The sequence below is a fragment of the Streptomyces atroolivaceus genome (assembly GCF_000717025.1).
GTDB lineage: Bacteria > Actinomycetota > Actinomycetes > Streptomycetales > Streptomycetaceae > Streptomyces > Streptomyces atroolivaceus.
On the sequence record NZ_JNXG01000012.1, the window covers coordinates 1 to 114,636 of the forward strand.

The following is a 114,636-nucleotide window of genomic DNA, read 5'->3' on the forward strand; positions in this document are numbered from 1 at the left end:
GCAGTCCGGCAAATGCCTCGACGCGGCCGGCGTCTCCTCCACCGACGGAACCAAGCTCCACCTGTGGACCTGTCTCTCCGCCGTCAACCAGAAGTGGGTGCTGCCTGGCTGAGCGCCCTGCTCGACTCCGTCGTCACCGCGGGAGGCGGTGACGACGGAACCGGCCGCGCTACCGGGCCGGTGACGGCGGCGGGAGTGCGACGCCGAAGCTCCCGCCGCCGTTCCTGAGCACAGGTGGGGCCGCCAGTTCTTTCATTTCTTCGGTCACGCGGGTCCGAGAGACGAGACCCCACTGCTCCAGCTGGAGGACGGCGACCTCGGCCGAGCGCAGCTGCCGAGCGTCAACCCGCTCTTCGCCGCCTGGTCGGCCTCGTCGTGCTGGACCAGCACCTCGAGGCGGCCGCGTGGACAGCCATCTGGACGATCGTCGACCATGAACACACCGGAGAACGGCGCAGTGCGAGCAGGTCTGCGAGGAACGGCGCCCCCTGCGCGACGCCGAACCCGTCCTCGTCCACCTCATCTGGCGCCGGCGGGACCCCCAAACCGGCCACCCACACCGCCGTCGCTCTCACCATCGACCTCTACCGCGAGAGCCGGCAGGCGCCGGGTACTCGCAAAGATGAACGGCGGTGATCCGCTGCCGCGGCTCGGCCTCCCCAGGGCCTCGACCCAGCAGCCCGCCCACTCGCCGGGCCACACACACGCCTCCGCCGTCCGGCGTCAACCGCGGTACGTCTCCAGCAGCCGCAGCCAGACCTCGCTGATCGTCGGGTAGGCCGGCACCGCGTGCCACAGCCGTTCGACGGGGACCTCACCCGTCACGGCGATGGTCGCCGAGTGCAGCAGTTCACCGATGCCCGGTCCGACGAAGGTGACACCGAGCAGGATTTCGCGGTCCAGGTCGACGACCATCCTGGCCCGTCCTCTGTAGCCCTGTGCGTACAAGCCGGAGCCGGCGACCGAGGCAAGGTCGTAGTCGACTGCGCGGACCCGGTGGCCCGCCGCCTCGGCCTCGGCGAGCGTGAGGCCGACCGAGGCCACCTCCGGGTCCGTGAACACGACCTGGGGGACGGCGGCGTGGTCGGCGGTGGCGGCGTGGGCGCCCCAGCGGTCCGTCTCGAGCAGAGGGGTCTCCTGGGCACGGGCGGCGATCGCGGCTCCCGCGACGCGTGCCTGGTACTTGCCCTGGTGGGTCAGGAGCGCGCGGTGGTTCACGTCGCCGACCCCGTACAGCCAGTCGCTGCCCTCGACGAGGCAGCTGTCGTCGACGGCGAGCCAGGACCCGGGCTCCAGCCCCACCGTGTCCAGCCCGAGATCGTCGGTACGCGGGGCCCGGCCGGTGGCGAAGAGGATCTCGTCGGTCTCCAGCCGTTCCCCGTTGTCCAGCTCGACGGTGACCGGGCCGTCGTGACCTGCCCTGCTCACGGCCTTGGCCGATACTCCGGTAAGGACACGCACTCCGGCTTCTGTCAGGGCCTCGGCGACCAGCTCGCCCGCGAAGGGCTCCATCTTGGGGAGCAGCCCCCTGCCCCGGATCAGCATCGTCACCTGTGCGCCGAGCCCTTGCCAGACGGTCGCCATCTCCACGCCGACCACTCCCCCGCCCACGACGACGAGCCGGCCCGGCACCTCCTTGGCGCTGGTCGCCTCGCGGCTGGTCCAGGGCCGGACGTCCGCGATGCCGGGCAGTGCGGGGACGACCGCCCGGCTCCCGGTGCAGACGGCGACGGCGTGCCGCGCGCCGAGGTGCTGCTCCGTCCCGTCGGCTGCGGTGACGGACACCTGGCGGACTCCGGTCAGCCGGCCCTTGCCCCGGTAGATGTCCGCGCCGATGCTCTCCAGCCAGGCCACCTGGCCGTCGTCCTTCCAGTGGGAGGTCTGCTCGTCGCGGTGGGCGAGGACCGCGTCCACGTCGAGGGGTCCCTGCACCGCGCCGCTCAGTCCCGGTACACGTCGCGCGTCCGCACGCGCGACGACCGGGCGTAGCAGTGCCTTGCTGGGCATGCACGCCCAGTACGAGCACTCACCGCCGATGAGTTCCGACTCGATCACCGCGGTGCTCAGTCCGGCGGCCCTGGCCCGGTCCGCCACGTTCTCTCCCACGGGGCCGGCTCCGATGACGACGACGTCGTATTCCCTGCGCTGCGCACCCTCAACATCAGTCATGGGAACAGTGTCCTCGTGGGTGTGCGCCGCGGCCACACGGGCAGGCGGAATACCGCAAGTGACGTCACCGTTGTGCCGGAACAGGTCGGAACGGTCCCAGGAAGAGGTAAAAGCGTATGAGCACCGTAGAGCTCACCAAGGAAAACTTCGATCAGGTCGTGAGCGACAACGAATTCCTGCTGATCGACTTCTGGGCTTCCTGGTGCGGTCCGTGCCGGCAGTTCGCCCCGGTCTACGACTCGGCCTCCGAGCGCCACCCCGACCTGGTCTTCGCCAAGGTCGACACGGAGGCCCAGCAGGAGCTGGCGGCTGCCTTCGAGATCCGGTCCATTCCCACGCTGATGATCGTCCGCGACAACGTGGCGGTCTTCTCCCAGCCCGGGGCGCTCCCCGAGGCGGCCCTGGAGGATGTCATCGGACAGGCGCGCAACCTGGACATGGACGAGGTGCGCAAGTCCGTCGAGGAACAGCAGCAGGCTCAGCAGCAGGAGCAGCAGTAGTCCCTGAGGACCTTCGGCAGACGTGATGAGGGCCCGGCCGCTCGGCCGGGCCTTCGTCATGGACGGACGGCACGGGCTCAGCTGTTCCCGGGTTCCTCCGGGGCGGGGGCGGAAGGGGCGCCTGGCGCCTGGCCCTCTCCGGTCGGCTCCGGGGCTTCGCCGCCGCCAGCCGGCTCTGCTCGCTCCGTCTCCGGTTCCTCCGTCTCCGGTTCCTCCGTACCGCCGATGTGCTCGGCGACCCTGACCGTGAGGCCGTAGTCCAGCTCCGCGCCGTCCACCAGCAGTGCTTCCACGGTGTGCGAGGCCGGGTCGATGTCCGCCACCATGCCCTCCCCCGCGTAGCGCGGGTACCCGGATGTCCCGGTGTCCCCGGTGGCTGCCACGACCGCGGAGCGGATGGCGGTGCCGGGTGCGGGGGTACCGGCGGCGGACTCCCCCGGTTCCGGGAACAGCAGGATCTCGTAGCTCTGCGGATGGCTCATGCCGAAGACGCTAGACATCCACCGCGTCCCGCGCATGTCGCAACGCCTGGCCGGCCCCCCTTCAGCTGGTTTCGAGGGTCACCACCGCGACATCCAACGGGCTCACGGCGAGGCCGGAGGCGATCTCCGCGTCGGTCTCCCCCGCTGCTACGAGTGTCATGACCTGCCTCTCACGAGCGGGATGGATCCTGAGGGGTTCTGGTATCCCTGGCACTGTTTCCTCTTGGCGGGAGCAAAGGAACCCCTTGATGAGCGCCTTGGCAGCCGCCGGGAGAAGAGGGCGTCGCCGGTTGCGACCGCCAACCGCCCCCAGAATCACACGAGCCCTGAGGCTCACTGCCGGCCCGTTCCGTTGCGCTCGCCCGCGCCGGCCCGGGCCGGCTCCATCCGGTCCCCCGCCGAGGTGCCGGTCAGTTCAAGACCGTCGCAAAGGACCTACCCAACTCGGCCCAGCCTCGCGGTCCGTGTCACTCACATGTTCTTGGCGCCCGTCCTGATGGCGTCCCGGATGCGGAAGTAGGTGCCGCAGCGGCAGATGTTGCGGATGCCGTCAAGGTCGGCTTCGGTGATTTCGCGGCCTTCTTCGACCGTCCGTCGAACGAGTGCGACGGCGGCCATGATCTGGCCGGGCTGGCAGTAGCCGCACTGGGCGACGTCCTGATCGATCCACGCCTGCTGCATCGGGTGCAGGTCCGCCCCCACCGTGGCCGGGAGTCCTTCGATCGTGGTGATCTCGTCGGTGGCTCGGAGGGAGCTGACGGGGACCGCACAGGGGTTGACCGCTTTGCCGTTGAGGTGGCTGGTGCACGCCTTGCAGACGTTGATGCCGCATCCGTACTTCGGACCGGTGACGCCCAGGATGTCGCGCAGCACCCACAGGAGGCGCACGTCGTCCTCGACATCGACGGTGACCAGCTCGCCGTTGAGGCGAAATGTGTGCTCAGGCACGGGTTCTCCTTGCGTCAGCGGACGTGCTCGAGGCCGTCGGTAGGCGACTCGGGGACGGGTGGCACGGTCGGTTTCGGCGCGAAGGACAGCGTGCCGTGGTTGACCGGAAAGCTGGTGGGCATCGTTCCGGTGGCGCGGCCATAGGCACAGGCGACTGCGGCCATCGACGCTGCGACGCCGAGTTCCCCGGCACCCCCGGGTTTTCCTGTCGTCGTCGGCATGATGATGATGTCCAGCTCGGGCGGCGTGTTCCACTGGCGGGTGTAGAAGTAGTTGTCCCAGCTGGCCTCCAGGAAATGCCCGTCGCGCAGGTGCAGGCTGGACGTCAGGGTCAGGGCGATGCCGTCCATGACGCAGCCCATCATCTGCGCTTCCAGACCGCGTGGGTTGACGACGAGGCCGACGTCCACAGCGACGACGGCCCTGGTCACACGCGGTCCGGCCACACCGTTGCGGATGGGGCGGTTGACCGTTTCTGGCCTGCAGTCGATCTCCACCAGCACGGCACTGACAGCGTGGTATTCGGAGTGGAACGCGATTCCCTGAGCCATGCCCGCCGGCATCGTCCGGCCCCAGCGTCCGGCGTCGGCGACCTTCTCCAGCACCGCCCGGGATCGGTCGTCCCGGAGGAAGTCACGCCTGATCTCGAAGGGGTCCTTGCCCATCTTCTCGGCGAGGCGGTCCACGACGAGCTCTCGGGCACAGGTGACGTCCGGGGAATAGACATTGCGCATACTGCCTGTGTTGAAGCTCTTGTCCGTCTCACTCAGAAGCCGGCTGTTCGCACCGAAGTTGTAGGGCATCGACTGGGAGAGCTGGAAGAACGTCTCGGAGAACCCGATGTCGCCCACGGGCAGCTTCGCTGCCAGGGCGGTGAAGATCTCGCCGAGCCCGTGGCTGAGGTCGGTGGCGACACTCGTGTGCCTCTGCTTGTAGCTGAGGACGGTGTTACCGAGATAGGCGATGCGTACGCGTGACGTGGCCATGGGGTGGGCGCGCCCCTGCCGGGAGTCGTCCGCGCGGTGCCACATGAGCTTGACCGGTTTGCCGATCTTCCGGGAGATCTCGACGGCCTCCAGCGCGGCGTCGAAGAACAGCTTCCGGCCGAAGGAACCGCCGCCTTCGGTGACGTGCACGGTGACCGCGCCGAGCGGCAGACCGAGCTTGGCGGCGATCGCCTCCTTCGCGACGATCGGTGCTTTCAGGCTCGACCAGATCTCGGCGCTGCCGGGCCGTACATCGGCTACCGCGCAGTTGGTCTCGAGCGCACTGTTGCTGCGGAAGTAGAAGGTGAACTTGCCCTCCACACTCGGTGTGAGGGGTGGCAGGCCGAGCGGGAGTTCGGCGGCCTGCAACTCCGCGAGCACGGTCTCGTCGGACTTTCCTTCCGCGCTGCCCGGCTTCCACGACACACGCAGTGCGCGTACCGCGTCGATGCACTGGCCGAAGGTCTTCGCACGGACAGCCACCCCGGTCGAGATCGTGACCACGTCGGTGACACCCGGCATACTACGGACCTCGCCGAGGTTGGCCACCGAACCCACCTTGCCGTTGATGGTGGGCGGGCGGCAGACCATGGTCGGTTCGGCGTCCTGGACGGCGAGGTCCATGGCGAACTTCTTACGTCCGGTGACCGCGGCGAGGGCGTCGACGCGGCCCTGCGGCTTGCCGATGACGGTGAACTCCTCGCGCGGTTTGAGAGCGACGGCCACCCGCTGGGTCCGGACACCCGCGGCCTGGGCCGACAGTGCGCCGATACCGACACTCCTGCCCGACGGGCCGGTGACCACCCCGGCCCTCAAGGTCAGCTTGCTGACGGGAGCGCCGAGTTGGCTTGCTGCGGCTTCGAGCAGACGGCTCCGGGCGATGGCCGCGGCGACCCGGACCGGGGTGTAGGTCGAGATCGTCGTGTTGGACGCGCCGGTCAGCTGGTTGAACAGCAGCTCCGGGCGCGCGTCGGCCAGCGTGACACGCACTCGCTCCACGGGCACATCGAGTTCCTCGGCGATCAGCATGGCCGTCGACGTGGTGATGCCCTGTCCCACTTCGGCCCGCGGCAGCGCGAAGGACACGGTGCCGTCGTGGTTGACCTCGACGGTGATCAACCCGGAGGTCGGCAGAGCCGCTACGGTCATCACGTCGTTGAGATCGATCAGTTCTGTGACTTCGGGCGAGGGGATGTCCGCCCGGACCTCCGGTGCGGCGACGAGTTCGGCGGCCGCCATCAGAGTGGGAGCGGCCAGCACGTAGCCGAGGAACCTGCGCCTGCCGACGCTGTGCGGATCCGCTTCCTGCTGAGCCGGGTGGTCGGTGCCGGTCATGTGGTTCCTTCTCCCGGCTCGGCCGCCGCGGTATCGGCGAGGTGCGCGGCGCCGAAGCCGTCATGATGCCGCGAGGTCGGCCGATGCTCGACTCTTCCATGTATGGCTGTCGCGGAACCTGCCCGGGCAGGCGGCAGCGCAGCCTCGGGACCATGCTTGTAGATCGTCTTCATCATTCCATCACCGCACGTCGTCGTCATCGCTTTCGGGATCTCGGCCTGCGGCGGGCAGCACGATCCGCCCGAGGCGACCGAGGCCTGGGGTGCGGCGACGCGGGGTCGCGCCAACGGCCCACCCCGCGCCCCGCCTCGTACGCCTTCGGCTCAGGCCGGGCGGTTGGCGTCAGGGATCTCGAGGTGAATTCCCCTTCCTTCGGAGAGGAAGAGCAGCACGAACTTACGAAGGGCCTCCTCCACGGCCCACGCGCCCGCGGGCACGAGCGGCAGCGGGATCAGCCCCTCACGGAAGGCCACCAGCAACGGCCAGGCGGCGCTGATCAGTGGCTGCCAGAACGGCTCCTTGTCCAGCCCGACCAGGTCACCGGTCCGGTCCCCGAGCGTGTACCTGGCGAAGGCGTTGATCAGGGGGCGGGTCAGGCCGGCGTCGAGTTCGGCGACGATGTCGAGGAGCACGTCGGTCAGCTCCTCGCCCTCGGGTGTGGAGGCCAGAACCGGGTCGAGGGCCTGCTTGGCCTGGGCGTTGGCATCGTCCCAGGTGGCGGGGATGTACTCGTCCCGAATACCCATCAGGTGCGCGGTCACCTGCCACACATGCAGAAAGCCCTCCGACTCCGTGGAGGTGATCGGAACCCTCCAGTCGATTAGCTTGCGCATGACAAACGTAGGCAGGCTGTGCCAGGTGACCATCATGTCGGCCTGGCTGATCGGGATGGTCTGGCCGTCGCCGGACCTGGTCCAGCCCGGGGACTGAGGCAGCAGGTGGCGGACCGCCGCGTGTACCAACCGGGTCTTCACGGCGGTGACGATCATCCCGCCCCGGGGCTGGTAGGCGTCCAGGTCGCCGACGTCGTAGCCCAGCTGGGCCGTTTTGGCGATGCGGTCCTTCATGTCCGCACCGCCCTTGGAGTAATAGACGGCGCGTGCCTCCCTGGGGATGGCCGTGCTCATCATTCCGCTGCCCAGCCCGTACAGAGCGCCGGTGTAGATCCCCTTCTTCGTGGTGAACCGGGCAGCGGCGGCGAGCTTGCTCTTGTTCGCCCAGGCCGGCATCTGCCGGGCCTGCTCCATGAAGTCCCGCAGGTCCGGGGGGAGGCCGGCCGGCAGGGACTGGTCGTTACGGGTCCACTGCCGCAACAACTTGTTGACCTCGGCCACCTCACCACGTTCGATCACCGCGGCGAGTACCGGATCGGCCTCGTCGTCCCACACCCACTCGGGGTCGAGCCCTGCCCCCTTACCTGCGACCGAGCCGCTCGGCGCCCACGTCCACGCGGGGCGCGCCTGGGCGGGTGAGGCCGCTCCCAGGGCACCGAGCGCTCCCAGCGCCCCGCCCGCCATCAACATCCTGCGCCTGCTGAGTCCGTCCATGTCTTTCAACTCCTCCTTGAGGTCTGGCTGATGACACGTCATGCGAGCGAACTGAAGACGTGCCCCTGGGCTCCGGCCTCCGCACCGGGCCCGTGGCCCGGCAGGAGTCCGGTCACTCCGACCATTTCCTTCGCGGCTCGGTGTTCACGGTCAGAACGGCGCGGCGAACATCCTGTCGCGGGCGCCGGAACCGCCCGCGCGCTTCAGCCGGGACGGTTGGTCTCGGGGATGCTGATCTCCGTCCCCTGCCCCTTCGTGAGGTAGAAGAGGATGTACTTCCGGGCCGCCTCGTCGATCGTCCAGGCGAGCGGGGGAACCAGCGGCAGCGGGATCAACTTCTCCCGGAAGGCCACCAGCTTCGGCCAGGCGGTTGCGATCGCCTTCTCCCAGAACGGTTCCTCGGGGATGCCGTCCCAGTCGGCCACCTGGTCTCCGACCAGGTAGCGGCCGAGCGCGTTGACGAGGGGGCGGTCGATGCCGCCGGGGCTGGTCTGCTCCGCGAGCTGTCCCAGCAGGATGTCGGTCAGCTCCACACCTTCGGGCGTCGGGCCGAGGACCGGGTCGAGTACCTGCTTGGACTGCGCGTCGGCCTCGTCCCACGTGGCGGGGATGTACTCGTCGCGGATGCCGAGCATGTGCGCCGTCACCTGCCACACATGCAGATAGCCCTCCGCCTCGGTGGAGGTGATCGGAACCTTCCACTCGAGCATCTTCCGCATGGCGTAGGTGGGCAGGCTGTGCCAGGTGACGAGCATGTCCGCCTGGCTGATCGGGACCGTCTGGCCGCCGCTGGTCCTGGCCCAGGCCGGGGACTGCGGCAGGAGGTGCCGGACCGCCGCGTGCACCAGCCGGGTCTTGACGGCTTGCACGATGACGTCACCGTCGGGCCGGAAGGCGTTCAGGTCTCCGACGGCGAACCCGAGCATGCTCGTCTTGGCGACACGGTCCTCCATGTCGGCGCCGCCCTTGGAGTAGTAGACGCTGCGCGCCTCCCTCGGGATGGCGGTGCTCAGCATGCCGCCGCCCACTCCGTTGAGCAGGTTGAGGTAGAGACCCCGGGACTTGTTGAACTCGGCCGCCACTTCCAGCTTGGCCCGGTCGGCCCAGGCCGGCAGTTGCCGCGCCCTTTCCATGTACTCCCGCAGGTCCGCCGGAAGGGCGGTCGGCAGCGGCTGGTCGTTGCGGGTCCACTGCCGCAACAGCTCGTTGACCCTGGGAACGTCACCCCGGTCGATCACGGCCGCGACCAGCCGGTCCACCTCTTCGTCCCAGACCCAGTCGGGGTCGAGCCCCGCCCCCTTTCCAGCAACCGAACCGCTCGGCGCCCACGTCCACAGGGACCGGGCGTGAGCCGGTGACGCCATGCTCAGCGCCCCGAACGCGCCTAAAGTCCCGCCGGTGAGCAGCACCCTTCGCCTGCTGAGTCCGTCCATCGTTTCGAACTCCTCCTTGAGCCCTGTGTGCAGACCTGTAGCCCTGTGACCCTTTTTGATACGGTGAAACACATCGAGCATCTCTGTATCCCAGGGGAGCACAACAGGAGCCTGGACGCCAGAGGCTCAGCGGAATCAGGGAGGCGATCGTGAAACCTGTCCACACGGTTCTCGGAGAGTTCTCGGACGGCCCGTCGCTGCTCGACATCGCGTTCTCCGACGCCGTCCAGGGGGCCGAACAGGATGACGAGATGGCTGCACGCCTGCTCGACGCCGCTTTCGAGCAGTTCTGTCGCACGGGAATCAAACGCTCCACCATGTCGGACGTGGCGCGACTGGCGGGCGTCTCCCGCATCACCGTCTATCGCCGGTACGCATCCAAGAGTCTGCTGGTCGAGCACGTCGTCCGGCGCGAGTTCCGGCAGTACTTCGACCAGTTCATCGTCGACATCCGAAGTGCTGGAAACATCGCCGACAGGGTCGCCGTGGGTTTCGCGAGCTCCATGCGCGCGATCCGTCACAACCCCCTGATCGGTGGCCTGATGATCGCTGAGCCGGACGCCATCGTGCCGTCCATGACCAGCGACGGGGGGCGCACCTTGGGTGTGGTGCAGCAGTTCGTCGCGGGGCGCCTCCTCCAGGAGCAGTCGGCGGGGAACGTCGCCGACGATGTCGACGTGGGCCTGGTCGCCGAGATGATGGTCCGGATCTCGGCGTCCCTGCTGGTCATCCCCAGCCATGTCGTCAACCTCGACGACGAGGCGCAGATGCGTGCGGTGGCCGTGCAGTTCCTCGTCCCGATGCTCGGACCGGGGCGGGACGCCCACTCCGAGCCGTCCGTCCGCCTCGACTCTGCCGTCGGCACGGCAGGCGACTCGAATCGCTCCTCGCACGGCCGGGCCGCGCGGGCGTGTGCGGCGCGACCGAACGAATACCTGTCGGCTCAGCGTCAATAGCGGACCAAGGCCCAGCAGCCCTGCCCAGCAGGCACTTCGGCAGCTTCACCGCAGAGGGGATCGCCCACTCGACCTCGGCGCGGCATCACTGTTGACACGAAGCCAACAAGGGTCCCACTGTGAGAGCCGCTCAACGAAAGCGCTCGTGGTTCGCAATGGAGGGAGCCCGTCGTGGCTACAGCAGAGCAGCTGCACAAGTCCGTTGAAGGATTGACCATCACTGGGTTGTTGCGCCGAAACGCTCAGTGCTTCGCCGACCGTCCCGCGCTGACCACCGGAATCGACCCGGGAGCGGTCACACTGACCTGGTCGCAGTTACGCGCGGAGGTCGCCGCCCTCACCCGCGGTTTCACCACGCTCGGCCTGGAGCGCGGCCACCGGGTGCTCATCGCGATGTCCAAACGGGCGGAGCACTGGATCGCCGACCTGGCCGCGATTCACGTGGGCGCACTGCCGTGCAGCATCTACGACACTTTGAGCACCGAACAGATCGGCGCCGTGGCCCGGCACAGCGGAGCCACCGTCCTCGTCCTGGAGGGGGAGGAACAGGTGCGGCGCTGGAAGCCGGTTCTGGACGGCTTGCCGGACCTGCGCGCCGTCGTCGTCCTCGACCGGGCAGCCGCTCCCGCCGACGATCCACGCTTCGTCGGCTACGCGGCCCTGCGTGGCGCCGTACCGCCTGACGACGGCGCGTTCGAGGCGCTCACTGATGCCGCCACCGCCGACCAGCCCTTGGCCCTCGTGTACACGTCCGGTACCACCGGCGACCCCAAGGGCGTGGTGCTCTCCCACCGGAACGTGATTCACCAGTCCCTGATGCAAGATCAGCTCGCCCCCGTACCGGAGCATCCCCGATCGGTCGCGTACCTTCCCCTGGCACACGTCGCCGAGCGGGTGCTCGGTATGTACATGCCGATCTGCAACGCCGGCCACGTCACCATCTGCCCGCACCCCGACCAGCTCCTGCCCACTTTGCTCGTGGTGCGCCCCCACAGTTTCTTCGGAGTCCCGCGGGTGTGGGAGAAGCTCGCCGTCAGGCTCAGGGCGAAGCTGGCCGTCTTCACCCAGGAGCAGGCGGAGGCGATCGCCCAGGCGAGGCAGACCGTCCTGGAAGTGTTTCGCCTTCGCTCCGAAGGCAAGCAGCTTCCTGCGGACCTCACCGAGCCGTTGGAACAACTCGACGCGCAGCTGCTGCAGCCCCTCCGCGCCGCCATCGGGTTCGACGACTGCCGCCGGGCTTTCAGCGGTGCGGCGCCCGTCTCCACCACGGTCCTGGAGTTCCTGGCGAGCGTGGGCCTCCCCGTCTACGAGGTGTGGGGCATGAGCGAGACCACCGGAGCGGCGACCGTCAGTACCCCCGAGGTGTTCGCGATCGGCTCGGTCGGGCTGCCAGGACCTGGCATGGAAGTCAAGGAGGCCCAGGACGGTGAGCTCCTCGTTCGAGGTCCCGCTGTCTTCACCGGTTACCTTCGGCCCGACGGACGCGTCGATCCGGCGACCGATGCGGAAGGCTGGCTGTCCACCGGTGACGTCGGGATGGTCGACTGCAGAGGGGTCGTGACGGTCACCGATCGCAAGAGGGAGATCATCATCACCGATGCCGGCAAGTACGTCGCCCCGGCCGGAGTCGAGTCCCGGCTACGGGCCCACCCCTTGGTGGCCCATGCCGTCGCGATCGGAGACAGGCGTAGGTACATCACAGCACTGATGGTGCTCGACGAGGAGACGGCACCGCTCTGGGCGGAGGCGAACGGTATCGCCGCATGCAGCCTGGAGGAGTTGTCCCGCCACCCTGTGGTGCTGGCAGCCGTGGACGAGGCGGTCGCAGAGGCCAACACGGCGCTTTCCCGCTCGGAGCGGGTGAGGCAGCACTGTGTGCTGCCGGGCCCGTGGACAGTGGAGACAGGCGAGCTGACACCGACACTGAGCCTGCGTCGCCGCGCCATCGACGAACTGCACGCCGCCACGATCGAGTCGATGTACACCTGAAGCCCGAACCGCCAGGGCCACGAACGGAAGGACGGCATGAGCGTTCAGCACCAGACCCGGCGGCGCCGAATGGAACCGGAGGCACGCCGTGCCGAGATTCTCGGCGTGGCACGCCGGCTGTTCGGGGCCAGGAGCTATGCCACGGTGTCCGTCTCCGACATCGCCGCGGAGGCCGGAGTGGCCCGTGCTCTGGTCAGTCACTACTTCGGCAGCAAGCGGCAGCTCTACCTGGAGGTGGTGCGGCAGATGATGGTCGTTCCCGCCTCGGTCTCGGAGCTGCTCCCCCCGACGACCCCGGAGGAACGTCTGTCGATCTGCGTGGACAGATGGCTCGAAGTCGTGGAACGCAACCGTGAGATGTGGTTGTCCGCCATCGGTCTGGAAGCACTCGGCAACGACCCGGATATCGACCAGATCATGCTCGAGGCCGACGAGATCGCCACCGACCGCGTGCTGGAGGCGGCGATGATGACCGACGTCGTCGAAGGTCGGCAGAGACTGCGGGCAATGATCCGCGCCCACAGCGGCATGCTCAAGGCCGCCTCACGGGAATGGCTGGTACGCGGCACTCTCAGCCGCAGCGACCTGCACGTCATGCTGACACGCACCATTCTCCATCTGGTGAACACGGTCTTCCCCGCACTGCGGTCAGCCTGACTTCGGGCGACCACGTGCGAGTCGGAACGGTCGGCCGGGCCAGGCGGTGGATCCGACCTGCTGAGCCGTCCCGCGTCACCTTCGCCGCTGGTCGGCGCGCAGCTCGAAGTCGCCGTAGCTGTTGTCGACCGGGTTGACCGCGCCGGGGGCGACGATCTCGTCGATGGCGTCGAGCACGTCCGGCGGCGTGCGAGGTACTGCCGTTACCTGGAAGAGCAGGGACTCCCGCCTGAGGGCCTGGGCGCGGTTCTCTGGAGAAGGCCGGGGTCCCGGCCGTCGACGACCGGGACCGAACCGGAGCCCGACCTGAAGGAGCACCGTGCGCACAGCAGGCCGTGCCATCCCTGAAGCCTGACATCTCGAATGAGTGCCAGTTCCTCGACAGCCAGGCCCGGTCTCCGGGGCCCTGGCGGCTCCCGTCTGCAGGCGTGTCTGTGCGCGTCACCCCCTGATCTCAGCAGCCGCCGGGTCGTCAGCAAATGAGTTCCATGGGCGGTGATCCTGACGCCCGCTCACCTACTCGGCCATCTCTTTGCGCAGCACACCGGGCCCGTTGCGCGTGTATGTCTCGCTTGCGAAGTGACTACGGACCGCGACGGGCGGTGTCTGAGGGGCAGACAGTGGGACCGGCTGGAGGCGCTCCTGGCCGGAGGGGTGAAGCCTGGGCGGACCACGACATGCCTGGCCGCCGCGTGCGGGACGTGACCGAGGTCGGCGGCGGCTTCCCTGACCGTGCGGCGCGTGGGTTCACCGATCCGCACGGTCGTGTTGTCGTTCAGTACGCGGGAGACCGTGGCCAGGGACGCTCCCACGAGCCGCGCCACATCGGCGCTGGTCGGTACGGAGATGCCGGCGGGCTGCTCGGGTCACTGGCTCGTCGCCTCCGGTGCCCGACAGTCAGGACCTGCTGACGGGCCGGGGCATCAACGGGGGACATCCACCCGCGCGTGCGGGCCGGATCCTGATCCGGCCGCGCGACACGCCCGGGTGCCGCGCGCATCGGCGCGTCGGCGGCGCCGTGTGCCGGGCCGCGCGGGTGAGGAGCTCCGCCGGAACACCGGACGTGGCTGCGGCAGTGGGGCTGACACCGCGCCAGAGGCCGGGGCGGCACGTCCGCCGTGAGGAGTCCGGCGACCACGAGGATGCCGGACGGGCGTCGGAGGACGGGGGCCTGAGCTCGAGCCCGCGGCCCCGTTCCGCCGACCCGCTCCACAGGCCGGGCTGTCCAGGTCCTACGGTGTTGCGATGACGTTCCAGCACCACAATCACAGCAGCGACAGCACGACCGACTTCCCCGGCCGCAGCGGCCCGGCCGCGACCACGGAGGCCGAACCACTCGATGTGGGCCCCGTCCGCACCTCGTACGCTCCCGACCGCGACGGCGATCCGGACCCCGGCGAGATCGTCTGGACCTGGGTGCCGTTCGAGGAGAGGGACGGTCGCGGCAAGGACCGGCCGGTCCTCGTCGTCGCCCGGGAGGAGACGGGCACTCTTCTCGCCGTACAGCTGTCCAGCAAGCAGCACGCCGGGGACCACGAGTGGGTCGCGCTCGGCGCGGGCCCGTGGGACAGCTCGGGACGGCCGTCCTGGGTGGACCTGGACCGTGTGCTGCGGGTGCACGAGGACGGAATGCGCCGTGAGGCCTGTGCGCTGGACCGGGTCAGGTACGACCTCGTCGTGGGGCGGCTTCGGGAGCGCTACGGCTGGAGCTGACCGCAGAAGGCCCGGCTGAAGGCCGCGCGGACGGCGGAGTCGGGATCCCGGTCCGGAACGCCGAAGACGATCTGCTCGAAGTGGCCCGCGAACCGCCCGCCGTCGACGAGCAGGCCGCGGAAGGCACCTGCCACCTGAGCCGGATCGTTCATGAAGACGCCGCAGCCCCACGCTCCCAGCACCAGCCGCCGGTAGCCGCGGACGGCGGCGACCTCGAGCACCCGTTCCGCACGGCTCGCCAGCGCGGCGGGTATGCGAGGGACGAGGTCCGGGGCCCGGCTGCGGATGACTCCGGCGTTGGGTGCGGGCGAGGTGAGGAAACCGGCGGCGTACGGGGATTCCAGCAGTCTCCCCCGGTCGTCGCGGAAGACCGGTACTCCGGGTGAGTGGATGACCCGGTCGGTGTAGAAGGCGCTGCGCTCGGCGCGGTGGTGCGCGTAGAACTCGGAGGCCCGCAGCAGCGTGGCGTGGAGCGCTGAGCCGCGGCACAGGGACTCCTCCTGGGCCTGCGCGCCGTTCAGATAGCCGCCGCCCGGATTGCGGGCCGAGGCGTAGTTCAGCACGGCGACCTTGGCCGCCGCCTCGCCCGTCATCCGCCGTGCCGCCCGCAGGCTCGTCTCGTCCGTCACCTCGATGACCGGGCTGCGGTCGGTGTCCAGGGCGGCCACGGGCACGGGCTCGGGGCCGTACAGCCGGGTACCGGACAGCGCGGTGGCCAGGGCGCGCTCGATCGTCACCTCGCACCCCTCGGGCGTGCGGTACCGCCCGGCCCTGACGATGGACTCGGTCTCGCGCGCGATACCGCGCAGTCGTGCGCTCATGGACGCGCCCCCGTGTGGTGCATACGGGGCATGCTGGGCGGCACGGCGGCATGGACGCAACCGGTTTTCCCTCGCCCAGGGGCACCCTTGTGCGAACTCCCGGTAAGGGTTTGGGTGGGAAGGAAGCACCCGAAGAGGAGGCCCAGCATGCCCCCGGACACTCTTGGCCAGCACGGCCTGCCCGTCGACGCCGCACCCCTCGGCGAGGAAGAGGCGGAGGATCTGCTCCGCGGCATATGTTTCAAGACAGGACCGCCCCGGACGGTCGGTGTGGAGCTGGAATGGCTCATTCACGACCGTGAACATCCCCAGGCAGCCGTCTCCCACGACCGCCTGCGTGCCTCGGCGGACGCCGTGCGCGCGACCCCGCTGGACGCGGCACTGACCTTCGAGCCGGGCGGTCAGCTGGAGCTCAGCTCCCAGCCGGCGGGCTCCCTGATGGCGTGCATCGACGCCACGGCCGCCGATCTGGCCTCCGTACGCGACACCCTCGGCCGGGCCGGGCTGGCCCTGGCCGGCATCGGCGTGGATCCGTGGCATCCGCCCCGGCGTCTGCTCCAGGAGCCGCGCTACGACGCCATGGAATCCGCGCTCGACCGGTCGGGTCCCGCCGGCCGCGCGATGATGTGCACCTCCGCGTCCGTCCAGGTCTGCCTGGACGCCGGCGAGGAGGAACCGGGACCGCTCGGCTACGGGCGCCGCTGGCAGCTCGGGCACCTGCTGGGCGCGGTACTGGTGGCCGCCTTCGCCAATTCGCCTTTCCAGCAGGGCCGGCGCACCGGCTGGCGGTCGACCCGTCAGGCGCTGTGGGCCGACCTCGATCCGGCCAGGACACTCGCGCCGCAGGGCCGTCTCGCACCCCGGGACGCGTGGGCCGCGCATGTGCTCTCCACGCCCGTGATGTGCGTCCGGAACGCCGACGGCCCGTGGGACGTGCCCGACGGTCTGACGTTCCGGGAATGGATCCGCGGCGGTGGGCCGCGTCCGCCGCTGCGGGCGGATCTCGACTACCACCTCACCACGCTGTTCCCGCCGGTGCGTCCGCGCGGGCATCTGGAGCTCCGCATGATCGACGCCCAGAGCGGCGCCGACGGCTGGCTGGTGCCGCTGGCCGTCGCCACCGCCCTGTTCGACGACCCGGAGGCGGCTGAGACCGTCTACCGCACCGTGAAACCTCTGGCCGAGACCGCGGGCCTGCCGGCGGCGCCCCGCAACCCGCTCTGGACGGCTGCGGCCCGCGACGGGCTGAGCGATCCGGAGCTGGCGGCGGCAGCGGCGGTCTGCTTCACGGCCGCGCTGGAGGCGCTGCCGAGGATGGGGGCGAGCGACCACGTCCTCAGGACGGTCGCGGCCTTCCATGAGCGCTATGTGGCCCGGGGCCGATGTCCGGCCGACGATCTTCCCGACCCGGCACACGCGCCTTACGGAAAGGGTCCGGTCCGATGACTGACACTCCTGCTCCGCACACCGGCCAGGAGCTCGACGCGGAGACTCTGCGCGAGCGCGCCCTGGCCGCACTCCTCAACGCCCGCGAGCGCACCGCCCTGCTCACCGACAGCGTCGACGACCACGAACTCACCGCGCAGCACTCCCCCTTGATGTCGCCCCTGGTCTGGGACCTGGCACATATCGGGAACCAGGAGGAGCTGTGGCTGCTCCGGGCCGTGGGCGGACGCGAGGCGCTGCGCCCCGAGATCGACGGGCTGTACGACGCCTTCGAGCATTCCCGGGCCAGCCGGCCCTCGCTGCCCCTGCTGGCACCGGCGGAGGCACGGACGTACGCCGCCGACGTACGCGGCCGCGCCCTGGACATCCTCGGTGGCGCGCCGCTGCACGGCGAGGGCCGCCCGCTCGAGCGGGCGGGCTTCGCCTTCGGCATGGTCGCCCAGCACGAACAGCAGCACGACGAAACGATGCTGATTACCCATCAGCTGCGGTCGGGTCCGGCGGTGCTCAGCGCTCCGGAGCCTCCCGGGCCTGCCGGTGCCGTCACGCTGCCTGCCGAAGTCCTGGTACCGGGAGGCCCGTTCACCATGGGAACCTCGACCGAGCCCTGGGCACTGGACAACGAGCGGCCCGCGCACCGGCGTGAAGTGGCGGCGTTCCACATCGACACCGCCCCGGTCACGTGCGGCGCGTACCAGCGCTTCATCGAGGACGGCGGCTACACCGAGGAACGCTGGTGGGCACCCGCGGGCTGGGCGATGGTCCGCGAACACAGCCTGACCGCACCACTGTTCTGGCGCCGGGACGCCGGGCAGTGGCTGCGGCGACGCTTCGGGGTGACCGAGCCCGTCCAGGCGGACGAACCGGTCCTCCACGTCAGCTGGTACGAGGCGGACGCGTACGCACGCTGGGCGGGGCGTCGCCTGCCGACCGAGCCCGAGTGGGAGAAGGCGGCGCGGCACGACCCGGCCTCGGGGCGTTCACTGCGCTACCCCTGGGGCGACGAGGACCCGACACCCGAGCGGGCCAACCTGGGCCAGCGGCATCTGCGGCCCGCCGCCGCCGGTGCCTACGCCGCCGGGCGTTCACCGGCGGGCGCGGGCCAGCTGATCGGCGATGTGTGGGAGTGGACGTCGAGCGATTTCCTGCCCTATCCCGGCTTCGTCGCGTTCCCCTACCGCGAGTACTCGGAGGTCTTCTTCGGCCCCGGCCACAAGGTGCTGCGCGGCGGCTCGTTCGCCGTGGACGCGGTCGCCTGCCGCGGCACGTTCCGCAACTGGGACCTCCCCGTCCGGCGCCAGATCTTCTCCGGATTCCGTACGGCGAGGGATGCCTGATGTGCCGTCATATCGCTTACGTCGGGCTGCCCGCAGCTCTGGGTGAGGTTCTCGTCTCCCCTCCTCACGCGCTCGTGCGCCAGTCCTGGGAGCCCCGGCGTCAGCGGTACGGCACCGTCAACGCCGACGGGTTCGGGGTCGGCTGGTACGCGGACGGTGATCCCCTGCCGGGCCGCTACCGCCGCTCCGGGCCCGTGTGGGGCGACGAGACCTTCGCTGACCTGGCCCGCGTGGTGCGCAGCACGGCGCTGCTCGCCGCGGTCCGTGACGCGACGTTCGCCGGGGCGGACGGGGAGGCGGCCGCTGCTCCCTTCGCCGAGGGACGTCTGCTGTTCAGCCACAACGGTGCGGTGCGGGGCTGGCCCGGCACCCTGGCACCGCTGGCCGGCGCCCTGCCCCCCGAGCGGCTGCTCAGCCTGACGGCGCGGAGCGATTCGGCACTGATCTGGGCGCTGGTGCTGCACCGGGTCACGCAGGGCGACGAGATAGCTCGGGCGGTCACCGACACCGTTCTCGACGTCGGCGCCGCCGCCCCCGGTTCACGGCTCAATCTCCTGCTCACCGACGGCTCCACCATCGTGGCGACCACGTGGGGCGACTCCCTCTGGTTTCTCCACGAACCTGGCCGCCGCACGGTGGTGGCCTCGGAGCCGTACGACGACGACCCGTCCTGGCGCGAGGTCCCGGACCGCACGCTGCTGACCGCGACACGTACCGATGTCCTGCTGACCCCGCTCAAGGAGCCCACCGCGTGAGTCCCTTCCTGCTGACCCGCACCCTGCCTGCGGACGCGACGGACGCGGCGCTGCGCGCCGATGTGCTGAGTGGTCTGACACAGCACCCGAAGACGCTGCCGCCCAAGTGGTTCTACGACGCTCGCGGCAGTGAACTCTTCGAGGAGATCACCCGGCTCGCCGAGTACTACCCGACGCGTGCCGAGCGGGAGATCCTGGTCGCCCGTTCCGGTGAGATCGCCGCCGCGTCCGGAGCCCGGACCCTGATCGAGCTGGGATCGGGCTCCTCGGAGAAGACGCGGCACCTGCTGGACGCCCTTCCGGACCTGCACACCTACGTGCCGGTCGATGTCAGTGAGAGCGCCCTCGCGGGCGCGGCGCGGGCTCTGCTGGCCGAACGCCCGGGGCTCTCGGTGCACGCGCTCGTGGCCGATTTCACGCATGCCCTGGAACTGCCCGAGAGCCCGGGCCCGCGGCTGGTGGTGTTCCTCGGCGGAACGCTGGGAAACCTGCTTCCGGAGGAGCGCGCTGACTTCCTGCGTTCCGTGCGGGCGCGGCTCGCGCCCGGGGACGGCCTGCTGCTCGGGACCGATCTGGTCAAGGACGAGGGAACCCTCGTCGCGGCGTACGACGACGCGGCCGGGGTGACGGCTGCCTTCAACAAGAACGTGCTGGCGGTGGTGAACCGTGAGCTGGGTGCGGACTTCCCGCCCGGCGACTTCGGTCATGTGGCGCTCTGGGACCCGGACCACGAATGGATCGAGATGCGGTTGCGCGCCCGCCGGGCGTTGACGGTCAAGATCCGGGAGCTGGATCTCGTCGTGCAGTTCGAGGAGGGCGAGGATCTGCGTACGGAGATCTCCGCGAAGTTCCGTGAGGAGAGCGTGCGCGGCGAGCTTTCCGCGGCGGGGCTGCGGCTGGATCAGTGGTGGACGGACGCGGCGGGCAGGTTCGCTCTGTCGCTGGCGACGGTGGACTGAACCGTCCTCGCCAGTGCCCGCCGGTCGGGACCGGCGTCCGCCGGGACGGGTGGGAGGACCCGGATCTCGGCGGTGAGCCCGGCGGCGGTCACCACGCGCCACAGGGAGGCGACGAGCGGATCGTCCCCGACGAACGCGGCGGCTCCCGCCGCGTTCGTCCCCGTCGTCCGGTAGCTGATGCGGACCGGGCGGACGGCGGCGCCCGCGTCGATCGCGGCCTGGAAGGCCGCGGGCCGGAACCTGCCGCCGCCGTCCCTGCCGCACCAGGTGCTGGCCTGCGGGAACACCGCGACCCGTGATCCGGAGGCCAGCGCCCCGGCGAGGGCCTTCACCGCGTGCGGCAGGGACCGCAGGCGGTCCCGCTCGATGAAGAGGGTGCCGCCGAGGGCGGCGACCGGTCCCAGCAGCGGCCAGTTCCGTATCTCGCTCTTGGCGACCATCCGGGCGGGGAACACGGCCGCCACGAGCGGGATGTCCAGCCACGAGACGTGGTTGGCGACCACGAGCTCGCCCGACGCCGGACGGGCCCGCCCGGCCGGGCTCCCGGTGATCCGTATGCGTACGCCGAAGGCCCGGACCACCGCGTACGCCCACCTCCGGGTCAGCCGGTCGCGGTGCGAGGGCCGCAGGAGCAGCACCGCGGGCACGCACAGCACCCCGAGCAGCGTGAGGGCACAACCGGCGAACAGCAGAGCCGCGGCGGGCAGCGCCGCACGCGCCGCGCCCTCGTGGTGCGCGCAGTCGCGCGGGGTGCACGGGGCGACGGGCAGCCAGGCGCTCATCGCAGCGGCGCCAGCGAGAGGAAGTGGCGCAGGTAGCGCGGGTCCGTACGGTGCATCGAGAGCAGGACGTAGAGGTCCGCGACGTTGAAGTCCGGGTCGTGCGCGGGGGCTCCGCAGACCCATGCGCCGAGGCGCAGATAGCCACGCAGCAGCGGCGGCAGTCCGGCGCGGCCGCCCGCGCCGCCGCCGGGGTGACCTGTGGTGTCCCACAGGCGGTGGGGCGTGACCCAGTACTCCTCGGGCGCCATGTGGTGGGTCCGTACGGTGTCCCAGCTCCTGGCGGCGAGCGCTCCGCCGTCGGCAAGGGGTACGGAGCAGCAGCCGGCCAGCCAGGTGTGGCCGGTGCGCTCCATGTAGCGGGCGAGTCCGGCCCAGATCAGGGCGATGACGGCACCGTCCCGGTGCGCGGGGTGGACACAGGACCTGCCCACTTCGACGAGGTCGTCGCGGATCGGGCCGAGCCGCCCGAGGTCGAACTCGCTCTCCGCGTAGAGGCCGCCTGCCCGCCTGGCTCCCTCGGGCGGCAGCATCCGGTAGGTGGCGACCACCTCTCCGGTGGCCACCTCGCGCACCAGCAGATGGTCGCAGTACGCGTCGAAGGCGTCGCTGTCCAGACCGGGTTCGGCGCTGTCGAGCCTGGCGCCGAGCTCTCCGGCGAAGACCAGGTGACGCAGGCGCTGGGCGGCGCGTACGTCCTCCTCGCAGGTGGCCAGCGAGACCCGGTACTCCGGGGGGACGGCGGCAGCGGCCGGACGCGGCGCGGGGACGCCGACGGGGGTGGGAGTGGGAGAAGTGAGGGGCAGCACGGTCATGGCAGTCTCCGGGGACGGATCAGCGGGGCGGCTGCCGGGCTGTCGCGGGAGTGCGACAACCCGGCCCCCTACTTCTTCCGTCACCGGCTGGATTCGACATGACCGCTGTGGAGCGCGGGGATGTGCGACGGCTGAATCCCCGGATAGAGGGGCGTGCCCTTCGCGGGGCCGTCAGCCGGTGATCAGCTTGGACGTGATGCGATCGGACGCCTTCTTCGCCTCTTCCGCCGGATCGCCGCCCTCCAGCACCGCCGTCATGTAGGGCTTGATCGGGTTGTCCGCCTCGACAGCCGGCCAGTTGGGCGAGTTGGGGGTGGCGCGGCCCTCGGTGGCGCCTTCCGCCATCGCGGAGGTTCCTTCCTGGCCTTCCACCACGCTCGCGAGCGCCGGCTTGTTGGGCACGTAGCTCATGGCACGTGCCAGCTCCGTCTGCCACTTCGCCCCGGCGAGGGCCTTGACGACCTCGATGCCCTCGCCCCGGTGGTCGGCGCCTTCCGGCACGATCAGGTCGGATCCTCCGGTGAAGACGGCGCCCGGCTTGGCCACGCTCTTGCCCGGTATGGGGAAGTAGCCCAGCTTCCCCTTCAGCGCGGGGTTCTGCTGCTCGATGAGTGCGGCGCTGCCGGGCACGGAGATGATCTGGGCGACCTTGCCCCCGGCGAACACATCGGTCTCCGGGGGCGACTGCTCGTCGGCGTCCTTGGGTCCGCTGCCGAGCGCCTGAAGCGTCTTGTAGAAGTCCATGCCCCGCAGGGCGGCGGGCGAGTCGAGTGCACCCTGCCAGTCGCCTCCGGTGTCGTCGGCCAGCTCACCGCCCTCGTCCCAGATGAACCCGGCGAGTACGTACCAGTTCTGCCCGGCGAGGTAGATGCCCTGCCGGTCGGCGGTGTCCAGTCTCTCGCTGACGTCCACCCACTCCTCCCGGGTCCTGGGGAGTTCGGTTATCCCCGCCTCCGCGAAGAGGTCCTTGTTGTAGATCACGACGCGGTTGGCCGCGTACCACGGAATTCCGTACTGCGCGCCGTTGACCTTGCCCGGTTCCGCGAGTCCCGGCAGCCAGTCCTCGGCGCCGAGGTCGCGGATCGACTCCAGGGTGAGATCGCGCAGTTCACCGCTCTCCGCGTACTGGGCGACCTGGGTGTTGCCGACCTCGATGACGTCCGGCGCGTCGTCGCCCTCGAGCGCCTTGAGGACCTTGGGGCCGATGCCGCCCCACTCCTGGATGACGAACTCCAGTTCGACAGAGGGGTGCTCGGCCTCGTACGACTTCTTGAAGCGGTCCACGAAACCCTGGGAGGCGCTGCCCTTCATGAGCCATACCGTCACCGTGCTGCTCTCGGCATCTGAGCCTGGGATATGACCGCAGCCGCTCAGCGCGACGGAGGAAACGAGCGCGACGGCTCCGGCCAGTCTGCGGATCTTCACGGGGGTCACCTTCTGCGAAACGGCACAACGGCACGACAGGACCCGGATGGGGGGACTGCGGGCGGCGCTCGCACGGGCGTATGGCCCGGAGTTTGGTATGTACCAATCCGCAGGTCAAGCCCCTGCCTGCCACCGGCCGGCGATCGGGACACCTCGCGCGCCGACGCGGAGTGAGGCACCGTGGAACCACGAAAGGAGACATTTGATGTCTAATCACACCTACCGGGTCACCGAGATCGTAGGAACCTCCGAGGAGGGACTGGACGCGGCGATCCGGAACGGCGTCGCAAGAGCCTCCGAAACGTTGCACAATCTCGACTGGTTCGAGATGACTCAGGTCCGCGGCCATATCGAGAACGGGCGCATCGCCCACTACCAGGTGGGGCTCAAGGTCGGTTTCCGGCTCGACGAGACCCCCTGAGCGGCCCTGCGCGCGCAACAGGGCCGCGGCCGTTCCTCTCGTACGCCTCTCCCGCTCCGGGCTTCCTTCAGCGACGGCGGGCGAAGGCCCACCGGGCACCACGTGATGAACGTGAACGCGGCGCGCCCGGGGGCGTCGCGCACCGGCACGTCATGGACGAGGACGCGGGCCTCGCCTACCGGCCGGTCGTTCCAGCGCTCTCCCGCTCGGTACGGCGGGCCGGCCGGCGCACTCCCCCGGAACTCGCCCGCACCGGGCTCACGCCTTCCTTCGGCCCCAAAAGCCGTGGTGGAACGCCGTCCCCACCGTCAGGCCGGAGTCTCCCGGCGGGGCACGCCGACCGCCAGCAGGGCGATGTCGTCGTCCAGTCCTTCTCCGAACGAGTCCAGCAGCCCGGTGACGGCCTGGACGGCGCGGGGAGCCGAGACGGGTGCGAGGGCCCGCACGAAGTCGAGGAGCGCCTCGTCGCCGTAGCGTTCACCCGTGGCCAGGTCACGTGCCTCGGTGAGACCGTCGGTGTAGAGCAGCATCGTGTCACCGGGGCGCAGCTCGACGACCGCCGTGGTGAACTGCGCGTCCTGTACGACGCCGACCAGCTGGCCGCCTGGCGTGGGCAGGTAGTCCGCGGTGCCGTCGGCCCGCAGCAGCACGGCAGGGGGATGTCCGCCGCCGGCCAGGACGACATGGAATCCCCTGTCACCGCCCTCGGGTTCGAGCAGACCGAAGATCACGGTGCAGAAGCGTGGCTCGTCGTCCTGGAACTGCTGGTTGAGCGCCGTGTTGAGGTTGGCCAGGACCGTGGCCGGAACCGGATCGGAGACCGCCGCGGCCCTCAGGGTGTAGCGCGCCAACGACGTCACCACGGCCGCGTCCGCGCCCTTGCCCCGTACGTCCCCCATGAAGAACCCCCATCGGCCGGCGGCCAGAGGGAACAGGTCGTAGAAGTCCCCGCCCACCTCGTCGGAGGAGGCGAAGTGGTAGTGCGCGGTGACGTCCAGCCCCGGCACCGGCTCGAGGGCCGGCGGGATCAGCGTGCGCTGCAGCGTCGTGGCGAGGCGGCGCAGACGTTCGCGTTCGCGTTCGGCCTCCTGCCTGGCCCGCAGCAGTTCCTGCTCGTAGGCGCGCCTGTCCCGGGCGTCCAGGAGGGTGGTCCGGATGAGCAACGGCTCGCCGCTGCTGTCCCGCTTGACGACCGAGGTGACCAGGACGGGCAGCCGGCTGCCGTCCGCGGCCCTGAGCTCCAGGGCGACACCGTTGACCTCGCCCTGCATCCGCAGCAGGGGCGAGAAGTGCGTCTCGTGGTACAGCCTGCCGCCGACGGTCAGCAGGTCGGAGAACTGTTCGCGGCCGACCAGTTCCTCGCGGTCGCGACCCAGCCATCTCAGCAGGGTTCCGTTGACCTTGGCGATCCGCCCGTCCATCAGCGTGGAGAGGTAGCCGCACGGAGCGTTCTCGTAGAGGTCCTCCGCGCTGTCGTCCAGCAGCGCGGAGAACGACAGCTGTTCCTGGTCGCGGTCTCCCGCGGCCCACGACCCGTCGGCCTCCTCGCCGCCCGGGCGTGCCATCAAGGCCCCTGCACGAAGGCGATGATCGCTTCGGTCGTCTCCTCGGGGGCGCTCAACTGGGGGCAGTGGCCGGTCGCGTCCAGAGTGACCAGTTCGCTGCCCGGGATCTGCGCGTGGACGAAGTCGCCCACCTCGCGCGGGGCGATCGAGTCGCGCGCGCTCTGGGCGATGAACGTCGGGACGGTCACCTTGGCGAGATCCGCCCGATTGTCGGACAGGAAGGTCGCTCTCGCGAACACCCGGGCGATCTCGGGATCCGTGCGGCAGAAGCTGTTGGTCAGCTCATCGCCCAGCTCGGGGCGATCGGGGTTCCCCATGATCACCGGTGCCATCACCGCGGACCAGCCGAGGTAGTTGCTGTCCAGCGACTCGAGCAGTTCGTCGATGTCCTGGGCGCTGAACCCGCCCCGGTAGTCACCGTCGTCGATGTAGGACGGCGACGGGGTGAGGAGGATCAGTCTGTCGAAGAGGCCGGGCTCCTGGTTGGCGGCGAGAACACCGATCATGGAACTGACCGAATGCCCGACGAAGGTCACGGGCCCGAGTCCGAGTGCACGGCAGATCTCGATCACGTCCTCCGCGTAGCCGTCCAGGGAGGAGTACCGCTCAGGACTCCACGCGGACGCGTCCGAGCGCCCCGCACCCACGTGATCGAAGAGGACCACCCGGAAGCGTTTCTCCAGCTCGGGAGCCACGAGGCGCCACAGGTTCTGATCGCAACCGAAGCCGTGCGCGAGCATCACCACCGGGCCGTCGTCCCGGCCCGTCACCGTCACGCGGTTTCTCCGCAGAACGTCCATGAGAACATCCTGCCACTCCCCGCACCTGACGGCCTGGCCTGCGGGACGAGGGACTGAGCAGGGCGGATAGCGCTGGGTGACCGGCCGAGATGCACCTGCGCCGGAGCCCTGGTTCGCTGATGCTGTCCGCTACCCCACAGATCCAGGAGTGATCATGAGCGTTGCAGGCGAATCCGGCGGCCGTGCCCAGCAGATGCGCGCCAAGGCCCAGGAGCTGAAGGAGGCCGCCGAGCGCGCCACCGATCCGGAGCAGCGGCAGCGGCTCCAGGACAAGGCCCGCCGTCTGCGGGAGCAGAGCGAGAAGGAGAGCTCCATGACCGACCGGGGCATGGACCCGATGGTGTAGGACCGGGGCCCGCCCTGCCGGTGGTCCTCCCGCTGCGGAAGGATCACCGGCAGAGGCATGCCCACCCCGCCGATCCCTCACGGAGCCGTACCTTGTCCACCCCCCATGATCCGTACGTCCGGGTGCGCGGCGCGCGCGAGCACAATCTCCGCGATGTGGACGTCGACATCCCGCGCGACACCCTCACTGTCTTCACCGGCGTCTCGGGTTCGGGGAAGTCCTCCCTGGCATTCGGGACGATCTACGCGGAGGCCCAGCGCCGCTACTTCGAGTCCGTCGCCCCGTACGCCCGCCGGCTGATCCACCAGGTCGGCGCTCCCGACGTCGGTGAGATCACCGGTCTGCCGCCCGCCGTGTCCCTGGAGCAGCGCCGGTCGGCCCCCGGGTCACGCTCGTCGGTGGGTACGGTCACCACGCTGTCCAACTCCCTGCGCATGCTCTTTTCACGGGCCGGTGACTATCCACCGGGTGCCGAGCGGCTCGACTCCGACTCCTTCTCCCCGAACACGGCGGCCGGCGCGTGCCCCGAGTGCCACGGCCTGGGGCGGATCCACCGCACCACCGAGGAACTGCTCGTACCGGACCCCTCGTTGTCGATCCGGGAAGGGGCGGTCGCGGCCTGGCCGGGAGCCTGGCAGGGGAAGAACCTGCGCGATGTGCTGGATGCCCTCGGGTACGACATCGAGCGCCCCTGGCGGGAGTTGGCGGATACGGACCGCGAATGGATCCTGTTCACCGACGAGCAGCCGGTCGTCACGGTCCATCCGGTGCGTGACGCGGGCCGTATCCAACGCCCCTACCAGGGTACGTACATGAGCGCACGCCGCTATGTGATGCACACCTTCGCGGATTCCAGGAGCCGGACGCTGCGGGCGAAGGCGGAGCGCTTCCTGACGAGCGCGCCGTGTCCGCTGTGCGGCGGCAGCCGGCTGCGGCCGGAGGCCATGGCGGTCACGTTCGCCGGCCGGACGATCGCCGACTTCGTCGCGCTCCCCCTCACGGTCCTCACCGAGGTGCTGCTGGAGGCGGGCGGTGGGAGCGACACGGCACGGGTGCTGACCGCCGACCTGCTTGCCAGGATCGGACCGGTCACCGAGCTGGGTCTCGGCTATCTCAGCCTCGACCGTACGGCGCCGACCCTGTCCTCGGGCGAGCTGCAGCGGCTGCGGCTCGCCACACAGCTGCGGTCGGGGCTGTTCGGCGTCGTCTACGTGCTGGACGAGCCTTCGGCAGGCCTCCACCCCGCCGACACGGAATCGCTGCTCGGGGTGCTCGGCAGGCTCAAGGAGGCGGGGAACTCGGTGTTCGTGGTGGAGCACCAGATGGACGTGGTGCGGCAGGCCGACTGGCTGGTGGATGTCGGCCCGTCGGCGGGCGAGCACGGGGGCCGGGTCCTGCACAGCGGCCCTCCGGCGGGTCTCGCCGGGGTGCCGGGGTCCGCGACCCGGCGCTTCCTCTTCGACGAGGACCCGGCACCGGTGCGTGAGCCGCGCGTCCCGTCCGGGTGGATCACGCTGCGCGGGGTGGACCTGCACAACGTGCGGGGCGTCGATGCCGCTTTCCCCCTCGGTGTGCTGACCGCCGTCACCGGTGTGTCGGGCTCGGGGAAGTCGACCCTCGTCGGGCAGGTCCTGGCAGGGGTGCTCGCCGACCGGCGGCCGAAGGAGACGTCGGGGGACGCGGCGGCGACGGTGGCGTGGGGCTGTGCGTCGGCGGAGGGCCTGGACGCGGTGGACCGGCTCGTGCAGGTCGACCAGAGGCCCATCGGCCGTACGCCCCGGTCCAACCTGGCCACCTATACAGGGCTGTTCGACGTCGTGCGGAAACTGTTCGCGGACACGGAGACGGCGCGGGCCAGGAAGTACCGGGCCGGCCGCTTCTCGTTCAATGTGGCGGGCGGCCGGTGCGAGACCTGTCAGGGCGAGGGGTTCGTCTCGGTCGAGCTGCTCTTCCTGCCCAGTACGTACGCACCCTGTCCGGACTGTCACGGCGCACGCTACGACCCGCAGACCCTCGAGGTCACTCTGCGCGGGCTCACGATCGCCGGAGTACTGGACCTGACGGTGGAGGCGGCGGCCGGCTTCCTCGCCGGGACCCCCGCGGCCGAGCGCAGTCTGCGGGCGCTGCTCGACGTGGGGCTCGGCTATCTGCGCCTCGGCCAGCCGGCGACGGAACTGTCGGGTGGTGAGGCGCAGCGGATCAAGCTAGCCACGGAGCTCCAGCGGGCCCGGCGTGGGCACACCCTCTATCTGCTGGACGAACCGACGACGGGCCTGCACCCGGCCGATGTGGAAGTGCTCATGCGGCAGCTGCACGGCCTGGTGGACGCGGGGAACACGGTGGTGGTCGTGGAGCACGACATGGCGGTGGTGGCCGGTGCGGACCGGGTGATCGACCTGGGGCCCGGCGGCGGGGACCGGGGCGGCCGGATCGTCGCCACCGGCACGCCTCGGGAGGTCGCCCGCGCGGCGGGGAGCCGTACGGCCGCGTACCTGGCGAGGGCGCTGCGGACCGGCTGACTCCCCGCGGGGGGGCTGGATCAGCGGCGCACCTTGCGGTTGGCGCGCAGCCACTCCTTGTTCATGGCCGTGATCGAGGGCAGCGGGATGCCCTTGGGGCAGGCCGTGGCGCATTCGCCGGTGAGGGTGCAGCCGCCGAAGCCCTCGTCGTCCATGGTGGCGACCATGTCGAGCACCCGGGTCTCCCGCTCGGGCGCGCCCTGCGGGAGCACGTTGAGGTGGTTGACCTTGGCGGAGGTGAAGAGCATCGCCGAGCCGTTCGGGCAGGCGGCGACGCAGGCGCCGCAGCCGATGCACTCGGCGTGTTCGAAGGCCGAGTCGGCGTCCGGCTTGGGCACCGGGGTGGCGTGTGCGTCGGGCGCCGTGCCGGTGGGGGCGGAGATGTACCCTCCGGCCTGGATGATCCGGTCGAAGGAGGACCGGTCGACGACGAGGTCCTTGACGACGGGGAAGGCCGAGGCGCGCCACGGTTCGACGTCGATCGTGTCCCCGTCCTCGAAGGACCGCATGTGGAGCTGGCAGGTGGTGGTCCGCTCAGGGCCGTGGGCATCCCCGTTGATGACGAGGCTGCAGGCGCCGCAGATGCCTTCGCGGCAGTCGTGGTCGAAGGCGACGGGCTCGTCCCCGCTGAGGATGAGCTCCTCGTTGAGGGTGTCGAGCATCTCCAGGAACGACATGTCCTGGGAGATGCCGTCGACTTCGTACGTGGCCATGGCGCCGGGCGCCTCGGCGTTCTGCTGGCGCCAGACGCGCAGGGTGAGCTTCATGCGTAGCTCCGCTGAGTGGGGTGGACGTACTCGAAGACGAGGTCTTCCTTGTGCAGGACGGGGGCGTCACCGGTCGCGCTGAACTCCCAGGCCGCGGCGTAGGAGAACTCCTCGTCCCGGCGGGCGGCTTCGCCGTCCGGGGTCTGCGATTCCTCGCGGAAGTGGCCGCCGCAGGATTCCGCGCGGTGCAGGGCGTCGAGGCACATGAGCTCGGCGAGCTCCAGGTAGTCGACGACGCGGTTGGCCTTCTCCAGCGACTGGTTGAACTGCTCGCCGGTGCCGGGCACCTTGATGCGGCGCCAGAACTCCTCGCGGATCCGAGGGATCCGGTCGAGGGCCTCGCGGAGCCCCTGCTCGGTGCGGGCCATCCCGCAGAACTCCCACATGAGTTCGCCGATCTCGCGGTGGAAGGAGTCCGGGGTGCGGTCCCCGTCGACGGCGAGGAGGAGGTTGAGCCTGTCCTCGGTCTCGGCGACGGCTTCGGTGACCGCCGGGTGGCCTGCGTCGATCTCCTCGGTGTGCGGGTTGCGGGCCAGGTAGTCGTTGATCGTCGACGGCAGGACAAAGTAGCCGTCGGCGAGGCCCTGCATCAGCGCGGAGGCGCCGAGGCGGTTGGCACCGTGGTCGGAGAAGTTGGCCTCACCGATGGCGAAGAGACCGGGGATCGTGGTCTGGAGGTCGTAGTCGACCCAGAGGCCGCCCATCGTGTAGTGCACGGCGGGGTAGATGCGCATCGGCGTCTCGTACGGGTTCTCCGCGGTGATCCGCGCGTACATGTCGAAGAGGTTGCCGTACTTCTCCTCGACCTTCTTCCTGCCCATGCGCGCGATGGCCTCGGCGAAGTCGAGGTAGACGCCCTGGCCGCCGGGGCCGACGCCCCTGCCCTCGTCGCAGACGTTCTTCGCGGCGCGCGAGGCGATGTCGCGGGGCACGAGGTTGCCGAAGGCGGGGTAGATGCGCTCCAGGTAGTAGTCCCGCTCGTCCTCCGGGATCCGGTTGGCGGGGCGGTCGTCGCCCTTGGCCTTCGGGACCCAGATGCGTCCGTCGTTGCGCAGCGATTCGCTCATCAGCGTCAGCTTCGACTGGTGGTCGCCGGTGCGCGGGATGCACGTGGGGTGGATCTGGGTGAAGCACGGGTTCGCGAAGTAGGCGCCCCTGCGGTGGGCGCGCCAGATCGCGGTGGCGTTGGAGTTCATGGCGTTCGTCGACAGGTAGAAGACGTTGCCGTAACCGCCCGTGGCCAGGACGACGGCATCGGCGAAGTACGTGTCGGTCTTACCGGTGACGAGATCGCGGGCGACGATGCCACGGGCCTTGCCGTCGACGACGATCAGGTCGAGCATCTCGGTGCGGGCGTGCAGTTCCACGTTGCCGGCGGCGATCTGGCGGGACAGCGCCTGGTAGGCGCCGAGGAGCAGTTGCTGCCCCGTCTGGCCCCGGGCGTAGAAGGTGCGGGAGACCTGCACGCCGCCGAAGGAGCGGTTGTCGAGGAGGCCGCCGTACTCGCGGGCGAAGGGGACACCCTGGGCGACGCACTGGTCGATGATCTCCACGGAGATCTCGGCCAGCCGGTGGACGTTGGACTCGCGGGCGCGGAAGTCGCCGCCCTTGACCGTGTCGTAGAAGAGGCGGTGCACCGAGTCGCCGTCGTTGCGGTAGTTCTTGGCCGCGTTGATGCCGCCCTGTGCCGCGACGGAGTGGGCGCGCCTGGGTGAGTCCTGGAAGCAGAACTGGACGACGTGGTAGCCCTGTTCCGCGAGCGTCGCACCTGCCGAGCCTCCGGCCAGGCCGGTCCCGACGACGATCACGGTGTGCTTGCGGCGGTTGGCCGGGTTGACGAGCTTCGCCTGGAAGCGGCGGGTGTCCCACCGCTCGGCGACCGGTCCCGTGGGCGCCTTGGCGTCGACGAGGGGTTCGCCGGTGCGGTAGTTCGTGTAGTCGCTCATGTCAGCTCACCACTCCGGTCATCACGGCGACGGGCACGGAGACGAAGCCGGCCGTCAGCACCACTGCGAGGACATTGGCGAGCGTCTTCAGGACGCGGTCCCGGGTCGCGCTGCCCACGCCCAGAGTCTGCGCCGCACTCCAGAAACCGTGCTGGACGTGCAGTCCCAGGGCGAGCACGGCAACGATGTAGATGACGTTGCCGTACCAGGTCGAGAAGGTGTCGAGCACGTTCTGGTAGGGGTGTCCGGACTGGAATCCGCCGGTGTGCACGGTGCCGGTCGTGAGGTCCAGGATGTGCCAGACGATGAACAGCGCGAGGATGATGCCGCCGTAGCGCATGGTGCGTGTGGCGTAGCTCGAACGCGCCTTCTTGTGGACGTACGCCGTGGGGCGCGCCCTGAGGTCACGGCGGCTCAGCTGGTACGCGGATACGGCGTGCAGGACCACGGCCGCGACGAGCACCACACGGACGATCCACAGCGCCCACTCGTAGTGCAGGAAGGGCTCGCCGAGGGTCCGGAGCCAGTGCGCGTAGTGGTTGAACTCGTCGGATCCGAAGAAGATCTTCAGGTTGCCCAGCATGTGGACCGCCAGGTAGCCCAGCATGATCAGGCCACTCACAGCCATGATCGTCTTCTTGCCGACGGACGAGTCCCAGAGCGTACGCGTCATGGACGGCCGTCGGTCCGCCCGCGTTGCCAATGCCATGGACACGACGCTAGAGGCGAGGGGCATCATCAGTCCAAGACATGAAACCAGTCATCTCCATAGGCAAGGGCTATGCAGGTGGTTATCCTCGAACGTATGCACTTCCAGCAGCTCGCCTACTTCGTGGCCGTGGCCGAGGCCAGGCACTTCACCCGGGCCGCCGAGGAGGTGCACGTGTCGCAGCCCTCGCTCTCCCAGCAGATCAAGGCCCTGGAGAACGAGCTGGGCGCCGAGCTGTTCAGCCGGGCACGGGGCAACATCGCGCTGACCGACGCGGGCGAGGCACTCCTGCCGCTCGCCCGCAGGATCCTGGCGGACGCGGACACCGCGCGCCACGAGGTGCAGGAGCTGGTGCAGCTGCGGCGGGGGCGGATCAGGCTCGGAGCCACGCCGAGTGTCTGCACCGGCCTGCTGCCCGAGGTGCTGCGCGCCTTCCACAACGCGCATCCGGGGATCCAGCTCCTGATCGAGGAGGGCGGCTCCCACGATCTCGTACGGCAGCTGGCCCGGGGCGCTCTGGATCTCGCGCTGCTCGTGCTGCCTCTGCCGGCCGCCTCCCCCGCGCTCACCACGGTGGAGCTCTTGCACGAGGACCTGGTGGTGGTGTCGTCGGCATCCCGGCCCGCGCCCGGGCGGCAGGGCTCCCTGTGCGTCGCCGATCTGGAGAACGAGCCACTGGTGATGTTCCGGCACGGTTACGACCTGCGGGAGCTGACCGTCGCCGCATGCCGGGCCGAGGGCTTCGAACCGTCCTTCACGGTGGAAGGCGGCGAGATGGACGCCGTGCTCGGCTTCGTCCGGGCGGGGCTCGGCATCGCTGTGGTCCCCCACATGGTCGCCGTTCGGGTAGGCCAGGGTCTCCGGACGACACCGCTGGCCCCGCCGGGCCTGCGGCGCACGATCGCACTGGCGCACCGCAGCGACGTCGAGCCGCCACGGGCGGCGCGCGAACTGCAGCGCATGCTGCTGGGGGCGGGGCCGCCCGCCGTGCCCCCGGCCGCCGGCGGGCAGGGCCCGGCCGGCGGCTGAGGGCGCTCCTCAGACCGCGTCCGCCAGCAGCAGCGAGTGGATCCGGTCCGGGGCTCCCGGACGCGCGTAGTACCAGCCCTGAGCTGTGTCGCAGCCGAGCTGCCGCAACTGCTCGGCCTGGGCACCGGTCTCGACCCCCTCCACCGTGACCGCGAGGTCCAGGCTGTGCGCGAGCGAGACGATGCCCTCGACGATCTTGAGATCTACGGGATCGGCCGGGTGGTGCTGCATGCCCTGGGTGAAGGAACGGTCCAGCTTGAGCACGCTCACCGGGAGACGGCGCAGGTTCGCCAGGTTCGAGTAGCCGGTGCCGAAGTCGTCGAGCGCGATGTCGACACCCATCTCCGCCAGCTGACGCAGTGGCTTGAGCAGATCGTCGTCCGCTCCGATCAGCGCGGACTCGGTGACCTCCAGGCAGAGGGCTCCGGGCTCCAGACCCGAGCGCTCCAGCACGTCGACGGTCTCGGCTACCAGCCTCGGGTGGTGCAACTGGGTCGGAGAGAGGTTGACGTTGATGCGCAGAGGGCCGCCGTCGGTGTGGCGTTCCTGCCAGAAGTTCGCCTGTCTGACGGACTCCTCCAGGACCCAGCGGCCGAGCGGCACGATCAGACCGGTGTGTTCGGCGAGCGGGATGAAGCGGTCCGGGCCGAGCACTCCGTGCTGCGGATGGCACCAGCGCACCAGCGCCTCGGCGCCGTGCACACTGCCGTCCCCGAGGTGCACCAGCGGCTGGTACTCGATGAAGAACTCACCGCGGTCCAGCGCCGTGGGCAACGCCGTGGTCAGCCCGTGGCGGGTGATGGCGCGGGCGTCGGCCTCGGCGTCGGCGAGAGCGAAACGGTTCCCGCCCGCCGCCTTGGCCCGGTACATCGTGATGTCGGCGCTGCGGAGCACCTCGGCCGCGGTCCGTTCGCCCGACGGGCCTTCGACGAGGCCGATGGATCCGCGTACGGTCAGCTCCCGGCCGTCGAGACGGATGGGCGTCGCCAGAGCCGAGAGGATGCGTCCCGCGAGCTCGTGGACCTCGTCCTGGGTACGCGGTCCGGTCGTGAGGGCCACGAACTCGTCACCACCGAGCCTCGCGACCATTTCGCCGGGGGCGGTCGCACAGCTCTGCAGCCGGTCGGCGACCTCGACCAGGAGCCGGTCCCCCGCCGCGTGGCCCAGGCTGTCGTTGATCGCCTTGAAGCCGTCCAGGTCGAGATAACAGAGCCCGAAGCGCATGCCCTCCCTGGGTGCGAGAGCCTTCTCCAGACGCTCGAAGAACAGCGTCCTGTTGGGCAGGCCGGTGAGCGCGTCGTGGGTGGCCTCGTAGCGCAGCCGCAGATTGAGCAGCCGCCGCTCGGTGGTGTCCTCCAGGAGGGCCAGCTGGTACTCGGGCCGCCCCTCCGAGTCCCGCAGCAGTGACACGGTGAGGTTGGTCCACAGCACGGTGCCGTCGTTGCGGTAGTACGGCTTCTCGACGCTGTAGTGCTCCCGCTCACCACGCACCAGCTCTTCGTAGTACTTCCATACGTACGGCGAGTCCTCGGGGTGCACCCACTCGTTCACCTTGTGGCTGCGGACGTGGTTCTCCAGACCGCCGAACATCCGGGTGAGGGTGTCGTTGATCTCCAGGATGTTCCCGTCGAGGTCGGCGATGCCGATCCCGACGGCGGCGTCCTTGAACACGGCGCGGAAGCGTGCCTCGGTCGCGTGGAGCGCCTGCTCGGCATGTGAGCGGGCGGTGAGGGCGGAGCGGGCGATCGCCTCCTGCTCGGCGAGTGTCCGTTCACGCAGCGCCTGGCTGAACCCGCCGGCGAGCGCGTGCTGGATCCGCGCACACCGGGCCCGGCTGTCCTCCGTCGACAGCTCCACCGGCCCGTTGCCACCGCAGTAGAGGACCAGGTAGGAGTCGACGACGCCGAGCGTCGAGCTCAGGGCGTCAGGATCCGTGCAGTGCGCGGCGACCAGTGCGGCCCCCACGCCGTGCGCGGGCGACGCGTCGAAGACCCGTTGGTGCAGTATCTCGTTGAGCTCCCGCGCGAGCGGCAGCAGGTGTTCCTCGAACTCCGGCCGGGTCATGGAGGTGGCTGTGGACGGAAAGATCGCCCTGCTCCAGATGGTGGCGAATCTTCGGAGCCGGCCCTCGGGACCGTCGGGTTCCGCGTCCGGCGCGCCGGACGACTGGGCGGGAATGCTCACGCCTTGCGCCCAACCCCGGCGAAGCCCGAGTAGGTGAACGGGTCTTCCTGTGCGAGCGCTTCGGGGGACTCGGGCCGCCATTCGGGCATGGCGACGAGCCCGGGCTCGACCATCTCGAATCCCTCGAAGAAGCGGCTGATCTCCGTGCGCGAACGCATGATCAGCGGATTGCGGATGGTGCGGTAGACGCCGACCGTACCGCCGGCCTCCTCCTGACTGAGCGGAATTCCCTCGTACGAGGCATGGGTCACGACCAGCAGGCTGCCCGGAGCCAGGGCGTCGCGGAGCTCGGCGACCGCCGCGTACGGATCGTCCGCGTCCTCGAGGAAGTGGAGCACCGCCACCAGGAGGAGCGCCACCGGCTTGTCCAGGTCGAGGAGGCCGGTGATCTCCGGGTGCGCCAGGATCTCCTGGGGCTTGCGAAGGTCAGCGGCGGCGATGACGGCCCGCTCGTTGCCCTCGAGCACCGCCTGACTGTGTGCGACCGCGACGGAGTCGTGGTCGACGTAGGCGACGCGGGCCTCGGGGTCGGCCGCCTGGGCGACTTCATGAACATTGCCGAAGGTCGGTATACCGGAACCTATGTCCAGGAACTGAGTGACGCCCGATGTGGTGGCGTAGTGCACGGCCCGCCGCATAAAGGCGCGATTCGCCTGCATGACCTTGGGCAGGCCCGGCATGAACTCCATGGCCTTGCGGGCCGCTTCCCTGTCCACCTCGAAATTGTGCGAACCGCCCAGATAGAAGTCGTACATGCGAGACACGCTCGGCACCGAGATGTCAATGCCTTGCGGTGCCCAGGCGGGACGCTCCATCGATGTCTCCAACAAGTCGCCACGGCGATCCGGCCATGTTCATGGTCAGTGTTGACCAGAGGCTACTGATCGACCGCCAAGAGGGCGAGTGGAAACGGAAATTAGAGATCCGTTATTGGTCACACACCGGAGGCATGTGCGGCCGGCCCGTCGCTGCGTGTACGCATTCGACGACGGACCGGTACCGCCGGGCGTCTCCTGAGGGCTACTTGGGGGCTCCGACGAGTTTCGCGTCGGGCGACACTGCGTACCATGTGCCGCCGACACCCTGCCCGTTGGTGTCACCCGGCTCCGCGTCACCCGAGAAGGTGTAGAGGGGCCAGCAGTCGAGCGACTGCTGCTGGATGCCGTCCGGACGGTCGAAGGTGGCATACCCCTTCGTGGTGACACCTTCGACGTCGTTCTTCGGCACGGGACCGACGACCGGCCATTTCTCGAGGCAGTCGCCCGTGCACGCGGACTTCATCGGCCAGGCCGAGTCCTTCTTGAAGCGGTAGACCGTCATGCCACGCCGGTCGACGACGATGTCTCCGAGTTCCGGATCCTTACGGACAGAGAGTCCGGCGAGTCCGGCCTCCGGCCCACCGACGGGCCCGTCCGCGTTCACCGCCGCCTTCTTTCCGTCCGGAGCGGCGGCGAACCACGTCCCTCCGACCCCCTGCCCGTTGGCGTCACCGGGCCCGGTGTCCTCGGCATAGCGGTACATCGGCCAGCCCGCCACGGTCAGCTGCTTGGTTCCGTCGGTCCTCGTGACCTCACCGATCAGTGACGCGTCGGCCCCGGCGGCGGCCTTGGCGTTCTGCGCGGGCACCGCAGGCCATGCCTTCGCACAGTCGCCCTCGCAATTCGACGCGGGCGGTTCCGCGGTGTCCTTGTCGAACCGGTAGAGCGTGAAGCCCTCGCTGTCGGTCAGCACCTTGCCCAGCTTCTTGCTGTCCCACACGGCGAGCTGTCCGGCCCCCTTCGGCGCCTCACCTGCGGCCGCGTCGGAGCCGTAGCCACTGCCCGAGCCGTAACCGCCCTCGGCCGGCTGCTGTGCGGGAGCCGCGTTTCCCACGGCCTGGCCGTTGGGGGACACGGTGCCCTTCTCCTGACCGCACGCCGTCGTCAGCGCCAACAGGGCCACCGCCGTCACCGTGAGCGAGGCGTTCCGCCAGGTATTCATGTCGACTCCCGTTGTCCTTCTGCCGTCCGGGACGCGAGTGCGCGTCTTTCGTGGCCCTAGGTACGGCCGGCCCGGGGCCCGGTGTTCAACAGCGCCCGAAAAAGTTTCGACGGGCGCAAACGCGAATCGCCGAATGTCCGCTCCATCGGGCGAATCAAGTCCAAGCTCCGCGTGTCCGACGGCTGCGGGGACCATGCTCCCCGCCGTGTACGGATCACGCATATGGCGGCTGACCGCCGCCACCCTGCTTCTGCTGCTCGCCGTGCCGCTGCCTGCGGCCGGTGACGACTGCGCGGTCGCCTCCATCGGGCAGGGGGGCGGCGGCTCGTCCGTCGCCGTGGCAGGCGAAGGGAGGTGCGGGGCGGTCATCACCGAACCCGAACCCGAACCCGAACCCGAGCCCGAACCTGCGCCACCGCCACCGCCGCCTCCACCTCCACCGCCTCCACCGCCCCCGCCGCCACCACCGCCGCCTCCGCCACCCCCTCCTCCCCCACCTCCACCGCCTGCCCCCGCACCACCGGAACCGGAACCGGAACCCGCGCCACTACCGCCCACCGTGGGCCCCACGCCACCCGCCCCGTCGACCGTCGCCCTTCCCACTTACAGGAAACCGCCCCGCAAGACAGCCCGGACCGGGCCGTCACTGGTCTCGCTCACCCTCGTGATCACCGCACCCGCGGTTTTCGCCGTGGCTGTGCTGCGGCCCCGCTCGTCCCGCTGACCGAAGAAGGGGTACCCATGTCGGAATGGCTTGTTCTGACCATTGCGATGGCGTCGGCATGTGCTGTCGTCCTGACCATCGCCGTTCTCAGCAACCGCCGCCTCGCCGATGACGACGATCCGTCCGAGACGCCCGACGTCATCGAGTACATGACGATGATGATCGGCGTGGTCTACGCGATCGTGCTCGGCCTGGCCATCGCGGGCGTCTGGGAGGGCCGTAGCGCCGCCCAGGAATCGGTACGCCTGGAGGCACAGGCACTGCACGAGGTGAGCGCGCGGTCGGCCGTCTACCCGGCCGAGGTCCGCGACCGCATCCGCACCGACGTCGAGGCCTACGTGGCTCATGTCATCGGCGACGAATGGAGGTCGATGACGGACCACGGGAGCCTCACCGAGGAGGGCACCAGACTCCTCGACCGCGTCCGGGCCGACGTGACGGAGTACAAGCCACGGACGGACCACGAAGGGCAGGCGTACCAGCCGCTGGTGGACCAGGTGGCCGCCGTCGACGACGCGCGGGGGGCCCGGGGGCAGAACGCGGGCGCGACCATGCCGGGAGTGGTCTGGTTCGGCCTGATCACCGGGGCCGTGGTCACCGTCGGGCTGATCTTCACGCTGCAGATCCGGAGAACGTTCCGTGAACTGCTGCTGGCCGGTCTTTTCAGCGTGCTGATCGCGTTCCTGCTGTTCCTCATCTGGGATTTCGACGCACCCTTCGGCCGGGGTATCTCGGCGACCACGGCTCCCTTCGTCGACCTGTTCCCTCACGCCGCGGAGCGGTAGGAGCGCGCCCGCCCGACGCTTGCTCCCCCGGCTGCGCCCCCTGCCGGTCGGGGGACAAGACTGCCCCATTCGCCTGACACCGATCGCGGGTGATATGCGGTACTTCTAGCGTTTCGGGCATCGAGGGGCAGGTCTCCTGTCTCGCGGAAACCCGTTCCGCGGCTGCTCCTCGGGACCCGGAGGATTCACCATGCGCGCGATACGTGTCGCACCCGTCGCCCTGCTGGGCGCCGCCGCCTGCCTATGGACGGCACCGGCCGCATCGGCCGATGTCTTCAACGGCGGCACGTCCACATCGTTCACCCCGACCATCACTCCGTCGACGGTCGCGCCGGGGGGCCGGGTCACTCTCGGCGCCATGGGGTGCACCAGTGACGCGACCGCGTTCTCGGGCGTGTTCGACACCACCACCATCCCGAGCGGAAGGTCGGCCACGGCCACGGTCGACCGCGACGCGAGGCGGGGCGCGGTCTACGAGGTGACCTTCCGCTGCGGCACCACCACGCGGTCGGCCGACCTGACCATCACGAGCGCTGCCACCAGCTCCCCCACGACCACTCCCACCACGGCCCCCACAACCAGCTCCACCGCCACTCCCAGTGGCGTCCTGGGCGGCCTCGGCGGCAGCGTCGACACGATGGACCCCGCGGAGATCGCGGCCGGTTCCGCACTCGTGGCGGCCGCTTCGGCCGGCGCCTTCTATGTTCTGCGCAAGCGTCGCACCAGCCGTCAGCACTGACGGCCGGGCACCGCGTACAAGCGCACGACAGTCGCCCCGGGTCCTGATCGCAGGACTCGGGGCGACGGGCGTATCGGGCCGGGCGGGAGGTTCGACGCGTCAGACCGCCGCATTGCTCATCCGGCGACGGACGACGAAGACGGCGCCGCCGACGGCAGCCGCCGCGGCAAGACCGCCGCCGACCTGCATCTCGACCGAGCTGGGGCCCATCGAGCCGCCGAGGCCGCCCTGCGCGCCCCGCGACGGCAGCACGGTGAAGCGCGCGGTCGCCACCCGGTCGCCGTTGCCGCCCTGGCCGCCGTTGCCGCCCTGGCCGCCGTTGCCGCCCTGGCCGCCGTTGCCACCCTGGCCGCCGTTGCCACCCTGGCCGCCGTTGCCGCCCTGGCCGCCGTTGCCACCATCAGCACCCTGACCGCGGTCACCTCCGTTGCCGCCCTGGCCGCCGTTGCCGCCGTGGCCGTTGTCACCTCCGTTGCCGCCGCCGAAGTTGTTGTTGCTGTCGTTGCACCTCACGGACAGGCTGTACTGGCCTGGCGTCGCGTTGTCCCGGATGCGCGCCGTGGCGTAGCCGACCCGGCCCGGCGAGAGGTTCACCGTCGGGAACGCGTTCGACCACACCCTGCCGCCGGACCGGCCGCAGCCCTCCGCGCTGACCTGCATCGTGGCGCCCTGGTGGACCGAGGACGGATTGACGGTGACATTGGTCGGAAAGTTGCTCGGGGTGCTGCCCGGGCCGCCACCGGCGGCGGCCAGCGGGGCGGCGAGCCCGACCGCGGCGAATGCGGTCGCGGTCACCGCGAGAGCGCGTGAAGCACGCATCTTCGAACCTCCAGCGGGAAGCGCCCCGGAGTCACGTCCTCCGGGATCTGTCGACACATACGCATCCCATGACGAACCCTCACCAAATACCTCACATGTCGCACTTCGGCACTGCTCCACCCCGGTGAGCCGACACGCCGCGGCCGGCCTCAGAAACCTGACGGAGCCGCAGGTCACGAACCGTCAGAATTTTTATCCGCTGATTACTCCGAAGAGCAGGGGCGTGACGCCGGCGCCCGGTCGGCCGCCACCCGTTCGCCCTTCCCTGATCGCCGACTTGCGGACCCGCGCCTAGCGTGGCGGTGTCGCGACGAAGGGAGAACCATGGGCCGGGACCAGTGGGGCACCGAGCGGAGCAGACGCACACCGTGGGGCGCGATCGCCCTGGTGATGCTGACCGGACTCGCTCTGATGCGCAACGGCGCGGAGACGTCCCCCGGTCCGCCGCAGCCCGCCGCCGCGGCATCGGTCACAGGCCCCCGGGACGCCGCGCTTTCCGTACCGGCCGACGGCGAGCCCGTACAGCCACTCGCGTACGCCCCCGCCGCACGCATCCGAATTCCTTCGATCCAGGTCGACGCGCCTGTCGTCGATGTGAATCTGGACCCGGCCGGCTGGATCGAGGCCCCGCCCGCCCAGGACCCGAACCTCGCCGGCTGGTACCAGAACGGCATCGCGCCGGGTCAGCGCGGCACCGCCGTGATGGTCGGCCACGTGGACAACCTCGCGGGCCCGGCGGTCTTCTACGGACTGGGCTCCCTCAGCAAGGGCCAGCAGGTCGAGGTGGACCGCTACGACAACCGGGTCGCGGTGTTCGAGATCTACGGCGTCGAAGTCTTCTCCAAGAACGACTTCCCCGGAGCCCGGGTGTACGGCGACACCGGGTATGCCGAACTCCGGGTCATCACCTGCGGCGGAGGCTATTCGAAGGCCGACGGGTACGACGGGAACGTGGTGGTCTTCGCGCGGCTGATCGAGACGCGATAGCCAGGAACCGACAGCCTGCGCGCGCGTCCTCAGCTGCGGTACGGGACGGTCGGCCGGTATCCCCTCCCGATGAGCCCGGGCAGGTACCGACGAAGGGCCGCAACGCTCTGGGACCTGTTCCCGCCGGCGTCGTGCGACAGCACCACGGCGCCGGGTGCCGCACCGTTCTCGACCCGGCGGACGATGGTGTCGGTGCCCGGCGAGGTCCAGTCCAGCGTGTCGACGGTCCAGGCCATGGGTTCCATGCCCAGCGAGGCGCCGATCTCGAAGGAATTGCGGTTCCAGGCTCCGTACGGGGCCCGGTACCAGAGCGGCGGGGCCCCGAGCGTCTTCTCGATCACCTCGCTGGTGCGGCCCAGTTCGTCGCGGATCGCGCCTCGGGAGAGCCCCGGGATCAGGGGGTGCGACCAGGAGTGGTTGCCGACCGGATGCCCGTCGTCGGCCATCTCGCGCAGCAGGTCAGGGTGCTCGGCCGCCATCTCGCCGCAGACGAAGAACATCGCGCGGGCGCCGTATCTGCGCAGCGTGGCCAGGATGTCCGGGGTGTACCGCGGGTCGGGCCCGTCGTCGAAGGTGAGCACCAGGGCGTCGTCGCCCAGTTCGGGCAGTTCCTCGAACGGCCGGGTACGGACGGGCGGCGCGGCGGGCCGGAAGCGGGGCGGTGTGGTGGAGGTCATCGGGCGCAGCCGGTAGGCCCCGGGTCTCGCCCGGGCCTCCGCCGGGGGCCCCGCGGCCGGAGCCGGTGGCTCGCCGCCCGGCCGGGCAGGGGTCCCGGCCGGATCGGCCGAAACCAGGTGCACCACCGTGGCGGCCCCCAGCGCGAGGGCGAGGCGCAGCACGGTGCGCCGTTCCGCTGCAATCTGATCATGCTTCATGACCAACTGCTCGCACGGACTTACGCCCGTGCCCGCCGCCGACACCGGACACGGGGTGTTTTGCACCCGATGGATGGAGCCTCGGGGTACCGCGCGGGGATGTCCCGGTCCCGGGGAGGTCCCCGGGGCGCCGCCGGCGGGAGCAGCTACCCTCAGGGCCGTGACAGAGCAGCGACACGACCGGTTCGAGCGCGGCACGGACGGCCCCAAGGTGATCGTCGCGGGCATCGACGGATCCGAGTCCTCGATGCGGGCCGCGGCGTATGCGGCGGGCCTCGCCCGCCGGCAGAACGCGATGCTCGCCCTCGTCTACGTCCAGCCGCTGATGACCGCGGGCGCCGCCCTCGGTGCGCCGGTCGCGGACACGACCGAGGAGGTCGCCGAGGGGCTGGTGCACGAGATCAGGACGGCGGCGGAACGGCTCAAGGACATATGGAACGTCCGGTGGGAGTTCCACACCTTCCGCGGCGACCCGTACAACGGACTCGTGACGGCGGCCGACGACCTGAAGGCGGACGCCGTGGTCGTCGGGGCGTCGGAGTCCGCCGGGCACCGCTTCATCGGCTCGGTGGCGGTCCGGCTCGTGAAGGCCGGGCGCTGGCCGGTCACCGTCGTACCGTGACGCGACGGCCGTCGCCGGGCGTCACTTCCCGGCGACGAGACCGTCCTGGGCCGCGCCACGGCTGAGGACGACGCCCTGGATGCGGTCGCGGATCTCCCGCAGACGGCCCCGGGCCGGAGCGGACGCCCCGTGGTCCAGGCCGACGACGCGCCCCGCCTCCGGGTCGAACCACTGCGGGATGAACTCGGCCTTCCTGACGGCCCATCGCTGACCGGGCTTCGCCGGCGGCCCGAAGGTGAAGCGGCCCATCGAGCTCTCGTTGGCGCGCGGGTCCTGGACCCCCTCGTGGTTGACCATGGCCCCGGCTACCTGGTCCCCCATGCCGTACACGATCCAGGTTCCGTTGACCTTCTCGTACGCCTGCGGGACATGGGCGTGGGTGCCGAGGATGAGGTCGATGTCGGGGCGCCCACCGCTGGCGGAGGCCGTGAGTTCGCGGCCCAGCCCGAGCTGGACGTCGTCGGGGGTTTCCTGCCACTCGGTGCCCCAGTGCAGGGAGACGACGACCACGTCGGCGCCCGTCCTGCGGGCCGCCCGGGCGTCCGCGACGATCCGGTCCTTCTCGATCAGGTTGACGGCCCAGGGCTGCCCGGCGGGCAGGGGGATGTCGTTGGTGCCGTAGGTGTAGGCGAGGTGGGCGACCTTTGCCGCGTTCTTGCCCTTGCCGGCCGTGAGCAGGGCCGGGCGGGACGCCTCGTCGGCCGAGCGTGCGGACCCGGCGTGGGCGACTCCCGCACGGTCCAGGGCGTCGAGTGTGCGTCCCACTCCCTGGGCTCCGTCGTCCAGGGTGTGGTTGGAGGCGGTGGAGCAGGAGTCGAAACCGGTGGCGCGCAACGCGGTCGCCACCTCGGGCGGCGACTTGAAGGACGGATAGCCGGTGTAGGGGCCGCCGTTCTGGCCGTACACCGTCTCCATGTGGCAGATGGCCAGATCCGCACCGGTCACCGTGGCAGCGGCGCCCTTGAGCATCGGGCGGAAGTCGTAGCCTCTGCCTCCCGCGTCGGCGGCAGCCCTGTCGATGATCGAGGAGTGAGGCAGGATGTCGCCCGAGGCCAGCAGCGTGAAGGTCCGCGAGCCCTCCGCGCCTTCGGCGCCGGCTCCGCTCACACCCCGCTCGGCGGAGAGGTGCCGCCCGGCGAATCCGGGGGGCGGCGACTGCTGGCCGGTACAGGCTGTTGCGGTGGCGAGCAGACCGGCGACGGCGACGGCCGCGCCCTGTCGGATGCGCTTCGTCATCTGCGCGACTCCCAGTTCGGATGATTTCGGCCATCTGAATACACATATATTCATACCGGTGAGTCAAGGGCAAAGACCCCCAAGTACCTGAATCGGCCGTATCGCCGCCTGCCGACCGTTCACCGCACCACTCGCCGCTCCGTGCGACCGCTCGGCGCACGCCTCGGTGCACCGCCTGTTCCCGCGTGCCCCGATGCGTTCGTATACGCCAGGCGGGAGCGAGGCATCTGGGGCCTCTTCAGGGAAAGGACGTTCACGATGACCACGGCGACAACCGATGAGCGGGCCCTCACGGAGCTGCAGCGGGAACACGGGCCCGCACTGTTCCACTTCCTGCTGGGGCTGACGTTCGGCGACCGGCAGCGGGCGGAGGACCTGTTGCAGGAGACACTGGTACGCGCCTGGCAGCACCCGGAGGCGTTCGACGCTCCCTACGACTCGATGCGCCCGTGGCTGTTCACGGTCGCCCGGCGGCTGGCCATAGACGCCCGCAGGTCCCGCCAGGCCCGGCCGACGGAGGTCAGCGACGCGGTGCTGGAGAGCACCCCCGCCCAGGACGACACCGCCGACTCGGCGGTGCACGCCCTCGATGTGCGCGAGGCCGTGAGCACCCTGAGCCCCGAGCACCGCGCGGTGCTCGTGCAGATCTACTTCCGGGGACTCAGCGTGGGCGAGACCGCGCAGGCCCTCGGCATACCGGCGGGAACCGTCAAATCCCGCTCGTACTACGCCCTTCGGCTGCTGAGCCGCAATCTCCCGGGCTACTCGAGCAGGTCGTCCACGTTGAGCAGCGCGAGCAGGGACACCGCGTCCGCGACCTCGACGTAGGCCGCGGCGCACGCCTCGCACTGCTGGAGATGCCCGGCGACCGGACCGCACTCCTCCGCTTCAAGGGCATCAAGCACGTAGGCGCCCAGCAGGTGCCGTACATGCGGGTCGTCACCGCGGTCCGCGGTCATCACACCTCGAATCTCCCGACGGATCCTGCCCTTCTGCCCACGCGGGGCGCGCGCCCCCGGTTCAATGCTGCGTGTAGCCCGGTGCCGAGTCGACGAAAGAGGCGAGACGGGATGCGTCCCGAACATCACGAGGGAACCGGCGGAGGCGGGCTGCTGGTCCCGATGGCCTGGATGTACTCCGAGTACCTCGCCGACGAGGTACTGGTGACCGGCGACCTGATGGAGCCCACCACCCTGGAGTACCGGGCGGGACGCGACGCGCTCGCCCTGACCATCTTCCTCTCCGACGGGGCGGTCGCCGAGGAGCTCCCCGTGGCGCGGGTGGACGAGCTGCGGCTGCTCACGGCGTACGGCGCAGCCTGGAGACGGTGGGTCTGCGCCCGGCTGGAGGCACTGGAGCGACCGACCGCCCCGGCCGGGGTCCAGGATCCCGATCTCGCGCTGGCACGGTCCGCCTGGCGGTGGCTGGAGGAGACCGAGCTGCTGGCCGCGGACCTCGACGCCATCGGCCCGCCGCCGTGGGAGCCGGTCGGCGAGGACGAGGAGGAGGGCGAGACGCGGGTGTGGACGCCGGCGTGGCAACTGGGGCTGCCGCTGAGCCATCTGGCCGTCCATCTGTACTGAGCGGCCGGCCGCCGCCCGATCACGAGCCGTGGACGCCCGCACGGTACTTGGGAAGCCTCAGGGTGATCTTCATGCCCGCTCCGACCCCCGTCTCGATGACGAGTCCGTAGTCGTCCCCGTACACCTGACGCAGCCGTTCGTCCACGTTGACCAGGCCGATGCCGGTGGAGGTGCCGCCCTCGCCGCGCAGGATCTGCCGGAGACGCTCCGGCTCCATCCCGGTGCCGTCGTCCTCGATCACGACCTCCGCCTCGGCGCCCGCGTCCAGTGCACTGATCGTGATGCGGATCGGTTCGTTCCCCGCGCGGACGGAGTCGTACGGCCGGGGGCCCGCTGCGCCTTCCAGGCCGTGCTTGACGGCGTTCTCGACCAACGGCTGGAGACAGAGGAACGGAAGCGAGACGGGAAGGACCTCCGGGGCGACCTGGAGGGTCACGGACAGCCGTTCACCGAAACGCGCCCGCACGAGCGCCAGGTACTGGTCGATGGAGTGGAGTTCGTCGGCCAGAGTGGTGAACTCACCGTGCCTGCGGAACGAGTACCGGGTGAAGTCGGCGAACTCGAGCAGCAGCTCGCGCGCCCGTTCGGGGTCCGTCCTGACGAACGAGGCGATGGCGGCCAGTGAGTTGAAGATGAAGTGCGGCGAGATCTGGGCCCGCAGCGCCTTGATCTCGGCCTCGATGAGCTGCGTACGGGACCGGTCGAGCTCCGCGAGCTCCAGCTGTACGCAGACCCAGCGGGCCACCTCCCCCGCCGCCCTGGCCAGCACCGCCGATTCGCGGGGAGCGTAGGCGACGAGAGTGCCGAGCACCCGGTGGTCGACCGTCAGCGGGACGGCGACGGCCCAGCGGAGCGGGCAGTCGAGGTCGCCGCAGTCACTGTGGAAGGCGGTGTCCCTGCCGCTGGCGAGCAGTCCCTGCACATCTCGCATCACGTCCGCGCCGTGGTGGTCGCCTTCACCGTCCCACACCAGCACCCGGTCGCGGTCGGTGAGGCACAGGGCGTCGGTCCCGAGCAGTGAGCGCAATCGGCGCGCCGACCTGCGCGCGCTCTCCTCGGTGAGGCCGGCGCGCAGCGGAGGCGCTGCGAGGGAGGCCGTGTGCAGGGTCTCGAAGGTGGCGTGTTCCACGGGTGTGCCCACGTCGCTGGTGCGTACGGGACGGGCGGTGCGGCCCAGGAGGAAACCCGTGCCGAACAGCAGCAGGACGAGCACGGCGATGACGGCGACCCCGGCCCCGGTCACCGCACGCGTCCTGAGGTCAGAGCTTCCGGCAGATGGAAGCGGGTCATGGCCGCGTTGGTGCCTGGCGGTATCCGGCCCGGAGTGGCCAGGGAGACCAGAACCATGGCGAGGAAGCCTACCGGCACGGACCAGACCGCGGGCCAGGCCAGCAGGGCGTGCGGCCAGCCCGGCGGACGCACGGCTCCGCTGACGGTGATGGCCACGGACAGCAGCGCCGAGCCGCCGCCCAGCAGCAGCCCGGCGATCGCGCCCGGCGGGGTGAGCCTCCGCCACCAGATGCCGAGGACGAGCAGCGGGCAGAAGGACGACGCGGAGACGGCGAAGGCCATCCCGACGGCGTCGGCCACGGGCACCCGGCTGACCACGAGCGAACCGGCCAGCGGCACGGCGATGGCGAGCACGGTGGCCAGCCGGAAGTGACGTACGCCCCTCGACGGCAGGACGTCCTGGGTGATCACTCCGGCGACGGCCATGGTGAGCCCGGACGCCGTGGACAGGAACGCGGCGAAGGCGCCGCCCGCGAGGAGCGCGCCGAGCAGATCCCCGCCGAGGCCGCCGATCACCCGGGCGGGCAGCAGCAGGACGGCGGCGTCGGCGGCGTCACCGTGCATGAGTTCGGGCGCGTACAGACGGCCCAGGGCGCCGTACACCGGGGGCAGCAGGTAGAACAGGCCGACGAGGGCGAGGACGGCGACAGTGGTGCGGCGGGCGTCGCGGCCGTTGGGGCTGGTGTAGAAGCGGACCACCACATGGGGCAGGCCCATGGTGCCGAGGAAGGTCGCCACGATCAGTCCGTACGTCGCGTAGAGCGGATGGTCGGCGCGGAAGACGGAGATCTGTTCGTCGAAGCTGACCCGGGGGCGCCCGTCCCCCTGCCAGGCCAGCACCAGGAAGATCGCGGGCACCAGCAGTGCGGTCAGCTTCAGCCAGTACTGGAACACCTGCACGAAGGTGATCGAGCGCATGCCGCCCGCGGCGACGGCGACCACCACGACGGAGGCGACGAGGACGTCACCGAGCCAGCCGGGCGCGCCGGTGAGGATCCTCAGGGTGAGACCGGCCCCCTGCAGCTGCGGCACGAGGTACACCCAGCCCGCACCTACGACGAACACGCTGACCAGCCGGCGCACCTGCCGTGACTCGAGCCGCCCCTCGGCGAAGTCGGGAAGGGTGTACGCCCCCGAGCGGCGCAGCGGGGCGGCGACGAACACGAGCAGCACGAGATATCCGGCGGTGTAGCCGACGGGGTACCAGAGCATGTCGGGGCCGTGCACGAGCACCAGGCCCGCGATGCCGAGGAAGGAGGCCGCGGACAGGTACTCCCCGCTGATCGCGGCGGCGTTGAGCCTCGGGCGTACCGTGCGCGAGGCGACGTAGAAGTCGGAGGTCGTCCGTGAGATGCGCAGCCCGAAGCCGCCGACGAGGACGGTGGCCAGGACGACCAGGGCGACCGCCGCCACCGCCGCCGGGTGACCGGGTGTGCTCACGGTGCGGGAAGGCCTTCCACGAGTCGGGCGAAGTCGCGCTCGTTGCGCTCGGCCCTGCGTACGTACCACCAGGCGGCCAGGGTGAGCGGCGGATAGGTGGAGAAGCCGAGCACCGCCCAGACGACGGCGTTGCTGTGCAGTGCCTCGAAGACCAGGGGCAGGGTCCCGGCGACGAGGGCGAGCACGGCGAAGACGGTGAGCCCTGCGCGGAGCTGGCTGCGCATCAGTGAGCGGACGTAGGCACCGCCGAGGGCGGTCTGCTCGTCGATCTCCGACTGGGCACGGTAGCGGGGCAGGGGACGCACCCGCCGGGGCTCGCCCATGACCACTTCGCGCCGGGGCGTGCTCTCTGCGGACATGGGCCCGGAGTGTAGGCGGCGCGGTGCCCGGCTGGGAAGAGGCCGCCGCCGGTAGCGCCAGGTCAGCGGCCGGTCTGGCGCATCAGAAGATCGCGGAGGGCACGCGTGTGGCGCCGGCTGACCGCGAGTTCCGCGTCCCCGATGCGGACACTCATGCTGCCGGCGTCGAGCCGGAGTTCGTCGATCCGGTTCAACGCCACGAGATGGCGTCGGTGGATGCGTACGAACCCCCGGGAGCGCCAGCGCTCCTCCAGGGTGGTCAGCGGTATCCGCACGAGATGGCTTCCGGCCTCGGTGTGCAGTCTGGCGTAATCCCCCTGCGCCTCGGCGTACGCGATGTCGTCGACCGGGACGAAACGGATGACCCCGGCCAGTTCCACCGCGACCTGGTCGGCGGACGCGTCGTGGACGGACGCGGAGCGTTCACCGACCTGCTCGGCGACACGTCGGACGGCCTCGGCCAGGCGCTCACGGCGTACGGGCTTGAGTACGTAGTCCACGGCCTTGAGGTCGAAGGCGTGTACGGCGAAGCCTTCGTGTGCCGTGACGAAGACGATGAGCGGCGGCGCGGCGAAGCCGGCCAGGAGCTGGGCGACGTCGAGTCCGGTCAGCCCGGCCATGTGGATGTCCAGGAACACGACGTCGATCGCCGAGGGGTCCTCGGGTCCGGCGTCGACAGCACCGCCGATGCGGCGCAGCGCCTCCGTGGCGCCCGTGGCGCCTTCGGCACTCAGGATGCGGGGATCGGCGCGCAGGAGGTAGAGAAGCTCCTCCAGGGCGGGTTCTTCGTCGTCGACGGCGAGTACGCGCAGCATGAGGCCGGAGTTTAGGTGCTTCGCAGCGTGATGGCGTGAGTGGTTCATCTGACGAAGGGTGCCGCCTGCGTGGTCCAGGTACGCCGGTTCGGCGTGGTGGTGCACCATCTCGCCGCCTGCGCACACCGCCCGCCGCCGTCGTCTCCGCCGCGCGCCCCGTGACCGTGGCCGCTACTTGAGCAGGCGGGACAGCCGCCGGTCGGCCAAGGGCTTCCCGCCGGTCTGGCAGGTGGGGCAGTACTGCAGCGACGAGTCGCTGAACGACACCTCCAGCACGGTGTCGCCGCAGACGGGGCAGGGCTGTCCGGTGCGGCCGTGGACGCGCATGCTGCTCTTCTTCTCGGCCTTGAGCCGGCCCGCCGCGACGCCCCGGGAACGCTCGACGGCATCCTGGAGTGTGGTGCGCATCGCGTCGTAGAGGTGGGTGATGTCGTCGTCGCCGAGGGCGGTGGTGAGCTTGAACGGTGACATCTTCGCGACATGCAGGATCTCGTCGCTGTAGGCGTTGCCGATGCCCGCGATCAGCGACTGGTCGCGCAGCGCTCCCTTGACCTGCCGGCGTACGCCGCCGAGCACCGTCGCGAACGCGTCCCGGTCGAAGGATTCGGCGAGCGGATCGGGCCCGAGGCGGGCGACCGCGGGCACGTCCGCCGGATCGTGCACCAGGTGGACGGCGAGGCGCTTGGTGGTGCCCATCTCGGTCAGGTCGAAGCCGTCACCGCCGGTGAGCACCGTCCGCAGGGCGAGCGGCCCCTTGCCCGGCCGCGGCGGGGTCGCGGGGAAGCTGTCCTTCCACTGCAGCCAGCCGGCCCGCGCGAGGTGGATGAGCAGGTGGAGCCGCCCGGCCGTGATGTCGAGGAACTTGCCGCGCCGGGCCACGGAGGTGACCGTCGTGCCTTCCAGCTCGGTGGGCGGCGGATCGTACGTCTTCAGGACGCTGATCGCGAGCGGCAGGACGCGGGCGATCTCCCTGCCGACCAGGTGGTCGTCGAGGAAGTCCCGCAGGGCTTCGACTTCCGGCAGTTCGGGCATGCACCCAGCCTGCCGCAACGGTCCGGCGAATGCCTCCCGGATGCACGGCGCGGGCTCAGGGGGCGGGGTCCCTCAGTCCGTAGACCCGCTGCGCGGTGCCCGCGAGGACGGAACGCTGTTCGTCCTCCCCCAGCCCGCCGGTCAGCTCGCGTGCCGCATCCAGGACATCGGCGTACCCGGCCGCGAGCCGGCACACCGGCCAGTCGGATCCGAACATCAGGCGGCCGGGCCCGAAGGCCTCGATCGCGGTGTCCGCGTAAGGGCGCAGGTCCTCGACGGTCCAGGCCAGCGGATCTGCCTCGGTGACAAGGCCGGAGAGTTTGCAGACGGTGTTGGGCAGCGCGGAGAGCGCCCGCAGGTGGTCGGCCCAGGGGTGTGTCTCCCGTCGCGCCACCGGCGGCTTGCCCGCGTGGTCGAGTACGAAGGTGAGTCCCGGCAGCAGGGCGGCGGCACGGACCGCGGCGGGTATCTGGTGGGGCCGGATGATCAGGTCGTAGACGAGTCCGGCGGCGGCGACGGCCCTCAGCCCGCGCTGGACGTCGGGGCGGAGCAGCCACTCCGGGTCGGTCTCGCCCTGGACCTGGTGGCGGATGCCGACGAGCCGGCTGCCGCCGGGCAGGGCCCGGAGCGCGGCGAGGGTGTCCGCGATGTCCGGCGCGGTCAGGTCGGTCCAGCCGACGACGCCCGCGATGAGCGTGCTCCCGTCGGCGAGCGCGAGGAATTCGGGGGTCTCGTCGGCGAGGGTGACCGTCTGGACGAGGACGGTGGCGGTCACCCCGGCGGCGCGGGCCTCGGGCTCGAGGTCGGTGAGGGTGAAGGTGCGGCGCAGGGGGGCGAGTTCCTCACCGGTGATCCATTCCTGGTCGCGCACCGTGAGGTCCCACACATGGTGGTGGGCGTCGATGACCGGCAGGCGCGTCATGTCAGAGCAGCCCTTCCGTGCGCAGGTCGTCCCAGAGCGCGTCCGGGACCGGTGTCCGGAGCTGGGCCGCGGCGTCCCTCACCTCGTCCGCCGAGCGGGTGCCGACAAGGACTCCGGCGACGGCCGGGTGGCCGAGCGGGTAACGCAGGGCCGCCGCGCGCAGGGGGACGCCGTGCCCTTCGGCGACGGTGCGCATGCGCAGGGCCCGGTCCAGCAGGGTCGCGGGTGCCGCCGCGTAGTCGTACGTCGCACCGGGGCGGGGATCGGCGAGGAGCCCGGAGTTGAAGACACCTCCGACGACTACGCTGCGGCCCCGGGCGGCAGCCTCCGGCAGCAGCGCGTCGAGGGCGCTCTGGTCGAGGAGGGTGAGACGTCCCGCGCACAGGACGGCGTCGACGTCGGTCTCACGCACGAAGCGGGTGAGCATCGCGGTCTGGTTCATGCCGGCGCCGATGGCGCCGACCATGCCCTCCGCGCGCAGCCTCTCCAGCGCCGGGTAGCCCTCACGGAAGGCCGCTTCCCCGTGGTCGTCGGGGTCGTGCAGATAGACGATGTCGACCCGGTCGAGGCCGAGACGTCCCAGGCTGTCCTCGACGCTGCGCCGGATGCCGTCGGCGCTGAAGTCCCAACGGCGCCGGTGGGTGTGCGGTACGGCGAAGCCGTCGGACAGACCGTGGCGGGCCGCCGCCTCCGCGGGGGTGAGCGGGTCGAGCAGGCGCCCGGCCTTGGTCGACACCGTGTACGCGTCCCTCGGCCGATGGCGCAGGGCCTCGCCCAGGCGGCGTTCGGAGAGCCCGAGGCCGTAGTGCGGTGCGGTGTCGAAGTAGCGGATGCCCTCGTCCCACGCCGCGTCGACGGCCGCGGCGGCCTGCTCCGGATCGACCTCGGTGAAGAGGTTGCCGATGGCCGCCGCCCCGAAGGCGAGTTCCGTTATCTCGACCGCGCTCCGTCCGAGCCTGATCTGCCGCATGTCCCTGCCGCCCCCCGCAAGTGATCCTTGGTGGTCCGTCCAGGACTATTCATCGGATCAATCGGTCACGTCAACAGGGCCCGGCATTCGGCTGTCACGCCGGCGCGGGCACCGTGGGCACGAGTGCGTGCAGGTCGTGCAGCTCGTCGTGGACCGCCGAGGCCAGCCGGCCGAGATCGGGCAGCGCCTTCCCGTCGGCGACCAGTCCGACCTGCACCCGGCCTCCGTAGGTGGACAGTGCGACGGCCAGCGACTGCCCGCGGGCCAGCGGCGCCATGGGGTAGACGGCGCGCAGCGGGCAGCCTCCAAGCGAGAGTGCCGAACGGGGCAGGGGAACGCTGGTGACCAGGATGTCGAAGAGCATCCGGGCCGCGTTGCCGGCCAGCGGTGCTCCGAACCGGTGGGCCAGCGCGGGCAGCTGGTCGGCCAGCACGGCCACGGCGCCCGCGCCGCGCATCGGCCCGGCCGCCTTGTTGCGGTCCATGGCCGTACGCACGAGGCGTAGCCGTTCCCGGGCGTCGGGTTCGCCGACGGGCAGTCCGAGCAGGTAGGCGGAGAGCCTGTTGCCGTCGGTCGCTCCCCCGGGCCGGCGCCGGGAGACGGGGACCAGGGCACGCGGGTCGGCACCGGGGAGCGGCTCGCCGCGTTCGAGCATCCAGCGGCGCAGCGCACCGGCCACCACGGCGAGCAGGACGTCGTTGGCCGTGCCGCCTTCGGCGCGCCGGACCCGCTGCACCGCTTCGGCGTCGAGCTCGGCGGTGGCCAGCCGGCGCGTACCGCTGGAGCGCGCGGTCAGAGCCGTGGTGGAGCGCAGGTCCAGGCGGCTCGCGCGCACGACGGAGGCGCCGACCCCCAGCGCCCGGCCGACGTCCCCGAGCCGGTCCATCGCCATGCCCGCAGCCTCGTACGGGCCGGGCAGCCAGGAGCGGGGCGGTACGGGCGTCCGGCGGCGCACCGCGCCACGGCCGGCGCCGGCGGAGGCGATCTGATCGAAGATGCCGGCGCCGATGGCGACGGCCCGCAGACCGTCGGCGAGTGCGTGGTGCAGCTTCACGAGTACGGCGAACGGTCCGCCACCCGGGCTGTCGAGGAGGTACATCCGCCAGGGCGGCAGTCCCCGCCCGAGCGGCCTCTCCATGAGTTCACCGGCGAGCCGGGTCACCTCCGCCATGAAGTCGTTCACGGGAAGCACGACCCGTTCGACGTGCCGGTGCACGTCGAAGTCCTTGTCGGTGAACCAGGCGGCGCCGCCCACCGGAAGCAGGACGTCACGCACCCGCATCCGCAGCCGGGGAATGGCGGCAGCGCGGGCGCCGAGCAGCTCGAGCAGGTCCCGTGCGGCCACGCCGGGCACCGGGTCGAAGACGGCTAGTGCGCCGAGGTGCATCGGGTGGGCGTCGGATTCGAGGTGCCAGAAAGCCAGATCAAGAGGTGCCAGGAGCTCGGTACTCAACGGGGCCTCGCGTCTTCGACAGCGGAACGGCGGTATCGCAGTCAATCCCGCAGGGTCGGTTACGGTCAATAATGGACATGTTACGTACTGTTACAGTCTCGTGGTGTCACGGCGCCGGCGCTACCGGCGCTCCGGGATACGGAACTCGCACCACACGCATTTGCCGTTGCCCCGGGACTCCACTCCCCAGATGTCGGCCAGCCGGTCGACGAGCATGAGCCCGCGGCCCGAGACTCCGGACTCCCCCGCGTCCCTGCGGCGCGGGAGCGCGCTGGAGCGGTCCTCGACGTCGACCCGGAGACGGCGTTCGGGGCCGGTGAGCACTCGGATGGTGAGGATGGCTCCGCCGTCGGTGTGCATCAGCGCGTTGGTGATGAGCTCGTCGGCCGCGAGCTCGACCTCGTCCGCCCGGCTCTTCGCCCCCCACGCGCGCACCGCCGCCCGGATCATGTGGCGGGCGGAGGTCAGCGCCTCCGGGTCGTTCTGCGCCACGTGCTGCTGGAGCCGGCCCCCCGGGTGAGGGGCGTGCGCCGCGTCGCGACCCAGCAGCAGTACCGCCATGTCGTCCTCACCTCCGCGCTCGTCGACCACCTCGCAGAGCCGGTCGGCCAGCTGCTCGAGATCCTGCGGACCGTCGCTCACCGTCGAGGCCAGCAGGCGCATGCCTTCGTCGAGGTCGGTGCCGGGGAGCTCCACCATCCCGTCGGTGTAGAGGATCAGCGTCTGACCAGGGTCCAGATCGACGGTGCTGACCGGATATTCGAGCTGCCCGAACTCCGCGGAGAGCCCCAGCGGAAGGCCCCCGTCCACCGGCAGCTTGCGGCAGCTCCCGTCGACGTCCCGCAGAGCCGGGTCCACGTGCCCGGCCCTGACCAGTTGCACGACTCCGGTGGTCAGGTCGACCTCGGCGTAGGTGCACGTGGCGAAGCGGTCGGTGTCGAGCTCGTGCAGGAAGACGGACGCCCGCGCCATGACCGTGGCCGGGCTGTGCCCCTCCGCCGCGTAGGCGCGCAGCACGATCCTGAGCTGCCCCATGACGGCTGCCGCGTGCGTGTCATGCCCCTGAACGTCACCGATGACGGCGCCGACCCGTCCGCCGGGCAGCGAGATGATGTCGTACCAGTCCCCGCCGATGTCCCGGCCGAGCCGTGCCGAGCGGTAGCGGACGGCGACCTGGGCCCCGCGCACGTCGGGGATCCGGCGCGGCAGCATCGCCTGCTGGAGCCCTTCGGCGAGATCGTGCTCCTGCTCGTAGAGCATGGCCCGCTGGAGACTCTGGGCGATGGAGCTGCCGAGGGCCACCAGCAGGTTCCGCTCGTCACTGGTGAAGCCCGCCTTGTTGCCGTAGAGGAGCCCCAGCGCGCCGATCGGACGGGCCTGGGCGATGAGCGGCATGTAGGCGGCGGCGGTGATGCCGAGGTCGCTGATGTACGGCCACAGGATGGGGTACGAGGCCGCGAAGTCCTCGGGCGTCTCGATGAATCGCGGCGTGAGCGTGCGGATCACTTCACTCATCGGATAGGGCTCGTCGGTCCGGGTGTAGCGGGTGCCCTGCACGTAGGCCCCTTCAGGGCCGTCCGCCACCAGATGGATGCGCCCGGACTCGAGCAGCCCCATGACGAGGCTGGTGGCGCCGAGGTTGGCCAGTCCCTGGGAACTCTTCAGCACGTCGGTGACGTCCTTGACCGTCCTGGCGTGGGCAAGGGCCGCCGTCGTCCCCTCGACGAGGCTCGTACGGCGCCGCCGTTCCTCGTCGACGGTCCGGCGGGCGGTGGATTCGGCCAGTTCCTGGGTGGCGTCACGGATGATCCCGATGATCCGGCGGGGCCGCCCCGTGCCGTCGCGGCGAATGAACCCCTGGGTATGGGTCCAGCAGAGTGAACCGTCGCGCTGTGTCCTGCGGAAGTAGGCACCGTAGTTGCTGCGGCCGCTCTTGAGAGCCTGCGAAACCATGCCGTCGAGCCGGATCGCCTCGTCGGCGGGGACGCGCTGCGCGAGCGCCGCCGGGTGACCGTCGTATTCCTCGGGGTGCAGGTCGAACACATCGAGCGCGGGCTCGTCCATGTGCATGAGTCCGCTGTCCAGGTCCCAGTCGAAGCTGCCCATTCGGTTCAGGGCGAGGCTGAGGTCCGGGTGGGCGGGCCAGTCATCCGGGAGTGACAGGGCACCCGCTACCCGATCATCCATGTGCGCCACTCTGCCATCATTTGTCCGATTTTTCGACCGACCAGCCTCCTTGAACACGTTCAAGTCAGCATCTATGCTCGGCACCCATAGAGTTGAACATGTTCAATTCGAGCTCTGCTGAGCGTCTCGACGTGGGGGTGGCGCAATGTCCGTGCTGGTCGGGCTGATCGTGATGCTGGGAATGCTGGTGATCGTCCCGTTGGGCCTGGGGCTCGTCGGCGATCCCGCGCTCGACCGGATACGGCGCCTGTGGCCGCTCTTCGCCGTTCCCGGCGCCGTATCCCTGTGGCTGCCACGAGGCTTCGCCGCCACCGCGCTCGCCCTCGGCTACGCGCTCGGAACACTGATCCTCGCCACACACGCACCCCGGCGCCTCGCGCGTACGCGCAGCGCGCGCCCCGTGGAGGCCGCCCTGCTCACCGCGCTGGTCGCCCCGTCGGTCGCCGCGCTCGCCCTCGTCGCCGAACGGTCCGGCCACGAACTGTTCGGTTTCGGTCTCGGCATCCTGGCGCTGACCGTGCCGCACTTCCACTTCGCGGGTTTCGCCGCCGCCCTCGTCGCCGGTCTCGCCTGCCGGGCGCAGGACGGCACGGCAGGGCGGTTCGCCGCCCTGAGCGTGCCGCTCGGCACCCTGCTCGTCCTCGTCGGCTACTTCACCGGCGACTGGACGGAGCTGGCCGGGGCGGTCGTGCTCACCGCCGGGATGTGGACGGTCGCCCTCCTGACGTGGCGCACGGTCCGCGTCGCCGGACGGGACCGCGTCACCCGCGTCCTGCTCGGCGTATCGGCCGGCGTACTCGCGGTGACCATGGTGCTCGCGCTGAGCTGGGCGCTCGGCGAGGCCACCGGACTGCCCCACCCCACCCTGACCTGGATGGCGGCCACGCACGGGCTCGGCAACGCGCTGGGCTTCGCGCTCTGCGCCCTGCTCGCCCGGCGCCGGCTCCAGAACCTCACCCACCCGGAAGGCAGCACAGCATGAGCACTCTGACGTACCCCGAGGTCGGAGCCACCCGGCTCGGGCCACTCCCGGACGGCTACAACCATCTGCACCACCGTGCCGAGGTCGGCAGGGGCCGGGCGGCCTTCGAGGCCGCGGGCGCCGCCGTCACCGAGTGGCGGATGCACCGGGCCGCCGGAGCCGGGGTGAACGCCTCCGCCCCACGGGCGGCCGACGGAGTCACCGTCGACGTGTCGGCGGGGCTCGGGCCGCTGCGCATCACCGCTCCCTGCGAGATCGTCTGGACCGCCTACGAGAGGGACCGCACCGGCTTCGCGTACGGCACCCGGCCGGGGCACCCGGAACGCGGGGAGGAGTGCTTCGTGGTGGAGCTGGCGGACGACGGGACGGTGTGGTTCACCGTGATGGCGTTCTCGCGGCCCGCGTCCTGGTACGCCCGGCTGGCTGGCCCGCTCGTCCCGGTGGCCCAGCGGTGGTACGCACGCCGGCTCGGAAACGTCCTGCGCCGGACCGTGTCGGCCGCCTGACGGGCAGGGCGCGCCGGATACTGGAGGCGATGGAGTGGTTCACCGCTGACGGCTACTGGCTGAGCAGGCTGATCTTCCAACGGTCGCTCGCCGCCGTCTACCTGGTCGCGTTCGTCGCCGCGGCGCTGCAGTTCCGGGCGCTGATCGGCTCCCGGGGCATGCTCCCCGTGCCCGACCTCCTGAGCCGCACCTCGTGGCGGGCAGCGCCCGGCCTGTTCCGGCTGCACTACTCCGACCGCTTCTTCGCGCTGGTCGCGTGGACGGGCGCGGCGGTGTCCCTCGCCCTCCTGGCCGGCGCCGACGCGCACGTCCCGCTGGGCGCGGCGATGGCCCTGTGGGCGGTGCCGTGGGTGCTGTATCTGTCGATCGTCCAGGTCGGCCAGGTCTGGTACGGCTTCGGGTGGGAGTCGCTGCTGCTGGAGACGGGCTTCCTCGCCGTGTTCCTCGGCAACGGCGACACGGCGGCCCCCGTGCTGGTCCTGTGGCTGCTGCGCTGGCTGCTCTTCCGTGTGGAGTTCGGCGCCGGCCTCATCAAGATCCGGGGGGACGAGTGCTGGCGGCGGCTGACCTGTCTGGACTTCCACCACGAGACCCAGCCGATGCCGGGACCGCTGAGCTGGTTCTTCCACCGGCTCCCTAAGCCGGCGCACCGGATGGAGGTCGCCGCCAACCACCTGACCCAGCTCGTGGTGCCGTTCCTGCTGTTCACCCCGCAGCCGGTGGCGAGCTTCGCGGCCGGGCTGATGGTGGTCACCCAGCTGTGGCTGGTGCTGTCGGGGAACTTCGCCTGGCTGAACTGGCTGACCGTCGTCCTCGCCCTCGCCGCCATCGACTGGTCCCTGATCGCCGGTCCGGCGCCGGCACAGCCGGGGTCACCGCTCTGGTACGAGGTGGTCGTCATCGCCGTCACGGTTCTCGTCCTCGCGCTCAGCTACCGTCCGGCAAGAAATCTCGTCTCCCGCCGGCAGGTGATGAACCGGTCCTTCGACCCACTGCACCTGGTCAACACCTACGGAGCCTTCGGGAGCATCAGCAGGATGCGGCTGGAAGTGGTGGTCGAGGGCACCGGAGAAGCCGTGATCCACGAGGGGACCCGCTGGATCGAGTACGGCTTCCGGGGCAAGCCGGGTGACCCGCGCAGGCTGCCGCGCCAGTTCGCTCCGTACCATCTGCGGCTGGACTGGCTGATGTGGTTCGCGGCCCTCTCCCCCGCGTACGCCCGGCCCTGGTTCGGACCGTTCGTCGAGCGGCTGCTGCGCAACGACCGGGACACCCTGCGCCTCCTGAGGCACAACCCGTTCCCCGACGGTCCGCCCGCCCACATCCGGGCCAGGGTCTTCCACTACCGCTACACCGACTGGCGGGAACTGCGGGCCACCGGATGCTGGTGGGACCGGACCTATGTGCGGGACTTCATGAGGCCCGTGGCCCGGCCCGTACCGCTCCGCCCCGGACCCACCCCGGAGAAGGGGGACGGGCGACGGTGAGGGCGGGTGCCCGGGTTGTCCTGGCGGGGATCGCGGAGCGCCGTCCCGCCCGGGGCCTGCCAGGGGCCTGCCAGGGGCGGGACGGCGTTCCCACGGATCGGTTCAGTCCGCCCGGCCGCCGGGCACCACACAGGAGCGGTTGTTCTCCCAGCCCCAGCCGTCACCGTCCGGGTCGGTCGAGCCGCCGTGGGCGCAGTAGGGATAGCCGTTCGGCGCGGTGCCGGAACCGGAACCCCCGCCGCCGCCGTACACGGTTGCCTCCCGGGCGGTCGAGGCAATGCCGTCGGCCCCGTTGAACAGACGGTTGCCCCAGCTGGTCAGCGAGCCCGGGTCGAAGCCGGTGACCATGTCGAGGTACTCGACACCGCTGCCGTTACCGCTCCAGGACCAGCCCAGGTATCCCAGCCTCAGCGATTGCGCGGTGGCCATGATCGCGCCCTCGTCCGGGTTTCCGTCGCTGTGGTTGTCACCGAACTCGCCCACGACGACGGGCAGACCCGCGTTGACGAAGGCGCCCAAATACCCCTGCACCTCGGCGGCCGTGTCGTAGACCCCGTACATGTGGATCGAGAACACCGTGTTGCGGTCGGGGTCCGCGGCGAACACCGAGGCGGCGTTGTTCTTCATCGTTCCGGACCAGTCCTGGCCCCAGTTGGGCGCGTCCACCATGAGGGCGTGGTCGAATCCGGCGTCGCGCATCCGGCCGATGGCCGCCTTGGTGTCGGGCGTCCACCGCTCGTAGCCGGTGTTGCCGTACGGCTCGTTGCCGAGGTTGATGACGACGTAGTTCTCCTGACCGGCGAGCGCGCTCCTGATGCCGATCCAGTAGTCGACGGCCTTCGACAGGGTGGTGGCGGCACCGTCCTCCCCGAACCCCGTGGTGTCGTGCACCTCGAGCACGCAGATCAGCTTGTTCTGCTTGCAGCGGTCGACGATGCCCGTGACCTCGGACGCGCTGGTCCTCGTCCAGCGGTCACCGCTGCTGAGCACGACCCGGACGGTGTTGGCCCCCTTCGCCTTGATGTCTCCGATCGAGCTGGTCCGGCCTGGGTACCAGGCATGGGCGTGATTCACGCCTCGCATCACGAAGTCGTTGCCGTTGCCCTCCACCAGCCGGCCGTTGCTCACATGCAGACCGGTGGCCGCGACGGCAGACCCGCCCATACCTGCCAGGGACAGCAGCAGTCCCGCCGTGGCGGCCAGAGCCATGGCGACGACTCCGCTCTTCTTCCGGCTTGAACGCTTTCTCATCGTTCTCCTTCGTTACGCCACTGACAACGCCACTTCAGGATTGACAACGTTGTCAGAATGCGGTCGGTGTCCGACGCCCGCCATGCGCCGGGCCACATTCCTGTGCCTGACCCTCCGGCGCGGACGACGCGTCGCTGCCCCACATGACGCCCGATTGTTTCCGCCATGTCAATAGTTCGCGCATCACCCACAGGCCCTCGCCTCTTCGGGCGGAGGAGTGGCGTGAAAAGACTCCTGCCCCCGTCCGATGACGGGGGCAGGAGTCGAGGCGCTGCTCGATCCGGTACGGGCGATCAGTCGATTCCGGGAAGGATGTGCGGCTCGGCCAGATCATCCTCGTAGCCGGCCAGCCTGATCGGTGCCGACCTGGCCCAGACCTCGATGTTCCGGAGCTTCTCGGGCCGGCGAGCCCGCTGAGCGGCCGTCTCGGCCGGGCGCGTCTCGGTCTTCGTCATTTCAGGTGTCACCGCGGACTCCTTCGTGTCGCGACACCCCGGGCGGTGGCGACGCTGCGGCTGTGGGAACCGTGTCGACCACCCTCTGCGGGGCAGGGGCAGAAACAGTTCGGTCGCGGTGGCGCCGGTACGGGGTGGGACGGCGGACTGCTTACAGACCTGTCCCAGGACGGCCGAGGAAGTTTCGTGGATCCCTTGGTGGCGTCCGTTCACCCCAGACTAACCAAATGAGCGCCATCCCGCTCGACAGAACGTGTGGCCTAGGTCACTTTGAGCCAACAGAACGAACGGCGGCCCGTTGTCCACGGACCGCCGCGTTCGCCTGTCACCGCAGGTGGCGGGAGAGGCGGGAGGGGTGAAAGGAGAGCGAGAGCGAAGCCGGAGGGGGCGGGCCCGGCCGGGCGGTCACCAGCCCGAGGGGGCGTAGTCCTTCAGGAAGCAGCCGTACAGTTCCTCACCCTGTTCGCCGCGCACGACGGGGTCGTAGACGCGGGCCGCTCCGTCGACGAGGTCGAGCGGGGCGTGGAAACCCTCCTCGGCGAGGCGGATCTTGTCGGGGTGCGGCCGCTCGTCCGTGATCCAGCCGGTGTCGACGGCCGTCATGAGGATGCGGTCCTTCTCGAACATCTCCTGGGCGCTGGTCCGGGTCAGCATGTTCAGCGCGGCCTTCGCCATGTTGGTGTGCGGGTGCCCCGCTCCCTTGTAGCCGCGGCCGAACACACCCTCCATCGCGGAGACGTTCACCACGTAGGCACGCTTCGCCGCGGTCGCGGCCATCGCCGGGCGGAGCCGGCTGATCAGGATGAAGGGTGCCGTGGAGTTGCAGAGCTGCACCTCGAGGAGTTCGATCGGCTCGACCTCCTCGACGGTCTGGATCCAGCTGTTCGTGTCGTGCAGGTCGGGCACCAGGCCGCCGGCGTCGATCGCGGTGCCCGCGGCGATGCGGGCCGGCGAGGCGGAACCCGTGACCAGGGCGAGATCCGTGACGTCCTGCGCGCTCAGCCCCTGGCCCTCCCTGCGGGCGGCGGGCAGAGCGGCGACGCGGTCGACGGTGCCGCTGCCGAACGTGCCGATCACGTGGGCGGCCGGCAGCTCGCCCGAGGGCAGCGGGGCGGACTCGGCGGCGAGCAGCTCGCTGTAGGCCTGCGGTGAGCGGCGGACGGTCTGTGCGGCGTTGTTGATCAGGATGTCCAGCGGCCCCTCGGCGGCGACCGAGTCCGCGAGCGCGACGACCTGGGCGGGATCGCGCAGGTCGATGCCGACGATCTTGAGGCGGTGGATCCACTCGTCACTGTCCGGCATCGCCTTGAAGCGGCGGATGGCGTCGTTGGGGAAGCGGGTGGTGATGGTGGTGTGGGCGCCGTCACGCAGCAGGCGCAGCGCGATGTACATGCCGATCTTGGCGCGGCCACCGGTGAGCAGGGCGCGGCGTCCGGTCAGGTCGGTGCGCGCGTCCCGCCGGCTGCGGTTCTCCTTGGCGCACTCCTGGCACAGCTGGTGGTAGAAGGCGTCCACCTCGACGTACCTGGTCTTGCAGATGTAGCAGGACCTGGGGCGCTGGAGTATGCCCGCGATCTCTGCGGTGGCCGAGGAGGACGGGAGGACGCCCTGCGTCTCGTCGTCGATGCGCTCGGCGGAGCCGGTCGCCGTGGCCTCGGTGACGGCCTTGTCGTGCGCGGTCTTGGCGGCACGGCGCTCCTGGCGGCGGCGCTGCTTCACGGTGCGGTAGATACCGGCGGTGGCCCTGCGCACGGCGATGGCGTCCGGGTGGTCCACCTCGATGGTGTCCAGCTCGTCGAGCACGCTCAGGCAGACGGCCAACCGCTCCGGGTCGATACCGGGACCGAACTCGTCGATACCGGGAGCGAACTCCTGGCTGTCCTCTGTCACCGTCATTGCCGTTCCTCTGTCACTCGTCACTCATGCCACTGCCGGGCTTCGGTGGGGAGTGATCCGGCCGGGAGCCGGCGAGGGCAGGCGCGCGCGGGCCGAATGCCCCGGTCAAGTCTGCCACGAGTCGGACGTTGCTCAGTTCGGCTGTGCGCCCCCGCTCCCGGTGACCGAGAGGGGGGTCGCGATGTCCTCGAGGGACTTCTGCTCGGCCGCCACCGCGAAGAAGGACGCGACCAGACCGGCGGCCACCATGAGGGCGGCTCCGATGCAGAAGGCCAGCACGGTGTCGCCCACCACCCCGCTCGCGGTCAGGTCAGCGAAGACCAGTGGCCCCGTGATGCCACCTGCCGCGGTACCCACGGCGTAGAAGAAGGCGATCGCCATCGCCCGGGTCTCCATGGGGAAGATCTCGCTCACCGTCAGATAGGCGGAGCTGGCCCCGGCGGAGGCGACGAAGAGGACCAGGCACCAGCAGCCGGTCATGGTGACGGCGGTCAGCGCCCCGGCGTCGAAGAGCCACGCGGTGCCGAAGAGGAGAAGGCCGGAGAGGATGTATGTCCCCGCGATCATCGGCTTGCGCCCCACGGTGTCGAAGAGGCGGCCCAGGAGGAGCGGTCCCAGGAAGTTGCAGAAGGCGATGACGGCGAAGTAGTAGCCGGTGGCGCCGCTGGAGACGTCGAAGAACTTCACGAGGATCGAGCCGAAGCCGAAGGTGATGGCGTTGTAGAGGAACGCCTGCCCGATGAACAGAGCCAGCCCGAGAACGGCCCGTTTGGGATACGAGCGGAAGACGGTCCGGGCGATCAGTCCGAAGCCGATGCTCTTGCGCTGCTGGACGGTGATCGCCGGCTCCGCGGGCGGCAGCCTCCTTCCGGCCTCCGCCTCCACCTCGCGCTCCACCCCGTCGACCAGCCGTTCCGCCTCCGCGTCGCGCCCGTGGATGAACATCCAGCGCGGACTCTCCGGCACGTGGCGGCGTACCAGAAGGATGACGAGCCCGAGGACCACGCCCAGCGCGAAGGTGAGCCGCCAGCCGATGTCCTTGGGGAAGATGTCGGTGTTCAGCGCGAGGACGGAGAGCAGGGAGCCCGCCACGGCTCCGAGCCAGAAGCTGCCGTTGATGATGAGGTCGACACGGCCCCGGTACTTGCTGGGGATCAGCTCGTCGATGGCCGAGTTGATCGCCGCGTACTCCCCTCCGATTCCGAAGCCCGTGAGGAAGCGGAAGACGAAGAACCACCACGCCGAGAACGAGATCGCGGTGAGCGCGGTGGCCGCCAGATAGACGGCGAGGGTGATCAGGAAGAGCTTCTTGCGCCCGTAGCGGTCGGTGAGCCACCCGAAGACCAGGGCACCCGAACAGGCGCCCGCGACGTAGATCGCGGCGGCGATGCCCGTGACCTGGGCGTCGGTGATGGCCAGTCCGCTGCCGTCCTCGGACAGCCGGCTGGCGATGTTGCCGACGACCGTGACTTCGAGGCCGTCCAGGATCCAGACCGTGCCCAGTCCGATCACGATCATCCAGTGCCAACGTGACCAGGGCAGCCGGTCGAGCCGTGCCGGGATCCTGGTGGTGACGGCCGGTCCGCCTGTGGTTCCGGTGTCGCTCATGAGCCCCTCCTCCGCTTCCGGAACCACAGGTGCCCTGAACGAGGCAGGACTCACACCCCGGCCGGTACGAGTAACGAAAACCACCCGACCGGTCACCGATCGTTACGTTCGAGGGCTTCGTCCGGCCCTCCTGCGGATCTCTTCGAAAAACTTCGGTATTCGGTGGCATTACTTCCGGATGACGGGGCAGACGCCCGTCACTGCAAGGAGAACTCCAGGGAGGGCGACACCATGACGGCCATGTCAGTGCGAACCACCGAAGCTGTTGGTACGGCGGCGACGCGGGCCGACGAGGCGGGTGCGGTTTCGGACGCGGCCGCGCTTCCGTGGATCGAGGACGCCGGCAAGGTGGCACCCCAGGATGCCCGGGCCATGTCGAAGCTCTTCTTCGACCGGCTCCAGGTCCTCGAAGAGGGGACGCACGAGTACCAGTACGCGCGTAACACCCTGATCGAGATGAATCTCTCCCTGGTGCGCTTCGCCGCCTCGCGGTTCCGCAACCGGGGCGGTGACGACACCGAGGACATCATCCAGGTCGGGACCATCGGCCTGATCAAGGCGATCGACCGCTTCGACCTGTCGCGCGAGGTCGAGTTCGCGACCTTCGCCGTGCCGTACATCGTCGGTGAGATCAAGCGGTTCTTCCGCGACACCACCTGGTCCGTGCACGTGCCGCGACGGCTCCAGGAGCTGCGGGTCGAGCTGGCCAAGGCCAAGGAGCAGCTGTCGGCGGAGCTCGACCGCGACCCGACGGTCGCAGAGCTCGCCGTCCACCTCGATCTCCCCGAGGAGGAGATCATCGAAGGTCTCGTCGCCGCCAACGGCTACTCGGCGGGTTCGCTGGACACCCCGAACGCCGACAGCGAATCGGGCAGTGAACAGCGCGCCTACGCCGACCTCCTGGGCGAGGACGACCCGGGAATGGAAAGCGTCGAGAACCTCCACACCCTCGCCCCGCTGCTGCGTCAGCTGGACGACCGGGAGCGGAAGATCGTCCGCATGCGCTTCGGTCAGGAGATGACACAGGCGCAGATCGGCGCTGAGCTGGGCGTCTCCCAGATGCATGTGTCGCGCCTGCTGAGCAGGATCGTCCAGCGCCTGCGCGAGGGCATGAGCGTCGAGGCCTGATCCAACCGCATACGCACGGAATGACCGAGGCCCGGCCGAGTGCCGGGCCTCAGTCACATATGCTTCCTGCCGATACGGCCGTGGGTCTCCCGTGCCGTCCGTCGGAGGGGGTGGAGGAGTGTGACCGAGTCGCCGTTGGACACCTCTGCGCGTGTGAAGCAGCCCAGCGTGATCCCGGAGCAGCAGAGGGTGCTGACCTCCGCCGACGCGTCCGTCTGGGACGTCGACGCCGCACTGCTCCTGGTCGAGGACGACTCCGGGGACGCGCTCCTCGTCGAGGAGATGCTCACCGACAGCGAGCTGGACGCCCCGCTCACGTGGTGCAAGACGATGGCGGAGGCGCGGCGGTTCCTGCTCGGCTGCCGCACGCCGGTCTGTGTGCTGCTGGATCTGCACCTGCCCGATGTGAACGGCCTCGACGCCGTACGCCAGCTCGTCGAGTCCGCCCCTGACGCGGCCGTCATCGTGCTGACGGGTCTGGACGAGTCGGAGACCGGGCTGTCCGCGGTGGCCCAGGGCGCCCAGGACTACCTCGTCAAGGGCAGGATCGATCCCGAGGTGCTGGGCCGCGCCGTCCGCTACGCCCTCCAGCGCAAGCACGCCGAACGCTCGGCCGCCGCGATGCGGACCAGTCGCCTGATCGCCCAGGAGAACGCCCGTCTGGAGCGCGCGCTGCTGCCGATTCCGCTGCTCCTGGACGACAGCTTCGAGGTGGCCGCGCGCTACGAGGCCGGCCGCGCGCACGGACTTCTGAGCGGCGACTTCTACGACGTGGTGCAGACCGCCGACGGCGCGGTGCACGCGGTGATCGGCGATGTGTCGGGGCATGGGGCCGCGGAGGCGGCTCTGGGGGTCTGTCTGCGGGTCGCCTGGCGGACAGCCGTACTGACCGGTGTCAGTCAGCTGGAGACGATCGGTCTCCTGGAGGAGATACTCGTCGCCGAACGGTCGGATCCCCATGTGTTCGCCACCGTGACCACACTCGTCTTCCCACCGGGCAGGGACAGGGTTCTCGTCGTGCGGGCCGGGCACCCCGGGCTGCTGCTGCGGCGAGGGACGGAGGTCGACTGGTCGGAGCCCGAAGCGGGCATGGCCCTCGGGTTGTTGCCCGGTGCCGGCCGCTGGACGATCACGGAGCTGGAGCTCCTCCCCGGGAGCGAGCTCGTCCTGTTCACCGACGGCCTCTTCGAGGGACGTACGGGCCCCAGCTCCCGGCTGGGCGAGGAGGGTCTGCTGGCCATGGCCGGCAAGTACGGCGCGCTGGGGCCCCGCGCTTTCGTCGACGCACTGGTGGCGGAGGCCACCGAGAGCGCCTCTCCCTACGGCGGCCTGGCCGATGACGTGGCCGTCCTGCACCTCGGCTGGAAGGCGGCCTCATGAACACCACGGCACAAGCGGCAGGCGGCCCCGGCCGGATAGCCCGGCTGTCGGTCCAGAACTGGGTCCATCTGATTCTCGCCGGCTTCGTGCTGGTGGTCTGCGGTTGCCTCGTCGTGGGCGGGATCGTCCTCTCCCGCATCTCGGACCGGACCATGGACCTGGTGGACCGCATCCAGCCCGCCCGCTCCGCCTCGTTCCAGCTGCAGAACGCGCTCCTCGACCAGGAGACCGGGGTACGTGGTTTCGCCCTCACCGGCGACACCACCTTCCTGGAGCCCTACGAGAGCGGCATGCGCGCCGAGCGGCAGCATCTGGCCCGGGTGCGCTCGCTGACCGGGAACGAGCAGCCGTACGTCGAGGATCTGGGCCGGATCCAGAAGGCCGCCCAGCAGTGGCGGACCCAGCGGGCCGAGCCACTGATCGCCGCCGTCCGGGCGAGCGGGCCCACCGGTGCGTCCTCTGCCCCGATCATGCGGAGCAAGGCGGAGTTCGACGCCCTGCGTCTGCTCTACACCGTCCAGCAGAGCCATCTCGACGACGCACGTGACCACGCCCGCGCCGAGCTCGATGACGCCCGCGTCACGCGCGACCGCGTACTCATCGCCCTGGTGATCGGTTTCGTGCTCGCGGTCGTGTCGCTCAGCATGCTGCTGCAGCGCATGGTGGGCCGGCCGCTGGGCGCGCTGACCGCGGCCTCGAACAAGGTCAGGTCGGGCGCCTTCACCGGCAGGATCGACGTCCGGGGCCCCTCCGACGTGAGGGCGGTGGCCGCGGCGGCCGAGGACATGCGCCGGCGCCTGGTCGCCGAGCTGGCCGAGTCCCAGGAGCGGGAGACCCTGCTGGCCGAGCAGACCACGGAGCTGCGCCGGTCCAACTCCGAGCTGGAACAGTTCGCCTACGTCGCCTCGCACGACCTCCAGGAACCGCTCCGGAAGGTGGCCTCCTTCTGCCAGCTGCTGGACAAGCGCTACAGCTCGGAGCTGGACGAACGCGGCCGGCAGTACATCGACTTCGCGGTCGACGGCGCCAAGCGGATGCAGGTGCTCATCAACGACCTGCTGACCTTCTCCCGGGTGGGACGGGTGCAGCAGAGCTGGAAACCGGTCGACCTCGACGCGGCCCTGGACCGGGCCCTGTCCAACCTCACCCTGGCCGTCGAGGAGTCCGGAGCCGTCGTCGTACGCGAGGATCCCCTGCCGGAGCTGCTCGGTGACTCGACCTCGCTCACCATGGTGTGGCAGAACCTCCTCGGGAACGCGGTCAAGTTCCGCCGGACCGATGTGCCGTGCCGGATCACCGTAGGGTGTGTCCGGGAGGGCGGCGACTGGCATCTGACGGTCGCCGACAACGGCATCGGGATCGCGCCGGAATTCGCCGACAAGGTCTTCGTCATCTTCCAGCGCCTGCACGCCCGCGACGAGTACGAGGGAACCGGGATCGGGCTCTCCCTCTGCCGCAAGATCATCGAATTCCACGGTGGCCGGATCTGGCTGGACCCGAAGCCGGCCGAGGGCACACTGATTCACTTCACCCTGCCCGTCCTTCCTGAAGCACCCACGCACACCACGGCGGAGCTGCTCGCCCCCGCCCCGCTCACCCCCAGGTCGGGAGACACCCCGTGAACGACGCCGTCAAGCCCATCGAGGTCCTGCTGGTCGAGGACGACCCCGGCGACGAGCTGATGACCCGCGAGGCCTTCGAGGACAACAAGATCCAGAACACCCTCCACGTGGTGCGCGACGGGCAGGAGGCGCTCGACTTCCTCTACCGCCAGGGCGAGTACGCGGATGCGCCGCGCCCGGACCTGGTTCTTCTCGACCTGAACCTGCCGAGGTACGACGGCCGGCAGGTGCTCGAGCGGATCAAGACCGACCCGGAACTGGCGCTCATCCCGGTGGTGGTCCTCACCACGTCCTCGGCCGAGGAGGACATCCTGCGCAGTTACAAGCTGCACGCCAACGCCTACGTCACCAAGCCGGTCGACCTGGAGCAGTTCATCGGGGCCGTGCGCCAGATCGACGACTTCTTCGTCAGCGTGGTCCGGCTGCCTCCGCGTGCGTAAGATCTGGAGGGATCCCCCCGAGTGGGATCTCTCGGCGCGGGTAGACGAACGGCGAGAAGAGGTCGACGACCTCCCCTGCGGCGCCCTGGCTGGAGCACATGAACGAACAGGCAACCTCACGGCCGGACGACCCCTTCTCAGGGTCCCCGTCCTCTGAGGTTCTGCTCACCGCCGAGGTGTTCGACGGCGAGCCCGGGTGCATCGCGCAGGCCCGCGCGCTCGCCGACCGCTTTCTGGCGCGGCTCGTGGCTGAGTGGCTCGCGGTGCTCGGTGAGCACACCCGCAGCGATCTGATGCTGGCGGTGAGCGAGCTCATCACCAATGCGGACCGCTACAGTCACGGTCCGTATCTCCTGGAGCTCGAGGGCGACGCGCGCCGCATCAGCGTCACGGTGTACGACAGCAGCACGGCACTTCCGGTGCTCTACTCCCCCGACCCGGCCCGTCTCGGCGGTCACGGCATGGAGATCGTCGTCGCCCTCTGCGACCGGGTCACGGCCGAGCGCGTGCCCGTGGGCAAACGCATCCGGGCCGAGTTCATGCTCAGCACCTGAACGACCGCGGTGTCCGCCCACGGCCTGTGGGACACGCTTCCGGGCACGCCTGTGCGAAGGAAGCCGGAGCGGGGTCGCCTCCCGACGAACTTCTGAGCCCTCGGGCGAGGAGGACTACCGTCGAGAGTAGGACCCAGGAGTGATGGACGTACTACCGGAGCAGTACGCCGAATCGCCGCCTCAGGGACGACGACGTGGCGGCTCCGACGGGACATCGTGGTGTACATGAGTTCCCTCGCGCTTTCCGTGCTGTTGTCGCTGGTCTCCGCAATCGCCTATGCGGCCGGCGCGATCGTTCAGGAGCGCGTGGCCGCGGCCGGTGACAGCCGCCCGTACGCACCGCTGCGCAACGGCGCCTGGTGGGTGGCGGTGGCGCTCAACGGGGTGGGAGCGGTGTTGCACGTAGTGGCGCTGGCCTACGGGCCGCTCAGCCTCGTACAGCCCCTCGGGGCCCTGACGATCGTCTTCGCCCTGCCGATGGCAGCGGTCTTCGTCCGCCGCCGGGCGGGGCGGACGGCGTGGCGCGGCGCCGTGATGGCCACGGTCGGCCTTGCCGGGCTGCTGGCGCTCACAGGGAGCGCGGGATCCCACACGCTGGCCGGACCGGAGCAGATGATGCTTGCGACCGGGACCTTCGGTGCCGTGGTCGTCCTGCTGGTCCTCGCCAGGGGACTGCACCGGCCGATGCTGCGCAGCGTGGTGCTGGCCACCGGCGCCGGCGTCGCCTTCGGCATGGCGTCGGTGTTCACGAAGATCGTTGCGGTGGAGTGGACCTCCGGCTCGGTGACTTCCGGGCTGCCGACCCTCCTGGTGATCGCGGGGCTCGCATCCGCGGGGCTTCTGCTCTCCCAGGCCGCCTACCGGGGCGCGGGGCTGACGGCGCCCCTCGCGACGGTCACCGTGGTCAACCCGGTTCTGGCGGCCGCCGTGGGCATCACCATGTTCGGGGAGCAGTTCCGCTACGGCATGACCGGCACCGTGCTCGCTCTCTGCTGCGGTGCGCTGGCCGCGGCCGGCCTGGTGCTGCTGACCACGGAGCGGGTGGGCGCCCAGCCACGTACACCGGAGCGGACGGCACCCCGGGAGCGCACGGCGGAGAGCGAGGCCTCCACCGCGGCCGAGGCCTCTGGCGCACCTCACAGCGTGGTACTGCCCGAGCCGTCGAAGCCCGCTCTTCCCCAGGGGGCGGCGGTACTGCCGGACCCTTTTCCGGGGCCCACCGCACTCTCCCTTCCGCTCACCCTGCCGCTGGACCACAGCGGCGGGCGCGTCGAGTTCGGTGGCAGGCGGCCTGCTGCCGGCCAGGCTCGCCGGAGTGACTTAGAGGGCGGGGCGGGGACCGTTCACACGCTGACGCCGCCGGCCCTGAGGTAGGCGAGGGGATCGATGTCGGATCCGTAGCCGGGGCCGGTACGGATCTCGAAGTGCAGGTGCGGGCCGCTGCTGTTACCGGTGGATCCCGAGCGTGCGATCCGCTGACCGCTGCCGACCTGCTGGCCCTCGCGCACGTGGAGCGAGGAGAGGTGGGCGTACTGGCTGTACCTTCCGTCGTCGTGCCGGATGACGACCTCGTAGCCGTACGCGCCTGCCCATCCGGCCGAGACGACCTTGCCGGACGCCACGGCCTTGACGGAGGTGCCGGTGGGTACCGGGAAGTCGACGCCCGTGTGGTAGCCGCTGGACCAGGATCCGGCCTGGTGGTAGGGAGTTCCGGTGCGGGCCGCCACGGGGGCGGTGAGGCCGGACCGCGGCTTGGCCGTCTTCTTCTCGGCGGCGGGCTTCGCCGTCTTCTTCTCGGCCGCGGGCTTCGCCGTCCTCTTCTCGGCGGCAGGCTTGGCCGCCTGCTCGCGAGCGGCCGGCTTCGTCTTCTCCGTGGCCTTCGGGGTGGCGGTCCTGGGGGCAGCCTTCTCCGTGTCCTTCGGGGTGGCGGTCCTGGGAGCAGCCTTCTCCGTGGCCTTGGGTGCGGCGGTCCTGGGGGCCGCCGACTTCTGCTTCGGGGCCGTCGGCGGCGTCCCGGCCACGTCGAGGGTCAGCTTCTGTCCGGGAAGAATGAGGTCGGGGTCGGAGCCCACCACGGCACGGTTGGCCGTGTACAGCTGCTGCCAGCCGCCCTGCACGCGCTCGGACGAGGCGATGCCGGAGAGGGAGTCGCCGCGCGCGACGGTGTACGACTCGCGCTGACCGGGAACGGCCGTCGGTGAGGCCTTCGCCGCCCCGGCGTCGTCCGTCTTCCTCTGTGAAGGTCCGGGCGTCTTCCTCTGTGAAGGGCCGGACTGCGACGCCTTGTCCTGCTCGGTCTGCGCCGCCACCTGCCGCTCAGGCTTCGGGGCGAGGTCGGGCGCGTCCCCGCCCTGCTTCAGGCCGGCCCGAACGGAACACGTCGGCCAGGCGCCCGGGCCCTGCCCGTCCAGCACCTTCTCGGCCACGGCTATCTGCTGGTCCTTGGTAGCCAGATCGGCCCGTGCGGCGTAGGCCGTGCCACCGTAGGCCGCCCAGGTAGACCGGGTGAACTGCAGGCCCCCGTAGTGGCCGTTGCCCGTGTTGATGTTCCAGTCGCCGGTCGACTCGCAGGCGGCGACCTTCTCCCACACATCGGTCGAGGCAGCCCCTGCCGAGCCGGCAGTGAGAAGCGGGAGCGCGATGCCCGCGCCTCCCGCCGTCACCGCGAGCGATGCGCGGTTGATCCGGCTGGGCTGGTATCTACGGTGCCGTCCGGTCGCGGCCATGATCGGGCTCCCCCACTGTAGGACACGTCGCAAGCGGCCAACTTATGGGCATACTACGGGTGGTGACAAGTGAACATTTGGCGCCAGCCGCCCACGCGCCCCGGCGCACGACCCCCCTGGGGACGAGGCCTGCGCCCCGGCCCGAGCGCTTCGCCGGCATCGGGAGAGCGCTCTATCCCCCGTCCCGTCGGTGCTGTGAATGCGGTTGCGAAGGATGCTCTGCGGCCGGTCGGCGCGGCCCCCGCACTGGAGGACGTGGCACGAGCCGCCGGTGTCTCGCGCGCGAAGGTCTCGTGAGTGATCAACGGGGTGCGCAACGTCGACCCGGCGATCCAGGAGCCGGACTGCCCGCCGTGCTGTACGCGCGCCCCGCCCTGCCCGTACGGATCAGCTACGTCGATCTGGACCCACCGCGAGGGTGCCCGGCTGGCCGCCGGGCCCCTGCTGGCGCGCAGCCGGCGGCAGATCGTCACCATCAGTGGACCGCTGGACATACCCGCGGGCCAGGAGAGGCTGGCGGGTTTCCAGGACGCGCCGGCGCAGCACGGTCTGACCGGTCCCCCGGTCGCCGAGGGGCAGTTCACCCAGGAGAGCGGCGAGGCCGCCATGAAGCGCCTCCTGTCCGAACACCCGGACCTGGACGGGGTGTTCGCGGCGGATGACCTGATGGCGACAGGGGCCTGCCATGTGCTGCGGGAACACGGCAGGCGCGTCCCCGAGGACGTGGCCGTGACCGGCTTCGACGACAGTGGCGCCGCCTCGGCCTTGTCGGCCGCCGCTCACCCCGGTGCGGCAGCCGGTGGAGGACATGGCCGCGGAGATGGCCGCACTGCTGCTGGGCCGCTTGCCGTGCCGGACCGGCCAGTTAGGTCGGTGATCCTCGAACCGGAGCTGGTGGTACGCGATTCCACCTGAGGGGTCGGCTCCGTAGACCCGTCGGGCGTCGACCGAGGGTACTGGCATCCGCTGAGGCACCGGGGCGGCGAGGACGGAGAGGACAGGCGCAGTTGAGGGTGAGCGCCGCCGGTCGGCAGAGGACGCGGATCAGCCCCTGGCGGGACGCGGTGAGGGTGTTCGGCCGCAACGGGCCCACCACCGGCAACAGCGCCTTCATGAACCTGGCCGCCCAGGTCGCGAGCAACGGAGTGCTCGGTGGTCATGTCCTCGTGAGCCCGGGAACCCTTGAGTACCGGGCCGACGACCGCCGGGTCGGCCGTGGCACGCACGACGAAGGATTCGTAGGTGAGGGGGCCCGCGTCAGGCGGGGCGCCCGCACCGTCTGCGCCGGCACTCGGTCACCGCCCGGAAGGCCGACGCACGAACGGAGCGTCCCTCCTGGGCGGCAGCGGCATGGGCACGGGACGAGGGGCGCCGCGCACCAGGGAGGGCGGCGGAAGGTCCGTCCCGGGAGCCAGGCCACGCGAGGGGCCCTTCTCCGGATGACGGCGCGGGCCCCCGGCCGGGTGGCCCCACCTGCGGGCGTCCAGGACATCGGGTCCGTTCGGCACACCGCCGGAGGGCGCTCAGACGTGGGAGGCCGGGCGCTTATGCTCACCGTATGGAGCAGAGTGAAGTCCTCAAGCGAGTGATCGGCATTCTCACGGAGGCGGGCGAGATGCAGCGCCATGCCGAGGAGGACACGGACGGCGGCGACCCGGATGCGGGCGGGAACATGGTGACGACCCTTCTCAACGAGACGATGCCGCACATCGCCATCCCCTCCGACGCCACCGTCGAGGAAATGGCCGCCCTGGTGGGGCGCGAGGTCGGCGGCGCCGTCGAGCAGTTGGTCGGAGCCTTCACTCTGGCCTTCATCGCGCTGGCGCAGATCCACGACTCCGGGCAGGAGGACGTGACCTCTGCCGATGTGCTGCAGGATCTGGCGCTGCGGGCAGAGGAGCTGAGCTCCGGGGACGAGGGCCCGGAGGGGCCTCTCTAGCCAAGCCTGTCCGGCGAATCACGAGATCCGGAACGCCCGCCGGTAGGCGCCCGGCGTCGTGCCCACCTGGTCGCGGAAGCGGCGGCGCAGGTTGACCGCCGAGGTGAGACCGACGCGAGCCGCGATCGCCTCGACCGGCAGGTCCGTCTCTTCCAGCAGGGCGCGCGCCGCGGCCACACGGCGGGAGAGCAACCACGTACCCGGGCTCGTACCGAGGCGGTCGGCGAAGCGCCGGGCCAGGGTGCGGGGCGAAACACCGAGGTGAGCGGCCAGGTCGTCCACCGACAACGGCTTCTCCAACCGTTCGACGGCCCACTCGAGCAGGCCGTCGAGCACGTCCCCCGGTGGGGTGGGCGTCGCGTACTGGCGCCGGCCGCTCTCGCGGTGCGGCGGCAGCACCATGTGGCGCGCGACCAGGGCGGCGTGGGTGGCCCCGTGGTCCTGTCCGACGAGGTGCAGACACAGGTCGATCCCCGCGCCCGCGCCCGCGCTGGTGGCGACGTCGCCGTGATCCACGTAGAGCCGGTCCGGCTCCACGCGCACCCGGGGGAACTCCCGCCGCAGCTGCTCGGCACGTGCCCAGTGCGTGGTGGCGGAGCGGCCGTCCAGCAGCCCTGTTCGGGCCAGCGCGAACACCCCGGAGCAGATCGTGACCAGCCGCGCCCCACGCGTGTGCGCCGCCAGTAACGCGCGGCACACACCATCGGAGAGCGGCTCCTCCACCGGCAGCCATCCGGGGATGATCACGGTGTCCGCGGAATCGAGCGCGGCCAGGCCCTGGGACACGTGGATCGCGTACCCGGCCGTGGTCTGCACTCGACCGGGCGTCTCCGTGCACACCTCGAACTCGTAGTGCTGCGGCACCCGGGCCCGCTCTGTGCCGAACACCTCGACGGCGCAGCCGAGTTCGAAGGTCGACTGCACCGGCCGTACCAGGGCCACCACGCGATGCACGGCAGAAAAGTACCTCATGGTGTCGTCCCGGACTCTGTCCGGCTGTACCCCGGGCAAGGCACGGTAAGAAACATGCATTCCGAGATCCTTGCCCAGGAGGGCTACGTCTCCGTCTCCGCCGACGCGTCCCCGGTCCGCGAACTCTTTCCCGGAATCCGGCTACGCCCCTTGTGGAAGGGGCCGACCGGCGCGCACGCCAACGTGCTGGAGATGGACCCGGGCACCTCCTGGCCGCACCGCGACGTCCACGAACCCGGTCCCGAAGAGGTGTACGTCGCCACCGGCACCTTCAACGACGGAGCACGCGACTACCCGGCCGGAACCTTCTTGCACGCCCCGGCCGGGTCATGGCACGTGCCCTCGACCACTAGCGGCTGCACGCTGTTCCTCTTCTATCCGGAGGGCTGGCCAGGTGGTGTCCGACTGCGGTGCGCGCACCCGGAGCGGCCCGCCACGGGCCGAGGTCTGCCGCGGCAGGGGGCCACCCTGCTGCCGCGGCAGACCGGTCGCGTTTCCGCCGGGGCCGACAGGCCCCGGCGGGTCATCCGTCAGGCCGTGTGGAGGGTCAGCCCGTAGCGGTTGAGGATCTCGTTGACGGGCTGGTGCCAGGTTTGACCGCCGCCGCTGCAGTTGCCCCAGCCGCCCGACGTGACGCCCTGGGCCTGGTCGCCGCTGATGAACGAGCCACCGGAGTCGCCCGGTTCGGCGCAGACACTGGTCTTGGTCATCTGGTGGACGGCGCCCTGGCTGTAGTTCACGGTCTCGTTCTTGGCGAGGACGTTGCCGCAGTGCCAGTGGGTGGTGGAACCGGAGCGGCAGACCGAGGCACCGATCGGGGCCTCGTTGGAGCCGCGGACCAGCTGGTCGGAGACCGTGCCCCAGCCAAGGACCACCGGGACGGTCCACCAGCCACTGCCCACGTTCACCCAGGCGTAGTCGTTGCCGGGGAAGGACGAGCCCTGGAAGTTGCCGATGGCCGAACCGTCCCAGCCCCGCACCGCTCCGCCGGCCTGGCCGCAGTGGCCTGCCGTGACGAAGCCGCCGTGCACCGAGAAGCCTATGGAGCAGCGGACGTTGCCGGTGTAGTACGGGTCGCCGCCGACCGTGCCCGCGGCGAAGGTCTTCGGCGCCTCGGCGGTCTGCTTCACCGTGACGGGGCCGGCCTTGCGCGCCTTCGCGACGAACGCGCGGACATCGTTGTCACCCTGTTCGGAGGCGACGACGTTCACCACGACGCTGTTCGCCCGGGGGTCGACGTGCCAGCTGCTGACCCCGTCAGGGGCGGAGAGGGCGTCCAGCTTGCTCTTGACGGCGTCGAGCTCGCGCGCCGTGTGGGCGACCACGCGGGTCTGCGCACCGGTTGCGCGGACGGCCCCGGCCTTGGCGCTGTCCGTGACGGCCACCGTCAGCTTGCCGCTGCCCTCGTCGAACCAGGAGCCGCCGAACGAGGCCCCGGCCGCGCTGTGCGCCTTTCCCTGCAGTGCTGTTGCCCTCTTCTCCGCGGTGAGCCGCGCCTCTGCCTGGCTCTTCGTCAGTCCGAGGTCGCGCTGCATGGCCGTGATGATCCCGGCGGACGCCTGAGGTTCGGCGGAGGAGGGGGAGTCGGCGGCTGAGGCCTGGGTGAGCCCGGCGGTCGCCCAGGTACCGATGATGAGCAGTGCGGAGAGACCGGTCCGCACCATCGTCGTATGTCTCAAGGGATTGCCCCTTCTGTTGTTCCAGCATCGTGGGGGTGGAACAGGAAGCGTCCGAGAGCCGTCTGAGAGCGCTCTCAGAGGTGTCGCCTACGGACTGTAGTCCAGTTCTTCGGACAGGTCCATGCCAATCACGTCGCCCGATTCCCGGCGCGGTCCCGGAGGATCAGGGAGTGATCAGGGGCAGCCCCGAGGCGCGCCACGGCGCACGGAACGCGTCCCACCGGCCGACGGGTACGTCCGGGGAAGTGGTGTCCCAGATCCGCACGGGGCCGTCCGCGGTGGCGAGCGGTGGCCACCCGGGGTCCCCGGTGGCCGCGAAGTCCGCCCACGCGCGCGTCATGCGCGACGAGAGTTCGCGGTCCGCGGCGCCGGGAGGCCCGCCGATGAGGAAGTGGACGTTCTCGTCGTCCAAGGTGCCGAAGGCGAACGGGATGTCCGCGCAGTGCCAGGCCCTGACGGGCCTCCCCCGGCCGTCGCGCCTGCGGACGAAGCGTGAGAGGCGGGTCCGGCCGCCTCCCCGCGCGTGGGCCTCGGCGAGTCTGCAGCTGTACTCGCCGAACTGGAGGTCCCCGTACACGGCCAGATAGGTGTCGTGCACGGAGGCATCCGGTGCGAGCCCCCGGTAGGCGTCCAGTACCCCTTCCTGGATCCGGAAGTCCGCGGCGAAGGCGGCGAACCGCCCCTCCTCGGTGACCCTCGCGCAGCTGCCCACCGCGTCCAGCAGCCAGAGTTCGTCCGCCGTGTGACACACCAGCAGGTCGGCCTCCCGGCCGGCGCCACGGGCGAACGCCGTGAGCGGGTCGAGGGGCAGGGCGGCGCCCCCCGCCACCGGTCCGTAGATCGCCGGATCGTAGTGGCGGGCTCCGGATGCGGGGTCGCGCCGGTACCCGTCGGTCACCCGGTCGGAGGCATCGACCAGTACCTTCGGCGAGGCGGACACCAGCCCGTCGAACGTGGCCGGCACACCGGCCTCCGCGGCCACCTCCGCCGTGGTGCGGGCGGCGGACCCGGGCGAGGCACAGGCGTTCACGGGGCTGTGGGCGATGGCGCGCCGGAACAGGCCGCGCGCCCCGTCCATCGCCATCAGGCAGGCGACCGAGGTCGCCCCGGAGGACTGTCCGGCCACGGTGACGCGGCCGGGGTCGCCGCCGAAGGCGGTGATGTTGTCCCGCACCCATTCGAGGGCGGCGATCTGGTCGAGCAGACCCCGGTTGTCCGGGCAGGCGCCGGCGCCGGGGGCGGGCGGGACATGCCCGAATCCCTCGAAGCCCAGCCGGTAGTTGAGCGTGACGACCACGAGCCCGTGGCCGGCCAGGGCGGCACCGTCGAAGTCCGGCTGCGCGGAGGAGCCGAACACGTAGGCACCCCCGTGTATCCAGACGAGCACCGGCAGCGCGTCGCCGTCGTAGCCAGGCGTCCAGATGTTGAGGCTGAGGACGTCCTCGTCGCCCGGGGACCAGGCGGGCGACCCCGGCAGTTGCGCGGACTGCGGTGCCACGGGGCCGAAGACGGCACAGTCCCTGGTCCCGTCCCAGGCCGCTGCCCGGCGCGGGGCCCGGAACCTGTCGGCGCCGAACGGTGGCGCGGCGTAAGGGATCCCGCGCAGCACGACCACTCCTGGCGTGGACACGAACGCTGTACCCGCGACCGTCCCGCTCTCCGTCGTGAACACCCTCATGCGCGCTTCCTTCCACCGTTGCCCCGCCGACGGCCGGGCGGGAACGGTGATCAGCCTCGCACCGGACGGGCGGACTGGGCCAACACCACAATCGCGTCGATCCACGCGGTCGCGATGTGGATCGCGGCCGGAGCGACGCCTCTGGGCCCGAGGCCGAGGGCTCTGTCCGGATCTGTGGGATGTACGGCGCTTCGGCCATGGCGGCACATCGCCGCGGCGCGGATCCTGGAGTGGCGGGGCCGGAGCGCCCGGCCCGCCTACGAGACCTCGGGTGGCACCATGACGACCGACTACTCACCGACGGCCGGTGTGCGGGTACCGGATACGGAACTCGCTGCCGAGGCGACCGCGCTGGTGCGGGACGTGACCGACGACCTCGTCTACCACCACTCGCGCCGGGTGTACTTCTTCGGCGCGTTGCAGGGACGGGTACGCGATCTCTCCTGGGACCCGGAACTGCTCTACGTCGGGGCCATGTTCCACGACCTCGGGCTCGGCGAGCGCTTCCGCACCAGCGGCAGGCGCTTCGAGGTGGACGGTGCGGACGAGGCGCGCCGGTTCCTTCGGTCGCACGGCGTGCCCGAGGACAGCGTGCGGCGGGTGTGGACGGCCATCGCCCTGCACACCACGCCGGGCATCCCCGCCTTCATGGAGCCCGAGGTGGCGCTGGTGACGGCGGGTGTGGAGTACGACGTGCTCGGCCTCGGCTACGAGGACGTCCCCGAGACGGACCGTGCCGCGATCGTCGCGCTCCATCCGCGGCCGGACTTCAAACGGCGGATCCTGGCCGCTTTCACCGACGGAATCCGCCCGAAACCGGAGACGGCCTTCGGCAACGTCAAGGCCGATGTGCTCCAGCACTACGTTCCGGGCTTCGAGCGCGGGGACTTCGTCCGCACGATTCTGGACTCGCCGTGGCCGGAGTGACGCCCTCACCGGGGCGCCGCGCTCACGTGGTCGCGGTGCTCGCGTTCGACGGCGTACAGCTGCTGGACGTCACCGGGCCCGCCGAGGTGTTCACCACGGCCAATGCGTACGGGGCCCGTTACGTGGTCCGGACCGTCTCCCTGACGGGTGAGGACGTCCGGACGTCCGCGGGAGTCAGGATCGGGGTGGACGGTCCGCCGGAGAGCCTTCCTCCTCGTCCCGGGACACTGCTCGTTCCCGGCCGCCGTGAGTGGCGCCGGGTGGTGGCCGACCGGCAGCTGGTGGCCCGGGTGCAGGAGCTGGCCGGTCGTGCCGGCCGGACGGCCTCGGTCTGCGCAGGCGCGTTCCTCCTGGCGGAGGCCGGGCTGCTCGACGGGCGCCGGGCAGCGACGCACTGGCGGCTGGCCGGCGAACTGGCCGCCGCCTACCCCGCGGTGTCGGTCGAGGGCGACCCCGTCTTCGTACGCGACGGGGACGTCATCACCTCGGCAGGGGTCACGGCCGGCATGGATCTCGCGCTGGCCCTGGTGGAGGAGGACCACGGCGCGGACGTCGCCCGCTCCGTGGCCCGGGAGCTGGTCGTGTTCATGGCACGGCCGGGCGGTCAGTCCCAGTTCAGCGCGCGGCTCGCCCCGCGTGAACCCGGCCATCCCGTCGTCCGCCGGGTGATGGACGCCGTGGGAGCCGATCCCGGAGCGCGGCACGATGTGGAGACCCTTGCCCGTGACGCGGGGGTCAGCGCCCGTCACCTCGGTCGGCTCTTCCGGGCGGAGACGGGGATGACTCCCGGCCGGTACGTCGAGTCCGTGCGCCTGGAGGCCGCACAGGCACTGCTCGCCGGAGGCAGCGACCCGGTGGACTCGGTGGCCGAGGGAGCGGGGTTCGGCTCGGCGGAGACGATGCGGCGGACGTTCCAGCACGTACTGGGTGTGTCGCCCACCGTCTACCGCGCACGGTTCCGTACGACGATGGCCTCCGGCAGGGGCGCCCACACGTGACGGGTGCCCCGGACACGGAACGGGGCACGGGTCCGCTCCCCTGCCTCAGCTCCCGGCGAGTTCCCGCACGGTGGCCATGTCGCTGAAGGGCAGGAGCGCGTCACCGACGATCTGGAACGGCTCGCTGCCCTTGCCCGCGATGAGGACGATGTCCTCGGGGCCTGCCGCCGAGAGGGCGAACGCGATGGCCCGGCGGCGGTCGGTGAAGCGTTCGTACGGGGTGCCGGTCTCCGCGATGCCCGGGGCAACCTGGTCCAGGATCGCCTCCGGGTCCTCGTGGCGCGGGTTGTCCGACGTCAGCACACACAGGTCCGAGTGCGTTCCGGCGATCGTCCCCATCTCGGCACGCTTGGTGGTGTCCCGGTCCCCGCCGCAGCCGAACACGGTGATGACCTTGGAACGGGCGAAGCCGCGGATGGTGCTCAGCACCTTGTCCAGCGAGTCCGGGGAGTGTGCGTAGTCCACGATGACCGAGGTGCCTCCGGCGGTCGTCATGCGCTCGAACCGGCCCGGGACCTGCGGCATCCGCTCGAGCGCGGCGACGAGGCCCGGCAGGGCGTGCCCCAGGGTGTGGCAGGCCGCCACCGTGGCGAGCGCGTTGGACACGGAGAACCTGCCGGGCGCGGGAATGGCCGCCGGGTACTTACGGCCGTCGTGGTGCAGCGTGAAGCGGGTGCCCGAGGCGTCGACGACCAGATCGGTGGCCCGGTAGTCGGCCTCGGTGTCGAGGGCGTACGTGGTCACCGCGCCGGGCATCATCGCCCCGATACGGGCGCTCACCGGGTCGTCCGCGTTGACCACGGCGTGCCCGCACAGCCCCTGGAAGAGCCGGAGTTTGGCGTCCCGGTAGTTGTCCATGGTCCCGTGGTCGTCCAGGTGGTCCTGGCTCAGGTTGGTGAAGACCCCGACGTCGACGAAGGTCCGGTCGACCCGGTGCGTCAGCAGGCCCATGGACGTGGCCTCCAGTACCACGGTGCCTGCCCCCCGGTCCCTCATGCACCCCAGCAGGTACTGCAGGTCGGGGGATTCCGGCGTGGTCAGCACCGACCGGGGCATCGGGATCAGTTCGTCGCCGATACGGCTTCCGGAGGTCCCGATGACCCCGGCCTTCGCACCCTCGGCGATCCGCAGCACGGACTCGACCATGTAGGAGACCGAGGTCTTCCCGTTGGTACCGGTGATCGCCACCATGTTCATCCGCCGGCCCGGCTCGCCGTGGTAGCGCGAGGCGACGACGGCCGCCGCCGTCCGGGCGTCCGGCACCCGCACGACGCAGACGTCCCCCACTGTCGCGGGCAGCACGCAGCCGTCCTCCACGAGGACCGCCGCGGCGCCCCGGGCGACGGCGGGGGCGACCGCGTCCGGACCGCCCTCCAGATGGCCGGGCACGGCGATGAACAGCGAACCCGGCGCCACGCGGTCCGCGTCGAAAGCCGTCCCGGCGGTGATGTGCGTCTTCTCCGGGTCACCCTGGAGGATGTGGTGGTTCTGTCCGGCCAGCAGCTCGCTCAGCTTCAAGGTGGTCCCTTCGAGGGTGGCTCGAGCCGGGGGGCGGCCGTCGCCGGAACGCCGCTACGGCGGTGCGCCGAAGCAGCGGTGGTGAGGTCGGGCGCGTGCGATGTGGAACCGGTGCTCGCGTGGTCGCGGAGCACGCGGGAGCGGGGCGCGGCGTCGCCCCTGGAGCGGTGGCCGCTGAAGGTCGCTAGCCGTGTCCGTGGAGGGCGGTACGGCAGCGTGCGGGCACACCGAGGGCGGCCTGGTGCAGGCACTTCCCTGTGACACCGGTGCGGACCATGGGCCGAGTGTACGTCCGGACGGGTGGTCCGGATTCCGCTTCAGGGGCGCGCTGCGGCCCCCCGCCCCCTCGACGCACCGAGCAGCGCGGCCGTGAACGGGTGCTGGGGAGCCGTCAGGATCCGTTCCCGGGGCCCTTCCTCGACCACCTGTCCGCCGTCCAGCACGGCCACCCGGGTGGCCGGCGCCGCGGTGTCGAGGTCGTGCGTGATCAGGACCACGCTCGGTCCGTTCGGCCGGCGCATCAGGACGGCCAGCAGGTCCAGCAGGGAGCGTCTGGTCACGGGGTCCAGTCCTGAGGTGATCTCGTCGCAGACCAGCACCCGGGGCCGTGCGAGGAGCGCTCTGGCGAGGGCCGCACGCTGGAGTTCGCCGCCGGACAGGCGGCCGGGCAGCCGGCGGGCCAGGATTTCGTCCAGTCCGAGGTCCGTCAGCACCTGACGGGCCTCCGCCGTCGCCTCCCGGTGGCCGGTGCCGTGCAGGCGTACCGCTGTGCGGGCGACCTGGTCCAGGACCGGCCGGTGTTCGTCGAAGGCGGCCCGCGCGTCCTGGAAGACGTACTGCACGGCGGCGAGCTGCTCCCGGCTGCGGTCGCGCAGGCTGCGCGGCAGCGCCTTCCCTTCGAGCAGGACCGTCCCCGTGTGGTCGCGGTGGAGGCCGGCGAGACAGCGGGCGAGGGTGGTCTTGCCGCTGCCGGAGCGCCCGACGACGGCGAGGCATTCGCCGCTGCGGAGGGTGAGCCGGTCCACGCTGAGCACCGTGACTCGGGAACCACCGGTCCGGTGGCGGGCGGTGAGTCCGCCGACCGTCAGCAGCTCCGCACCGGTGAGTTCGGGGTCGGCGTACGGCAGCGTCCTCGGCTCGGCGAGCAGTTCCTTGGTCCACGGGTGCGTGGGGGCGTCCAGGACCCGGTGGACCGGGCCCTGCTCCACCACGCGGCCACCGCGCATCACCAGCACCTCGTCGGCGAGTTCGCGTACGACGTCGAGGTCGTGGCTGAGCAGCAGTACGGCGATGCCCCGCGCCGCCACCGCCGCGAGCTGGCCGACGACCCGACGCTTGGTCAGGGCGTCCTGCCCGGTGGTGGGTTCGTCCGCGACGATGACGCGGGCGCCGAGAAGAAGGGCCTGGGCCAGGACGACGCGCTGCTGCTGGCCGCCGGACAACTGGTGCGGGTAGCGGTCCAGCACCTCCTCGGAGCCGGTGAGCTGGGCATCGGCGAGAGCTTCGGTGACGCGCTGTCGCGCCGCGTCTCGACGCCGCGACCGGGGCAGGTCCCGGACCTGTCGGCGCGCCATGTCGCGCAGGAGGGATCCGGTGCGGCGGGCCGGGTTGAGGACGGCGGCGGGGTGCTGGGGGACGTAGCCGATCCGGGCGCCTCGGACGTCCACCTCACCCGTCACCCGCGCGCCCGCGGGGTACTCGCCGAGCAGGGCCAGGCCGGTGGTCGTCTTGCCGCTGCCGGACGCGCCGACCAGTGCGGTGACGGTGCCGGGCCGGATCCGCAGCGAGACCCGGTCGACGAGCGCCCGGCCGTCGACCTCGACGGTCAGACCGGAGACGGTGGCGATCACAGGGTTCTCGTTCATGGGCGGCTTCCCGGGCGACGGCCCTTCGGGGGCGGGGTGTGTTTCTCCATGGCGGCGTCGACGAGCAGGTTGCTGCCCATGGTCAGCGCGACGATGAGCAGGGCTGGCACGACGACCGCCCAGGGCTGGATGAGCAGGCCGGTGCGGTTGCGGTCCACCATCACGGCCCAGTCGGCGGCGTCCGGGGCGACTCCGATGCCCAGGAAGGCCGCGGTGGCGACCAGGTAGAGGACCCCGGTCAGCCGGATCCCGGCGTCGGCGGCGAGTGTGCGCAGGATGGACCGCCCGACGTATCCGACCGCGAGTCGCCACCAGCTCTCCCCCTGCATGCGCAGCGCCTCCACGGCCGGCCGGGACGCCGCCTCCGCCGCGGCGGCGCGCACGATCCGGGCGGCGTCCGGGATCGAGACGAAGGCCACCAGCAGAGCGAGCCCGGCGGCTCCGGGTGGAAACGCGGCGGCGACCAGCAGGATCATGAGCAACGAGGGGACGGCCAGCAGCACGTCCAGGGGACGCATCAGCACTTCTTCCAGCCACCTTCGGTGGGTGAGCGCGCTGATCAGCCCGAGCGGCAGGGCGACGAGGTACGCGAGCGCCGTCGCCGCGAGGGCGACGAGGACGACAGGCCGTCCTCCGAGCAGCACCTGTTGCACGACGTCCCGGCCGACAAAGTCCGTGCCCAGCCAGTGACCTCCCCCGACGGTGAAGGAGGCGCCACGGGCCGAGGGCTCCCCGACGAGCAGCGGTCCCGCCAGTGCGAGGCCGAGCGGGACCGCGGCGACGGCCGCCCCGGGGCCGTATCTGCGGAGCCGCTTCACGCCGCCACCCCCGACCGTGGTGCGAGCCGGTGGGTGACGAGGTCGGCGCCGAGGTTCAGCACGACGGTGGCGATGCCGAAGACCACGGCGAGTCCCTGGACGACGGGGATGTCGCGGTCGGCCACCGCGTTCATGAGGACGGTGCCGAGTCCGGGGATCACGTAGAGGGCCTCCACGACGATGACGCCGCACAGCAGCCAGTCGATGGTGCGCGCGAGCTGCTGGGTGGCGGGAGCGAGGGCGTTGGGCAGGGCGTGCCCGTAGCGGATGCGGGCCCCGGAGATTCCGTACCGCGTGGCGTGCGCGGTGTACGGGGCTGCGAGCGCCTCGATCATGCCGGCCCTGACCAGCCGGGCCAGCGAGCAGACGGGCCGGGAGAGCAGGACCAGGACGGGCAGGACGAGCACGGCGGGATGCGCGAGCAGACCGGTGCCGTAACCGACGGCTGTCGGCGGGAGCCAGCCGAGCCGCAGGGCGAAGACGCTCACCAGGAGCACTCCGAGGGCGAACTCGGGTACGGCGTAGACGCCGAGGGTGGTGGAACTGATCAGCCGGTCGGTGAACCGCCCCTCGTGGCGGGCGGCGAGAACGCCGAGGCCCACCCCTGCCGGGACCAGGAGCACGACCGTGACCGAGGCGAGGAGCAGGGTGGGGCCGAAGCCGTCCGCGAGGTATCCGGCCACGGGCCGTCCGGAGGTGAGCGAGGTGCCGAAGTCGCCGTGCAGCAGCCCCATGACCCAGTCGGCCAGCCGTTCGTGGGCGGGCCGGTCGAGGCCCATCGCCTCGCGGACGGCCGCGATGCGCTGGGGGTCCGGCTGGTCCCCGGCGAAGGCCACCGCGGCGTCGCCCGGCAGCGCCTCGGTCAGCGCGAAGACCAGCAGCACGACGGCCGCGGTCTGCAGGACACCGAGGAGCAGCCGCCGGGCGATCCAGGAACGGAGTCCGTTCACGCCAGCCAGACCTTGTCGAAGCGCGCCCAGTCCAGCGTGTTGGCGGGTGCTTCACGGGCGACGCCCCGCAGGGACCGCGCGGTGCCGAGGATCCAGTCACCGAAACCCCAGACGAGGAAGCCTCCTTCGGCGTGCAGTTGTCGCTGCATCCGTCCGTAGAGGGCGGCCCGTGCCGTGTTGTCCTTGGTGGACTGGGCCTGCTGGTACAGCGCGTCGAAGTTCTTGTCCTGCCACTTGGTGGCGTTGGTGGTGGAGTCGGTGAGCAGCCGCTGGGAGATGTGGGACTCGATGGGCATGGCTCCGGACCGGTAGCAGCACAGCGTCCCGGAGTCGAGGATGTCCTTCCAGTAGGAGTCCTTGCTGCCCATCCGTACGTCGACGGTGACCCCGGCGCGTGCTGCCTGGTCCCGGAAGATTCCGGCGGCCTCGGTGAAACCGGCGGCGACGGCGGAGGTGTCGAGGGTGACCTTCAGGCCTTCCGCGCCCGCCTGCGCGAGGAGGCGGCGGGCCCGGCCGATGTCCTGTTCGCGCTGCGGGAGTTCGTCCGCGTAGTACTCGTACCCCTTTCCGAAGAGGTCGTTGCCGGTCTCGCCCGCGCCGGACAGGGCGCCGTCCACGAGTTCCTGACGGTCGGCGATGAGGAAGAAGGCCTCGCGGACCCGGGGGTCGTCGAAGGGCGGGCGGTCGGTCTTCATGGCGAAGGCCTGCATCGCGCTGTTCCGCAGCCGGACGATCTCGATGCCGCCCGCCTTCTCGTGGGCGCGTCCGGTGGCGGGGTTGAGCTCGTGCGCGTACTCGACCTGGCCGCCCAGGAGCGCGTTGATCCGTGCGGACTCCTCGTTGGCGACGATGAACTCGAGCTCGTCCAGGTGCGGGGCCCCCTCCCAGTGGGCGTCGTTGCGCCGAAGGACGGTGGAGCGCCCGGGGGTGAAGGAGACGAACCGGAAGGGGCCGGAACCGACCGGCGCGCTGTCGAAGGCGGTGGCGCCGTCTGGGACGACGTAGGTGCCGAAGGCGGCCAGTACGTTGGGGAATTCGGCCGTCGGCCGCTTGAGCACGAACTCGACGGTCCGCTCCCCCGTCGCGCGGCTCGCCTTCAGATCGATGGGTTCGAGGGATGCACGGGCGCGGTACGCCTTCTCCGGGTCGGCGATGCGGCGGTAGCTGTACAGGACGTCGGCGGCGGTCACGGGCTTCCCGTCGTGGAACTCCGCCTGCCTCAAGGTGATGGTCCAGCGGTCCAGGCCGGCGTTGGGCTCCCACTTCTCGGCCAGGCGCGGCACCGCGGACAGGTCGGCGCCGTAGTCGGCCAGTTTGTCGAAGAGCGCCTTGCTCCGGGCGGCATCGGCGAAGAGGTTTCCCAGATGCGGGTCGAGGGTCTCGCTCGCGCCTCCTCCTGCGAAGGCGGCGCGCAGCCGGCCGCCGCGCCGAGGGGTCCCGTCCCCCTTGCCGGCGGCGGTCCCGGTGCCGTCGGATCCGGAGCATCCTGCGAGGGCGAGTGCGCCGAGACCGGCCGCGCCCCCGGCCGCGGCGAGGAAACCGCGCCTGCGCAGGCCGGGGAAGCGTTCGTGTCTGTCGGCTGATGCGGTCATGACTGTTCTCCTGTTGCTGGGTGTGCTGAATGGCCGGCGGACGGCACAGCCGGCGCGGTGACGGCTTGTTGCCGGATCACCCGGCGGACCGCGTGACGGATCTCCTCGCCGACTTCCTGGCGACGAGGTGGATCCGGTCGCCGTCGGCGGCGGTACCCGGTACGGCGCCCGGCTGCCAGGCCGGTTCGGTGCGTGGCCCGGGGCCGTCGTACAGGGCGAGGACGTCGAAGCCGTGGACGGTGAGGAAGTGGCGCAGTTCCTGGGGCAGGAGCAGCCGCCACGCGGAGTGCTCCTCGACGGGCGGGCCGCCGTCGTCGGCGGTCCAGCCGCGGGTACGCCGCAGGAGCTGGGCGGCGCGGTCGATGTGCAGTGCGGTGGTCGAGCGGTACGTCGTGCCCTGCCAGGTGAAGCACGAGACCGCGGGCGCGGCGGGGGGTTCGTCCCGGCCGAGGAAGTACGCGCCGTTGCGCATCTCCGCGACCAGCAGACCGCCGGGCACCAGCGTCCGGCGGCACGACGCCAGGAATCCGTCGAGCTGCTCGTTCGTGTGGCAGTACAGCAGTGAACTGTCCAGGCACACCACGGCGTCGAAGACACGCTGACCGAAATCGAACCGGCTGAGATCGGCCTGTTCGTACACCGGTCCCGGGTGGTGGGTGCGCGCGTGGGCGAGCATGGTGCCCGAGAGGTCGGCGGCCGTGACCCGCCGGCCGGCTCCGTGCAGGAACGCGGCGTCACGGCCGGTCCCGCAGCCGAGGTCGAGAACGGCCGGGCCGGCGCCGTACCGTCCCAGGAGGTCCTCGGCCCAGCGCCCGGCAAGGCGGTCGGGGTCGGGGAACCTGGCCTCGTACAGGTCCGGGCGGTCGGTGAGCAGGTTTCCCGTCCGGCGCTTCATGCCGTCACCGCCACGGGGGCGGGCTGTGTCCGGGGCAGGGTGCCGTTGCGGTGCAGCCAGGTCACGCCTGCCGCCGAGGCGAGCCCGGCCACGAGGCAGCAGGCCCAGGGGAGCAGCGTTGCCAGGCTGTCGGCGCCCCCTCGCCGGGCGGCGTCCATCGTCCAGCCGACAGCCGCGTTGCCGACGGCGGCGGCGATACCGGAGACCGCGTAGAAGATCCCGAAGTACGTACCCGTGAGCGCCTGCCTCCCGAAGCCGGGGATCAGCTCCATGACGAAGGGCTGGGCGGTCATCACCCCGAGGTGCAGGAGGAGGGCTCCGACGATCACGGGCAGGGCGCGAACGGCCGCGTCCAGGGCGCCGGCCGGTTGCGCGCCCGTGCCCGCGACGAGCATCGGCGGTACGAAGGCGAGCCCCATCAGCACCAGACCCGTGGCGATCCAGCGCCCCCTGCTGCCTCGCCCCTTCAGCGCGCGGGTGATCCGCAGCTGGAAGGCGATGCCGGCGATCGTGCCCACGAGGAAGACGAGTCCGGCGGCGCCGTCCCATCCGGTGGCCTGCCGGGCACCGGCGGGCAGCAGCAGATAGAGCTGGTTCTCCAGGGTGAACATGCCGACCATGGCCAGCGCGAAGGCGAGGAAGGCGCGGTTGCCGACGACTTCACGCCAGTCGGCGGCGACGCTGCCCGTGGCCGGTGGCACGTCCCGGGCGGGGAGCACCAGAGCCTGGGCCACGGTGAGGAGGGCGAAGATTCCGGCGGCGGTGAGCGCGGAGGCCCGGAAGTCGACGAGCAGCAAGGCACTGCCGAGGAGGGGGCCGACGAGGGCGCCGGTCGTCGCGAAGACGTTGAACAGGGCGAACGCCTCGGCCTTGCGCTCCCCCGCCTCCTGGGCGAGGTAGGTGCGGACGGCCGGGTTGAACAGGGCGCCGGCCACCCCGCTGAGCACGGAGGCGGCGAGCAGTACGGGCAGTCCGTCGCCGAGCGCGAAGAGGGCGAAGCCCACGGTGCGTATCGCGCAGCCGGCGATGATGACGCCGCGGGCGCCCAGCCGGTCGGCGGCGGAACCGCCTATGAGGAAGAGGCCCTGCTGGCTGAGGTTGCGTACGCCGAGGACGATGCCGACGACGGCCGTTGACATGCCGAGGTTGTCGCCGAGGTGGGTGGCGAGGAAGGGGACGAGCAGATAGAAGCCGGTGTTGACACCGAGTTGGTTGACGAGCAACAGGCGTATGGCGAGCGGAAACTCGCGGATCTCGCGCAAGGTCCTCATGAGGCGGCGCTCCGTGTCCCGGCTTCGGCGCGGGGCCGTACGCCGAGTCCCGGGCTCCCGTCGGCTGCGACGAATCCGTCCTCGCCGCCGATGCCCGTCCAGGGGTCGTGGGCGAGCAGGAGATGTCCGTCGAGGTCGGTCCAGCGGGCGTGGTCGGCGATGTGCACCGCGGGGGCGATACCGAGCGTGCTGGCGGTCAGGCAGCCGAGCATCAGATCTGTGCCACTGTCCTTGATCAGGGCGGCGATGCGGAGCGCGGCGTGGACACCTCCGCATTTGGCGAGTTTGACGTTGATCCCGTGGACGCGTCCGGCGAGCCGTCGCGCGTCCTCGTAGGTGACCGCGTCCTCGTCCGCGATGACGGGAACGGGCGAGCGGGCGGCGAGCCGCGCGAGCGCTTCCGGGTCGCCGGGGGGCAGGGGCTGTTCCACGGCCTCGATGCCGAGATCGGCGAACCGGGACAGGAGCGTGCGCGCCTGTCCCTCCGGCCAGGCCCCGTTGGGATCGAGGAGGAGCCGTGCTGCCGGGGCCGCGGCGCGGATCGCGCGTACCCGCTCCAGGTCGGCTTCCTCGTCCCGGTCACCCGCCTTGATCTTGATCACGGAGAACCCTGCCCCGGCGAGCCTGCGGGCCTGGGCGGCCGCCTCTCCGGGGGAGGTGAGGGAGATCGTCCGGGCGGTGGCCGCCCTCGGCGCCACTGAGGACCCGAGGAGGTGGTGGACGGCCGTTCCGGTGCGCTTGCCCACCAGGTCGAGGAGGGCCGCCTCGGTGGCGGCGGTCACCGCGGCCGGGGTGTCCGCGGCCGTGAGATCACCGGTGCGCAGGGCGTGCAGCGCGGTCTCCGGTCCGGCGGAGCGGGCGAGCCTCTCGCCGGTCCGGGCGGCGAGACGCTGCAAGGTGGCCCTGTCCAAGCCGTAGAAGACGCTGGTGACGGCCTCTCCGTGGCCGCTGAGCCCTTCGTGCTCGACGGTGAACCGCACCGCGTCGCGGGCGGTCATGGTCGACCGGGAGATGCGCAGCGGCTCGGCGAGGACGAGCCGCACGGTGTGCTGGGTGAGTTTCACGGCTGCCTCTCCCGTCGTTCCGCCAGCGGATCGGTGACGGTGGTGCATCTGGCCCATCCCCCGGTCTGCGGGACGCGGGGGTGCGTGACATCGACCGGAGACCCGGCCGCGAGGCCGGTGTCCAGGTGGTGGGCGGCCAGGAAGTCGTCGGCGTAGACGCTGCCGAGATAGCGGTGGGGCCCGTCGGGAAAGACGGTGGCGACCGCCGCCCCGGGGTGGGTGCGGGCGGCCCAGGCGGCGACGCGTGCGACGGCTCCGGTGCTCCAGCCACCGCTCACGAAGTTGCCCCGGGCCAGACGCCGGCAGGCGTCGGCGGCCTCGGCCGGGCCGATCCAGTGGACCTCGTCGAATGCGTCGTAGGCGACGTTGCGCGGGTGGATGCTGCTGCCGAGACCGCGCATCAACCGGGGGGCGGCGGCCTGCCCGAAGATGGTGGAACCCGCGGAGTCGACGGCGATGAGACGCAGGTCCGGCCAGTGCCTGCGGAGCGGTCCCGCGATCCCGGCGCTGTGACCTCCCGTGCCGACGCTGCAGACGAGGATGTCGAGGTGGTCGAGCTGGGTGGCCAGTTCGGCCGCGAGCGAGGCGTAACCCGCGGTGTTGTCGGGGTTGTTGTACTGGTCGGGCCAGTAGGCGCCAGGCAGCCGGGTGAGCAGGTCGCGCAGCCTCTCCAGACGGGCGCCCTGCCAGCCGCCGCGTGCGGCAGGACGGTCCACGAGCTCCAGGCGCACGCCGTACGAGTGGAGCAACTGCCGCATGGAAGGCTCCAGTTCGCTGTCACCGACGAGGACCACGGGATGTCCGAGGGCCTGTCCGGCGAAGGCGAGTCCTATGCCGAGCGTTCCGGAGGTCGACTCCACGACCGGTGCGCCGGGAAGCAGTTCGCCGCGTTCTTCGGCGCCCAGGAGCATGGAGACGGCGGCCCGGGCCTTCATTCCGCCGACGGCGTGCCCTTCGAGCTTGGCCCAGAAGCCGGGGTGCGGCAGCGGCAGCCCGGTGGTGATCCGGGCCAGCGGGGTGCGGCCGAGGAGGGCGAGGAGCTCGCGGTTGGGCGAGAGGGCGGGCAGGGATGCCGTGGTCACGTGGTGCCTCCGTCGTCCGCGCGGTAGCGGTGGATGGTGCCGGGTCCGCCGTCGAGCCAGAAGAAGGGGTATGGCTCCGCGCACACCGCTGCCACTCCGTCGCCGAGGAAGCGGGGCAGGACCGCGCTTCCCGTCTGGGCGAACATGACCAGTGGCCTGGCGTGCTCCCGGGCGCTCCGGCGCAGCGCGTCGAAGGTTCCGTTGCCGAGCGTCATGCCGGAGGCCAGTACCGCGTCACAGCGGCCGACCTCCCTGAGGGCATCCGTCCCGATGGGCTCTCCCCACTCGGTGGTGCCGCCTTTCAGGTCACATGGGATTGCGCTGATTCCGCGTGAACGCAGCTCTACCAGAAGGGAGTTGACCACCCCGACGACCAGGACCGTGCCGCCGTGTGACACGTCCAGCAGGTCGACCACGGCGGCGGCCCGTGCCTGCGAGCGCTCCAGCGAGCTTCCGGCGGGGATGGTCACGGGCTGCGCGCCGTGGAGCGGGGTGTGCGGCAGGACGTCCATCAGGTAGGCGTCCAGTGCGGCGACACGGACCGGCAGCAGCGGGTGGGCGAGGAGCGCGGCCACGTCGGCGCCGGCGCAGTCCTCGACGGTCCCGGGGGGAAGCTCTCCCGGTTCGACCGCGCACGATCCGACGGCCCGGTCGAGGCGGAGGCTGAGGACCTCGTTGCGGTATCCGCCGTGCCGCCCGTCGTGCCGTACGGCCTGGGACGTCGTGAAGGCCACGGCGATCCTGCGGGACCGGGGGGCCGGCCCCAGCTGACCGCGAAGGGCCTGGTCGAGGAGGGTGTCGAGACACCGGGCGGGGGTGCGCGAGGCCGTCGTCATGAGCGCACCAGCAGAGGGCGCACTCCCGCGAGCAGCGCCTCGACGCGGTTGCGGGCGCCCAGCCCTGTGGGGTCGCCCGCCATGACGTGCCCGAGATACGCGTTGTTGCTGTCCGCCACCTCGACCGTGCGGCCCGCCTCGGCGACCTGGACCTCCAGCACTCCCTCGGCACCCCGCACAGCGTCGGCGCCTTCCACGGAGGCGAGCGTTCCCGCGACGTCGGGTACGAGGAATCCGATGGCGGCACTGCGCAGTCCGGTGTCGCGGCGGACGAGGTCGGGCTCCCGCCCGAGCGCGACGTCGATGCAGGCGGCCGCGAGGTCGATCCCCGTGACGTGGCGGACCAGCTCGGTGATGCGGTTGCCCGCGGGGCGGGGGTTGACCTCCACGACCCGGGGGCCGTCGGCCGTCAGCTTGATCTCGGTGTGCGCCACGACGTCGTCGAGGCCCAGCGCCGCCCCGGCGCGGAGTGCGGTGCCGGTGACGTCGGCCAGGTCGTCCGGGGCGAGGGCGGCAGGGAACATGTGGCCGGTCTCGACGAAGGCGGGCGCCCCGCCGACGCTCTTGTCCGTCACACCGACGACGTGCGCGACGCCGCGGCACGTCACGGTCTCGACGCTCACCTCGGGGCCGCGGAGGAACTCCTCGAGCAGGATGTGGGGCGTGCGCCGCTGGCCCCTGGCGTTGTGCGGGAAGGCCGCCAGTGCCCGGCAGGCCTCGGCCAGCTGTTCCGGGCCGTCGACCCGGCGGACGAGCATGCCCGCACAGAGGTCCACCGGCTTGACAACCAGCGGATAACCGATGTCGCGGGCGGCCGCGGTGGCCTCCGCCCCGTCGGCGCACACCGCGAAACGAGGGCCGGGCACCCCTGCGGCGGCCAGGACGCGGCGGGTGGTGTCCTTGCGGCAGGCGCTCTCCACGGCTGCGGCCGAGGGACCGGGCAGGCCCAGCAGCGTGGCGATCCGAGCGGCGGCCGGCAGGTAGTAGTCACAGGACGTGACCACCCCGTCGAAGCGCAGGGCATGGTGCAGTCGCTCGACCTGGGGAAGCAGCGTGCCGATGTCGTTGGTGGGCGCCGTGACCACATTACGGGCGGTGAGCAGCGGGTGCCCCGCTCCCTCCGGCGCCGAACGGAGGTAGTGGTGCAGGTCGCGGGTGAGAAATGTGAAGTGGTGTGCTCCCTCCTCCAGCGCTCGCGGCAGCAGCCTGCTCATCGATCCCACCCAGCTCTCGACCACCAACAGATGAGCCACGAACTCGCCTCTTCTCACAGTGCCGTTGGGATTGCGGGCAGGCAGAGTTCATCCCCGAACAGGGACTTCCCGCCCAACCGCACACACGCTATCGATAATCGTTTTCATTGTCATCTGAAACAGCCTCAGTGCCGGGGAGACACCGGCTTCCGTTGCGCCCCTCGCCGGACCGGAGTGGAATTGCGTACAGGGGACCCGGAGGAAGGGGTACGCCATGACCGACAGCGACCGGGGGGACGACGTCTACCAGCCGCAGGAGCCCGAGGCCTCGGACCCCGCTGACCTGCTGGATGTGGAGGACACCCTGGACATGTCCGGGGCCGCCGACGTCCTGGACGAGGGCTACTCCCCGCCGGACCGGCCCTGGGCGGTCGACGACGAGGGCACCACCGCCTCCGAACAGCACACGGGCGAATCCCTCGACAGCCGTCTGACCAGGGAGGTTCCCGAGGACGCCGACCCTGTCCAGGGGTGGCCCGGCGATCCGGCGGACAACGACGGGGAGGTCGACGACACGGGACTGGGGGCGAACCGCGCGGGCAGGCTCACGCAGGAGGGAGACGGGCACGTGCCCTCCACACTTACGGCCCAGGACGTCGGCATCGACGGTGCGGCGGCGTCCGCCGAGGAAGCGGCGATGCACCTGATCCCCGAGGAACAGGATCTCTTCGAAACCGAGCAGACGCTCTGAGGAAGACCCCCCTCGGTGGCAGGTCCCCCTCCGGCCCTCCTCCTCCGGCCTTCCTCCTCCGCGGACTCGATTCCCCCTGGAGGCGCACAGCATCAGCGCTGCACCGGCCTCCTCGTTCACGCGTGCGAGCCCGGCACGACGCGGAACAGCAGGTCGAGGGACTCGTGAGGGTGGCAGCCGCTGCGGGAGCGTTCGCCGATGAGGTCGCGGGTGACGGGGCCCTCTCGTGCGCCGGTGCGAGAGCGCGTTCGCGTTCAGCCTCCCCGGCAGGCTGAACCCGCCGGCGCGTTTGGTGGCCGGCAGCCCATGCCTCAGTGGACAGATGTGAGCCCGTGGCGACAGGTGCACGGACGCGCAGGCCGAAACGCGCCCGTGTGCTGCCCGCGCCCCTGAAAACGCTTGGACGCCGACCGCCCGGCCACGGAAGACTCTTCTCCCCCGGACCACTTGCCACGAAGGCGCGTCGGGCGTCTCCGGCCGGTGCGGTGCCGTGCCCTTCCGGGGCGGGGATCTCCCACCGGGAGCGAAGTCCGGAGCAACTGCCCGCGAAACGACATGAGGTCGGCATGGGATCGCAGCAGTCTCAGAGCGCCGGACCGGGAAGAGGCCCGGTCCGGCTCGCACTCCGCCACTACCTGCGGGAGCTGTCCCGCCAGCGCAGGCTTTCCGTACCCGCACTCACGCTCCCGGCCCTCGGCAACATAGGAATCACGTACGTCGCGCCGCTGGTCGTCGCCAAGCTCGTCGGCCGGATCTCCGAGGACGGGGGGACAGGCGTCCGCGAGGCGCTCCCCTACGTCGGCGTGTTCGCCGGAGTCCTGCTTTTCGCCGAAGCGATGTGGCGGGTCGGGTTCCACTGCCTCAACCGCGTCGACGCCCGTGGCATCGAGCACCTGTACGTCGTCGGCATGGACGAACTCTTCGCGAAGGACGCCGCGTTCTTCCAGGACAACTTCGCCGGATCGCTGACCAAGCGGGTGCTGAGTTTCGCCTCCCGCTTCGAGGAGTTCGTCGACACCCTCACGTTCAGCGTCGTCGGCAGCCTGGCCCCGCTGTTGTTCGGCACGGTGATCCTGTGGACCTACGACCCCCTGTTGGTGGCCGGCCTGCTGGTGATGATCACATTGACCGCCGCGTGCGTCGCACCACTCATCCGCCGCCGCCAGAAACTCGTCGACCTGCGCGAGGAGGCGATCGCCCGGGTGTCCGGCCACGTCTCGGACGCGCTGATCAACATGGACACCGTGCGCGCGTTCGCGGCCGAGGAACGCGAGGCCGCCGAACACCGGGCACGGGTCGCTGAGTCCCGGCGGCTGACACTGCGCTCGTGGGACTACGGCAATCTCCGCATCGACACCCTGGTCGCGCCGCTGTCGGTGCTCACCAACGGGCTGGGACTGCTCCTCGCCGTCGGGATCGGTGCCGGTGGCGGCGGCGTGGAGGCCGTCGTGGTCGCCTTCGCCTACTACACGGGGTCGACCCGCGTCATGTTCGAGTTCAATCAGATCTACCGCCGTCTGGAGAGCTCGATGACCGAGGCCGCCCAGTTCACCGAACTGCTCCTCGTGCCCCCTACGGTGCTCGACCCCGCGACACCCGAGCCACTGGGTCCACGGGGCTCCGACGTCCGGTTCGAGAACGTCACCTTCGCCCACGGCGGGGGCGATCCGATCTTCGAAGGACTCGAACTGAACGTGCCGAGCGGGGCGAGGATCGGTCTGGTCGGGCGGTCCGGCGGCGGCAAGACCACGCTCACCCGGCTGCTGCTGCGGATGGCCGATGTCCGGTCAGGCCGCATCCTGATCGGAGGTCAGGACATCAGTCGGTTACGCCAGTCCGATCTGCGGAGCCTGATCGCGTACGTCCCGCAGGAACCGGCCATGTTCCACCGCACCCTGCGCGAGAACATCCTCTTCGCCCGCCCCGACGCGACCGACGCCGAGATCCGCGCCGCCGCCGACGCGGCCCACGTCACCGAGTTCGCCGGGCAACTCCCCGCGGGCTTCGACACCATGGTCGGGGAGCGCGGCGTCAAGCTCTCCGGCGGCCAGCGTCAACGGGTCGCCCTCGCCCGGGCGATCCTGCGCGACGCGCCTGTCCTGCTGTTGGACGAGGCGACGAGCGCACTGGACTCCGAGAGCGAGACCCTGGTACAGCAGGCGCTGTGGCGGCTCATGGAGGGCCGGACCGCGCTTGTCGTGGCGCACCGCCTGAGTACGGTCGCGGCCATGGACCAGCTCATCGTGCTCGACCACGGCCGCATCGTCGAGCAGGGCACGCACCAGGAGCTCCTGCACACCGACGGCGCCTACGCCAAGCTCTGGCACCACCAGTCCGGCGGCTTCCTCGTCGACACAGCCACCGGTGGGTCCTCCGCCCCGGCCGATCAGGTGCGGTGACGGGTGCGGTCCCCTGATCGCGATGACGACGCGCGTCAGGGGATCGCGTGCCCCCGCCGCTCCGCACGGGCCATGTCCCGCCCCCGGTGCCACGCCGCTCCGCACGCGTACTCGGCAGTTGTCGCACGGACCTGCCGTGACGGCCTCGACGCCTGACTCGAAGACCACCTGCATCCCGGCCTCTCCGCGGCGGCATCACGCGAGGGAGGGGCGTCAGCGACCGTCACGCAACCCGAGAACGTAGGCCGCGGTGAGAGCGACAGCACGGTCCTCGTCATCTGACAGCTCCACGAGCGCACGCGAAGCCGTGGCTCCGGGGATATCCGCGAGCGCTTCCGTCAGCCGTCGGCGTACGGATGACACCGCGGTGCGGTGGGCCAGGCGATCGACGAGCCTGCCGGCGATCTCCTCCGCCAGCGCGGGACGGCTCGCCAGTGCGCTCAGCGCATCGGCCGCATCGACGTCGTTGGTCTGCTCGACGACCATGTCGATGAGCGTCGGGACCGCGTCGGCCACTCCGCGTGCCCCCAGTGCCAGAGCCGCATACCTGCGCACCACGAGGTCCGGATTCCCCAGGGCGTCCCTCAGCAGGGCGGTCGCCTCACCGTCCGGAATCTCGGCGATCGACCGGACGGCACGTTTCCGCACCTCCGCCGCCGGCGAACCGAGGCCCTCCGCCAGCAGAGCCGGTCCTGCGTCGCCCGATTGCGCCAGAGCCCACCGAAGGGCTCCGGCGACATTCGGGTCCGTCTCGCTCAGCACCGCCTCGACCAGCGCCTCCACCGGCACCGGTACCTCGTCGACCGAGGCCATGGCCGCGCGCTGGCGCCTTCCGGCGCTCTTCGACCCCAGCGCCTGGAGGAGGGCCACGGTCTGGAGGACGTCCTCCCAGCCGGCGGGTTCGGCGGCACCGATCCGGCGGAGCCGCGTGAGCAGCTCCGTCTCCCCCGCGATGCGTTCCCGCGTCTGGCGGATGAGATCGCCGACGAGCTCCGAAGGCGTGAAGCCGGGCTCCTCGAGCGCCCGCCGGACATCACGCAACGACAGCCCGAGGGACCGCAGGCTCTCGATGTGGAAGATCCGCCGGATGTCCTCGCCGGAGTACTCACGATAACCGGCGTCGGTCCGACCCGTCGGGCTCACCAGACCGAGCGAGTCGTAATGCCTGAGCATGCGTGCACTGACCCCGGACCGTCGCGCGACGTCACCGATCAACACTTATCGTCGCTCCTCACGGCCGGTCGTGCCGAGGGCTACGACACGCTTCGCCTCCTCGAGCGCGAACTCGAATCCGGCATCCGGGTCGTGCAACAGCCGTTCCGTGGCGATCGCGTGGGCGCGCACTCGGGGGTCGAGATCCGCCGTCGCAGCGCGCAGAATCGGCAGAATCACCTCACCCAGCGCGATCAACGCCCTGCTGAGGCTTAGCTGCGTCTCCCGTTCACCGCGCCCGAACTGTGCCGACATTACTGCGGCCAGCGCGCGCTCTTCGCCTTCGGGCACGAGCACCACCGCTGCCCGCCAGGCACTCCGCGCCACCTCGTCGTCGGCGTCGGACAGAAGCGCTCGTGTGATCGCCGGCCACGCCTGCCGGTCCCCGATCTTGGACAGCGTGTGCAGAGCCTGGCTTCGTGCCTGCGCACGCTCCGAGCGGACGGCCTCGAGCAGTCCCGGGACCGTCGTCGACGCGGAGTGGCGGGTGAGCGCCCACGTGAGCATCTCGCGCACATGGAAATCGGGTTCGATCGCGCACCGCTCGATGAGCGTGTCGACGAACCGTGGGTCAGGGCTCGTACCGACCGCCAGCGCCGCCCGCAGCCGTACCGACGAACGGTTGTCCTCCAGGCCCTGGAGCGTTCGCAGCGTATTCGTGTCGTGTCCCGGCATGGTCATAGGGCCACCTCCTCGGCCACAGTGAAGACCTTGTCACGGTGTCAAGGTCAAGCGGGACGCGGCCGGTGACACCCGCATCCGGCGCGGCGACGACCGATGCGGATACGGGCGTGCAGCGCGCGGGGAGACCGGGCCCGTGACCTCCCGCTGACGAGCCGGCCGGAGACCACTCCAGGCCCCGCCCCCAGGTGTTCGGTCATGCGGCCCCGCGGCATCGAGGGGCTCATTGACTTTACGGACGATCACGCTGAGACTCGATCACATGCACGAGGTCCAGCCCCTTCCCAGCGAGCGCTGTCCCCACCTCGTCCGCGCGTCAAGCGCCGGGTGTTGATCTTCACCCTTCCCTCCCGCCGCTGCTCCTGATCACCCGCACCTGATCCGACTTCGTCGTCATGTGCTGTCCGGGCGCGGCGGACTGCCGACCGGCGTATACCGGCTTCGCCCGCCCGGTCCCGTGCGGGTGTCCTGACCGGCCCGGTGCACACGGACCGACTCGCCCTGCTCCGGCCCTGACCCCGGCAGGGACGATCCCCCTGACCTCGGCAGGGACGATCCGGCGCCGCACGGCACCCCCTCCTCACCACCGGCCCGGCCCGCCGCGCTCCGGCGCGCGGCCGATCAGCGATCGGAAGACATGATGAGCCCGAAGTTCCTCTGGTACATCCCCAACACCGTCGAGCCCGGCCACCGCGGCGATGACACCACGAACGGCTGGGGATCCATCGAGTACTCGACCGACCTCGCCCGCACGGCGGAGGAACACGGCTGGAGCGGCGCGCTGCTCGGGACCGGTTGGGGGCGCCCCGACACCTTCACCGTGGCCACGGCACTGGCCGCGCGCACCACGACGTTCCAGCCCCTGGTCGCGGTCCGTCCCGGATACTGGCAGCCGGCGCACCTGGCAGGTGCGGCGGCCACCCTCGACCAACTCAGTCGCGGACGGGCCCTGTTCAACATCGTCAGCGGAGCGGACAACCTCGGCGCGTACGGTGACACCCACGTCGATCCGGCTCGACGCTATGCCCGCACCCAGGAGTTCCTGCATCTCCTCCGGCGCCTGTGGACCGAGGAGGACGTCACGTTCAGTGGCGAGTACTACCAGGTGACAGGATCCACGGTCGCACCACGCCCGTACCTGACCGGTGCGAGGTCGCATCCCACGCTCTACTTCGGCGGCGCCTCCCCGGCCGCCGAACGGGTCTCGGCGTCCGAAGCGGACGTCCAGCTCTTCTGGGGCGAGCCACTGGCCGGTGTCGCCGAACGCATCGACCGGCTCAAGACGTTGAGCGACCGGGTGGGCCGCCGGCACAAGCCCCTGGAGTTCGGGCTGCGGATCACCACCGTGGTGCGCGACACCACCGAGGAGGCGTGGCAGGCGGCGGAGGAGAAGGTCGCCGCGATGGCAGCCGCCGACCGAGCCGTCTGGGCAGGCAACGGCCGGACGGCGGTGGGACAGCAGCGGCTCTTCGACCTCGCCGCCCGGGGCGAGGTACTCGACACCTGCCTGTACACCTCTCCGGCCAGGTACGGGGCCGGCGGGGCGGCGAGCACCTGGCTGGTCGGCTCGCCCGACGACGTCGCCACCGCGCTGGAGAACTACCGCGAGCTCGGCATCACTCACTTCGTCCTGTCCGACACCCCCTACAAGCAGGAGATCATCCGCATCGGCGACCGACTGCTTCCCCTGCTGCGCGGGACCTCCGACTGACGGGTACCCGCGCCACCGGCGCCCGCCCCACGGCCCCTAGGGCCGACGGCCTGTCACGAATGACGGTCGCCGGGCCTGGCATGCGAGCACGGCCGTGCCGCCTGCGGACACCGTGCCGGGGCGCCGGGCGTACGCCCCGGCACGGGCCCACCCGGTGCAAGAGCTCGCAGGAGTACCTGGAGATCCCGGACGTCGGGACTCTTCGATACATCCAGCGTTCCGCCATGTCGAGGTAGATCGCGGTATCCGCGACTCCGACATAGCGACGCTCCACGTCACGCCTCCTTCAGTACGCCCGGTCCGAGGAACGGTCTACACGTCACCTACGGCCGCATTAACCCAAAGCCTCGCTGAGAGCCGGACGGGGCGTCCGGGGAACTTCCCGACACCAAGGCGGTCCCAAAGGCCGAGATCGGCTGAGCGTCGTAGGCTCGAATCCGGTATCAGCACGAAAGTCCGTCAATGTGCCGGACACGACACAACCGAAGGCAGGGTCATCATGAGTAGCACAGCTCAGATCGGTGTCACCGGACTCGCGGTGATGGGCCGCAACCTGGCCCGCAACTTCGCCCGCAACGGGTACACCGTGGCCCTCCACAACCGCACCACTGCGAAGACACGCGCCCTCGTCGAGGAATTCGGCGACGAGGGGGACTTCGTCGCCACCGAGTCCGCGGAGGACTTCGTCGCGGCACTGGAGCGCCCTCGGCGCTTGGTGGTCATGGTGAAGGCCGGCGACCCGACGGACGCGGTGATCGCGGAGTTCGCCCCGTTGCTCGAACCCGGCGACATGATCATCGACGGCGGCAACGCCCACTTCGCCGACACCCGCCGCCGCGAGAGGGATCTGCGCGACCAGGGCATTCACTTCGTCGGCACCGGCGTCTCCGGCGGCGAGGAGGGCGCCCTCAACGGGCCCAGCATCATGCCAGGCGGCAGCAAGGAGTCCTACGCCTCCCTGGGCCCAATGCTGGAAAAGATCTCCGCGAAGGCCAAGGACGGCGCCCCCTGCGTCACCCACATCGGCCCCGACGGAGCTGGCCACTTCGTAAAAATGGTACATAACGGGATCGAATATGCGGATATGCAACTGATCGCCGAGGCCTACCAGTTGCTGCGTGACGTGGCGGGCTACTCCCCCGCCGAGATCGCTGACATCTTCCGCACCTGGAACACCGGTCGCCTGGACTCCTACCTCATCGAGATCACCGCCGAGGTCCTCTCCCACACCGATGCGGCCACGGACAAGCCCTTCGTGGATGTCGTCCTGGACCAGGCGGAACAGAAGGGCACCGGCCGCTGGACCGTGCAGATCGCCCTCGACCTGGGCGTCCCCGTCTCCGGCATCGCCGAGGCCGTCTTCGCTCGGTCCGTCTCAGGACACGCCGCCCTCCGCGAGGCCTCCCGCCACCTGGCCGGCCCCACGGCCAGCACCTTGGGCAAGGACGAGGCTGCAGCCTTCGCCGACCAGGTCGAACAGGCCCTTTACGCCTCGAAGATCGTCGCCTACACCCAGGGCTTCCACCAGATCGCCGCCGGCAGCGAGCAGTACGACTGGAACATCAACCTCGGCGAGGTCGCCGCCATCTGGCGTGGCGGATGCATCATCCGCGCCGCGTTCCTCGACCGCATCAGCAGCGCCTACGAGGCGCAGCCCCAACTCCCCAGCCTCCTCGCCGACAAGAGCTTCGCCAAAGAGATCGCCGCCGCCCAGGACGACTGGCGCACCGTGATCGCCACCGCCGTCACCCAGGGCGTCCCCACCCCCGCCTTCGCCGCCACCCTCGCCTATTACGACTCCCTGCGCGCCGAACGCCTCCCCGCCGCCCTCACCCAGGGCCAACGCGACTACTTCGGCGCACACACCTACCACCGCTCCGACCGCGAGGGCACCTTCCACACCCTCTGGGGTGGCGACAAGACCGAGACCGAAAGCTGACCGACCATCGCGACGCAAAAGGACGCAAGGGCGCGAGGGAGAAGAACGCCCCGATCCACAGCCGGCACTCATGTCCTCTTGTACGCGGAGTACAAGGAACCGCTGCACGCCGCTCCCCCGCCGATGGCCAGGAAATCGAGCTCCTCCAGTATCAGGGCGATCACGTCGTCGGTCTTTCCCGCCCCCGTCACTTCATCCGCCCCCCGATCGAGAGAGCGCTCTCCAAGCTTTCGTCCGCGAGGGGCCCACGTCATGTCTCCTGCTGATCAACCGTCACCTGCGCACACGGAAGGCCCGGTCGCCCCGAGTACGGGAGAGGGCGACCGGGCCGGTGCGCATCGCCGACCGGCTCAGGGCAGTCGGTGGTCCGCGTTCAGCACGGTCCCGCGTTCGGGGCGGTAGAGGTCGAAGCCCCGTGTGTCGCACTGCAGGCCGCCGACGATGCAGTGGTCGACCAGGGCCTTGAGGGTGCGCTCCTCCCACGCGTTGAAGAAGTCGTAGTGGAAGGAGTAGCCGCGGCCGCTGGCCAGGCGGACCTGGGACATGTCGCCGTTGACCGGCCACGCCATCTTGAACTCGATCATCGGCAGGGCGACGGGGTGGGAGGCCGGGCACATGTTGTCGTTGGTGCCGGGCCTGACCACCGGGTAGGCCATGTGGCTCTTGTGGTCGGGGGTATCGAGGTACAGGCCGTTCCAGCAGCTGGGTGCCTGCATGCGCAGGTTGAGCTGCACGTCGGGCCGGTTCGGACAGCTTGCCGGGATGTCGGTGTTGAAGAAGCTGTCACCGCATTCCCAGCCCTCGACGAAGCCCTTGTGGCTGCGGAACTCCTGGGCGCTCTGCATCGGGTTGCCGACGACGAACCGCAGCCCCTTGGGGAAGGGACGGACGCTCCGGTAGTCGGTGACGCCGGCCTTGTAGTAGATGACCTGCGGGCCGGCGGGCAGGATCTTCTGGTCGCCCTTGTACAGCGAGGGCATCCAGTACGCGGAGGCGTCCGCGGGCGCCTTGCAGGTGGTGTTCCCTCCGTAGAGCGAGCCGGTGGTGCTGGCGGCGTTGGTGGAGGTGTTGCCCATGAACGTGTGGTCGTGCGACTTGCCGAACTGGCCCGGGTAGACGATCGGGTCGTCCGGGGCGGTGTGGGTGACGGCGCAGCCGGCCTGGAACTCGTGGTGGTAGGCCGGCGGCGGGGTGGCTGTGGACGGAATGACTCCGGTGACCTGGGGTACGGCCGGTATGTAGCCGTCTCCGTCGGCGTCGTCGCCCGAGGCCTGGGTGGACGCGGCCATGACGTGTCCGCTGTGGGCGTCGGCCGCGACGGCGGAGGGCGGGGCGCTGTTGTCCGTGTCCGCGGCGGAGGCCATGGTGCCGATGCCGAGGACGCTGGCGACAAGGGCCGTACCGAGGAGGAGTGCGGGGAGCCTTTTCGGACTCGATCTCATGGGGATCTCCTGCCCATGGGGGGGCGCGTGGACGCGAACACGCCACGCGACTGATGTGATGGGTTCCCGTGCGGTGGTGCCGGGGTGGCGGGGCCGAGCGGCGGGCCCCGCCACCCGTCGTGGGGTCCGGCTCGTCAGCTGTAGACGCCGAACTCGTGGAGCGAGTAGCCCCAGCCGGTGCCGCGGGCCGTCAGCTGGAGCTTGACGTACCGGGCGGTGGTGGCGGCCTCGATGGTGTCGATGTCACCGTTGCCGGAGGTGGTGGTGTGGACGGTCCGCCAGGTCGTGCCGTTGTCGGAGACCTGGACCTCGTAGGACTTGGCGTAGGCGGGGTCCCAGACGAGCTGGAGCGTGCGGATGGGTTTGGCCGAGCCGAGGTCGACCTGGATCCACTGCGGGTCGCTCCAGTCGCTGGCCCAGCGCGTCCCGGTGTTGCCGTCGAAGGCGTTGGAGGCGGGGCAGGGGCAGTCGCCGTAGGAGGCCTGGGCGGAGGAGGCGGTGGCGGGCCTGTTCAGGGCGATGTTCGTGCCGGTGACGGGCGGGGCGACGACCTTGACGGACTTCGTCTCGATGCCGGCGTTGCCGCGGCCGTCCTCGGCCTGGATGTAGACCTTCCACACGCCGAGCTTCTCGGGCGCGGTGACGGCGAAGGTGTTGTTGCCCAGGGAGCGGTACTGCGCGTCGACGAGACGCTTGTCGCCGTTGGCGTAGTTTCCGCTCAGGTAGATCTTGGGTGTGATCGGGTCGCCGTCGGGGTCGCGGATGTCGGCGCGCACCGTGAACTCGCGTCCCGCCGGGGCCGCGGTGGCCGGGGTGACGGTCATGTTGGTGATGACGGGAGGGGTGTTGTCGCCCGTGGTGGAGCCGGCGTACGCCTTCTTCACCGCGTAGTACGACAAGCGCTTGAGGCCATCCGGGAGGAGGTTGAACCAGACGCCGCCGAAGTCGTGCTCGAGGCCGTAGTGGAACATCGTCGCGCCCAGCGCGACGCCCCGGTGCCCGGTGATGCAGTCCCAGGCCTTGGTGTAGCCCTCGGCCTTCTGGACGTCGGTGGGCTCGTCGGGGACGCCGTTGACGTCGTCGGGCACCTCCCACTCACCGGCGTTCCCCGTCTCGGTGATGATGTAGGGCTTGTTGTACCCACCGTCGATCCAGTCCTGGCGCACACCGCAGATGTCGCCGTAGGCGTTCATCGAGTACAGGTCGAGGTCCGGGGCGTTGCGCTTGTAGTACGGCCAGGCTCCGGTCCACGCGTCCGTCGAGGTCACGGGGTGGTCGGGGTCGATGGAGTGGATCTTCTTGGCGACGTCGTTGACGAACGTCGTGTAGGCGTTGCGCTGGGCCTCGAGCTCGGTGCCGCTGTAACAGTTCTGCAGGCCGAGGACGGACTCGTTGCCGACGTTCCACATCAGCGTCGCCGGGTGGGACTTGTAGGTGTCGACCCACTTGGCGAACTCGGTGAGCATGGTGCTCTTGTACGTCGTGTCGGTGACGTAGTTGACGCAGCCACCGGAGCCGGGGCCGCCGCCGGGCTGGAGCCAGAAGCCGTTGACGACCTTCAGCCCTTGGGCGGCCGCGGAGTCGAGCAGCGGTTTGGTGCCACCGTCCGTGCCCCAGGTGCGGATGGTGTTGACGCCCATGGACTTCAGGTCCGGCATGTACTTCGGGGCGTCTGCGATGGCCGGGCCCCAGGTGAGACCCTTGACGGTGTACGGCTGTCCGCCGACGGTCAGCTGCCAGTTGCCCTGCGAGCCGGTCACCTTGACCGCGCCGCCCGGCGGAGGGTTGGTTCCGCCGTCGGCGCCGTAGACCTGGAACTCCCACAGGGAGTAGCCGTAGCCGCCGGAGCGGGCGAGGCCGTTCATGCGCACGTACCGGCCGGAGCCGGAGATCGCGAGGTCGTCGGTGCCGCCGTCGCTGCCGGTGACGGTCTTCGCCGTACGCCAGTCGGTGCCGTTGTCCGAGACCTGGATCTCGTAGTCCTTGCCGTACGCGCCCTCCCAGGTCAGGACGACGCGACTCAGGCTCTTGCTCGCGCCGAGGTCGACCCGGAACCACTGGGCGTCGCTCCACTGGCTCGCCCACCGGGTACCGGTCAGGTTGCCGTCGACCGCGGCGGCGGCGGAGAAGGCCTCGCCTTCCTGCGAGGAGGCCGTGGCCGGCTTGCCCTGGGACAGCAGGGACTCGGCAGCGCTCGCGCCGGGGGCGGTGGCGAGGGTGGTGAGGGAGGAGGCGAGAAGCGCTCCGAGGGTGAGGGCAGCCGCCGCGCCGCGCTTGCGGCGGGCTGGTGCGGTCATGGAGGGGGGATGGAACATTGCGGCTCCTGAGGTGAAGGGCGGTGACGTGCGACCAGCTTCCGGAAGGGCTCACCCGCCGATGCAGCGCTCTCTCGGGCCCGACGGGAATGTCATGCCCCTGTCACCTTGGGTGACGTGCCTGGGTCAGGACGCCCTGGCTGGTGGGGTGGTGCGGGAAGTGCCCCGGGCCGGGGCGCGGGGACTGTTCACCCGGCCCGGGGAGTTGCGGTCGGCTCCGTCGCGTTACCGAAGTCCGGCGGAGAGGCGATGGTCCGTCAGGGGAAGGAGACGACGGTGGACGGCACGGTCGAGGTGCCGGCGGGGATGGTGGACGCCCCGGTGTTGTTGATGACGTGGTTGTAGTGGCCCATCCCGCCGAGGGACACCACCAGGAGGCTGTGGAACTTCACGCCCGGTTTGACGGGCGCCTTGAAGCCGTGGTCCTGGACGATGGTCGGGTCCACGTTGTAGTTGCAGTAGCTGCCAAGCCCCCACGCCTCGTGGGTGTTCACCGAGTCGTCCACGCGGTAGGCGGCGTACCCCTTCGTGGTGCCGTTCTGGATGGCGGCCTGGTTGGGGGCGTCGTAGGCCTTCTCGTTCTGGTAGAAGATGGTGCGGCCGCGCTCGCCGTACCACTCGACGTCGTACTTGTTGAAGTGCTCGACGAACAGGCCGGTGGCGAGCACGTCGTCACCGTTGACCCGGACGCCGTAGTCGGCGCGGTTGGTCTCCCAGCCCCAGCCATCGCCGTGGTCGGCGCGCCAGACCCAGGTGTGGTCGATGATCGCGTCGTCACTGTTCACGACCATGCTGGTGGTGGCCTTGCCGACGTGGGCCCCGCCGATGCGGATGTACACGTCCTGCACGGTGGTGGGGTTGGCGGCGTGGTCTGCGGCTGCGCCCTGCGGCCCGATCTCCAGCAGGGTCGGGGAGTTGACCGGCCCCGCGTCGATCAGGAAGCCGGCCAGCCGGACGCCGTCGACGTCGGCGACCCGCATCGCGGTTACGCCGTTGTCCGGGATGATGGTGGCGAGTCCGAGGCCGAGCACGATGGTGTTCGCGCGGTTCACGTTGATGGTCCGGTCGACGTGGTAGACGCCGGGCGTGAACAGCAGGTGCAGGCCCTGGTCGAGCGCCTGGTTGATGGTGGCGGCGGTGGCGCCGGGTTTGACCACGTAGAACTGGCTCAGGGGGATGGACTCGCCCTGTGGGGTGCCATTCGCCCAGCTGGTGCCACGCGCGTTGACGCGCTTGGCGGGCGCGAACACCTTGTACTCGTTGCCGTCCAGGTAGAGGTACGGCTTCTCGCGGGAGATCGGGGTCGTGTCGAGCGTCGTGTAGCGGGGCTCGGGGAAGGAGGTGGCCGGAGCACCCTCGACGCCGGAGAAGGTCTGGTTCCAGACGCTGTTGGACCAGCTGCCGATGGAGCTGTCCCGGGTGTACCACTGCTGCTGCGAGTAGTTGCCGATCTGCCCGTCGACCTTGGAGTCGGCGATGTAGCCGCCGCTGGCCCAGCCGTAGCCGTTCGGCGCCAGGTTGAGGCCGCCCTTGACATGCATCCGACGGAACGAGGACGCCTGCGAGACCGCCCACCGGTTCGTGCCGTTGACCGGGTTGAGGGTCAGACCCTCCGCACCGCGCCAGAAGTTCTGGGTGGCGTTGCCGTTGAACCAGCCGGCGTCCACGGTCACGTCACCGTTGATGGTGGTGTCACCGGGACGCAGACCGAGGCCGGCGATCTGGGTGTAGAAGCCGATCTGCGCGTTGAGGTTGTTGTACGTGCCCGGCTTGAAGAGGAAGGCGTGCCGGCCGGAGCCGAACTGGGCCGACTCCTGCTGCTGGAAGACCTGGTCCAGCTTGGTCTGGATGCCGGGTGTGGACGGGTCGAAGACGTGCACGTTGGGACCGAGGTCACCGCCGCCGGGCAGCGTCGGGCCGCTGCCGTCGGTGCTGCCGTAGACCTGGAACTCCCAGAGCGAGAAGCCGTATGCGGTGGCCCGGGTGAGGCCGTTCATACGGATGTAGCGGCCGGTCCCGGACAAGGTGACGTCGTCCGTGCCCCCGTCGCCGGCACTGACGGCGGTGACGGTCCGCCAGTCGGTGCCGTTCTCCGAGGACTGGATCTGGTAGCTCTTGCCGTAGGCGCCTTCCCAGGTCAGGACGGCGCGGCTGAGCGTGGCGCTCTTGCCGAGGTCGACCTGGAGCCACTGGGCGTCCTGCCAGGAGCTGGCCCAGCGGGTGCCGGTGACGTTGCCGTCCACCGCGGCGCTCGCGGCGAACGCGGGGCCCTCGGTGGAGGAGGCGGTGGCCGTCCTCCCCTGCGAGAGCAGGGTGGGAGCGGCGGGAGCGGCATGTGCCGTCGTGGCGGGGGCCAGTGCGAGCAGGCTGCCCACAACGGCGGCGGCGAGTGCCCCGGCGATGCCCTTACGGGCCGGAAGAGGAGGGCGTCTGCGGGATGGTGCTGCGACCGGTATGCCAACAGGCATGAAAGGGCTCCTTAACAAACCTGGAACGGGAGAGCGCTCTCCAGACCTTGGCCTGTTCCTGCGGGTGCGGTCAAGGACTCGGACCGACTTTTCTTTAGTCTTCCATTAAGTGCAAGACTGCATGCGGTCGGATGACTCCGCGATGAGCAACAGATGCCCTGTTGCGACCCAGTTGGCGCCGACGGGCCGGTACGGACTGTGCCGGGCCACGGCATACCGCAGCGGCCTGCCGGGTGGGAGGGCCCGAATCCCCCCCCGCATATGCGTCAGCTCGGCTGCTTCGCGAGCGGAACGGCACGCTAGGGTTCCGCGTATGAGCAGAAAGGGCCCGACGCTGGAGGATGTCGCACGGCAGGCGGGAGTGTCGCGGGCAACGGTGTCCCGGGTCGTGAACGGGATCCGCAATGTGGACCCCGACATCCAGGAACTCGTCCGCCACACGATCGAGCAGACGGGATACAGGCCCAACCGCGCTGCCAGGTCGCTCGTCACCCAGCGGACCGAGACGGTCGCGCTGATCATCTCCGGGGCGGGCGACGCCTACACCTCACGCGTCTTCGCCGACCCGTTCTTCGGCCGGGTGGTCAGCGGCGTGGTCGGGTATCTGCGGTCGCACGCGATGCATCCGGTACTCCTGGTCGCCGAGTCCGATGCCGCCAGGGAACAGGTCGTCGAGTATCTGAGCCAGGGCACCGCGGATGGTGCGCTGGTCGTGTCCATCCAGGCCGCCGACCCCTTGCCGGAGATGCTGACCGCCGCCCGGATTCCCGTGGTGCTCTTCGCCCGCCCCGAACATCCGCACACCGTCAGCCATGTCGACCTCGCGCACGCCGAAGGAGCCCGGCTGGCAGCCGAGCATCTTCTGGCCAGGGGGTGCCGGCAGATCGCGACGATCTCGGCCCCCCAGTCGATCCCCGCCGCCCGTGACCGTCTCGACGGCTTCCGCGCGGCGCTGGCCTCCGCCGGGGTGGTCGACGTTCCTGTGGTGGAAGGCAACTTCACGCTCGACAGCGGTGCGGCGGCCATGGCGGAACTGTTGAGTGACCACCCGGACGTCGACGGCGTGTTCGCCGCGAACGATCTGATGGCTCAGGGGGCGTGCCAGTTCCTGCGTGAGCGGGGCAAGCGGATCCCCCAGGATGTGGCTGTCATCGGCTTCGACGACTCGAGCGTGGCGGTGACGTGCCGCCCTCCTCTGACCACGGTGCGCCAACCGGTGGAGAAGATGGCCGTCGCGATGGCTCGACTTCTCTCGGAGCACATCCAAGGGATGCACACCGAGCCCGTATCGGTGCTTTTCGACGCCGAGCTCGTGGTGCGCGAGTCGGCCTGAGCCGCCGCGGACGGCGTACGCCGGACACGACGGGCCGCGCCGTGCGCCCAGGTACGGCTGCGGCCCCTCGGCCTGGGGGCGGACGGGCTCGGAGCCGGAGCGCCCGGAAGGACGTCTGCTTCCTCCTACTGCGCACGAGCGACCCTGGTCACCGGGGTCACTCGGCTACGAGGCCCCGTTACGCGCGGATCTGACGGGTGGCTGCGGATGATCTCCGGGTAGCGCCGGCCGCTCGTCTTCACGGTCCGCTTCTGGGTGGCGTGGTCGACGTGGACGAGCCCCAAGCGCTTGGTCGCCGCCCACGCCTGGGACTGCGCGGAGCGCAGAGCGTCGGCCTGCGCACCGCCTGCGTCACCCGCCCTGTGGGCGATCCACCCACCTCCTCGGACGAGTTCGAACTGCGCGCCTGGTCGCAATGCAGGGCCACCGGCTTGCCCGCCTCGGCGCGGACGACCGTGACGGCCGCCCGGCACAGCGCGAGACCCCCGGTCGCCCGTGCCCTCTCACTCCTGGCGTCCCGTTGGCTGCGCCGGGTGGGTTCCGTGGCATCGCGGGCCTCGGCGGGACGGTGGGCCCTGCCGGGCGGCCCCTTCTGCTGTGCGGGCCCCTACGACTGAGCGGAGGGGGCCCGAACCTCATTGTCACTGGGTCCGCCTAGAGTCTCTCCCACTCGTCACGGTGCGTTGCCGTTGACGGGTTTCATCAGCGTGCCGCCGTCCGGCGGCCGTCCGGAACGACGGGGAGAACAGCGCATGGGGTGGGTTCCGGCGGGCGACTACGAAGTCGCCCTCGAGGCGGGCGAGGTGGTCTGCCGCAACGGGAAGGGCCGGCGGCTGAAGTCCGTTCCGGCCAGATTGAAGGACGACCCGGCGGTCGTCGGTCTACGGCAGTTGACCGAGTGGCTGGAGCGGCACGAACGCCAGTGCCTGACCGACGTCGAGCAGTGGATGGTGCGTTCGTTGCCCGTCCCCACAGCCGTGCTCGCCCGGGTCTGGCCCGACCCGGCGTGGCAGGAGGCCCTGCGGGACGTGGTGGTCACCGGCGCGGACGGTGGGGTTGCCGGGTTCCTGCGCGATGTCGACCCCGACCGCGGTCTCGGCCTCGTCGACCTGGACGGCGACTCCGTCCGCATCACCCCGGACGTCGTCAGCGTGCCCCACCCCGTCCTCCTCGACGACCTCGACGAGCTGCGGGAGTTCGCGGTCGAACTGGGGGTGCGCCAGAACGTGGAGCAGCTGTTCCGCGAAGTCTGGCGCCGCACGCCGGACCTCGCCCCGGACACCACCTCCGTGGACACCTACGCCGGCGGCGAGTTCAAGGAACTGCGCTTCCTGCACGGCCGTGTCACCCAACTCGGGTACCGGTCGCGCGGCGGATACGCGGTCTGCCCGGTCGTCGAGGACGGAGCCACCGCCGAGGCACGCATCTGGATCGGCGAACACGACGGATACGACGAGTACGGCACCGAGACGGGCCCTCTGGGCTGGACCGACCCTGCGGGGCGCGCGCTGACGGCCGCCGAGGTCGGCCCCGTCGCGTGGTCCGAGGGCATGCGCATGGCGGCGGCGCTGTACGCCGGCCGCGACGTGCAGGACGAGGAGCGAGCGGCATGAGCACCACGACGACGAACACGAACGCGAAGACGACGGCAGCGGGCGCGGCGTTCCTCCCCGCCCGGACCCAGGGCGAGAGCACCTCCGTCCCTGCCGCCGAGACACGCGCGGCGGCCATGCTGAACGCGGGCGCGATCCTCCCGGCCGGCACCACCGACCGGGACGACGCCGACGCGCTGACCGCCCGTACCTACACGCACACCGCCCTCGGCGACCGCCCCGTGGTCCGGCTCGTGCCCGGCACCCTCGGCGAAGCCGAGGACCTGGCCCTGGACTTCCTCGGGCTGGCCCGGACCGCCGAAGCCCCCGTCGTGGGCCAGGTGCGCCGCGAGACGCTGGGCTTCCCGGCCTGGGCACTGGTCAACGACCCGGCCAACGGGCACCACGCCCTGGCCCTGGTCAAGGACATCGAGCGGCTGGGCAGGCAGGCCAGGACCCGCGCCGGAGCGGCCAAGGAGGGCTTCGACGCACTCGGCACCCGGCTCGGCCGGGCCGTGCCCCACTTTCTCCCCACCTACTACGAGCAGGTGGCACGCCTCTTCCTCCAGGCCGAGAACACCACCTACGCCGCCTCCTTCTTCGGCAAGGCACGCGAGGCCGAGCGGGTGCACGGGCTGGTCGTGGACGAGGACCGGCAGCGGGCCGTCTTCCTGGAGTTCGCCTTCGCCGGCGCGCTGACGGTCAAGGCGCTGCGACAGTACGTGCGGGACCTGGTGGCCCGGCTCGCACCGGCGGACGCCTGGGCGCAGTTCCGCCGTCTGCTGGTCGAGCGCTGCGCTGCCGGCATGCCCCCGTACGCGGCGCTGCCGCAGGACGTGCGCGCGCTGGTCAAGGCCGCCGGGCTGGACCGCGAGGCCGCCGAACGCGACCTGGTGGCCGATCTGATCGGCTCCCCGGGGATCGTCCGCGCCCCCGCCTCGTTCTGGGCGGCCTACCGTGCCGCGCTCATCGCCCTCGCCCGGCGGGACGCTGCCGTGCGGGCGAGGCTCCTCGGATTCTTCCCGGAGACCTTCAGCGAGAGCGGCCAGGGCACGGACGGTGAATCCGGCTGGCTCACGCTGCTGGCCGAGGCCGAGGCCGAGGACCTGCTGACCGGTCTCCCGGGCGCCTCCCAGACCGACAGCTCCTCCGATGCCTCCGTCTCCCCGGCGGACTGGCTCGCCCGCTGGGAGGCACACCGCCGGCGCAACCGGGCCACCGCGGCCCGCAGCCCGCAGACGCTCGACCTGGCCGCTCGGATGGCGGACCGGCTGCGCGCCGACGGACGCCCCGTCGAGCTCTTCCAGGGGCGCTGGCAGCGCACCGCCGACCTGGACCTTCTCGACCTCTGCCTGGCGTCCGGCGTCCCCGTCGCCGAACCGGACGACCATGAGGACACCGTCGCACGCTCCCTCCAGCTCTCTTGCGGCCCGTGGCTCACCGACACCGCGCCCGGTGCGCGGGATCTCACCGCCGTCGCCGAACGGCCGGCCTTCCGTGCCCTTCTGAAACGGAACATCGGCGGTCTCGGCGGCCGGCACGGCCAGGGGTTGGGTGACATCGGCATGGCGAGGCTGGCGGAACACCCGGTGCTCTCCGGAATCCTGCGGGAGTGGCTGACCGCCTGCGCGGAGGAGTACACAGGCGCGCGCGGGCTCCCCGGGCTGCACACCGCCCTCCAGAAGCTCTCGGCGTTCCGCTCCGTGGTCGCGGACGTCGCTCCGGAGGCCGTGCGACTCCTCGAGGGCCACGACGTCGTGCCGCTGCTCGCCTCCACGCTGCGCACCGGCGTCCTCGACGAACTGGGCTGGTCCGCACTGGACGAGGCTTACGCCGAGCTGGCCGCCGAGGCCGCAGAGGCCGCCGCCGCGGGTCCGCGGCACCGGCGCTCGGAGGGCGTCGGCGTCACCGGCGCCTGGCCCGCGCTGATCCTGAACACGCTCGAACGGGCCGTCGTCGTCGGCCCGGACGGCGTTCTGCTGCGGCACACCCTGCGGCTGCCCGCCACCGCCGACCAATGGCGGACGCTCTCCTTCCGGTACGCCGACGGCGAGTTGCTGGTCATCTGGTGGGAGGACGGCAAGCAGCGCGGCTACTGGTCGCACCGCCCTTCCGAGGTGTTCACCGTCGGCGGCGAGCAGACTCCCCGCTGGAGCGGTTCCGGCCCCTGGGACGAGGTCTGCCTGCCGCTGCCCGGTGGCGGCCGCGCCACCGGCGGCAAGGCCCTGCACGCGGGCGACACCTCCCTTCCGCCCCAGCGCGCCGTCATCTCCGACGGCACCGGTCACTGGCGGGAAGGCCACCAGGGCACGCAGCGGGTGTGGCTGGAGTACGACCCGGCCGTCGGCACGCACGGCCGTGCCTCCCTCCCCGCCTTCCTCCGCTCCGGGGTGCGGGAAGGCACCCGGCTGCTCGCCGAGCACTGCCAGGTGCTGCCCCTCCAGCCCGGTCTGGAGACCACCCCGTTCGGCACGGACGGCACGGTCCTCGGCCGTTGGGTCCGCCGCACCGTGACCGAGGCCGGCACGGCCGCCCCCGCGGAGGGGCACCGGACCGCCGCCGGCACCCCCGACGGCCACACGGTCACCCTGCCGCACCCGATGCCCGACGGTGGCTCACCGGTGCCGCTCGGCGCCCTCACCCTGCCCGGTGGATCGCGGCCGGTCGTGGCCCTGCGCCACCGCTCGGTCGAGGCGCACCCAGCGGACACGGACGGTATCGGGGGCAGTCTGTGGTCCGTCATCCCCGGTTCCTCCGGCGGGAACAACGCTGCGGGAACCCCCTACCTGCCTCCCGTTGCCTACTGGCACGCCCTGCGCCCGAGGGACGAGCGGGGCTCCGCCGCCCTGCGCGCCATGACGGACTCCCGCGCGGACGAGCTGTTCAAGGAGGTCGTCGACGCGGTCGCCCAGCACGCGGAGGCGTTCCGGGCCGTCGAGGAGTACACCGGGCCCTCGGCGCGGGAACTGAGCGAGGAGGCTGTCGCCCGGGCGCTGCCCGAGGTGTCCGACACACGGTTCCTCGCGGGCGTCACCGCGATCGTCCGGAACGCCGTGGACCGGGCTGTCGCAGTCTTCCGTTACCTGGAACCACCCCAGCCCGCGCAGCCGGCCACCCCCCGGAACACCGCACGCGTCCAGGGCATGTTCTTCGACCACTCGCCCGAGCACGGCGACGACGCGACCTTGCGGAACGCCTCTGCCTGGGGCTCCGAGCGGATGCACGGCCACTGGGGCGGAGTCGGGAACCGGTGGACCGTGATCCGGCAGATCCTCGCCGTCAATCACGTCCTGGGCGGCGAGCCGGCGTTCGGCCCGGCCATACC

At 70.7% G+C, this 114,636-nt stretch carries 96 protein-coding genes and 3 pseudogenes (1 of these 99 only partly in view); 42 read left to right on the top strand and 57 right to left on the bottom strand.

All coding sequences use genetic code 11. The annotated features are described in order from the left end of the window. The coding region (locus OO67_RS36955) for an RICIN domain-containing protein (protein WP_157841712.1) at positions 1-112 on the top strand (112 nt) is incomplete at its 5' end. A gap of 611 nt (positions 113-723) precedes the next feature. Here the strand turns inward: OO67_RS36955 and OO67_RS22150 are convergent. Further along, the gene (locus tag OO67_RS22150) at positions 724-2,169 is read right to left on the bottom strand and encodes a dihydrolipoyl dehydrogenase family protein (protein ID WP_033302854.1); all 1,446 of its coding nucleotides are present in this window, start codon (positions 2,167-2,169) and stop codon (positions 724-726) included. A gap of 116 nt (positions 2,170-2,285) precedes the next feature. Between OO67_RS22150 and trxA the strand changes: the two genes are divergently transcribed. Beyond that, positions 2,286-2,669: a thioredoxin gene (trxA, locus tag OO67_RS22155; RefSeq protein ID WP_033302855.1), complete on the top strand. Its 384-nt coding sequence runs from the start codon at positions 2,286-2,288 to the stop codon at positions 2,667-2,669. A 77-nt stretch (positions 2,670-2,746) separates the two neighbouring features. Here the strand turns inward: trxA and OO67_RS40875 are convergent, their stop codons facing one another. From OO67_RS40875 to OO67_RS22180, 5 genes are all read right to left on the bottom strand, one after another. Next, positions 2,747-3,151, bottom strand: a complete 405-nt coding sequence (locus OO67_RS40875) for a hypothetical protein (protein WP_244300287.1) — start codon at positions 3,149-3,151, stop codon at positions 2,747-2,749. Positions 3,152-3,622: 471 nt separating this feature from the next. Beyond that, positions 3,623-4,099 carry a (2Fe-2S)-binding protein gene (locus tag OO67_RS22165; RefSeq protein ID WP_033302856.1) on the bottom strand — a complete coding sequence of 159 codons (477 nt, stop codon included), beginning with the start codon at positions 4,097-4,099 and terminating at the stop codon, positions 3,623-3,625. A 14-nt stretch (positions 4,100-4,113) separates the two neighbouring features. After that, positions 4,114-6,420: a molybdopterin cofactor-binding domain-containing protein gene (locus OO67_RS22170; RefSeq protein WP_033302857.1), complete on the bottom strand. Its 2,307-nt coding sequence runs from the start codon at positions 6,418-6,420 to the stop codon at positions 4,114-4,116. A gap of 323 nt (positions 6,421-6,743) precedes the next feature. After that, positions 6,744-7,967 (bottom strand): oxygenase MpaB family protein, encoded by a 1,224-nt coding sequence (locus OO67_RS22175; protein ID WP_033302858.1) that lies wholly within the window; start codon positions 7,965-7,967, stop codon positions 6,744-6,746. 203 nt (positions 7,968-8,170) lie between these two features. Next, entirely contained in the window at positions 8,171-9,400 is a 1,230-nt protein-coding gene (locus OO67_RS22180) for an oxygenase MpaB family protein (protein ID WP_033302860.1), read from the bottom strand. Between the two features lie 149 nt (positions 9,401-9,549). On the opposite strand from OO67_RS22180, the gene OO67_RS22185 reads away from it, so the two are divergent. From OO67_RS22185 to OO67_RS22195, 3 genes are all read left to right on the top strand, one after another. Then, positions 9,550-10,356, top strand: coding sequence for a TetR/AcrR family transcriptional regulator (locus OO67_RS22185; protein ID WP_244300288.1), 807 nt, complete (start codon positions 9,550-9,552; stop codon positions 10,354-10,356). A 171-nt stretch (positions 10,357-10,527) separates the two neighbouring features. Continuing rightward, positions 10,528-12,345 carry an AMP-dependent synthetase/ligase gene (locus OO67_RS22190; RefSeq protein ID WP_033302861.1) on the top strand — a complete coding sequence of 606 codons (1,818 nt, stop codon included), beginning with the start codon at positions 10,528-10,530 and terminating at the stop codon, positions 12,343-12,345. A 36-nt stretch (positions 12,346-12,381) separates the two neighbouring features. Then, positions 12,382-13,002: a TetR/AcrR family transcriptional regulator gene (locus OO67_RS22195; RefSeq protein ID WP_033302862.1), complete on the top strand. Its 621-nt coding sequence runs from the start codon at positions 12,382-12,384 to the stop codon at positions 13,000-13,002. Between the two features lie 593 nt (positions 13,003-13,595). Here OO67_RS22195 and OO67_RS40005 read toward each other — a convergent pair. Continuing rightward, a pseudogene (locus OO67_RS40005) lies at positions 13,596-13,850 on the bottom strand (LacI family DNA-binding transcriptional regulator); the annotation flags it as partial. Between the two features lie 397 nt (positions 13,851-14,247). On the opposite strand from OO67_RS40005, the gene OO67_RS22200 reads away from it, so the two are divergent. Next, positions 14,248-14,715, top strand: coding sequence for a type II toxin-antitoxin system PemK/MazF family toxin (locus OO67_RS22200; protein WP_033302863.1), 468 nt, complete (start codon positions 14,248-14,250; stop codon positions 14,713-14,715). On the opposite strand, the gene OO67_RS22205 is transcribed toward OO67_RS22200, so the two are convergent. Next, on the bottom strand, positions 14,700-15,536 hold the full coding sequence (locus tag OO67_RS22205; protein ID WP_033302864.1) for a TIGR02452 family protein: 837 nt from the start codon (positions 15,534-15,536) through the stop codon (positions 14,700-14,702). The two genes, OO67_RS22200 and OO67_RS22205, sit on opposite strands and share 16 nt — an antisense overlap. 147 nt (positions 15,537-15,683) lie before the next feature. Here OO67_RS22205 and egtA point away from each other — a divergent pair, with 147 nt between their 5' ends. The 4 genes from egtA to egtD are packed head-to-tail and all read left to right on the top strand — an operon-like array spanning position 15,684 to position 20,033. Continuing rightward, entirely contained in the window at positions 15,684-16,982 is a 1,299-nt protein-coding gene (egtA, locus tag OO67_RS22210; protein ID WP_033302866.1) for an ergothioneine biosynthesis glutamate--cysteine ligase EgtA, read from the top strand. After that, complete coding sequence (gene egtB / locus OO67_RS22215; RefSeq protein WP_033302868.1) at positions 16,979-18,319, top strand: ergothioneine biosynthesis protein EgtB; 1,341 nt, start codon at positions 16,979-16,981, stop codon at positions 18,317-18,319. The genes egtA and egtB overlap by 4 nt, the downstream gene beginning before the upstream one ends. Beyond that, positions 18,319-19,074 (top strand): ergothioneine biosynthesis protein EgtC, encoded by a 756-nt coding sequence (gene egtC / locus OO67_RS22220; protein WP_033302869.1) that lies wholly within the window; start codon positions 18,319-18,321, stop codon positions 19,072-19,074. Before egtB ends, egtC begins: the two co-directional genes overlap by 1 nt. Further along, positions 19,071-20,033, top strand: coding sequence for an L-histidine N(alpha)-methyltransferase (egtD, locus tag OO67_RS22225; protein WP_033302871.1), 963 nt, complete (start codon positions 19,071-19,073; stop codon positions 20,031-20,033). The genes egtC and egtD overlap by 4 nt, the downstream gene beginning before the upstream one ends. Here egtD and OO67_RS22230 read toward each other — a convergent pair. The 3 genes from OO67_RS22230 to OO67_RS22240 all read right to left on the bottom strand — a co-directional run bounded on the left by OO67_RS22230 (position 19,976) and on the right by OO67_RS22240 (position 23,052). Next, a complete protein-coding gene (locus tag OO67_RS22230) occupies positions 19,976-20,815 on the bottom strand; it encodes a lysophospholipid acyltransferase family protein (protein WP_033302872.1) in 840 nt (279 codons plus the stop codon). The genes egtD and OO67_RS22230 overlap by 58 nt on opposite strands. After that, positions 20,812-21,627 carry a GNAT family N-acetyltransferase gene (locus tag OO67_RS22235; protein ID WP_033302873.1) on the bottom strand — a complete coding sequence of 272 codons (816 nt, stop codon included), beginning with the start codon at positions 21,625-21,627 and terminating at the stop codon, positions 20,812-20,814. The genes OO67_RS22230 and OO67_RS22235 overlap by 4 nt, the downstream gene beginning before the upstream one ends. A 171-nt stretch (positions 21,628-21,798) precedes the next feature. Then, a complete protein-coding gene (locus OO67_RS22240) occupies positions 21,799-23,052 on the bottom strand; it encodes an extracellular solute-binding protein (RefSeq protein WP_033302874.1) in 1,254 nt (417 codons plus the stop codon). A 205-nt stretch (positions 23,053-23,257) separates the two neighbouring features. Between OO67_RS22240 and OO67_RS22245 the strand changes: the two genes are divergently transcribed. Next, complete coding sequence (locus tag OO67_RS22245) at positions 23,258-23,473, top strand: dodecin (RefSeq protein WP_033302875.1); 216 nt, start codon at positions 23,258-23,260, stop codon at positions 23,471-23,473. Positions 23,474-23,781: 308 nt separating this feature from the next. Here OO67_RS22245 and OO67_RS22250 read toward each other — a convergent pair whose 3' ends face one another. Continuing rightward, positions 23,782-25,038 (bottom strand): PP2C family protein-serine/threonine phosphatase, encoded by a 1,257-nt coding sequence (locus OO67_RS22250; RefSeq protein WP_033302877.1) that lies wholly within the window; start codon positions 25,036-25,038, stop codon positions 23,782-23,784. Continuing rightward, positions 25,038-25,838 (bottom strand): alpha/beta fold hydrolase, encoded by an 801-nt coding sequence (locus OO67_RS22255; RefSeq protein WP_033302878.1) that lies wholly within the window; start codon positions 25,836-25,838, stop codon positions 25,038-25,040. The genes OO67_RS22250 and OO67_RS22255 overlap by 1 nt, the downstream gene beginning before the upstream one ends. Positions 25,839-25,992: 154 nt before the next feature. Between OO67_RS22255 and OO67_RS22260 the strand changes: the two genes are divergently transcribed. Together OO67_RS22260 and OO67_RS22265 are read left to right on the top strand one after the other, a co-directional pair. Further along, complete coding sequence (locus tag OO67_RS22260) at positions 25,993-26,184, top strand: DUF6381 family protein (protein WP_033302880.1); 192 nt, start codon at positions 25,993-25,995, stop codon at positions 26,182-26,184. A gap of 92 nt (positions 26,185-26,276) precedes the next feature. Next, positions 26,277-28,703: an excinuclease ABC subunit UvrA gene (locus OO67_RS22265; protein ID WP_033303014.1), complete on the top strand. Its 2,427-nt coding sequence runs from the start codon at positions 26,277-26,279 to the stop codon at positions 28,701-28,703. A 20-nt stretch (positions 28,704-28,723) separates the two neighbouring features. Here OO67_RS22265 and OO67_RS22270 read toward each other — a convergent pair whose 3' ends face one another. Genes OO67_RS22270 through OO67_RS22280 form a run of 3 tightly spaced genes read right to left on the bottom strand, consistent with a single transcriptional unit; the run spans position 28,724 to position 32,125 of the window. Further along, complete coding sequence (locus tag OO67_RS22270; protein ID WP_033302882.1) at positions 28,724-29,470, bottom strand: succinate dehydrogenase/fumarate reductase iron-sulfur subunit; 747 nt, start codon at positions 29,468-29,470, stop codon at positions 28,724-28,726. Then, on the bottom strand, positions 29,467-31,416 hold the full coding sequence (locus OO67_RS22275; protein ID WP_033302883.1) for a fumarate reductase/succinate dehydrogenase flavoprotein subunit: 1,950 nt from the start codon (positions 31,414-31,416) through the stop codon (positions 29,467-29,469). The genes OO67_RS22270 and OO67_RS22275 overlap by 4 nt, the downstream gene beginning before the upstream one ends. Before the next feature lies 1 nt (position 31,417). Then, a complete protein-coding gene (locus OO67_RS22280; protein WP_078598164.1) occupies positions 31,418-32,125 on the bottom strand; it encodes a succinate dehydrogenase in 708 nt (235 codons plus the stop codon). Between the two features lie 96 nt (positions 32,126-32,221). On the opposite strand from OO67_RS22280, the gene OO67_RS22285 reads away from it, so the two are divergent. Continuing rightward, on the top strand, positions 32,222-33,154 hold the full coding sequence (locus tag OO67_RS22285; RefSeq protein ID WP_033303015.1) for a LysR family transcriptional regulator: 933 nt from the start codon (positions 32,222-32,224) through the stop codon (positions 33,152-33,154). 9 nt (positions 33,155-33,163) lie between these two features. Here the strand turns inward: OO67_RS22285 and OO67_RS22290 are convergent, their stop codons facing one another. The 3 genes from OO67_RS22290 to OO67_RS22300 all read right to left on the bottom strand — a co-directional run bounded on the left by OO67_RS22290 (position 33,164) and on the right by OO67_RS22300 (position 37,318). Continuing rightward, a complete protein-coding gene (locus OO67_RS22290; protein ID WP_033302885.1) occupies positions 33,164-35,338 on the bottom strand; it encodes a putative bifunctional diguanylate cyclase/phosphodiesterase in 2,175 nt (724 codons plus the stop codon). Then, positions 35,335-36,153 (bottom strand): SAM-dependent methyltransferase, encoded by an 819-nt coding sequence (locus tag OO67_RS22295; protein ID WP_078598166.1) that lies wholly within the window; start codon positions 36,151-36,153, stop codon positions 35,335-35,337. The genes OO67_RS22290 and OO67_RS22295 overlap by 4 nt, the downstream gene beginning before the upstream one ends. Positions 36,154-36,358: 205 nt before the next feature. Then, the gene (locus OO67_RS22300; RefSeq protein ID WP_033302887.1) at positions 36,359-37,318 is read right to left on the bottom strand and encodes an SCO0930 family lipoprotein; all 960 of its coding nucleotides are present in this window, start codon (positions 37,316-37,318) and stop codon (positions 36,359-36,361) included. Between the two features lie 741 nt (positions 37,319-38,059). Between OO67_RS22300 and OO67_RS22310 the strand changes: the two genes are divergently transcribed. Next, on the top strand, positions 38,060-38,827 hold the full coding sequence (locus tag OO67_RS22310; protein ID WP_033302890.1) for a bestrophin-like domain: 768 nt from the start codon (positions 38,060-38,062) through the stop codon (positions 38,825-38,827). 190 nt (positions 38,828-39,017) lie between these two features. Next, positions 39,018-39,566, top strand: a complete 549-nt coding sequence (locus OO67_RS22315; RefSeq protein WP_033302891.1) for a hypothetical protein — start codon at positions 39,018-39,020, stop codon at positions 39,564-39,566. A 99-nt stretch (positions 39,567-39,665) separates the two neighbouring features. Here OO67_RS22315 and OO67_RS22320 read toward each other — a convergent pair whose 3' ends face one another. After that, complete coding sequence (locus tag OO67_RS22320) at positions 39,666-40,385, bottom strand: hypothetical protein (protein WP_033302893.1); 720 nt, start codon at positions 40,383-40,385, stop codon at positions 39,666-39,668. A 324-nt stretch (positions 40,386-40,709) separates the two neighbouring features. Between OO67_RS22320 and OO67_RS22325 the strand changes: the two genes are divergently transcribed. Next, entirely contained in the window at positions 40,710-41,372 is a 663-nt protein-coding gene (locus OO67_RS22325; protein WP_033302895.1) for a class F sortase, read from the top strand. Between the two features lie 29 nt (positions 41,373-41,401). Here OO67_RS22325 and OO67_RS22330 read toward each other — a convergent pair whose 3' ends face one another. Further along, entirely contained in the window at positions 41,402-42,247 is an 846-nt protein-coding gene (locus OO67_RS22330) for a polysaccharide deacetylase family protein (RefSeq protein ID WP_033302897.1), read from the bottom strand. A gap of 160 nt (positions 42,248-42,407) precedes the next feature. On the opposite strand from OO67_RS22330, the gene OO67_RS22335 reads away from it, so the two are divergent. After that, a complete protein-coding gene (locus tag OO67_RS22335; RefSeq protein ID WP_033302898.1) occupies positions 42,408-42,869 on the top strand; it encodes a universal stress protein in 462 nt (153 codons plus the stop codon). A gap of 21 nt (positions 42,870-42,890) precedes the next feature. On the opposite strand, the gene OO67_RS22340 is transcribed toward OO67_RS22335, so the two are convergent. Beyond that, entirely contained in the window at positions 42,891-44,105 is a 1,215-nt protein-coding gene (locus OO67_RS22340) for a CapA family protein (protein ID WP_033302899.1), read from the bottom strand. Positions 44,106-44,363: 258 nt separating this feature from the next. Here OO67_RS22340 and OO67_RS22345 point away from each other — a divergent pair, with 258 nt between their 5' ends. Next, the gene (locus OO67_RS22345; RefSeq protein WP_033302900.1) at positions 44,364-44,933 is read left to right on the top strand and encodes a sigma-70 family RNA polymerase sigma factor; all 570 of its coding nucleotides are present in this window, start codon (positions 44,364-44,366) and stop codon (positions 44,931-44,933) included. Here OO67_RS22345 and OO67_RS22350 read toward each other — a convergent pair. After that, the gene (locus OO67_RS22350) at positions 44,867-45,064 is read right to left on the bottom strand and encodes a zf-HC2 domain-containing protein (RefSeq protein WP_033302902.1); all 198 of its coding nucleotides are present in this window, start codon (positions 45,062-45,064) and stop codon (positions 44,867-44,869) included. The genes OO67_RS22345 and OO67_RS22350 overlap by 67 nt on opposite strands. A gap of 111 nt (positions 45,065-45,175) precedes the next feature. Between OO67_RS22350 and OO67_RS22355 the strand changes: the two genes are divergently transcribed. Then, positions 45,176-45,688 carry a hypothetical protein gene (locus OO67_RS22355; protein WP_033302904.1) on the top strand — a complete coding sequence of 171 codons (513 nt, stop codon included), beginning with the start codon at positions 45,176-45,178 and terminating at the stop codon, positions 45,686-45,688. A 19-nt stretch (positions 45,689-45,707) separates the two neighbouring features. Here the strand turns inward: OO67_RS22355 and OO67_RS22360 are convergent, their stop codons facing one another. The 9 genes from OO67_RS22360 to OO67_RS22400 form a co-directional block, all read right to left on the bottom strand. Beyond that, positions 45,708-46,931, bottom strand: coding sequence for a sensor histidine kinase (locus OO67_RS22360; protein ID WP_033302906.1), 1,224 nt, complete (start codon positions 46,929-46,931; stop codon positions 45,708-45,710). Continuing rightward, entirely contained in the window at positions 46,928-48,418 is a 1,491-nt protein-coding gene (locus OO67_RS22365; RefSeq protein ID WP_033302907.1) for a sodium/solute symporter, read from the bottom strand. Before OO67_RS22365 ends, OO67_RS22360 begins: the two co-directional genes overlap by 4 nt. Further along, entirely contained in the window at positions 48,415-48,777 is a 363-nt protein-coding gene (locus OO67_RS22370; RefSeq protein ID WP_051709666.1) for a hypothetical protein, read from the bottom strand. Before OO67_RS22370 ends, OO67_RS22365 begins: the two co-directional genes overlap by 4 nt. Before the next feature lie 62 nt (positions 48,778-48,839). Next, complete coding sequence (locus OO67_RS22375; protein WP_033303018.1) at positions 48,840-49,592, bottom strand: LytR/AlgR family response regulator transcription factor; 753 nt, start codon at positions 49,590-49,592, stop codon at positions 48,840-48,842. Between the two features lie 171 nt (positions 49,593-49,763). After that, on the bottom strand, positions 49,764-50,624 hold the full coding sequence (locus OO67_RS22380) for an Fpg/Nei family DNA glycosylase (RefSeq protein WP_033302908.1): 861 nt from the start codon (positions 50,622-50,624) through the stop codon (positions 49,764-49,766). Positions 50,625-50,679: 55 nt separating this feature from the next. Then, positions 50,680-51,546: an amidohydrolase family protein gene (locus OO67_RS22385; RefSeq protein ID WP_033302910.1), complete on the bottom strand. Its 867-nt coding sequence runs from the start codon at positions 51,544-51,546 to the stop codon at positions 50,680-50,682. 1 nt (position 51,547) lies between these two features. Next, on the bottom strand, positions 51,548-52,516 hold the full coding sequence (locus tag OO67_RS22390) for an aldo/keto reductase (protein ID WP_033302911.1): 969 nt from the start codon (positions 52,514-52,516) through the stop codon (positions 51,548-51,550). A 94-nt stretch (positions 52,517-52,610) separates the two neighbouring features. After that, positions 52,611-53,969 carry a wax ester/triacylglycerol synthase family O-acyltransferase gene (locus OO67_RS22395; protein WP_033302912.1) on the bottom strand — a complete coding sequence of 453 codons (1,359 nt, stop codon included), beginning with the start codon at positions 53,967-53,969 and terminating at the stop codon, positions 52,611-52,613. A 120-nt stretch (positions 53,970-54,089) separates the two neighbouring features. Next, entirely contained in the window at positions 54,090-56,156 is a 2,067-nt protein-coding gene (locus OO67_RS22400) for a SpoIIE family protein phosphatase (RefSeq protein WP_033302914.1), read from the bottom strand. A 145-nt stretch (positions 56,157-56,301) separates the two neighbouring features. On the opposite strand from OO67_RS22400, the gene OO67_RS22405 reads away from it, so the two are divergent. Genes OO67_RS22405 through OO67_RS22415 form a run of 3 tightly spaced genes read left to right on the top strand, consistent with a single transcriptional unit; the run spans position 56,302 to position 59,131 of the window. Continuing rightward, positions 56,302-57,138, top strand: coding sequence for a YndJ family protein (locus tag OO67_RS22405; protein ID WP_033302915.1), 837 nt, complete (start codon positions 56,302-56,304; stop codon positions 57,136-57,138). After that, a complete protein-coding gene (locus OO67_RS22410; RefSeq protein WP_033302918.1) occupies positions 57,135-57,644 on the top strand; it encodes a DUF1990 family protein in 510 nt (169 codons plus the stop codon). The genes OO67_RS22405 and OO67_RS22410 overlap by 4 nt, the downstream gene beginning before the upstream one ends. Before the next feature lie 29 nt (positions 57,645-57,673). Then, the gene (locus OO67_RS22415; RefSeq protein WP_033302921.1) at positions 57,674-59,131 is read left to right on the top strand and encodes a lipase maturation factor family protein; all 1,458 of its coding nucleotides are present in this window, start codon (positions 57,674-57,676) and stop codon (positions 59,129-59,131) included. 102 nt (positions 59,132-59,233) lie between these two features. Here the strand turns inward: OO67_RS22415 and OO67_RS22420 are convergent, their stop codons facing one another. From OO67_RS22420 to OO67_RS22430, 4 genes are all read right to left on the bottom strand, one after another. Further along, positions 59,234-60,382: a cellulase family glycosylhydrolase gene (locus OO67_RS22420; RefSeq protein WP_033302923.1), complete on the bottom strand. Its 1,149-nt coding sequence runs from the start codon at positions 60,380-60,382 to the stop codon at positions 59,234-59,236. Between the two features lie 293 nt (positions 60,383-60,675). Then, positions 60,676-60,849, bottom strand: a complete 174-nt coding sequence (locus OO67_RS39080) for a hypothetical protein (RefSeq protein ID WP_167748669.1) — start codon at positions 60,847-60,849, stop codon at positions 60,676-60,678. A 393-nt stretch (positions 60,850-61,242) separates the two neighbouring features. Then, positions 61,243-62,733, bottom strand: coding sequence for an SDR family NAD(P)-dependent oxidoreductase (locus OO67_RS22425; RefSeq protein ID WP_033302924.1), 1,491 nt, complete (start codon positions 62,731-62,733; stop codon positions 61,243-61,245). Between the two features lie 132 nt (positions 62,734-62,865). After that, entirely contained in the window at positions 62,866-64,341 is a 1,476-nt protein-coding gene (locus OO67_RS22430; RefSeq protein ID WP_033302925.1) for an MFS transporter, read from the bottom strand. A gap of 231 nt (positions 64,342-64,572) precedes the next feature. On the opposite strand from OO67_RS22430, the gene OO67_RS22435 reads away from it, so the two are divergent. From OO67_RS22435 to OO67_RS22460, 6 genes are all read left to right on the top strand, one after another. After that, entirely contained in the window at positions 64,573-65,469 is an 897-nt protein-coding gene (locus OO67_RS22435) for an RNA polymerase sigma factor SigF (protein WP_033302926.1), read from the top strand. A gap of 120 nt (positions 65,470-65,589) precedes the next feature. Further along, a complete protein-coding gene (locus OO67_RS22440) occupies positions 65,590-66,849 on the top strand; it encodes a PP2C family protein-serine/threonine phosphatase (RefSeq protein WP_033302927.1) in 1,260 nt (419 codons plus the stop codon). After that, the gene (locus tag OO67_RS22445; protein WP_033302929.1) at positions 66,846-68,471 is read left to right on the top strand and encodes a sensor histidine kinase; all 1,626 of its coding nucleotides are present in this window, start codon (positions 66,846-66,848) and stop codon (positions 68,469-68,471) included. The genes OO67_RS22440 and OO67_RS22445 overlap by 4 nt, the downstream gene beginning before the upstream one ends. Then, complete coding sequence (locus tag OO67_RS22450) at positions 68,468-68,911, top strand: response regulator (RefSeq protein ID WP_033302931.1); 444 nt, start codon at positions 68,468-68,470, stop codon at positions 68,909-68,911. Before OO67_RS22445 ends, OO67_RS22450 begins: the two co-directional genes overlap by 4 nt. A 98-nt stretch (positions 68,912-69,009) precedes the next feature. Continuing rightward, positions 69,010-69,465: an ATP-binding protein gene (locus OO67_RS22455; RefSeq protein WP_033302932.1), complete on the top strand. Its 456-nt coding sequence runs from the start codon at positions 69,010-69,012 to the stop codon at positions 69,463-69,465. Between the two features lie 225 nt (positions 69,466-69,690). Next, positions 69,691-70,839: a DMT family transporter gene (locus tag OO67_RS22460; protein ID WP_208861065.1), complete on the top strand. Its 1,149-nt coding sequence runs from the start codon at positions 69,691-69,693 to the stop codon at positions 70,837-70,839. Here OO67_RS22460 and OO67_RS22465 read toward each other — a convergent pair. Continuing rightward, entirely contained in the window at positions 70,809-72,191 is a 1,383-nt protein-coding gene (locus OO67_RS22465) for a transglycosylase family protein (protein ID WP_033302934.1), read from the bottom strand. The two genes, OO67_RS22460 and OO67_RS22465, sit on opposite strands and share 31 nt — an antisense overlap. A 297-nt stretch (positions 72,192-72,488) precedes the next feature. Here OO67_RS22465 and OO67_RS22470 point away from each other — a divergent pair, with 297 nt between their 5' ends. After that, positions 72,489-73,106, top strand: coding sequence for a substrate-binding domain-containing protein (locus tag OO67_RS22470; RefSeq protein WP_244300290.1), 618 nt, complete (start codon positions 72,489-72,491; stop codon positions 73,104-73,106). A gap of 643 nt (positions 73,107-73,749) precedes the next feature. Next, positions 73,750-74,130, top strand: a complete 381-nt coding sequence (locus OO67_RS22475) for a hypothetical protein (RefSeq protein ID WP_033302936.1) — start codon at positions 73,750-73,752, stop codon at positions 74,128-74,130. Between the two features lie 18 nt (positions 74,131-74,148). Here OO67_RS22475 and OO67_RS22480 read toward each other — a convergent pair whose 3' ends face one another. Continuing rightward, positions 74,149-75,102: a GlxA family transcriptional regulator gene (locus OO67_RS22480; protein WP_244300291.1), complete on the bottom strand. Its 954-nt coding sequence runs from the start codon at positions 75,100-75,102 to the stop codon at positions 74,149-74,151. Positions 75,103-75,156: 54 nt separating this feature from the next. Between OO67_RS22480 and OO67_RS22485 the strand changes: the two are divergent. Beyond that, positions 75,157-75,489: pseudogene (locus OO67_RS22485) on the top strand (cupin domain-containing protein); the annotation flags it as partial. A gap of 143 nt (positions 75,490-75,632) precedes the next feature. Here the strand turns inward: OO67_RS22485 and OO67_RS22490 are convergent. Both OO67_RS22490 and OO67_RS22495 read right to left on the bottom strand, forming a co-directional pair. Beyond that, the gene (locus tag OO67_RS22490) at positions 75,633-76,766 is read right to left on the bottom strand and encodes a S1 family peptidase (RefSeq protein WP_033302940.1); all 1,134 of its coding nucleotides are present in this window, start codon (positions 76,764-76,766) and stop codon (positions 75,633-75,635) included. A 178-nt stretch (positions 76,767-76,944) separates the two neighbouring features. Next, complete coding sequence (locus tag OO67_RS22495; protein WP_033302941.1) at positions 76,945-78,459, bottom strand: carboxylesterase/lipase family protein; 1,515 nt, start codon at positions 78,457-78,459, stop codon at positions 76,945-76,947. Between the two features lie 279 nt (positions 78,460-78,738). Here OO67_RS22495 and OO67_RS22500 point away from each other — a divergent pair, with 279 nt between their 5' ends. Both OO67_RS22500 and OO67_RS22505 read left to right on the top strand, forming a co-directional pair. Continuing rightward, positions 78,739-79,386, top strand: coding sequence for an HD domain-containing protein (locus tag OO67_RS22500; RefSeq protein WP_033302942.1), 648 nt, complete (start codon positions 78,739-78,741; stop codon positions 79,384-79,386). Next, entirely contained in the window at positions 79,374-80,384 is a 1,011-nt protein-coding gene (locus OO67_RS22505; protein ID WP_244300292.1) for a GlxA family transcriptional regulator, read from the top strand. The genes OO67_RS22500 and OO67_RS22505 overlap by 13 nt, the downstream gene beginning before the upstream one ends. Positions 80,385-80,429: 45 nt before the next feature. Here OO67_RS22505 and OO67_RS22510 read toward each other — a convergent pair whose 3' ends face one another. From OO67_RS22510 to OO67_RS22560, 11 genes are all read right to left on the bottom strand, one after another. Next, entirely contained in the window at positions 80,430-81,902 is a 1,473-nt protein-coding gene (locus OO67_RS22510; RefSeq protein ID WP_033302943.1) for a UDP-N-acetylmuramoyl-L-alanyl-D-glutamate--2,6-diaminopimelate ligase, read from the bottom strand. Positions 81,903-82,219: 317 nt separating this feature from the next. Next, positions 82,220-83,767 (bottom strand): ABC transporter ATP-binding protein, encoded by a 1,548-nt coding sequence (locus OO67_RS22515; RefSeq protein WP_033302944.1) that lies wholly within the window; start codon positions 83,765-83,767, stop codon positions 82,220-82,222. Then, the gene (locus OO67_RS22520; protein ID WP_033302945.1) at positions 83,764-84,585 is read right to left on the bottom strand and encodes an ABC transporter permease; all 822 of its coding nucleotides are present in this window, start codon (positions 84,583-84,585) and stop codon (positions 83,764-83,766) included. Before OO67_RS22520 ends, OO67_RS22515 begins: the two co-directional genes overlap by 4 nt. Then, positions 84,582-85,535 carry an ABC transporter permease gene (locus OO67_RS22525; RefSeq protein ID WP_033302946.1) on the bottom strand — a complete coding sequence of 318 codons (954 nt, stop codon included), beginning with the start codon at positions 85,533-85,535 and terminating at the stop codon, positions 84,582-84,584. The genes OO67_RS22520 and OO67_RS22525 overlap by 4 nt, the downstream gene beginning before the upstream one ends. After that, positions 85,532-87,127, bottom strand: coding sequence for an ABC transporter substrate-binding protein (locus tag OO67_RS22530; RefSeq protein ID WP_033302947.1), 1,596 nt, complete (start codon positions 87,125-87,127; stop codon positions 85,532-85,534). Before OO67_RS22530 ends, OO67_RS22525 begins: the two co-directional genes overlap by 4 nt. 76 nt (positions 87,128-87,203) lie before the next feature. Next, a complete protein-coding gene (locus OO67_RS22535) occupies positions 87,204-88,022 on the bottom strand; it encodes a class I SAM-dependent DNA methyltransferase (protein WP_033302948.1) in 819 nt (272 codons plus the stop codon). Beyond that, positions 88,019-89,293, bottom strand: a complete 1,275-nt coding sequence (locus tag OO67_RS22540; RefSeq protein WP_033302949.1) for an MFS transporter — start codon at positions 89,291-89,293, stop codon at positions 88,019-88,021. Before OO67_RS22540 ends, OO67_RS22535 begins: the two co-directional genes overlap by 4 nt. Beyond that, the gene (locus OO67_RS22545; RefSeq protein WP_033302950.1) at positions 89,290-90,357 is read right to left on the bottom strand and encodes an enolase C-terminal domain-like protein; all 1,068 of its coding nucleotides are present in this window, start codon (positions 90,355-90,357) and stop codon (positions 89,290-89,292) included. Before OO67_RS22545 ends, OO67_RS22540 begins: the two co-directional genes overlap by 4 nt. Further along, a complete protein-coding gene (locus OO67_RS22550; RefSeq protein WP_033302951.1) occupies positions 90,354-91,439 on the bottom strand; it encodes a PLP-dependent cysteine synthase family protein in 1,086 nt (361 codons plus the stop codon). Before OO67_RS22550 ends, OO67_RS22545 begins: the two co-directional genes overlap by 4 nt. Further along, the gene (locus OO67_RS22555; RefSeq protein ID WP_033302952.1) at positions 91,436-92,275 is read right to left on the bottom strand and encodes a Rossmann-like domain-containing protein; all 840 of its coding nucleotides are present in this window, start codon (positions 92,273-92,275) and stop codon (positions 91,436-91,438) included. The genes OO67_RS22550 and OO67_RS22555 overlap by 4 nt, the downstream gene beginning before the upstream one ends. Beyond that, positions 92,272-93,528: an ATP-grasp domain-containing protein gene (locus OO67_RS22560; protein ID WP_033302953.1), complete on the bottom strand. Its 1,257-nt coding sequence runs from the start codon at positions 93,526-93,528 to the stop codon at positions 92,272-92,274. The genes OO67_RS22555 and OO67_RS22560 overlap by 4 nt, the downstream gene beginning before the upstream one ends. Before the next feature lie 214 nt (positions 93,529-93,742). On the opposite strand from OO67_RS22560, the gene OO67_RS22565 reads away from it, so the two are divergent. Both OO67_RS22565 and OO67_RS22570 read left to right on the top strand, forming a co-directional pair. Continuing rightward, positions 93,743-94,219 (top strand): DUF5709 domain-containing protein, encoded by a 477-nt coding sequence (locus tag OO67_RS22565; RefSeq protein WP_033302954.1) that lies wholly within the window; start codon positions 93,743-93,745, stop codon positions 94,217-94,219. Positions 94,220-94,785: 566 nt separating this feature from the next. After that, positions 94,786-96,618, top strand: a complete 1,833-nt coding sequence (locus tag OO67_RS22570; RefSeq protein ID WP_033302955.1) for an ABC transporter ATP-binding protein — start codon at positions 94,786-94,788, stop codon at positions 96,616-96,618. 213 nt (positions 96,619-96,831) lie between these two features. On the opposite strand, the gene OO67_RS22575 is transcribed toward OO67_RS22570, so the two are convergent. Further along, entirely contained in the window at positions 96,832-97,836 is a 1,005-nt protein-coding gene (locus OO67_RS22575) for a HEAT repeat domain-containing protein (protein WP_033302957.1), read from the bottom strand. Continuing rightward, the gene (locus OO67_RS22580) at positions 97,837-98,511 is read right to left on the bottom strand and encodes a HEAT repeat domain-containing protein (RefSeq protein ID WP_033302959.1); all 675 of its coding nucleotides are present in this window, start codon (positions 98,509-98,511) and stop codon (positions 97,837-97,839) included. It abuts the gene before it with no gap. A gap of 637 nt (positions 98,512-99,148) precedes the next feature. Between OO67_RS22580 and OO67_RS22585 the strand changes: the two genes are divergently transcribed. Further along, positions 99,149-100,222: an LLM class flavin-dependent oxidoreductase gene (locus OO67_RS22585; RefSeq protein ID WP_244300293.1), complete on the top strand. Its 1,074-nt coding sequence runs from the start codon at positions 99,149-99,151 to the stop codon at positions 100,220-100,222. 499 nt (positions 100,223-100,721) lie between these two features. Then, entirely contained in the window at positions 100,722-102,161 is a 1,440-nt protein-coding gene (gene gndA, locus OO67_RS22590) for an NADP-dependent phosphogluconate dehydrogenase (RefSeq protein ID WP_033302960.1), read from the top strand. Between the two features lie 68 nt (positions 102,162-102,229). Here the strand turns inward: gndA and OO67_RS40520 are convergent, their stop codons facing one another. The 4 genes from OO67_RS40520 to OO67_RS22605 form a co-directional block, all read right to left on the bottom strand. Then, on the bottom strand, positions 102,230-102,352 hold the full coding sequence (locus OO67_RS40520) for a hypothetical protein (protein ID WP_279626908.1): 123 nt from the start codon (positions 102,350-102,352) through the stop codon (positions 102,230-102,232). Positions 102,353-102,511: 159 nt separating this feature from the next. After that, complete coding sequence (locus OO67_RS22595; RefSeq protein ID WP_033302961.1) at positions 102,512-103,603, bottom strand: DUF1996 domain-containing protein; 1,092 nt, start codon at positions 103,601-103,603, stop codon at positions 102,512-102,514. Between the two features lie 134 nt (positions 103,604-103,737). Further along, entirely contained in the window at positions 103,738-105,900 is a 2,163-nt protein-coding gene (locus OO67_RS22600) for a discoidin domain-containing protein (protein ID WP_033303025.1), read from the bottom strand. A 275-nt stretch (positions 105,901-106,175) separates the two neighbouring features. Then, positions 106,176-108,386 carry a discoidin domain-containing protein gene (locus tag OO67_RS22605; RefSeq protein WP_033302962.1) on the bottom strand — a complete coding sequence of 737 codons (2,211 nt, stop codon included), beginning with the start codon at positions 108,384-108,386 and terminating at the stop codon, positions 106,176-106,178. A 313-nt stretch (positions 108,387-108,699) separates the two neighbouring features. Here OO67_RS22605 and OO67_RS22610 point away from each other — a divergent pair, with 313 nt between their 5' ends. The 4 genes and pseudogenes from OO67_RS22610 to OO67_RS22620 form a co-directional block, all read left to right on the top strand. Then, positions 108,700-109,719 carry a LacI family DNA-binding transcriptional regulator gene (locus tag OO67_RS22610; protein ID WP_033302964.1) on the top strand — a complete coding sequence of 340 codons (1,020 nt, stop codon included), beginning with the start codon at positions 108,700-108,702 and terminating at the stop codon, positions 109,717-109,719. A gap of 279 nt (positions 109,720-109,998) precedes the next feature. After that, a pseudogene (locus tag OO67_RS40010) lies at positions 109,999-110,126 on the top strand (haloacid dehalogenase type II); the annotation flags it as partial. A gap of 345 nt (positions 110,127-110,471) precedes the next feature. Continuing rightward, a complete protein-coding gene (locus OO67_RS22615; RefSeq protein WP_033302966.1) occupies positions 110,472-111,332 on the top strand; it encodes a DUF4132 domain-containing protein in 861 nt (286 codons plus the stop codon). Then, positions 111,329-114,636, top strand: partial view of a hypothetical protein gene (locus tag OO67_RS22620; RefSeq protein ID WP_033302968.1) — the 5' portion only. The gene runs 1,882 nt beyond the window's last position; only the first 3,308 of its 5,190 coding nucleotides appear in the window; its start codon is at positions 111,329-111,331; the stop codon falls past the right edge of the window. Before OO67_RS22615 ends, OO67_RS22620 begins: the two co-directional genes overlap by 4 nt.

Excerpts from the sequence above, each read along its gene's own strand:
- OO67_RS22150 (WP_033302854.1), bottom strand. The coding sequence starts at position 2,169 with ATGACTGATGTTGAGGGTGCGCAGCGCAGGGAATACGACGTCGTCGTC.
- trxA (WP_033302855.1), top strand. The coding sequence starts at position 2,286 with ATGAGCACCGTAGAGCTCACCAAGGAAAACTTCGATCAGGTCGTGAGC.
- OO67_RS40875 (WP_244300287.1), bottom strand. The coding sequence starts at position 3,151 with ATGAGCCATCCGCAGAGCTACGAGATCCTGCTGTTCCCGGAACCGGGG.
- OO67_RS22170 (WP_033302857.1), bottom strand. The coding sequence starts at position 6,420 with ATGACCGGCACCGACCACCCGGCTCAGCAGGAAGCGGATCCGCACAGC.
- OO67_RS22175 (WP_033302858.1), bottom strand. The coding sequence starts at position 7,967 with ATGGACGGACTCAGCAGGCGCAGGATGTTGATGGCGGGCGGGGCGCTG.
- OO67_RS22180 (WP_033302860.1), bottom strand. The coding sequence starts at position 9,400 with ATGGACGGACTCAGCAGGCGAAGGGTGCTGCTCACCGGCGGGACTTTA.
- OO67_RS22195 (WP_033302862.1), top strand. The coding sequence starts at position 12,382 with ATGAGCGTTCAGCACCAGACCCGGCGGCGCCGAATGGAACCGGAGGCA.
- OO67_RS22200 (WP_033302863.1), top strand. The coding sequence starts at position 14,248 with ATGACGTTCCAGCACCACAATCACAGCAGCGACAGCACGACCGACTTC.
- OO67_RS22205 (WP_033302864.1), bottom strand. The coding sequence starts at position 15,536 with ATGAGCGCACGACTGCGCGGTATCGCGCGCGAGACCGAGTCCATCGTC.
- egtA (WP_033302866.1), top strand. The coding sequence starts at position 15,684 with ATGCCCCCGGACACTCTTGGCCAGCACGGCCTGCCCGTCGACGCCGCA.
- egtB (WP_033302868.1), top strand. The coding sequence starts at position 16,979 with ATGACTGACACTCCTGCTCCGCACACCGGCCAGGAGCTCGACGCGGAG.
- egtC (WP_033302869.1), top strand. The coding sequence starts at position 18,319 with ATGTGCCGTCATATCGCTTACGTCGGGCTGCCCGCAGCTCTGGGTGAG.
- OO67_RS22230 (WP_033302872.1), bottom strand. The coding sequence starts at position 20,815 with ATGAGCGCCTGGCTGCCCGTCGCCCCGTGCACCCCGCGCGACTGCGCG.
- OO67_RS22235 (WP_033302873.1), bottom strand. The coding sequence starts at position 21,627 with ATGACCGTGCTGCCCCTCACTTCTCCCACTCCCACCCCCGTCGGCGTC.
- OO67_RS22245 (WP_033302875.1), top strand. The coding sequence starts at position 23,258 with ATGTCTAATCACACCTACCGGGTCACCGAGATCGTAGGAACCTCCGAG.
- OO67_RS22250 (WP_033302877.1), bottom strand. The coding sequence starts at position 25,038 with ATGGCACGCCCGGGCGGCGAGGAGGCCGACGGGTCGTGGGCCGCGGGA.
- OO67_RS22255 (WP_033302878.1), bottom strand. The coding sequence starts at position 25,838 with ATGGACGTTCTGCGGAGAAACCGCGTGACGGTGACGGGCCGGGACGAC.
- OO67_RS22260 (WP_033302880.1), top strand. The coding sequence starts at position 25,993 with ATGAGCGTTGCAGGCGAATCCGGCGGCCGTGCCCAGCAGATGCGCGCC.
- OO67_RS22270 (WP_033302882.1), bottom strand. The coding sequence starts at position 29,470 with ATGAAGCTCACCCTGCGCGTCTGGCGCCAGCAGAACGCCGAGGCGCCC.
- OO67_RS22275 (WP_033302883.1), bottom strand. The coding sequence starts at position 31,416 with ATGAGCGACTACACGAACTACCGCACCGGCGAACCCCTCGTCGACGCC.
- OO67_RS22280 (WP_078598164.1), bottom strand. The coding sequence starts at position 32,125 with ATGGCATTGGCAACGCGGGCGGACCGACGGCCGTCCATGACGCGTACG.
- OO67_RS22285 (WP_033303015.1), top strand. The coding sequence starts at position 32,222 with ATGCACTTCCAGCAGCTCGCCTACTTCGTGGCCGTGGCCGAGGCCAGG.
- OO67_RS22295 (WP_078598166.1), bottom strand. The coding sequence starts at position 36,153 with ATGGAGCGTCCCGCCTGGGCACCGCAAGGCATTGACATCTCGGTGCCG.
- OO67_RS22300 (WP_033302887.1), bottom strand. The coding sequence starts at position 37,318 with ATGAATACCTGGCGGAACGCCTCGCTCACGGTGACGGCGGTGGCCCTG.
- OO67_RS22310 (WP_033302890.1), top strand. The coding sequence starts at position 38,060 with ATGTCGGAATGGCTTGTTCTGACCATTGCGATGGCGTCGGCATGTGCT.
- OO67_RS22315 (WP_033302891.1), top strand. The coding sequence starts at position 39,018 with ATGCGCGCGATACGTGTCGCACCCGTCGCCCTGCTGGGCGCCGCCGCC.
- OO67_RS22320 (WP_033302893.1), bottom strand. The coding sequence starts at position 40,385 with ATGCGTGCTTCACGCGCTCTCGCGGTGACCGCGACCGCATTCGCCGCG.
- OO67_RS22325 (WP_033302895.1), top strand. The coding sequence starts at position 40,710 with ATGGGCCGGGACCAGTGGGGCACCGAGCGGAGCAGACGCACACCGTGG.
- OO67_RS22330 (WP_033302897.1), bottom strand. The coding sequence starts at position 42,247 with ATGAAGCATGATCAGATTGCAGCGGAACGGCGCACCGTGCTGCGCCTC.
- OO67_RS22340 (WP_033302899.1), bottom strand. The coding sequence starts at position 44,105 with ATGACGAAGCGCATCCGACAGGGCGCGGCCGTCGCCGTCGCCGGTCTG.
- OO67_RS22345 (WP_033302900.1), top strand. The coding sequence starts at position 44,364 with ATGACCACGGCGACAACCGATGAGCGGGCCCTCACGGAGCTGCAGCGG.
- OO67_RS22350 (WP_033302902.1), bottom strand. The coding sequence starts at position 45,064 with ATGACCGCGGACCGCGGTGACGACCCGCATGTACGGCACCTGCTGGGC.
- OO67_RS22355 (WP_033302904.1), top strand. The coding sequence starts at position 45,176 with ATGCGTCCCGAACATCACGAGGGAACCGGCGGAGGCGGGCTGCTGGTC.
- OO67_RS22370 (WP_051709666.1), bottom strand. The coding sequence starts at position 48,777 with ATGTCCGCAGAGAGCACGCCCCGGCGCGAAGTGGTCATGGGCGAGCCC.
- OO67_RS22375 (WP_033303018.1), bottom strand. The coding sequence starts at position 49,592 with ATGCTGCGCGTACTCGCCGTCGACGACGAAGAACCCGCCCTGGAGGAG.
- OO67_RS22380 (WP_033302908.1), bottom strand. The coding sequence starts at position 50,624 with ATGCCCGAACTGCCGGAAGTCGAAGCCCTGCGGGACTTCCTCGACGAC.
- OO67_RS22385 (WP_033302910.1), bottom strand. The coding sequence starts at position 51,546 with ATGACGCGCCTGCCGGTCATCGACGCCCACCACCATGTGTGGGACCTC.
- OO67_RS22390 (WP_033302911.1), bottom strand. The coding sequence starts at position 52,516 with ATGCGGCAGATCAGGCTCGGACGGAGCGCGGTCGAGATAACGGAACTC.
- OO67_RS22400 (WP_033302914.1), bottom strand. The coding sequence starts at position 56,156 with ATGGATGATCGGGTAGCGGGTGCCCTGTCACTCCCGGATGACTGGCCC.
- OO67_RS22405 (WP_033302915.1), top strand. The coding sequence starts at position 56,302 with ATGTCCGTGCTGGTCGGGCTGATCGTGATGCTGGGAATGCTGGTGATC.
- OO67_RS22410 (WP_033302918.1), top strand. The coding sequence starts at position 57,135 with ATGAGCACTCTGACGTACCCCGAGGTCGGAGCCACCCGGCTCGGGCCA.
- OO67_RS22415 (WP_033302921.1), top strand. The coding sequence starts at position 57,674 with ATGGAGTGGTTCACCGCTGACGGCTACTGGCTGAGCAGGCTGATCTTC.
- OO67_RS22420 (WP_033302923.1), bottom strand. The coding sequence starts at position 60,382 with ATGAGAAAGCGTTCAAGCCGGAAGAAGAGCGGAGTCGTCGCCATGGCT.
- OO67_RS22425 (WP_033302924.1), bottom strand. The coding sequence starts at position 62,733 with ATGACGGTGACAGAGGACAGCCAGGAGTTCGCTCCCGGTATCGACGAG.
- OO67_RS22430 (WP_033302925.1), bottom strand. The coding sequence starts at position 64,341 with ATGAGCGACACCGGAACCACAGGCGGACCGGCCGTCACCACCAGGATC.
- OO67_RS22435 (WP_033302926.1), top strand. The coding sequence starts at position 64,573 with ATGACGGCCATGTCAGTGCGAACCACCGAAGCTGTTGGTACGGCGGCG.
- OO67_RS22445 (WP_033302929.1), top strand. The coding sequence starts at position 66,846 with ATGAACACCACGGCACAAGCGGCAGGCGGCCCCGGCCGGATAGCCCGG.
- OO67_RS22455 (WP_033302932.1), top strand. The coding sequence starts at position 69,010 with ATGAACGAACAGGCAACCTCACGGCCGGACGACCCCTTCTCAGGGTCC.
- OO67_RS22460 (WP_208861065.1), top strand. The coding sequence starts at position 69,691 with ATGAGTTCCCTCGCGCTTTCCGTGCTGTTGTCGCTGGTCTCCGCAATC.
- OO67_RS22465 (WP_033302934.1), bottom strand. The coding sequence starts at position 72,191 with ATGGCCGCGACCGGACGGCACCGTAGATACCAGCCCAGCCGGATCAAC.
- OO67_RS22475 (WP_033302936.1), top strand. The coding sequence starts at position 73,750 with ATGGAGCAGAGTGAAGTCCTCAAGCGAGTGATCGGCATTCTCACGGAG.
- OO67_RS22480 (WP_244300291.1), bottom strand. The coding sequence starts at position 75,102 with ATGAGGTACTTTTCTGCCGTGCATCGCGTGGTGGCCCTGGTACGGCCG.
- OO67_RS22490 (WP_033302940.1), bottom strand. The coding sequence starts at position 76,766 with ATGGTGCGGACCGGTCTCTCCGCACTGCTCATCATCGGTACCTGGGCG.
- OO67_RS22495 (WP_033302941.1), bottom strand. The coding sequence starts at position 78,459 with ATGAGGGTGTTCACGACGGAGAGCGGGACGGTCGCGGGTACAGCGTTC.
- OO67_RS22500 (WP_033302942.1), top strand. The coding sequence starts at position 78,739 with ATGACGACCGACTACTCACCGACGGCCGGTGTGCGGGTACCGGATACG.
- OO67_RS22515 (WP_033302944.1), bottom strand. The coding sequence starts at position 83,767 with ATGAACGAGAACCCTGTGATCGCCACCGTCTCCGGTCTGACCGTCGAG.
- OO67_RS22530 (WP_033302947.1), bottom strand. The coding sequence starts at position 87,127 with ATGACCGCATCAGCCGACAGACACGAACGCTTCCCCGGCCTGCGCAGG.
- OO67_RS22535 (WP_033302948.1), bottom strand. The coding sequence starts at position 88,022 with ATGAAGCGCCGGACGGGAAACCTGCTCACCGACCGCCCGGACCTGTAC.
- OO67_RS22540 (WP_033302949.1), bottom strand. The coding sequence starts at position 89,293 with ATGAGGACCTTGCGCGAGATCCGCGAGTTTCCGCTCGCCATACGCCTG.
- OO67_RS22555 (WP_033302952.1), bottom strand. The coding sequence starts at position 92,275 with ATGACGACGGCCTCGCGCACCCCCGCCCGGTGTCTCGACACCCTCCTC.
- OO67_RS22565 (WP_033302954.1), top strand. The coding sequence starts at position 93,743 with ATGACCGACAGCGACCGGGGGGACGACGTCTACCAGCCGCAGGAGCCC.
- OO67_RS22570 (WP_033302955.1), top strand. The coding sequence starts at position 94,786 with ATGGGATCGCAGCAGTCTCAGAGCGCCGGACCGGGAAGAGGCCCGGTC.
- OO67_RS22580 (WP_033302959.1), bottom strand. The coding sequence starts at position 98,511 with ATGACCATGCCGGGACACGACACGAATACGCTGCGAACGCTCCAGGGC.
- OO67_RS22585 (WP_244300293.1), top strand. The coding sequence starts at position 99,149 with ATGATGAGCCCGAAGTTCCTCTGGTACATCCCCAACACCGTCGAGCCC.
- gndA (WP_033302960.1), top strand. The coding sequence starts at position 100,722 with ATGAGTAGCACAGCTCAGATCGGTGTCACCGGACTCGCGGTGATGGGC.
- OO67_RS22595 (WP_033302961.1), bottom strand. The coding sequence starts at position 103,603 with ATGAGATCGAGTCCGAAAAGGCTCCCCGCACTCCTCCTCGGTACGGCC.
- OO67_RS22600 (WP_033303025.1), bottom strand. The coding sequence starts at position 105,900 with ATGACCGCACCAGCCCGCCGCAAGCGCGGCGCGGCGGCTGCCCTCACC.
- OO67_RS22605 (WP_033302962.1), bottom strand. The coding sequence starts at position 108,386 with ATGCCTGTTGGCATACCGGTCGCAGCACCATCCCGCAGACGCCCTCCT.
- OO67_RS22610 (WP_033302964.1), top strand. The coding sequence starts at position 108,700 with ATGAGCAGAAAGGGCCCGACGCTGGAGGATGTCGCACGGCAGGCGGGA.
- OO67_RS22615 (WP_033302966.1), top strand. The coding sequence starts at position 110,472 with ATGGGGTGGGTTCCGGCGGGCGACTACGAAGTCGCCCTCGAGGCGGGC.